Source organism: Enterobacter sp. MF024, assembly GCF_005843915.1.
Taxonomy (GTDB): Bacteria; Pseudomonadota; Gammaproteobacteria; order Enterobacterales; family Enterobacteriaceae; genus Enterobacter; species Enterobacter barmai.
The window spans coordinates 171,761-287,103 of sequence record NZ_VCBB01000005.1 but is presented as its reverse complement, the minus strand read 5'-3'; the positions used below and the strand labels follow the sequence as shown (position 1 = coordinate 287,103).

Below are 115,343 nucleotides of genomic sequence, written 5' to 3'. Positions count from 1 at the left end.
GGCGATTTGCATTCCTTTTTAAAGTCCCGAAGGGACCGATTTTCAACGAATTCGACAAAATTCACGCGTTAGTGCGGTTTGTGGTGTCGGGTGGCGCTCACGCTTACCCGACCTACGGTCTCGTAGGCCCGGTAAGCGCAGCGCCACCGGGCAAAACCACTATCGCAACACCATCAGCAGCGCCAGCACGACAACCGCACCGATGCTCATGGACGCCACATACCAGCGCAGATAGCCGTTCTCGCTGAACAGCAGGCCTTTACCTGCAAAGCGGGAAAGGATCGCCGGGATGTTCATCATGCTATTCAGCGGATCGCGCTTGATAAGCCACGCAATGCCGAGGAACGGTTTCACGAAGATCATGTCGTACAGCCAGTCGAAGCCCCACGCGTTGTACCACCACGTGCCCAGCAGACGGCCCGGCGCACTGTTGGCAACCGCAGTGACCAGGGTACGTTTGCCCAGCCACAGCCATGCTGCAATCAGGATGCCCGCGATAGCGACCACACCGGAGGTGATTTCAAGCGTCAGAACGCGACCGTGCTCAAGCTCGGTTGTTGCCGGCAGTACGCCCTGCAGCGGTGGCACAATCATCGCGCCAACGAAGGTGGACAGGACCAGCAGCACAATCAGCGGCAGGTGGTGGGTGATCCCCTTACCTGCGTGAGCGTGAATTTGTTCTTTACCGTGGAAGACGATGAAAATCATACGGAAGGTGTACAGAGAGGTCATAAACGCACCGACCAGACCTGCAACCATCAGATTGATATGACCATTCGCCATGGCGCCCGCAAGGATTTCGTCCTTACTGAAGAAGCCCGCGGTGATAAGCGGCAGTGCCGCCAGCGCCGCGCCGCCGACCAGGAAGCAGACGTAAACCAGCGGAATGGATTTGCGCAGACCGCCCATCTTGAAGATGTTCTGCTCGTGATGGCAGGCCAGGATCACCGAACCGGACGAGAGGAACAGCAGCGCTTTAAAGAACGCGTGCGTCATCAGGTGGAAAATCGCCGCATCCCAGGCCTGAACACCCAGCGCCAGGAACATGTAACCAATCTGGCTCATGGTGGAGTAAGCGAGAACGCGTTTGATGTCGGTCTGAACCAGCGCGGCAAAGCCTGCCAGCACCAGGGTAACCGCACCGACGATACCCACCAGATGCAGGATTTCCGGCGTCATCAGGAACAGGCCGTGGGTACGCGCAATCAGGTAAACACCGGCGGTCACCATGGTCGCGGCGTGGATCAGCGCGGAGACAGGGGTTGGACCCGCCATCGCGTCGGCAAGCCAGGTCTGCAACGGCAGCTGTGCGGATTTACCCACAGCACCACCGAGCAGCATCAGGGTTGCCCACCACAGCATGTTGTTGCCTGCTTCGAAGTGCGCCGGCGCCAGTTCCACCATCTCGCGGAAGTTCAGCGTGCCCAGCTCGTTGTAAAGAATGAACAGCGCGAAGGCGAGGAAGACGTCACCCACACGGGTCACGACGAACGCTTTCATGGCCGCTGCGCCATTCTTCGGATCGGTGTAGTAGAAACCGATCAGCAGATAAGAGCACAGACCCACGCCTTCCCAGCCGAGATACATCAGCAGCAGGTTATCGGCCAGCACCAGAACCACCATGCTGGCGATAAACAGGTTGGTGTAGGCGAAGAAGCGGGAGTAACCCTCTTCACCGCGCATATACCAGGAGGCGAACATGTGGATCAGGAAGCCCACGCCGGTCACCACGGAGAGCATGGTCAGCGAGAGACCATCCAGCACCAGGTTGAAACCGATGTTGAAATCACCGACTGACATCCAGGTCCACAGCGGAACGCTGAAAGGCTCACGTCCGCTATTTAAGAAGTCGATCCCCGCATATGCGGTCACCAGCGCCGCAAGGCCGATGGAGCCAATACCGACGGTGGCGGAGAGATTCTCAGACCAGCGGCCTCGAGAAAACGCCAGCAGCAAAAAGCCGATCAGCGGAAAAATAATGGTTAAGGCAAGCATGTTCATCCACGCAACTCACTTACTGAATCGATGTTCAGGTTCTGGCGGCGACGATGGAGCTGCAGCAACAGCGCCAGGCCAATACTCGCTTCCGCAGCCGCAAGGCTGATGGCGAGAATGTACATCACCTGACCATCGGTCTGGCCCCAGTAGCTACCGGCAACCACAAAGGCCAGCGCGGCAGCGTTGATCATGATCTCCAGGCCAATCAGCATAAACAGCAGATTGCGGCGGATAACCAGACCGGTTAAGCCCAGCACGAATAAAATCGCGGCGAGGATCAGTCCGTGTTGTAAAGGGATCATGCGCGATCCTCCGTTTTTCTTTGCGCGCTGTCGTCCTTGCGGTTGCTCAGCACTTCACCCATGCGCTCTTCGCGACCCACGTGGAAAGCGACGACCAGACCTGCCAGCAGCAGCATGGAGGCCAGTTCAACCGCCAGAACGTAAGGACCAAACAGGGAGATACCCACTGCTTTGGCGCTGATTGGCGTCCCGTCGATACCCTGGTCGTTAACACCCAGAATGGCGTAAACGATCACCGCCAGCATGATGGCCGACAGAATTGCCGGACCAATCCACACCTGCGGCTTCAGCCACTGACGTTCCTGCTCAATTTCAGACCCGCCCAGGTTCAGCATCATCACCACGAAGACGAACAGAACCATGATGGCCCCGGCGTAAACGATGATTTCAAGCGCACCGGCAAAGTGTGCGCCCAGCGCAAAGAACACCCCGGAAATAGCCAGCAGCGAAATGATTAAATAGAGCAGCGCATGCACCGGATTGGTGTGCGTAATCACTCGCAGCGTAGCCAGGATGGCGATCAGGCCACAGATATAAAAAGCGAATTCCATTGCCCCTCTCCTTACGGTAACAGGCTCTTGACGTCGATAGGCTTGGCTTCGTTCTCTGCTTCGCCCTTATCTTTGCCGTCGATTGCCATACCCGCCATCCGGTAGAAGTTATATTCCGGGTATTTGCCCGGACCGGAAATCAGCAGATCCTCTTTCTCGTACACCAGGTCCTGACGCTTGTATTCGCCCAGTTCGAAATCCGGGGTCAACTGAATCGCCGTGGTCGGGCACGCTTCTTCACACAGACCGCAGAAGATGCAGCGTGAGAAGTTGATGCGGAAGAACTCCGGATACCAGCGACCGTCTACCGTCTCTGCTTTCTGCAGAGAGATACAGCCTACCGGACAGGCTACCGCACACAGGTTACAGGCAACGCAGCGCTCCGAACCGTCCGGATCGCGCGTCAGCACGATACGGCCACGGTAGCGCGGCGGCAGATATACCGGCTCTTCCGGGTACATCCGGGTTTCGCGTTTTGCAAACGCGTGCAGGCCGATCATCCAGATACTGCGTACCTGGGTGCCAAAGCCTACCAATAATTCTTTCAAGGTCATGATCTTAAAGCCCCTTATGGCTGCTGCCAGAGAATGACAGCCGCCGTTACCAACAAGTTGACGAGCGTCAGCGGCAGGCACACTTTCCAGCCGAAGGACATTACCTGGTCATAACGCGGACGCGGTAATGCTGCGCGAATCAAAATGAACATCATCATGAAGAACGCGGTTTTCAGCGCGAACCAGATGAACGGCGGTAAGAACGGGCCATGCCAGCCACCAAAGAACAGCGTTACCATCAGCGCGGAAATGGTGACGATACCGATGTACTCGCCCACGAAGAACAGACCGAACTTCATACCGGAATATTCAATGTGGTAACCATCGGCCAGTTCCTGCTCGGCTTCTGGCTGGTCAAACGGGTGACGGTGACACACCGCCACACCGGCGATAGCAAAGGTGACAAAACCAAAGAACTGCGGAATGACGTTCCAGATGTCGGCCTGGTTGTTGACGATGTCGGTCATGTTGAATGAACCGGCCTGCGCCACCACGCCCATCAGGGAGAGACCCAGGAACACTTCGTAGCTCAGCGTCTGCGCGGAAGCACGCATCGCACCCAGCAGGGAGTATTTGTTGTTACTGGACCAGCCCGCGAACAGCACCGCGTACACCGCGAGGCCTGCCATCATCAGGAAGAACAGGATCCCGATGTTCAGGTCAGCCACAACCCAGGTCGGGCTCACCGGAACGATAGCAAACGCCAGCAGCAGCGAGGTAAAGGCGATCATCGGTGCCAGAGTAAAGATCACGCGATCCGAGAAGCGCGGGATCCAGTCCTCTTTAAAGAACATCTTGATCATGTCCGCGACCAGCTGGAGTGAACCACCCCAGCCCACGCGGTTCGGTCCGTAACGGTTCTGGAACAGACCGAGCAGACGACGTTCACCAAAGCTCATGAACGCGCCGCAGGTGACGACCACCAGCAGAATAACAACCGCTTTCAGGATGCTCAGCAGGATGTCGATAAGATCGGGCGTTAACCAACTCATGCTTTTGCCTCCTGCAGGTTATCAAGACGTGCACCCGCCAGGACCGGCGCGATGCCAGGCATACCCATCGGCAGACCCACCTGCCCTGCCGTCAGACCTTCAGAGAGAATCAGCGGCAGGCTGATTGTCTGGCCTTCGTAGCTAAAGCTGATGTTCGCGCCCGCGTTAACGCCAAGCTTCGCGGCATCCGCCGGGTTGAGCTTGATGTACGGCTGCGGCATACGGGTCTGGAAGACCGGGGAACGCTGGGACATTTCGTCGCTACCGAACAGATGGTAGTACGGCGCAATCCGCCAGTTGCCCTCTTCGGCCTGGAAACTTGCCGGAACGGTAGAGAAGAACTCGAGACCGGTTTCAGACGCTTCGATCAGGCGCACGCCCGGATCGCCGTGGCGCAGAGAACCGCCCACTTCAGCCTGGAACTTGTTCCATGCCTGCGGGGAGTTCCAGCCTGGTGCCCATGCGAACGGGATTTGCGAACGCGGTGCAGACGGCTGGTTGTTCCCTTCCATAGAGAAGGCGAACATGGTGTCTTTGTCCTGCGGCTGGCGCGGTTCGTGCACGCTGATGTTGGCGCGCATTGCGGTACGGCCACTGTAGCGGTGCGGTTCACGCGCCAGTTTCTGACCGCGAATACGGAAGCTCGCTTCCGGCGCGGCATCTTTAATGCCTGCCAGCTGCGGCAGTGCGGCGACGGCAGCGTCGATCACGTGGTCGAGCTGGGTCCAGTCCACTTCGCGGCTCAGCACGGTGCTGTGCAGGGAGTGCAGCCAGCGCCAGCTCTCCAGCATCACAATGCTGCTGTCGTAGTACGCCGGGTCATAAACCTGGAAGAAGCGCTGGGCACGGCCTTCGTTGTTGATAACGGTACCGTCGCTTTCTGCAAAGCTTGCCGCAGAGAGCACCAGATGCGCTTTGTCCATAATTGCGGTGCGCTGATGGTCGATAACCATCACCAGCGGCGCTTTTGCCAGCGCAGCGTCAACGCGCGCCGCTGAGGCATGGCGATGCAGGTCGTTTTCCAGCACCACAACGGCGTCAGCGGAACCGGATTCCAGTTCGCTTAACGCCGCTTCCAGAGAGCCGCCGCCGATCATGCCCAGACCGATGCTGTTTACCGCACGGGCAATCATGGTCACGCCAACGTCCGCACCGCGGCCTTTCAGGGCTTTGGCAACGTTTGCAGCCGCTTCAATGATCTCTGCGCTACCGGCGTTAGTACCGGAAACGATCAGCGGTTTTTTCGCACCGGCCAGAGCCTGCACGATCACGTCGATCTTGTTCTGCAGATCGCGATCCAGACCTTCAACGGCCGGAGCACTGTTATCCAGCGCGTGGGCAATCGCAAAGCCAAGGCGGGCCTGATCTTCAACCGGCGCACGGTAGGTCCATGCTGCTATATCATCCAGACGGGTGTCATCGACGTTCGTCACAAACAGAGGATGCTTGGCGCGCTGACCGATGTTGAGGATCGCCGCAATCTGCCAGTCAGCCACTTTCTGCGCCGCTGCCATTTCACGTGCTTTACCTTTCACCGCCTGGCGAACCGCCAGGGCAGCGCGAGCGCCGGTCTGGGTTAAATCTTCGCCCAGCACCAGAACCGCATCGTAAGATTCGATTTCACGCAGCGCCGGGGTATGGATCCCGCCTTCGCGCAGCACTTTCAGCACCAGCTGCAGACGTTCCTGCTCGCCTTCGGCGATGCCGGTGTAGAAGTTATTCGCACCCACCAGTTCACGCAGCGCGAAGTTGCTTTCGATGCTGGCGCGCGGGGAGCCGATACCGATCACTTTCTTCGACTGACGCAGAATATCGGCTGCGCCCTGCATCGCCTGCTCGGCGTTCAGGGTGATGAAGTCGTCGCCACGACGCTGAACCGGCTGACGCGGACGGTCTTTCAGGTTCACATAGCCATAGCCAAAACGACCGCGGTCGCAGAGGAAGTAGTGGTTAACGGTACCGTTGTAACGGTTTTCGATACGACGCAGTTCGCCGTAACGTTCACCCGGGCTGGTGTTACAGCCAAGGGAGCACTGCTGGCAGATGCTTGGCGCAAACTGCATGTCCCACTTACGGTTGTAACGCTCGGAGTGCGTTTTGTCGGTGAAGACGCCGGTCGGACAGATTTCGACCAGGTTACCGGAGAATTCGCTTTCCAGGGTGCCATCTTCCGGACGACCGAAGTAGACGTTGTCATGTGCGCCATACACGCCCAGATCTTCGCCGTCAGCGTAGTCTTTGTAGTAACGCACGCAGCGATAGCAGGCGATGCAGCGGTTCATTTCGTGAGAGATGAACGGCCCCAGATCCTGGTTACGGTGGGTACGCTTGGTAAAGCGATAGCGACGGAAGCTGTGACCGGTCATCACGGTCATATCCTGAAGGTGGCAGTTACCGCCCTCTTCACAGACCGGACAATCGTGCGGGTGGTTGGTCATCAACCACTCCACCACGCTTTCACGGAACTGTTTTGCTTCCGCGTCGTCGATGGAAATAAAGGTTCCTTCGGTGGCTGGCGTCATACAGGACATCACCAGGCGACCACGCGTGTCTTCCGCGTTTTGATATTGCTTCACCGCACACTGGCGGCAAGCACCGACGCTCCCCAGCGCCGGATGCCAGCAAAAATACGGAATATCAAGGCCCAGAGAGAGACATGCCTGTAGCAGGTTGTCCGCCCCGTTCACCTCGTATTCTTTGCCGTCTACATGAATCGTAGCCATTAGCATGCTTCCAGTTGGCTCGGTATAGACCGAGCGTTAATCAAAATTCTGTTTTTACCAGCGCGCTTTCAGCAGGTTCGGCTGAATACCATTGATTGAATGGGTATTGCTGAACGGCTGCTTGATGCCTGCTTCGAATTCTTCGCGGAAATATTTAATCGCGCTCTGCAGTGGCTCAACCGCACCTGGCGCATGCGCACAGAAGGTTTTACCTGGACCCAGGAATCGACACAGTTGCTCAAGTGTCTCGATATCACCAGGCTGGCCTTCGCCACGCTCGATTGCGCGCAGGATCTTCACGCTCCACGGCAGACCATCACGGCACGGTGTACACCAGCCGCAGGACTCGCGGGCGAAGAACTCTTCCAGGTTACGCACCAGCGGTACCATGCCGATCTCGTGGTCGACGGCCATCGCCAGCGCCGTACCCAGACGGCTGCCTGCTTTACCAATGCTTTCGAACTCCATCGGCAGATCGAGGTGCGCTTCGGTCAGGAAGTCGGTCCCTGCCCCGCCTGGCTGCCAGGCTTTGAATTTGAGGCCATCACGCATGCCGCCGGCGTAGTCTTCAAGAATTTCACGTGCGGTGGTGCCAAACGGCAGCTCCCAGACGCCCGGGTTTTTCACGCGACCGGAGAAGCCCATCAGCTTGGTACCGGCATCTTTGCTTGAAGAGATGCCCTGATACCACTCCACGCCGTTAGCGAGGATAGCCGGAACGTTACACAGGGTTTCGACGTTGTTAACGCAGGTCGGTTTACCCCATACGCCGGAGCTCGCCGGGAACGGTGGCTTGGAACGTGGGTTCGCACGGCGGCCTTCCAGGGAGTTAATCAGCGCGGTCTCTTCCCCGCAGATATAACGCCCGGCACCGGTGTGCACGAACAGTTCGAAGTCGAAACCGGTGCCCAGAATGTTTTTACCCAGCAGGCCCGCTTCGGTGGCTTCGGCAATCGCGCGACGCAGGTTCTCTGCCGCCTCGATGTACTCGCCACGCAGGAAGATGTAGCCACGGTACGCTTTCAGCGCGAAGGCCGAGATCAGCATGCCTTCCACCAGCAGGTGCGGCAGCTGTTCCATCAGCAGACGGTCTTTATAGGTGCCCGGCTCCATCTCATCGGCGTTACACAGCAGGTAACGGATGTTCATGGATTCGTCTTTTGGCATCAGGCTCCACTTCAGACCGGTGGAAAAGCCCGCGCCGCCGCGCCCTTTCAGGCCAGCGTCTTTAACCGCATTAACGATCTCATCCGGAGCCATGCCGCCGAGGGCTTTACGCGCACCTTCATATCCGTTCTTGCTCTGGTATTCGTCAAGCCATACCGGCTGTTTGTCATCGCGCAGACGCCAGGTCAGCGGATGAGTTTCAGCAGTACGAATTACAGTTTTCATTTGTACTGCTCCAGCAGATCGGGAATGGCTTCCGGCGTCAGATGGCTGTGAGTGTCCTCATCAATCATCATGGTCGGCCCCTTGTCGCAGTTGCCCAGGCAGCAGGTTGGCAGCAGGGTAAAGCGACCATCAAAGGTCGTCTGGCCCGGCTTGATATTGAGCTTCTGCTCAATAGCGGCCTGAATGCCCTGATAACCGGTGATATGGCATACCACGCTGTCGCAGTAGCGGATCACGTGGCGACCAACCGGCTGGCGGAAGATCTGGCTATAGAACGTTGCCACGCCTTCGACGTCGCTCGCCGGGATACCCAGCACTTTTGCGATCTCATAGATCGCGCCATCCGGCACCCAACCACGCTGTTTCTGTACGATTTTCAGCGCTTCAATGGACGCCGCACGCGGGTCTTCGTAGTGGTGCATCTCGTGCTCAATGGCGGCACGCTCTGCTTCACTCAGCTCAAAAGCCTCGGTTTGTGGTTGTTGATTCTCGTGCATAATTAGCGGTCCACATCTGACATAACAAAATCGATACTACCCAGATACACAATCAGGTCGGAGACCAGACTGCCGCGGATGGCGGCCGGGATCTGCTGCAGGTGCGCAAAGCTCGGCGTACGAATACGGGTGCGGTAGCTCATGGTGCTACCGTCACTGGTCAGGTAATAACTGTTGATACCCTTGGTCGCTTCGATCATCTGGAAGGATTCGTTCGCCGGCATGACCGGACCCCAGGAAACCTGCAGGAAGTGCGTGATCAAGGTTTCGATATGCTGCAGCGTGCGCTCTTTCGGTGGCGGCGTGGTCAGCGGGTGATCCGCCTTGAACGGGCCTTCCGGCATGTTGTTGAGGCACTGCTCAAGAATGCGCAGGCTCTGACGCAGCTCTTCCACTTTCAGCATCACGCGGGTATAGCAGTCGGATACACCGCCGCCGACCGGGATTTCGAAGTCGAAGTTTTCGTAGCCAGAGTAAGGACGGGCTTTACGCACGTCGAAATCAATACCGGTCGCACGCAGGCCAGCACCGGTGGTGCCCCACTCCAGCGCCTCTTTCGCGCCATAAGCGGCAACGCCTTTCGAACGACCAATCAGGATGGTGTTACGCAGTGCGGCTTTTTCGTAAGACGCCAGACGTTTCGGCATCCAGTCGAGGAACTCACGCAGCAGACGATCCCAGCCGCGCGGCAGGTCGTGTGCGACACCGCCGATACGGAACCAGGCCGGGTGCATACGGAAGCCGGTGATCGCTTCCACCAGATCGTAGATTTTCTGACGGTCGGTAAAGGCGAAGAAGACCGGGGTCATCGCGCCGACGTCCTGAATGAAGGTGGAGATGTACAGCAGGTGGCTGTTGATACGGAACAGTTCCGACAGCATGACGCGGATAACGTCAACGCGTTCTGGCACCTTGATGCCGGCCAGTTTTTCCACGGCCAGCACGTACGGCATCTCGTTCACGCAGCCGCCGAGGTATTCGATACGGTCGGTGTACGGGATGTAGCTGTGCCAGGACTGACGCTCGCCCATCTTCTCTGCGCCACGGTGGTGATAGCCCACATCCGGCACACAGTCGACGATCTCTTCGCCATCAAGCTGAAGAATAATACGGAATGCACCGTGGGCAGACGGGTGGTTTGGACCGAGGTTGAGGAACATGAAGTCCTCGTTGTCGGTGCTGCGCTTCATGCCCCAGTCTTCCGGTTTGAAGGTCAGCGCTTCCATCTCCAGATCCTGCTTGGCTTTGGTCAGCTCAAACGGGTCGAATTCGGTGGCGCGCGCCGGATAGTCTTTACGCAGCGGGTGGCCGGTCCAGGTCTGCGGCATCATGATGCGCGTCAGGTGCGGGTGGCCATCGAAGGTCATGCCGAACATTTCCCAGGTTTCACGCTCGTACCAGTTGGCGTTCGGGAACAGTTTGGTGATCGTCGGCAGATGCATGTCGTTTTCAGACAATGCCACCTTGAGCATGATATCCGTGTTGCGGTCTATTGAGATCAGGTGGTAGAAAACGGAAAAATCCGCCGCGGGTAAACCGTGGCGGTGGGTACGCAGACGTTCGTCCATGCCGTGTAAGTCAAACAGCATGACGTAAGGTTTAGGTAGTTTCTTTAGGAAATCAACCACTTCCAGTAACTGCTCACGCTTCACCCAAACAACGGGTACCCCGGTGCGGGTGGCCTGAACAGTAAAGGCATCCGGCCCAAAACGGTTGCGCAGTTCGCCGATGACCGGGTCATCAAGATGATCCCGTGTTTGCCAGGCGGCGTCTTGCGCGGTTAAGTCGGTCATAGTGTTCACCATTGCAAAAGGTCCGTGGTGACTGTCGGGCGTGGCTTCGCGCTATTTGAATAGTGATATGCGAAGGTTATCTCCATGCCCACAGGCGCAAATTAAATTTCGTCTGGTGTACGCAGATTGGTCACTGCAATACGTTCGCCGCGTTTACGCTCGCGCTCAGACTGCATGTTAGCGCGGTACACGCCCTGGTCACCCACAACCCAGGAGAGCGGACGGCGTTCTTTGCCAATCGACTCCTGCAACAGCATCAGCGCCTGCATGTAGGCTTCTGGACGCGGTGGGCAGCCCGGGATGTAAACGTCAACAGGGATAAACTTATCTACACCTTGTACGACGGAATAGATGTCGTACATGCCGCCAGAGTTTGCACAAGCGCCCATGGAGATAACCCATTTTGGCTCGAGCATCTGGTCGTACAGACGCTGAATGACCGGTGCCATTTTGGTAAAGCAGGTACCCGCAACCACCATCAGGTCAGCCTGACGCGGAGAGGCACGCAGTACTTCTGCACCAAAACGCGCAACGTCATGCACCGCAGTGAATGACGTCACCATTTCAACGTAGCAGCAAGAAAGGCCAAAGTTGTATGGCCAGATGGAGTTCTTACGACCCCAGTTGACCATATCGTGCATGGCATGCTCGAGCTTGCCCATGTACACGCTTTTATTGACTTCTTGCTCCAGGGGGTCGGTTACGATCTCCTGCTTTTGCAGGGGGTAACGGTCATTCTCACCGTTAGGATCTATGCGGGTGAGCGTATAATCCATCTTATTGCCTCGCTGTTACTGCTGACGATTAGAGATACTGTTTTCCGGGTTGATACGTTCACGGCGTGAACGCGCAGGTGTCCAGTCCAGCGCGCCAATACGCACCAGATAAACCAGACCGGCCAGTAACACTAAAATGAAAATTGCGGCCTCGACAAAGCCTACCCAGCCACTCTCACGAATGGAGGTCGACCATGCGAACAGGTAAAGCGCTTCCACGTCGAAAATGACGAAGAACATAGCTACCAGATAGAACTTGGCAGACAGGCGTAAACGCGCGGTACCTACCGAATCGATACCCGATTCGAATGGCGTGTTTTTGTGCCTTGCGCGGGCGCGACCGCCCAGGAACCAGCCGCCGACTAACATCAGGCAGCACAGGCCAATGGCAACGATAAGAAAGATTGCGAATGCCCAGTGATGAGCGATGACTTCTGTGGATGTTGACATACTCATTGCTTACTCATCAAAAGTGATACCTGAGACACTGCTCTTACTGGCAGATGGGCATCACATCGATTCATGGGGAGGAACAAATAACCGTACACTAACTGTCGAAAATGAGACATAGACAGCAAAATGATGTGGTTTTTTACTCCTTTCTATAACCTTTTGTCAACTTTAACAAAAGTTTCTTCACATTAAATTACATCGATCGAACTTCATTAACATTTAATGCCCTTTACCCTCAAAAACTGTGAGGCGCGTTCCTGCGTCAGGGTGTTGAATCGTGTCCGTAATGAACTAATACAAAGATTACCCGCCTATTTTGACAGGATTTGCCGTCGATTCCTCCCCCCAAAGAGGAGTATTTTCTTGATCTGTGACACGCTTTTGTTAATTCAATCAAAAAAACGGCAACATCTTTGCTGCTTTTTTAACATGCCCATTGACATTAGAAAGAAGAAGTATAGCGGGTTTTCGGAGGAAGGCTTAATTACTATCAGATTGATAAAAAAGAAGAATAGTAAAAACTTAAGGCAAACTAACGCAGTCGCATGCAAAAAAAGAACCACTGTGCGATGGGGTCGCGCCAGTGGCTCTTTTAAGTATCAACGAATTGTTACCAGAATATGAGGGTTTCGTTTACTCGAAATCGCGCTCGATCACCAGGGAGTCATCCCCTCCTTCTGGGGTAACATTATTGTACTGCCAGGGGTTGTGGTAATTATCCATGGCGTTGAAGATGGTCTGTGCGAGTTCATTGTTGCTGGCCGGGTTGTGGCATAGCATGTACTCGGTATCCGGCAGCGCAGGCAATCCGTCGGCTTTACCTAACACGCGTAAATCAGGGCTCATCATCTCAACAGGACGTGCCGTCACGCCAAGACCTGCTTTGACCGCGGCGCGGATGGCAGGCAGCGTTGAGGCTACGTAAGCCAGTCGCCATGGAACATTGGCGGCATTGAGCGTGGACAGCACAACGTCGCGGAACGGGCTGGGATCGTCCAGCAGCACCAGCGGCACCGGTTCACCGCGCTGCAGCGTAAACTCGGCGGCACAATACCAGTGGGTCGGAGAGGTGCGCAGCGTCAGACACTCAAACTGGCTGGTACGATGGGTCGTCACCACCAGATCGACCTCCTGCTCCTGCAGCATATCAACCATAAAAGCGTTGCGTTTAACCCTGACATCAAGAGCAAGTTTCGGATAAACCGAACTGATGCGGTTGAGCAGAAACGGCAGAATGGTATCGGCTGACTCATCGGAGGCGCCTAATGTTAAGACACCCTGCAGGTTGCTAAACATTAATGATGAACATGCTTCATCATTAAAACGCAGAATTTTTCTGGCGTAACCCAGCAGCTGAATACCATGCTCAGTCAACAGCTTGTTGCGCCCATGGCGGGCAAAGAGCTCTTTGCCGACCAGTTGTTCCAGTCTTTGCATTTGTTGACTGACTGCAGACTGGGTACGGCAAACTGCCGCCGCCGCCGCAGCAAAGGTGTTCAGATCGGCGACCGCCACAAAGGTTCTCAGCAGATCGAGGTCGAGGTTCATTATCGGACGATTTGCATTAATCATATCTTTTCACTTACAGGTTGCTCGTGCGGAGCTGCCCCGGGTTTAAGCTGTGTGCGTAAAAGTAATACAGTTCCCTCTGAACAAAATCCTCTGACGTCCCGGTCCGGCAGTGTGCCTGCAAAATGTAATTGAGCTGGGTATATCAGTGGTCAGAAACAACTTATCTGACGTTATTTTTATTCTCAAAAGCGTTCGAGATATATTGATGTTTGCCGGATGATGTAAATTCCATTAAAGAAGATGCATTTCCAACGTCAACTTTATCGCAGTACAGGTTAAGCAGCAATGGTGTCGCTTAACTTCTCAAGGCAGAGATAATTCTAACAATTACAATAAACTATTAAAGGTCCAGGCATCAAGGCCTGCGGTGGCCTGTTATCTGGCATCACTCAACCCGGGTTACATCTTACCCTAAAACCTTTTTATTTATAAGCCTTATTGCAGTTCTTGTGATTTAACCTTAATGATAACTAACTAAACTAATTTTATTAATATTAACGAAAGTTGCGATTTCGTCTTTATTCAGAAATAAATAATAATTGAAACAGGACTTAATGATTAATAATACTTAACATTAATTTCACATGAGCAACGTTAATATAAAAAGGCAGGAAAGCGAATACCAGGATGTTTCATTCAGCTTTTTCGAAACATCACCAGAGGAAACTGTAGCACTGCCAGCGTAAGTCGCTCAACACGCGGCTTTTTCACAGCGAAAAATCCACTTCAGCCCGCCTCAGGCAATACAAAAAACCATACAAAAGCCGAAATTCACCCGATAAAATGAATTGCGCTTAAAAAAATAGATAAAAATTTCATAGTCGACAGCCACCAATGTTCAAAATCTTCTTCTGCCAATGCTTCAAAATCGGGCAATCGAGGAGTACATTGTTTCGTGCTGACTTCCACGGCAGGACGTCGCAATAACAGTAAAAGGTCAAAGATTCATGTCACCCATCGAAAAATCCAGCAAGTTAGATAACGTTTGTTATGACATTCGTGGCCCGGTTCTTAAAGAGGCAAAGCGTCTCGAAGAAGAAGGTAATAAAGTACTTAAGCTCAATATCGGTAACCCGGCGCCATTTGGTTTTGATGCACCGGATGAAATTCTGGTTGATGTGATCCGCAACCTGCCGACGGCGCAAGGTTATTGCGACTCAAAAGGTCTCTATTCAGCGCGTAAAGCCATCATGCAGCATTATCAGGCGCGTGGCATGCGTGATGTGACCGTCGAAGATATCTATATCGGTAACGGTGTTTCCGAGCTGATCGTCCAGGCGATGCAGGCCCTGCTGAACAGCGGCGACGAAATGCTGGTGCCCGCCCCTGACTACCCGCTGTGGACCGCGGCTGTGTCGCTCTCAAGCGGTAAAGCGGTACACTACCTGTGCGATGAATCCTCCGACTGGTTCCCCGATCTGGATGATATTCGCGCCAAAATCACGCCGCGTACCCGCGGGATCGTCATTATCAACCCGAACAACCCGACCGGCGCCGTCTACTCTAAAGAGCTGCTGCTGGAGATCGTCGAGCTGGCCCGCCAGCATAACCTGATCATCTTCGCAGACGAGATCTATGACAAAATTCTCTACGACGCTTCGCAGCACCACTCCATCGCCGCGCTGGCGCCGGATCTGCTGACGGTCACCTTTAACGGACTGTCTAAAACCTATCGTGTTGCCGGTTTCCGTCAGGGCTGGATGGTGCTGAACGGGCCGAAGAAACACGCCAAAGGCTATATCGAAGGTCTGGAGATGCTGGCCTCGATGCGTCTTTGCGCCAACGTCCCGGCGCAGCACGCGATCCAGACGGCGCTGGGCGGCTATCAGAGCATCAGTGAGTTTATCGTGCCGGGCGGGCGTCTGTATGAGCAGCGCCAGCGCGCGTGGGAGCTGATTAACGATATTCCGGGCGTCTCCTGCGTCAAGCCAAACGGCGCGCTCTATATGTTCCCGAAAATCGACATCAAACGCTTTAACATCTTTGACGATCAGAAGATGGTGCTCGATTTCCTGCTGCAGGAAAAAGTGTTGCTGGTTCAGGGAACGGCGTTTAACTGGCCGTGGCCTGACCATGTGCGTATCGTGACGCTACCGCGCGAGGATGAGCTGGAAATGGCCATCAGCCGGTTCGGGCGCTTCCTCTCCGGATACCATCAGTAAAACCATCATCGGGCTGCCACAGGCAGCCCGATTTGCATCTCTCCTCCCCTCCCCTCACAATGAAACCTGTCGCTGTGCAGAATTAAGGTAACTTATGAGTCAGAGTCATTTCTTCGCCCATCTTTCCCGCCTGAAACTGATCAACCGCTGGCCGCTGATGCGCAACGTGCGCACCGAGAATGTTTCCGAACACAGCCTGCAGGTCGCCATGGTCGCCCACGCGCTGGCCGCCATCAAAAACCGCAAGTTCAACGGTCAGGTGAATGCCGAACGGATTGCGCTGCTGGCGATGTACCACGATGCTTCTGAAGTGCTGACAGGGGATCTGCCCACCCCGGTGAAATACTTCAATTCGCAGATCGCCCAGGAGTACAAGGCGATTGAAAAAATTGCCCAGCAAAAACTGGTCGACATGGTGCCGGAAGAGCTTCGGGATATCTTTGAGCCCTTGATAGACGAGCAGAGCTACAGCGAAGAAGAACATCGGATCGTTAAGCAGGCCGATGCGCTGTGCGCCTACCTGAAATGTCTTGAGGAGCTTTCAGCCGGTAACCACGAATTTTTGCTGGCGAAAACCCGGCTTGAAAAGACGCTCGAGGCGCGACGCAGTGAAGAGATGGACTACTTCATGGAGGTGTTTGTCCCGAGCTTCCAGCTGTCGCTGGATGAGATCAGCCAGGATTCCCCGCTGTAGATTACGCCCGGCGGCGCTTCGCTTGCGCGGGCCTACGATTGTGCAGGCCGGGTAAGGCGGAGCCGCCACCCGGCTTCAGTCTCAAAACGGGAACAACACCGGGATCATCACCACGCACACCAGCATAACCAGAATGGTAAACGGCACGCCGAGCTTCACGAAGTCGCTGAAGGTATATTTGCCAGGTCCCAGCACCAGGGTGTTAACCGGTGACGAGACCGGGGTCATAAACGCAGCGGAAGCGGCCATCGCCACCATCATGGCGAAAGGATATGGCGATACTCCCATCGATTTCGCCATCGCCAGGGCGATAGGCGCCATCAGCACCGCCGTCGCGGTATTGGAGATAAACAGCCCGATAGTGGCGCACATGATGAACAGGCACATCAGCATCATATAAGGGCCGTAGCCGCCGCCCACCTCCATCAGCCCTTTCACCACCAGATCGACACCGCCGGTTTTTTGCAGGGCCAGCGCGAAGGGCATCATCCCGACAATCAAAATAATGCTCGGCCAGTGGATCGCTTTGTAAGCGCTTTCAGCATCAATGCAGCGGAATTTTCCCATCAGCAAACAGGCGATAATCGCCGCCACCGGATTAGGGATTTCGTCGGTCAGCATCAGAGCCACCATCAGCACCAGACAAAAAATGGCGTGCGGTGCCTGACTGTGGGCGGGAGACGCATCGCTGACTTCCACAGGCAGGTTGAGCACCACAAAGTCCCGGCCTCTCTGACCCAACTGGGTGATCAGCTTCCAGTTACCTACCACCAGGAAAATATCTCCCAGCTGCAGAGGCTCATCCACCACCGAGCCGTTCATCGCTTCGCCATCGCGCTTCAACCCCACAACGTTTAAACCGTAGCGGGTACGGAATCCGATTTCGCGAATGGTTTTGCCGAGCAGCTCCGACTCGGGGATCAAGGATACTTCGGCCATGCCCACATCCAGCGCCTGATCGGAGAAGTACTCCCCGCGCAGGATCATCGGCTCCAGCAGCTGTTCGCTACAGAAATCGCGCAGATCGACCTCGGCGGATGACATATCAATCAGCAGCACGTCCCGGGCACGAAATTCCGATACGCCGTTCACGTTGACGATAACCCGGCGAAAACGGCGCCAGCGCTCCACGCCGATAACGTTGGCGCCGTAGCGTTCGCGGAGTTTCAAATCATCCAGACGTTGCCCAATCAGCGGTGAACCGGGGCGGATCGCCAGACGGCGCGCCCGCCCGGTGAGGCGGTACTCTTTAATCAGATCGCGAAACGTGCGGCGCTTCCAGCCGTCGCGGGCTTTGTCCTGCTTGTCGCTTTTCAGGGCAAAGCGGGTCAGCAGCATGTAGATAATGCCCATCACCAGAATCACCAGCCCCAGCGGCGTCACGCTGAAGAAGCTGAAACCTTCCAGACCTTCACGCAGCAGTTCACTGTTGACCACCAGGTTCGGCGGCGTCGCCACCAGCGTCATCATGCCGCTGATAAGCCCGGCAAAGCTGAGCGGCATCATCAGGCGCGAGGGGGAGATCTGCATGCGCATGGAGACGCTCAGCACCACCGGAATAAAGATAGCTACCACCCCGGTGGAGCTCATAAAGGCTCCGAGTCCGGCGACCGTGAGCATCAGGAACACCAGCATTTTGGTTTCGCTGTTACCCGCCACGCTGACAAGCCAGGTTCCCATGCTGGTCGCCACGCCGGTACGCACCAGGCCGTCACCAATAATAAAGAGGGCCGCAATCAAAATAACGTTGGGATCGCTAAAGCCTGAAAAGGCTTCCGGAAGCGTTAAGGTGCCGCTCAGCACAAAGGCGACAATCACCAGCAGAGCCACGGCATCCATGCGCACTTTGCCGGTCGCAAAAAGAATAATCGCGATAAGGAGCAGGCTTAACACCCAGATAAGTTCACCGTTCACAACAGATCCTTGTCAGAAAAGAGTGATGCAGATAGTGCCATAAAAAAGCCCCAACAATGTGGGGCTAAATCATGTGATTACATTTTCCGCGAGACTGTTACATTCCCGTCAGGGGTGCGGCTGACGGCGAGAGCCTCCAGCGTGGTGAGCACAAAGTCAGCCTCGTCCAGACGCGGCGAACCGGCAGGGACGTTGACGGCAATGACGTGGCTGCCGGCATTGAGGCCCGCCAGCACGCCGGCGGCGGCATCTTCTACCACTACGCACTCTTCAGGCGGCAGTCCCAGCAGCTCCGCGCCCAGTAAAAAGGCATCGGGCTCCGGCTTGCCCCGCTTGACCCGCTCTGCGGTAATAAACACTTCCGGCAGCGGCAGACCTGCTGCTTTATGGCGCGCATGGGCCACAGGAACCGAACCGGAGGTGACGATAGCCCAGGGGATCGCCGCTTCATTCAGGTGTCTGAGCAGTTCCAGCGCCCCCGGCAGCGCCGTGATGCCGTCGGTATCAGTGGCTTCGACCTGCTCAAGCCAGGTGAACTCCGCCTGAATTTCCGCTTCACTTTTTCCCTGGAGGAAGTGCCGTAAAGAGGTTATGGCCTGTTTGCCATGGATAAAATTCAGTACGTCCTGATGGTCGATGCCATGTCTGTCGGCCCAACGGCACCAGGAGCGTTCTACAACCGGTAGCGAATCAACCAGCGTACCGTCCAGATCAAACAGAAAACCTTTACACTGCACATCTACCTCCGTCAGGCATTAATAATTTGTTGGATCTCATTGCTGCTCAGATGGTACTGACGCGGGCAGGCGTGCCACACGCTGAGCATGCGCTGATATTTCTCCCACATTGGGGTCTGGGCATTAAAGCCATGCGTACCGGCATCGAAATGGGTATAACGCCCTTCGACGTTGACCATAAAGCGGACATAGCTCAGGTAGCGAGATTCAGTGGCCGCATCAAACCCCAGGAAGGTGACACGACGTTCGTCGATGGTCTGGGCATCTTTCAGGTTCGTCCAGGAGACATGCAGGGCGTGGTACATCTCCATGATGTCGATGACGGTGCGGCAGGTCTCCTCTTTCAGTTCGCCAAACTCGCGATCCAGCTCGCGCATCTGTAAACCAAAGCCACGTTCGATGATAGTCTGCAAGCGGCGATAGCGCTCTGCGTTGTCGGGATCAAGCATAGTCATCATTTTGTACTGATTAGACAAAATCAGACGTTGAGCGTGGGTCATTTCCATCTTTCGACTCCTGTTGCGCATGGCAGCTTTAAAAAAGACACGGTAACGGGGTGTTACTGTGCCTTCTTTTGATCATCGTTTCGATGATCAATCACAAGTCATCAAGGAATGTTTTATCAAGTTGCTTAAATGCACGCTTCAGGGTATCCGCCAGCGCCTGATAATCGGGTTTCCCCTCAACCGGCGCCAGCGCCTGACCAGCATCCTGCAATTTGCTGCGTACTTCATAGAACCAGGACAGTACCGACGGCGGCAAAGGTGTCACCGAGCGTTTGCCCAGCCACCACAGTCCCTGCATCGGCAGGCTCAGGGCAAACAGAGCGGTGGCGACGGCCGGGCCGAGTTGGCCACCCAGTGCAATCTGCCAGCATAAGGTGAAGACAGCGATGGGTGGCATAAAACGGATTGCGTAACGCGTCATGCGGATCACGCGGTTCTCAACAAACACGGGCGCCAGGCGCTTTTCCATAGGCCACGTCTTTGAATAGTGCTGTCCCCGGCGAAACAGGCTGAAAAAGCTCACGGAAGGATTCTCGGGTGTCGACATGGCTTACCTCAACTTCACATATAAAGATTAAAAAATTCGTGCAAAACCACAACTGGTCATGACAACGTTCAAAAACTTTTGTCAGCGCTACCCAGTATCGGGTATCCTGTGCCGGCCTGCAAAGGCCTTAGACGATGAACGTATACTCGTCAAATTATCGCACATTATGCCATTGCCGGAAAAATGCGCAAAATGGCATAAAATCATATGTATTCTTTTCGTCATGCCAGAATGTCCTTCCGGCATGATGTTAATCATAAATGTCAGCGATATCTTGCGCTACGATCCTTGACTCACTGACGTTTTTTTAGCCACGTATCAATAATAGGTACTTCCATGTCGAGTAAGTTAGTACTGGTTCTGAACTGCGGTAGTTCTTCCCTGAAATTCGCCATCATCGATGCGCTCAACGGTGAAGAGTACCTTTCTGGTCTGGCCGAATGTTTCCATCTTCCTGAAGCACGTCTGAAGTGGAAAATGGACGGCAGCAAACAGGAAGCGGCTTTAGGTGCAGGCGCCGCTCACAGCGAAGCGCTGAACTTTATCGTTAACACTATCCTGGCACAAAAACCGGAACTGTCCGCTCAGCTGACCGCAATCGGTCACCGTATCGTTCATGGTGGCGAGAAATACACCAAATCTGTGATCATCGATGACAGCGTTATCCAGGGTATTAAAGACTCTGCCTCTTTTGCACCGCTGCATAACCCTGCTCACCTGATCGGTATCGCTGAAGCCCTGAAATCCTTCCCGCACCTGAAAGACAAAAACGTGGCCGTATTTGATACTGCGTTCCATCAGACCATGCCGGAAGAGTCTTACCTCTACGCTCTGCCGTACAAACTGTACAAAGAGCACGGCGTTCGCCGCTACGGCGCGCACGGCACCAGCCACTTCTATGTAACTCAGGAAGCGGCAAAAATGCTGAACAAGCCGGTGGAAGAAGTGAACATCATCACCTGCCACCTGGGTAACGGCGGTTCCGTTTCTGCTATCCGTAACGGCAAATGTGTAGATACCTCTATGGGTCTGACTCCGCTGGAAGGCCTGGTAATGGGTACTCGCTCCGGTGATATCGACCCGGCGATCATCTTCCACCTGCACGATACCCTGGGTATGGGCGTGGAAGATATCAACAAGATGCTGACCAAAGAGTCCGGCCTGCTGGGTCTGACCGAAGTTACCAGCGACTGCCGTTACGTTGAAGACAACTACGCAGAGAAAGAAGACGCTAAACGTGCAATGGACGTTTACTGCCACCGTCTGGCGAAGTACATCGGCTCTTACACTGCGCTGATGGACGGTCGTCTGGATGGCGTGGTCTTCACCGGCGGTATCGGTGAGAACGCTGCTATGGTGCGCGAGCTGTCCTTGGGCAAACTGGGCGTGCTGGGCTTTGACGTTGACCATGAACGTAACCTGGCCGCGCGCTTCGGTAAGTCTGGCTTCATCAACAAAGAAGGCACCACTCTTGCAATGGTTATCCCAACCAATGAAGAGCTGGTCATCGCGCAAGACGCGAGCCGTCTGACCGCCTGATTCCCCACCGCCAGCAATGCTGGCGGTGCTGTTTTGAAGCCCGCCTGTTTTCGGCGGTAACGAAAGAGGATAAATCGTGTCCCGTACTATTATGCTGATCCCGACCGGAACCAGCGTAGGCCTGACCAGCGTCAGCCTCGGTGTGATCCGTGCGATGGAACGCAAAGGCGTTCGTCTGAGCGTGTTTAAGCCAATCGCTCAACCCCGTGCTGGTGGCGATGCGCCAGACCAGACCACCACTATCGTGCGTGCAAACTCTAACCTGCCAGCCGCTGAACCGCTGAAGATGAGCCACGTTGAGTCTCTGCTCTCCAGCAACCAGAAAGACGTGCTGATGGAAGAGATCATCGCTAACTACCACGCTAACGCCCAGGATGCGGAAGTGGTGCTGGTAGAAGGCCTGGTTCCGACGCGCAAGCATCAGTTTGCCCAGTCCCTGAACTTTGAAATCGCCAAAACGCTGAACGCGGAAATCGTGTTTGTAATGTCCCAGGGTACCGATACCCCGGAACAGCTGAAAGAGCGTATTGAGCTGACCCGCAGCAGCTTCGGCGGCGCGAAAAACAGCAACATCACCGGCGTTATCGTTAACAAACTGAACGCCCCGGTTGATGAGCAAGGCCGTACCCGCCCTGACCTGTCCGAAATCTTCGACGACTCGTCTAAAGCGAAAATCGTGAAAATCGATCCGGCTAAACTGCAGGAATTCAGCCCGCTGCCGGTGCTGGGCGCGGTGCAGTGGAGCTTTGATCTGATCGCCACCCGTGCAATCGATATGGCGCGTCACCTGAACGCCACCATCGTGAACGAAGGCGATATCAACACCCGTCGCGTGAAGTCCGTGACCTTCTGTGCGCGTAGCATTCCGCACATGCTGGAGCACTTCCGTGCAGGTTCCCTGCTGGTGACCTCCGCTGATCGCCCAGACGTGCTGGTTGCAGCCTGTCTGGCCGCGATGAACGGCGTGGAGATCGGTGCGATCCTGCTGACCGGTGCCTATGAAATGGACCCACGCGTCAGCAAGCTGTGCGAACGCGCGTTCGCCACCGGCCTGCCGGTCTTCATGGTGAACACCAACACCTGGCAGACCTCCCTGAGCCTGCAGAGCTTCAACCTGGAAGTTCCGGCGGATGACCATCAGCGTATCGAGAAAGTGCAGGAATACGTGGCCGGTTGCATCAATCCTGAGTGGATTGAGTCCCTGACCGCCACCTCCGAGCGCAGCCGTCGTCTCTCTCCACCAGCCTTCCGTTACCAGCTGACCGAGCTGGCGCGTAAAGCGGGCAAACGCGTTGTTCTGCCAGAAGGCGACGAACCGCGTACCGTTAAAGCCGCAGCCATCTGTGCCGAGCGCGGTATCGCGACCTGCGTGCTGCTGGGTAACCCGGATGAGATCACCCGCGTAGCAGCCTCTCAGGGCGTTGAGCTGGGTTCTGGTATCGAAATCGTGGATCCAGAAGTGGTGCGCGAAAGCTATGTTGCCCGTCTGGTCGAGCTGCGTAAGAGCAAGGGCATGACCGAAGCCGTTGCCCGCGAACAGCTGGAAGACAACGTGGTTCTCGGTACCCTGATGCTGGAGCAGGACGAAGTTGACGGTCTGGTTTCCGGTGCCGTTCACACCACCGCGAACACCATCCGTCCGCCGCTGCAGCTGATCAAAACCGCGCCAGGCAGTTCTCTGGTCTCTTCCGTGTTCTTCATGCTGCTGCCGGAACAGGTTTACGTTTACGGTGACTGTGCGATCAACCCGGATCCAACCGCTGAACAGCTGGCAGAGATCGCGATCCAGTCCGCTGACTCCGCGATTGCGTTCGGTATCGAACCGCGCGTTGCGATGCTCTCCTACTCTACCGGTAACTCCGGTGCAGGTAGCGACGTTGAGAAAGTGCGTGAAGCAACCCGTCTGGCACAGGAAAAACGCCCGGATCTGGTTATCGATGGCCCGCTGCAGTACGACGCCGCAGTGATGGCTGACGTTGCCAAATCTAAAGCGCCGAACTCGCCGGTTGCGGGCCGTGCTACCGTGTTCATCTTCCCGGATCTGAACACCGGTAACACCACTTACAAAGCGGTACAGCGTTCAGCCGACCTGATCTCCATCGGGCCGATGCTGCAGGGTATGCGCAAGCCGGTGAACGACCTGTCCCGTGGCGCGCTGGTAGACGATATCGTCTACACCATCGCTCTGACCGCGATCCAGTCTTCACAGCAGTAAGTTGCCCCAAACGTAAAAAGGCGACCTCGCGGTCGCCTTTTTTATTATCACGCTATTACGCTTCTTCGTGCTTAGCCGGTTCGTTGCTGGCATTGCGGCTCATCCACAGCGCCAGGGCTTTTAACGAATCTGGCGTGAAGTCATCGCAGCGAGCGGTGATCTCCGCCGGGGTCATCCAGCAGACTTCACTCACCTCTTCTTCCTGCAGCGCAAACGGACCGTGGGAAACGCAGCTAAACAGGCCTCCCCAGACGCGGCAGTGGCTGTCTTCAAAGTAGAACTGACCATGCTCGGCAAAGGGCACGCCGGCAATCCCCAGCTCCTCTTCCGCTTCACGGCGGGCGGAATCAAGTAACACCTCATCGGCCTGGACCACACCGCCAGCCGTTGCATCGAGCATACCGGGCATGAAGTCTTTCGTTTCAGTACGGCGCTGCACCAGAATTTTGCCCATACCATCATGCACCACGATATAGGTCGCGCGGTGACGCAGGCGCTGCGCCCGCATCTGCTCGCGGCTCGCCTGAGCGATGACTTCATTGTCTTCGCTGACTATATCTACCCACTCAGTACTTGCCAAATGACTCTGCTCCACCATCGGGAAACCTTCTCTTTAAAGCGCTCTCACGGCGCGTTTACTGTTGAGGAGTAAGTTACGGATTAATCCTGGACTCTGCAATAACCTGGCTGTCATTCAGCGTCATAACGCACAAATGGTCCTCTTCCAGCATCCCATAGCTGGGAGAAAAACCGCCTTTCGGCAGGCTGACGGAGCCAGGGTTGAAATGAATAATGTCGCCCTTGTTTGCGGCTACCGGAATATGAGTATGGCCGTAAACCAGGACATCGCCAGCATTCAGCGCGGGCAGATTATCCGGGCCAAAAAGATGGCCGTGGGTAACAAACAGGCGGCAGCGTGGCAGCAGGATCTGCTGCCACGGGGCGGTAATGGGGAAGTGCAACAGCATCTGGTCAACTTCGCTGTCGCAGTTGCCCCGCACGGCGATAATCCGCGATGCATACGCATTAAGCCGCTCTGCCACCTCCGCAGGGGCATAGCCTTCGGGCAGCGGGTTGCGTGGGCCGTGATTCAGCACATCGCCGAGGATCACCAGCCATTGCGCCCCGCTCTGGTTAAACAGCGAAAGCACCTTTTCGGTCGCCGGTAGCGAACCGTGGATGTCCGATGCAAACATCAGCTTCATCAGTGACTCCTTATCGTGAAAAGCCACCCCATCATACCCGAATCAGCCGCCCTTATCAGCCAGCCCGCTTCGCCGAAAGCGCCACATAACGCTGCACGGAGGCGCGCTGCCACTGGAAGCTCGCGTAGTCCGCCAGCCGTTGCGGCACGTCGTCGCCGTTGAGCACCAGGCGGTTGAGCATCAGCGCCAGATCGGCGTCCGCAATGCACCACTCCCCGAATAAATTCTGATTACCGTGGGCCAGCAGCGAGGTGGCGGTATCAAACAGCTGACTGGCTGTCCGCCGGGCGGTATCGCTCAGGGCCGGTTTTTTCACCCCGGCAAAGACTACGTCGGTGGAGCGCTCTTCCCGGATGGGCATCAGATCGCTGCGCAGCCACGCCTGGATCTGCCGCGCGCGGGCGCGTTTTTGCAGATCGAGCGGATAAATCCGTTCCCACTCCGGCGGCGCAAAACGCTCTTCCAGATATTCGGTAATGGCTGAAGATTCGCTCAGTTCAAACCCGTCCACCTCCAGCACCGGCACGCGACGGGTCAGCGCATAGCCCCGCCACTGCGGCTGTCGGTTCTCACCCCGGCTGAGATCCACGGTCTTGAGGGCAAAGGGCAATCCCTTTTCGGCCAGCGCGACGTACACGCTCATGACATAAGGAGAGAAATAATCGGCATCTGACCACAGGGTAATCGCAGGTTGGCTCATAACGTCCTCATAAGGCTTTGGATGATGGGTTTATATCCAAAATATAACCTCCTGCCCCGGCTGTCACCTGACGAAAACTCACGATTTATCATCACCACCTATACTCAATCCTGTACAGAAAAAAGCGTTATGACAGGAGTTGCGATGATTGACCTTTATTACGCCCCTACTCCCAACGGGCATAAGATCACCCTTTTTCTGGAAGAGGCCCAGCTGGACTACCGCATCGTGCCGGTGGATATCAGCAAAGGCGAACAGTTTCGCCCCGAATTTCTCGCCATTTCGCCCAACAATAAAATTCCGGCCGTCATCGACCATGATCCGGAGGATGGCGGTGCGCCGCTGAGCCTGTTTGAGTCCGGTGAAATTTTGCTTTATCTGGCGGAAAAAACCGGCAAGCTGCTGAGCGGAGAATTACGCGAACGCCACGTCACGCTACAGTGGCTCTTCTGGCAGGTTGCTGGCCTGGGGCCGATGATCGGGCAGAACTACCACTTTAACCACTATGCGCCGCAGCCCATTCCCTATGCCATCGAACGATTCCAGGTGGAAACGCAGCGGCTTTATAACGTGCTGAATAAGCGCCTGGAAAAATCGCCGTGGCTGGGAGGCGATCACTACAGCATTGCGGATATCGCCTGCTGGCCGTGGATCAACACCCATGAAAGCCATCGCGTCAATCTGGCCTCATGGCCGGCGGTAAACAACTGGTTTGAGCGCATTCGTACCCGCCCGGCAACCGAGCGCGCGATGCAAAAAGTGCAGCAGATATAAACGGTTTCCTCATGTATTATGGTGGCGATAATGACACGGAGGAAGCCTGCAATGTCCCAGCAAGACGCGATTATTCGTATTAAAAATTTACGCCTGCGCACCTATATCGGTATCAAAGAAGAGGAACGCGCTAACCGTCAGGATATCGTCGTTAATGTGGTGATCCACTACCCGGCCGACAAGGCCCGGGACAGTGAGGATATCAATGACGCTCTGAACTACCGCACCGTCACCAAAAGCATCATTCAACATGTCGAGAATAACCGCTTCTCTTTACTGGAAAAATTAACTCAGGATGTGCTGGATATCGCACGCGAACATCACTGGGTCACCTATGCTGAAGTCGAGATCGATAAACTTCACGCGCTGCGTTACGCCGACTCCGTCTCGATGACGTTAAGCTGGCAACGCTAAGCGCAACCCTGGAGGTTGTATGAAGATCCTGGTAACCGGCGGCACCGGCCTGATTGGCCGGCATCTTATCCCACGATTGCAGGTGTTGGGCCATGAGTTAACGGTTGTGACGCGCAGTCCCGAGAAGGCGCGTCAGCTACTTGGCTCCGGCATCGATATCTGGAAAGGGCTGACGGAACACCAGGATCTTAACGGCTTTGATGCCGTCATCAATCTGGCGGGCGAACCCATCGCCGACAAACGCTGGACGGAAGAGCAAAAACAGCGTCTGTGCAACAGTCGCTGGAACATCACCCAGCGACTGGTGGATATGGTTAAAGCCAGCGACACGCCGCCGTCGGTGTTTATCTCCGGTTCGGCAGCGGGGTATTACGGTGATTTAGGCGAGGTGGTGGTAACCGAAGAGGAGCCGCCGCACAATGAATTTACCCATAAACTGTGCGCCCGCTGGGAGCAGATTGCCTGCGGCGCGCAGAGCGATCGGACCCGCGTTTGCCTGCTGCGCACCGGCGTGGTGTTGGCCCCGAAAGGCGGTATTCTGGCGAAGATGCTGCCGGTGTTTAAGCTCGGCCTTGGCGGCCCTGTCGGCACGGGTCGTCAATACCTTGCCTGGATCCACATCGACGATATGGTCAACGGCATTCTCTGGCTGCTGGATAACGATCTGCGCGGCCCGTTCAATATGGTTTCCCCCTACCCGGTGCGTAATGAGCAGTTTTCCCACGCGCTGGGCCATGCGGTGCATCGCCCGGCGGTGGTGCGTGCCCCGGCAACGGCTATCCGCCTGCTGATGGGCGAATCGTCAGTGCTGGTGCTCGGCGGCCAGCGCGCGCTGCCGAAGCGGCTGGAAGCCTCCGGGTTCGCCTTCAGGTGGTACGACTTAGAAGAAGCCCTGGGAGATGTGGTAGGTTAAATCTGCCCGGTCGGCTGTGTTACGTTGTTATGCCCGATCCCCATTTAAGGCGCTTTGATGGCAACAATCACCACTCCCAGGCTGACGCTCTCCCCTTTTGAGCCCTCTGACTGGCCCTTTTTCCGCAGGCTGCGAGAAGCGCCCGAGATCATGCGTTATATGGCCGCTATCGCCCCGGAAACCGAGACCCGACGCCAGTTTGCCGCCCGACTTACCACCCCGCACACCTTTGTGATCCGCGCGCACGATGACGCTACCCCGCTGGGGGATATTGGGCTGCAAATCAGCTCCCGCTACCGCGAAGAGGCGGATATTGGTTATACCGTGATTCCGGCCGCACAGGGCCGGGGGATTGCCAGCGAAGCGCTGCGCGCCGTGTGTGAATACGCGTTTATCCAGCTGGGCGTAAAGGCGGTGAACGCTTATGTGCTGGCGGATAATGGCGGTTCGGTGCGGGTATTAGAGAAAGCGGGATTTGTACGTACCCAGGTGCTGGAGCAGGCGTATGAGATCAATGGCGTACGGTATGACGACTGGGTGTACCGGCTGGAGAGTGGTGCGGCCTGAGTGCCGGGCGGCACTGCGTTTGCCCGGCCTACCAAAACCGTAGGCCCGGTAAGCGTAGCGCCACCGGGCAACAAACTACTTCAACGACCCTTTCAGGAACTGCTGCAAGCGTGGGCTCTTCGGATTACCTAACACCTCATCCGGATGCCCCTGCTCTTCGATCTTGCCCTGATGCAGGAAAATAACATGATTGGAGACGTTACGGGCGAAGCCCATCTCGTGCGTCACCACCACCATGGTTTTCCCCTCTTCGGCGAGCTGCTGCATAATGCGCAGCACTTCACCCACCAGCTCGGGATCGAGCGCAGAGGTCGGTTCGTCAAACAGCAGCACTTCCGGCTCCATCGCCAGCGCACGGGCGATAGAGACACGCTGCTGCTGACCGCCGGAGAGATGCACCGGGTATTTCATCTGCTGGCGCTCGTCGATACCCACTTTCGCCAGGTATTTCTCCGCGCGGGCACGGGCTTCCTGCTTGCTTAACCCCAGCACCTGCACCGGGGCTTCCATCACGTTCTCCAGCACCGTCAGGTGGCTCCAGAGGTTGAAGTGCTGGAATACCATCGTCAGACGGGTACGCAGCAGACGCAGCTGGTGCTTGTCCGCCACCTTCAGCTGGCCGTCTTTGTCCTGCACCAGATTGATGTTCTCACCGCTCACCACAATAGAGCCGGCACTTGGTTTTTCGAGGAAGTTAATGCAGCGCAGGAAGGTACTTTTACCCGAGCCTGAGGAGCCGATAATACTGATCACATCGCCCGCATTTGCCTGCAGCGACACCCCTTTCAGCACTTCATGTTCGCCGTAGCGTTTGTGCAAATCGATAACGTTTAATTTGTTCTCAGCCATCTTAATTCTCAGTGCGTCGAAGAAGGTTTTATGTGCTGCAACCAGCGTTTTTCCGCTTTGCGGAACAGGCTAATCAGAACGTAAGAAATAATTAAATAGAGCACTGCCGCGATCCCGAAGGCGGTAAACGGCTGATAGGTCGCCGAGTTAATGTCGCGGGCAATCTTCAGCAGATCCGGCACGGTGGCGGTAAAGGCCAGCGCGGTGGAGTGCAGCATCAGGATCACTTCGTTGCTGTAGGCAGGCAGCGCAATACGCAGCGCCGACGGCAGAATAATACAGCGGTAGAGCTTCACGGAAGAGAAGCCATACGCCCTTGCGGCTTCAATTTCACCGTAGGGCACAGAGCGGATCGCACCGGCGAAAATCTCGGTGGTGTAGGCGCAGGTATTGAGCGTTAACGCCAGCACGGTACAGTTCAGCCCGCTGCGGAAGAACGCGTTCAGCATCTCAGTGCCTTTCACGATCTCCAGCGTGTACATCCCGGAGTAGAACACCAGCAGCTGCACGTACAGCGGCGTACCGCGGAACACATAGGTAAACAGCCAGATGGGGAAGCGAATGTATTTATTGTTCGACACGCGGCCAATGGCGAGGAAGATCGCCAGAATCCCGCCCATCACCACAGAAGAAATCAGCAGCCAGAGGGTGATCGCCACGCCGGTAAAGCGGTATCCGTCGGTCCACAGCAGGGATTTCCAGTATTCCTGAATAATTTCGATCACAGGTCAGCCCTCTTCACACCCACGGAATAGCGACGTTCGAGCAGCAGCAGCACGCCGTTGGAGACGGTGGTAAACACCAGGTAAATCACCCCGCAGACAATCGCGAAGTAGAACGGCTCCCAGGTGCTTTTGCCTGCCAGCTGCGTGGCTTTCACCACGTCTTCCAGTCCCAGTAATGAGACCAGCGCCGTCGCTTTGAGGATAACCTGCCAGTTGTTGCCGATGCCCGGCAGCGCAAAGCGCATCATGGCCGGAAACATAATGCGGCGAAACGTCTGTGAGGAGGTAAAACCAAAGGCCGTGGCCGCTTCGATATGCCCTTTCGGCACGGCGAGATAGGCCCCGCGGAAGGTTTCGGTGAAATAGGCCCCGTAAATAAAGCCCAGGGTGATGATACCGGCCACCATCGGATCGATATCAATCTGCGCCATACCAATGGCATCGGTGATGCCATTGAGGGCGATCTGCAGTCCATAGAAAATGAGCAGCATCAGCACCAGGTCAGGAACACCGCGGATAAGGGTGGTATAACCCTCAAACAGCAGCGCCAACGCCCGATTCGCTGAAAGCTTCGCGCCCGCGCCGGCAAGGCCTATTAACACTGCCAGCACCACCGAACTGAGAGCCAGTTCAAGGGTGACCAATGCGCCTTGTAAAATTACGCCAGAAAATCCGTACAGCATACCGCCTGCCCTGTCGTGAGTGGTGTAGCCGTGTCTTTTCCCCTCCCGGAGCGGGAGGGGCCGCACGTTATTGAGTGGAGTAATTAACCACCGTAGACATCAAAGTCGAAGTATTTCTTCGCCAGTTTTTCGTAAGTACCGTCTGCGCGCATTTCAGCAAAGGCTTTGTTCAGCGCTTCACGCAGCTCGTTATCTTCTTTGCGCAGCCCCATGCCGGTGCCTACGCCGAAGAGTTTCTCGTCCTTAATGGACGGACCGCCGAACTTGTAATCTTTACCAACCGGCTGTTTCAGGAAGCCTTCGCTGGCAGCGACTTCATCCTGGAAGGCGGCGTCGATACGGCCCGCAGTCAGGTCAGCATAGATATTTTCCTGGCCCTGATAAGAGACGATTTCAATTCCTTTCGGCGCCCAGTGCTCGTTACCAAAGGTCTCCTGGGTGGTGCCCTGCAGCACGCCCACACGTTTACCTTTCAGTGACTCCAGTGTCGGCTGGATATCAGAAGATTTCGCTACCACCAGACGAGAGTCCGCTGCATAGAGCTTGTCGGTGAAGGCAATCTCCTGCTGGCGTTTTTCGGTGATAGAGAGAGAAGACATAATGGCGTCGATTTTTTTCGCTTTCAGCGAAGGGATCAGCGCATCCAGTGGGTTTTCAACGAAGGTACACTCTGTTTTGATACGTTTGCACAGCTCTTTTGCCAAATCGATATCAAATCCTACCAGTTCACCCTGCGCATTCTTCGATTCGAAGGGGGCATAAGTCGGGTCAGTACCAATTCGAACTTTTTGCGGAATTGCTGCGAATGCCGCAGTAGCGCTGGAAAAGGCCAGAGCCAGAGAAAGTGACAAAACCAGTTTTTTCATATCTATCCTCAACAGACTGTCTTCTTACGGGATTTTAACGCCGACGGGGTGCCTTTAATGTGCCACTAATCGCCGCGGCAAGGCAAAAGATTATGCGCGGCAGGCGCGAAAAAGTGCATCGCGAGTGCTTAACTATTCACTTTGTGACCAACGCGGCGCACGATTTGCACCATCATGGTTCGCAAAGACCATTGTCGCACCATAACGGGGTTCCATTATGGTGCGCACCCGTCAGTTTCGGTTAATCGCCGTAAACGTTGAAGTCGAAGTATTTCTTCGCCAGTTTGTCGTAGGTTCCGTCTTTACGCAGTTCAGTAAAGGCTTTATCAAACGCCGCTTTCAGCTCAGCATCGTCCTTACGCAGACCGATCCCGGTGCCGTCACCGAAGTATTTTTTGTCTTTGACGGAAGGACCCGCAAAGGCAAACTCTTTACCCGCAGGCTGTTTCAGGAAGCCTTCGCTGGCGGCAACTTCATCCTGGAATGCGGCATCCAGACGCCCTGCGGCCAGGTCAGAATAGATCAGATCCTGGTTCTGGTATGCCACCACGTCCACGCCCTTCTCACGCCAGTTGGCATTGGCGAAACCTTCCTGGGTTGAGCCCTGCAGCACGCCAACGTGCTTGCCTTTCAGCGAGTCAATGGTCGGCTGGATAGGGGATCCTTTGGCGGCAATCAGACGTGAGTCCGCAGCGTAGAGCTTCTCAGAGAAGGCGATCTCCTGCTGACGCTTCTCGGTGATTGAGAGCGAGGAGATGATCGCGTCAATCTTCTTGGCTTTCAGGGAGGGGATCAGCGCGTCGAAGTCGCTGCCCACCCAGGTGCATTTCACGGACATGCGTTTGCACATCTCATTTCCCAGGTCGATATCAAACCCGACGAAATCCCCCTTCGCATCTTTCGATGAGAATGGCGCATAGGTAGCGTCTGTACCGATACGTACGTTCTGAGGGAGCGCCGCAAAGCTGCTTGCCGCTGCACTTAATCCCACCAGCAAAGACAGAGCCAAAACCGTCTTCTTCATACATTACCCTCAAGTGTCGTGATTTTCTTATGTAATAGATTGTGTTGTGTGTTGTTGCAGGCGATCTCTTGCAGGTCTTATGCCACATTGCGTTCATAGCAAAATTACGGCGTTAAATATGTTAACGAAAGGTTGCAGGATTGCCTTAATGGTGAAAGATAGCAGGTCTGCCAAACGAACCGCAGTGGCGGGAAGGGAAAAAAGGAATTAAATGTTGAGGATATGATCGCTGTTGCAGAATTGCCCTGAAACAGGGCACGTTGCGCCGATCTGCCCCCGGACAGGACATCTTTTCCGTCAGGCGCCCTGCCAGCGGGTAAAGAGATCGTCCGGAAGGTCAATGTCGAACTGGTCGATAACCCGGTTCACGGTTTGATTGATCACGTCATCAAGCGATTGCGGGCGGTGATAAAACGCCGGCACCGGGGGCATAATCACCGCGCCCAGTTCCGCCGCCTGGGTCATCAGACGCAGGTGGCCCAGATGAAGCGGGGTTTCGCGTACGCACAGCACCAGCGGACGGCGCTCTTTCAGCACCACGTCGGCCGCGCGGGTCACCAGCGTATCGGTATAGCTGTTGACGATACCCGAGAGGGTTTTGATGGAACAGGGCAGGATCACCATGCCCGCGGTTTTAAACGATCCGGAGGAGATGCTGGCGGCGATATCGCGCGCATCGTGTATCACGTCGGCTAACGCCTGAACGTCACGCAGGGAATAATCGGTTTCCAGAGAGAGGGTCTGACGCGCGGCCTGGCTCATCACCAGATGGGTTTCAACCTCGGCGACGTCGCGCAATACCTGCAGCAAACGGACACCGTAAATCGCGCCGCTGGCCCCTGAGATCCCTACTATTAATCGTTTCATGATGTTCGCCCTTGCTGTTACAGGGCTGACTGTGCAGGATTTTGGCGGGAGTTGCAAGCGAGGGCGGACGCCCTCGCCTGTTATAGCGATTAACCTTCGTTGTGCATCTCTAAGCTTTCGAGATCGTTCGCCAGCTGCACGGCTTTCGCATCGTCGTTGCGCAGCGAATCGAGGTAATCCAGGTATTTCTGATCGACGTCTTTGGTCACGTAGATACCGTTAAACACCGAGCACTCAAACTGCTGAATATCCGGGTTCTCGGCACGCACCGCGTCAATCAGATCGTTCAGATCCTGGAAAATCAGGCCGTCGGCACCGATGATCTGGCGGATCTCATCCACCTCACGACCGTGGGCAATCAGCTCGTTGGCGGTCGGCATGTCGATACCGTAGACGTTCGGGAAGCGAATTTCCGGTGCCGCAGAGGCCAGATAGACCTTCTTCGCACCCGCTTCACGGGCCATCTCGATAATCTGCTCAGAGGTGGTGCCACGCACGATAGAGTCATCCACCAGCAGCACGTTCTTATCACGGAATTCAGCGCGGTTGGCGTTCAGCTTGCGGCGCACCGATTTACGGCGCAGCTGCTGGCCCGGCATGATAAAGGTACGGCCAACGTAGCGGTTCTTCACGAAGCCCTGACGGTACGGTTTACCCAGAATACGCGCCATCTCCAGTGCGATATCGCAGGAGGTTTCCGGAATTGGGATCACCACGTCGATATCCAGGTCTTCCCACTCGCGGGCAATCTTCTCGCCGAGCTTGGTGCCCATGTTGACGCGGGCGCTGTAGACGGAGATTTTGTCGATGAAGGAGTCCGGACGAGCAAAGTAGACGTATTCGAACAGGCACGGATTACTGACCGGGTTCTCTGCACACTGACGGGTAAACAGCTGGCCTTTTTCGGTGATGTACACCGCTTCGCCAGGTGCGACGTCACGCAGGAACTCAAAGCCCAGGGTATCGAGCGCCACGCTTTCAGACGCCACCATATACTCGGTGCGGCCGTCGCCAATGTCGCGCTTGCCCAGCACCAGCGGGCGAATGCCGTTCGGGTCGCGGAAGGCGACCATACCGTGGCCGATAATCATCGCTACGCAGGCATAGGCACCGCGAATAAGACGGTTAGTGGCGGCCACGGCAGCAAAAATGTTGTCTGCTTCCAGCGGATAGTGACGGAAGTTGTCCAGCTCGCTGGCAAAGATGTTGAGCAGGATTTCAGAATCAGAGGTGGTGTTAATGTGACGACGCTTCTCTTCAAACAGCTTCTTACGCAACTCGTGAGCGTTGGTCAGGTTGCCGTTGTGGGCAAGCGTGATGCCATACGGCGAGTTAACGTAGAACGGCTGGGCTTCAGAGGCGCTGGAACTGCCAGCAGTCGGGTAACGAACGTGACCAATACCCATGTTGCCCTGAAGACGCTGCATATGGCGGGCTTCAAACACATCGTTTACCAGGCCGTTGGCCTTACGTAAACGGAAGCAGTTGTGTGCATCAATGGTGATGATACCCGCAGCATCCTGCCCACGGTGCTGAAGCACCGATAATGCGTCATAAATAGACTGGTTTACCGGCATGAAACCGGCGATACCGACAATACCGCACATTCGTCATTTCCTCGTTAAGCCACATCTCAGGGTTTATGCCCTGGGCAAAAAACTCGACGAGCTTTGCAGATAGTCAAAGAACCATCTGATGATGAAGCTGAACTGCGGGATAAGCTGCGATTTCTGCCAGTCTTCACTCTTTGAGAACCCGGTAAAGGTATCAAGGAAGAAGAGTATCGCGGCGACAATCAGCGCGCCTCGCAATGCTCCGAAGCAGATCCCCAGCACCCTGTCCGTTCCTGACAACCCGGTTTTCTCAACCAGCTGGCCAATCACGTAGTTAACAATGGCGCCGACAATCAGCGTCGCGATAAACAGCACCGCGATGGCAATCCCATTTCGAACCAGTTCATCTTCAAAGCCCGTGAACCAGACAGACAGGTAAGTGTAGTAATGACTGGCAACAAAGAAGGCACAGCCCCAGGTTACCAGCGATAACGCTTCACGAACAAAGCCACGGATCAGGCTAACCAGACAGGAAAAACCTATCACCGCAATGATGGCGTAATCAATCCAGACCATATGTGTCCCACGATCAAACGCCCTGTCATCCAGTTCGGGGCGAATTCTAACAGAAAAAGAAAACGTTTGCGTAGGGATTTCCTTCCCGCGCGTAAATAAAAAAAGCGCTGAAAAAATATTCAGCGCCGTGGGCAGTTTGCGCCTCTGCGGACGTCTGCCTCCCCCTCACCCCGGCCCTCTCCCTCAAGGGAGAGGGGGTAATTCATCCCCTCACCCCTCCGGGGAGAGGGTCAGGGGGAGGGGAAAATACTTACATCAATTCACGCTGTAGTTCATCACTACGCCGCTCAGACCCGAGAGCTGATTAAGCTCTCCAAGCGACCCCTTCAGCTTGTCTCTCGACGCATCCGGGCCCACGAGAATACGGGTGATTTTACCCTGTACCGGCGTGGAAGGTGAAGTGTAAACGCGATACCCGGCGCCACGAAGCTTAGCCACTACCTCGTTGACCTTATCGGCATTTTTGAGCGCCCCAAGCTGCACAACATAGGCTTTGCCGGTTGGAGCAGGCTTCTCTTCAGCGGCCGGTTTGGCCGGTGGGGTTTCTGTGGCCGCCGCCAGCTGCTGGCTGGTGTTATCGCGCTGCGGTTTCGGCTGCGGCTTTTCAGCCGGTTTCGGCTTTTGCACCGGTTTTGGCGCATACTGCTCTACCGGTGCCGCAACAGGGTCCAGCTCGTTATTATTCCCGGTAGCCAGACGCGACGGATCTAAGGATGGGGCCGCGGCATCGCCCGCCCGCACCTCTTCGGCGGCCCCTTCAGGTGGCTGCGCTGGCAGAGCCTGCGTCGCCGCCGGCAGCATATCCGGCTCATCCCGGTCACCGGGTTTCGGCACCAGCGGGATCGCCGCGAACTCATCCTGGTAATGTTTTTTCTGTCCATCAAGCAGCCCGGGGAGAATAATCACCCCCAGCGCCACCAGCACAATGGTGCCTGCTAAACGGTTCTGAAACTTACTTGCCACCGGTTCTCCCCGCATCCATTACGTCCATGACATGTGCCACCGTGTGGAATGAACCACACACCAGCACGGTATCTTCTGGGCTGGCGTCTGCCATTGCCGCACGCCATGCCAGCTCCACGCTTGCAAAGCTTTTGCCCTCGCCGAGATGTTCCATCAGCTGTTCGGCAGTCGCCCCGCGTGGGCCTTCCAGAGGTGCACAATACCAGCTATCGACAACACTCTCCATGCAGGCCAGCGTGCCGCCAATATCTTTATCATGAAGCATACCGATAACCGCCAGCACGCGCCCGGTTTTTGGCAATGATTTGAGACGTCCCGCGAGATACGCCGCGGCATGAGGATTATGCGCCACATCCAGAATCAGACGTGGTGATTCGCTGACTATCTGGAAGCGCCCGGCCAGAATCGCATTCTGAATACCGTCACGCATCGCCTGCTCGCTCACCGCCAGACCGCTGGCGCGCAGCGCGACCAGCGCCGTCGCGGCATTCGGCTGCGGTACCTGGGGCAGCGGCAGGTTCTCCAGCGCGCCCACGGCATCTTCAAAGCGCCAGTTGCTTTCCGTCACGCTGTAGCACCAGTCCACATCGCGACGCTTAAGCAGCGCCCCTTTCTCCTGCGCCACATCGGCGATGGTGTGCGGCATATCGGGTTCGCCGACGATCGCCGGTTTGCCTGGGCGGAAGATACCGGCTTTTTCACGGCCAATGCTTTCGCGATCGGGCCCCAGCCAGTCGGTATGATCCAGCGCGATGCTGGTGACCACCGCCACATCCGGGTCGACGATATTGGTGGCATCCAGACGCCCGCCCAGGCCGACTTCGAGGATCACCACGTCGAGCTGCGCCTGCTTAAACAGCCACAGCGCGGACAGCGTGCCATATTCAAAATAGGTCAGGGAAATCTCGCCGCGCGCGGCTTCGATTTCGGCAAAAGCGGCGGTGTGCGCCGATTCCGCCAGCTCCGTGTTCTGCACCCGCACGCGCTCGGTATAGCGCACCAGATGCGGCGAGCTGTAGACCCCCACTTTGTACCCTGCCGCCATCAGCATGGCTTCCAGGGTGCGGCAGGTGGTGCCTTTGCCGTTGGTGCCCGCCACGGTGAACACAAAGGGAGCCGGTTTCAGAACGTCAAGGCGCGCCGCTACCTGGCTTACGCGCTCAAGTCCCATGTCGATGGCTTTACTGTGCAGGTTTTCCAGATAAGAAAGCCACGCGGCCAGGGGCGACGTGGCTTGGGGAAGAGTGATATTTTCCATGATGCGCGCTTTTCAGTTACGGTTAGAAAGCAAAAGGGCAGCGCCACTGGCCCTGCCCTTTTCAGTTATCAGGCCTCGGGTTCCTGATCCGGTACGACCACGCCTTCGCGCGGCTCATCCGGGCTCGGCGACGGCAGATTCATCAGCTTCGCCAGAACGCTGGCCAGTTTCAGGCGCATTTCCGGACGGCGGACGATCATGTCGATAGCGCCTTTCTCGATAAGGAACTCACTGCGCTGGAAGCCCGGCGGCAGCTTTTCACGTACCGTTTGTTCGATTACGCGCGGGCCGGCAAAGCCGATCAGCGCTTTCGGTTCAGCGATGTTCAGATCGCCCAGCATCGCGAAACTTGCCGATACGCCGCCCATGGTTGGGTCGGTCAGTACGGAGATGTACGGCAGACCGCGCTCCTGCATTTTCGCCAGCGCTGCGGAGGTTTTTGCCATCTGCATCAGCGACATCAGCGCTTCCTGCATACGTGCACCACCGGACGCGGAGAAGCAGATCAGCGGACAGTTGTCTTCCAGCGCCTGCTCAACGGCACGCACGAAGCGCGCGCCCACTACAGAACCCATTGAGCCGCCCATAAAGGAGAACTCAAACGCCGCTGCGACAACCGGCATCTCGTGCAGAGTGCCTTTCATCACGACCAGAGCGTCTTTCTCGCCGGTCTCTTTCTGTGCAGAGGCCAGACGGTCTTTGTATTTTTTGGAGTCACGGAACTTCAGCACATCTTTCGGCTCAAGCTCGCTGCCCAGTTCAACCAGAGAACCTTCATCCAGCAGGCTATGCAGGCGATTACGCGCCGACATACGCATGTGGTGATCGCACTTCGGACAAACTTCCAGATTACGCTCCAGCTCGGCGCGGTACAGAACCTGGCCACAGCTGTCACATTTGGTCCACACCCCTTCAGGAATACTCGCTTTGCGGGTTGGGGTGATATTGCTTTTAATTCGTTCAATCCAGCTCATTGATAACCTTTCTGCCTGAACCAGGTTTGCTGCAAGGGGCGCATAATGCCATTTTTGCCCCCGACAGACCATGAATGTTGCACATTAAAACATAACAGCCCGAAACTTTGGATAAAAAAGTGGTCGAACCGCAGTCGTGCTTTTATTTTGCTTGTTTTGCCGCCGCGCGTCGGTGACGAATCACTTCGATGACGCCTGGCAGAATCGAAACCACAATAATCCCTACGATCAGCAGCTTAAGGTTTTCCTGGATCATAGGAATGGTGCCGAAGAAATAGCCCGCGTAGGTAAAGCTCAGCACCCATAACAGCGCACCGGTGACGTTATAGAGCGCAAACTGACGGTACGACATGTGGCCCATACCCGCAACAAAGGGGGCAAAGGTTCTGACGATGGGCACAAAACGGGCGAGAATAATCGTTTTGCCGCCGTGTTTCTCATAAAACGCATGGGTTTTATCGAGATAGCTGCGCCGGAAAATCTTCGAATCCGGGTTACTGAACAACCGATCGCCAAAAAGCCGACCTATAGTGTAGTTCACCGCATCGCCAAGGATCGCGGCGATAAGCATCAGCACGACCATCAGATGAACGTTGAGATCGTTGGTTTCCAGCGATGCCAGCGCCCCCGCCACGAACAGCAGCGAATCGCCCGGTAAGAACGGCGTCACCACCAGACCGGTTTCACAAAACAGGATCAGGAACAGAATGGCATACACCCAGACGCCATAATCAGCGACCAGCTCTGCCAGGTGAACATCAATATGCAGAATGAAATCAATCAGAAAGCGAATAAAATCCATATTGTCTAAACCTTAATTGCCACGGCTATCAGTCCGCTAAAAACAGCGGGCCCATTGGCGGTTTCGGAAGGTCAAATCGATCCGGATAATCCACCGAGACCAAATACAGCCCTTCCGCTTTCGCCGTTGCTGCCGCCAGCGTTCTGTCCTTCGCTGCCAGCAACTCTGCAATCCAGCTCTCCGGCTGGTGTCCGGCGCCTACTTCCATCAGGCTGCCTGTAATATTCCTGACCATATGATGAACAAAAGCGTTCGCTTTGATATCCACCACCACATACGCGCCATGACGGCTGACGTTAATGTGCATCACGTTGCGCCACGGGGTACGCGACTGGCACTGCACGGCACGAAAAGAGGTGAAGTCGTTCTCGCCAATCAGCGCCTGCGCCGCACGGTGCATGCGATCGGCATCCAGCGGTTCGTAAAAATGGGTGACGCCCTGGCCCAACACTGCCGGACGAAGACGCTGGTTATAGATGATGTAGCGGTAACGGCGCGCGGTGGCGCTGAAACGCGCATGAAAATCATCCGGCACATTTTTGACCCAACGTACCGCGATGTCACCAGGCAAATTCGCATTTACCCCTAACGTCCAGGCCGCGTCTTTACGCACCGCGGTGGTTTCAAAGTGAACCACCTGCCCCGTACCGTGCACACCGGCGTCGGTCCGCCCCGCACACAGGACATTGATGGGTTCATTCGCGACCTGAGAGAGCGCCTTCTCCAGCTTCTCCTGGACGCTGCGCACCTCGTTCTGACGCTGCCAGCCATAGTATTTACTGCCATCGTACTCAATCCCGAGAGCAATTCTATGGACCGGCTTTTGTTCCACTTCAGACATCAGTACAGATACTCCTGCACCAGTTTCTCAGCGATTTTCACCGCCATCAGCGCGCCGCCGAAACGCACGTTATCGGCTACCGACCAGAACTGAACCTGCTCCGGCATGCCGTAATCGTTGCGCACGCAGCCAACTGAGAGGCGGGCATTGCCCGTGGCGTCGCCCACCTGGGTCGGGAACTCGCGCTCTTCGGACAGCTCAATATCTTCACCACGGCCAAAGGCGTCACGCGCCTCTTCCGCCGCCAGCGGACGCATGGCTTCAAAGCTCACCATCTGTGCATGGCCGTAGAACACCGGCGACTGTACGCAGTTGGCGGAGATCATCAGCCCTTCGTCCTGCAGGATCTTACGCACTTCATCGACGATACGGCGCTCTTCGCGCACGCTGCCTTCGCGATCCGGCAGGAGTGGCAACATGTTGAAGGCCAGCTGACGGCCAAAGAAGTCATCTTCGTCCACCGGGATACCGTTCAGCAGCTTCGCGCTCTGTCCGGCAAGGGCATCCACCGCTTTTTTACCGTGGGCGGAGACCGACAGCAGGCTGGTGACGGTGATGCGGGATAAACCGCCTTCGTCGATCAGCGGCTTCAGAGCGGTTAACAGCTGGCTGGTCAGGCTGTCCGGTACGGCGATGATGTTACGGTTGCGGTAGTCGGCCAGCACGAACGGATTGACGTCCGGCACGACCAGCGGTACGTCCGGCTCAAGGGCAAACAGGCCGCTTAAATCGATGACCAGACAGCCGGCGTTGGTGGCGTCTTCAATATAGGCCGCGGAGGCTTCAGCCCCGGCCGCGAAAAAGGCCAGCTGCGCCTGGGTCCAGTCGAACTCAGCCGCGTCCTGAACGCGTACCGATTTGCCCTCATAACGCAGATGCTCGCCTGCGCTCTCGTTACGCGCCAGGGCATAGATGTCGCCCACCGGGAACTGACGCTCAGCAAGGGTTTCGAGCAGGGCTTCGCCCACGGCGCCCGTTGCGCCCAGTATGGCAATGTTCCAGCCTTCAGACATGGTGGTTTACTCCAGAAATAAAAAAGCGTCCCCGGCGGAGTATCCGCCAGGGAGCATTAAGAAGACATTAACGAACCGGGTGATGAACGGCGTTGAAACCCAGCTTATGCAGCAGCGATGCCGCAGCAGGGTCATCACACATCACATACAGGGAAGACCATTCGCGGCGCTCAACGTAATGCTTACGCAGCTTGTCAAATTCACCCGGCGTACCCGCTACTTTTCGCAGCAGCGCGTCATCGCGGCGCACATCATACACTAAATGCACCAGCCTTTTCAGCGTTCCCTGATCCAGCGTGCCGTGCAGGGTGATGCGACCAAAATCCGGGGTTGGCAGCAGCGTGTCCAGCGCTACCTGCTGGGATTTGCCAATAAAGGTGCTGTACGCCTCGAACACCTGGGTAGTACCGCGGGCTTTGCCTTCGAGGGTGTAGCCCGCAATGTGCGCGGTGCCGATATCCACTTTATCCAGCAGGGCCATGTTGAGATCCGGCTCCGGTTCCCAAACGTCCAGCACCACGCTGAGATCCTGCCCGGCCTCCAGGCGCTGCAGCAACGCCGCGTTGTCCACCACCGGACCACGGCAGGCATTAATCAGAATGGTGCCCGGCTTCAGGCGGCTAATCAGCGCGTCATCTGCCAGATGGTGCGATTTATACGGCCCGTCCTTAAACAGCGGCGTATGGAAGGTGAGCACGTCACACTCGGCCACCAGCTCATCCAGGCTGCGGAAATCCCCTTCATCACCACGGTCAGCGCGGGGGGGATCGCACAGCAGCGTGCGAATACCTAACGCCTCAAGGCGTTTTTGCAGTCGGCTGCCCACGTTACCCACGCCGACAATACCTACGGTCCGGCTGGTGAGGGTAAAGCCGTCGCGCTCGGCCAGCATCAGCAGGGATGAGAAAACATACTCCACGACGGCAATAGCGTTACAGCCCGGCGCGGCGGAAAAGCCAATCCCGGCCTGCTTCAGCCACGCGTCATCCACATGATCGGTTCCCGCGGTTGCCGTGCCGACAAACTTCACACCTTTGCCAGACAGCAGTGCCTCATTCACTTTGGTCACCGAGCGCACCATCAGGGCGTCGGCATCATCCAGCTCGGCGAGCGGAATGGGGCGTCCGGGAACGGCCTTAACCTCACCCAGGCGGCTGAACAGCTCGCGGGCGTAAGGCATATTTTCATCAACGAGGATTTTCACGTCTGAGTACCTGTTTGAGAGGAAGTTATCCGGTCAAGTGTGCCATAATCTGGCCGCCAGGCATATACGTAAACCTGGTTAACGATGAGTAACGAATTTAAGGATTTTTTGCCGATGCAGCCCATTTCAGGTACGCCGCCACAACCTCCGGGTGATGGCCCGCGTCCATCCCACGTCGCGGGTGAACAGCCCCTCTCCACACAGCAACGCACTGTACTGGAACGTCTGATCACCCGGCTGATTGCCCTGACGTCGCAGCAGAATGCGGAAGTGTGGGCCGGAGTCAAACACGATCTGGGAATGAAGAGTGATGCGCCCATGCTGTCGCGCCACTTCCCTGCTGCAGAGCAAAACCTCAACCAGCGCCTGAATACTGCCCAGCAAAATCACACCACCCGCCAGATGGTCTCCCAGCTGACGGAGCTGCTGAATCTGGGTAATAACCGTCAGGCGGCCAGCGATTTTATTCGCCAGCAGTATGGCCAGACGGCCCTGAACCAGCTGACGCCCGAGCAGCTCAAAACGGTACTGACGCTGCTGCAAAATAACCAGCTTGCGATCCCGCAGCCGCAGCAGCGCCCGGCGACGGAACGCCCGTTGCAGCCGGCGGAGCACAACACGCTGAAGCAGATGGTGACCAAACTTGCCGCCGCCACGGGCGAGCCGACCAAACTGATCTGGCAGTCGATGCTGGAGCTGTCGGGAGTAAAGGCGGGAGAGTTGATACCGGCCAGGCAGTTTACCCATCTTGCCACCTGGCTGCAGGCGCGCCAGACGCTGAGCACCCAGAGCGCACCAACCCTGCACACCCTGCAGGCCGCGCTGAAACAGCCGCTTGAACCCCAGGAGTGGGACAACATTCAGGATTATGCCCGACAGACCTGGCAAGCGACGCCGCAGACGGTGCTGACCACCGCCCAGGTTCAGGATCTGCTCAATGAGATCTTCACCCGCCGCAGCGAGCGGGAGAGTGGCACGCTGGAAGTACGTAATATCCAGCCGATCTACAACCCGCTGTTTGCCCCGGTGGTCGAGACCTTCAAATCCCTGTCAGCCCGACCAGGCCTGATGCTGGTCGCCCTGCTGGTGGCAATGGCGCTAATCTGGCTGGTGATTTAAAACAAAAAAGGGAGCCATCAGGCTCCCTTTTGACATCCGGCGCAGTCATTACGCTTTCAGCTTACGCATTACCAGCGTGGCGTTGGTGCCGCCGAAACCGAAGCTGTTAGACATCACGGTATTCAGTTCACGCTCGGTTGTCGCGGTAACGATGTTCAGGCCAGCAGCCTGCTCGTCCAGCTCTTCAACGTTGATGCTTGGGGCGATGAAGCCATGTTCCAGCATCAGCAGGGAGTAGATAGCTTCCTGCACGCCAGCCGCACCCAGAGAGTGACCGGTCATGGCTTTGGTTGCAGAGATAGCCGGGCTGTTGTCGCCGAACACTTCGCGGATTGCACCCAGCTCTTTCACGTCGCCTACCGGAGTAGAAGTACCGTGGGAGTTCAGGTAGTCGATTGGCGTATCCAGGCCGTGCATGGCCATCTTCATGCAGCGCACAGCGCCTTCACCTGATGGTGCAACCATGTCTGCGCCATCGGACGTTGCGCCGTAGCCTACGATCTCAGCGTAGATGTGCGCGCCACGGGCCAGAGCGTGCTCCAGCTCTTCAACCACAACCATACCGCCGCCGCCAGCGATTACGAAACCGTCACGGTTTGCGTCGTAGGTACGGGAGGCTTTTTCCGGACATTCGTTGTATTTGGTGGACAGTGCGCCCATCGCGTCGAACTCACAGGCCATTTCCCATCCCAGCTCTTCACCGCCGCCAGCAAATACGATGTCCTGTTTACCCAGTTGGATCTGCTCAACCGCGTTACCGATACAGTGTGCAGATGTCGCACAGGCGGAGCTGATGGAGTAGTTTACGCCGTGGATTTTGAACGGGGTCGCCAGGCACGCGGAAACCGCTGAACCCATGGCTTTGGTCACAACGTATGGACCGACCGCTTTCAGGCCGCGTGGGCTACGCATGGCGTCAGCACCGAATACCTGGGCTTTAGACGAGCCGCCGGAACCGGCAATCAGACCCACACGTGGGTTGTTCTGGTAAACGTCTTCACTCAGGCCAGCGTCAGCAATCGCTTCCTGCATGGAGAGATAGGCGTAGATGGAGGCATCGTTCATGAAACGGACCACTTTGCGATCGATCATGCCCGTGGTGTCCAGTTTTACATTACCCCAAACGTGGCTACGCATACCGGAATCTTTAAACTCTTCAGAGAAGGTGATCCCGGAGCGTCCTTCACGCAGAGATGCCAGGACTTCCTGCTGGTTATTACCGATGCTGGAAACGATGCCCAAGCCAGTAATCACTGCACGTTTCATTCAATACCTCTGTAAGTCGCACTATTTTAAGTTTCGAGTCGCACAATAGCGTACACTTGTACGCCGAACAAGTCCGATCAGCCAATTTCTGCGGAAATTTGCACCAACAGACGCACATCGTTAAGATCGCGGCACAGCCTGTCAGACGAGTAACTTACGTGAAACAAAACGCCATACAACCTGCCAACCTCGAATTCAACGCTGAGGGTACACCTGTTTCCCGAGATTTTGATGATGTCTACTTCTCTAATGATAACGGACTGGAAGAGACACGTTATGTTTTCCTCGATGGAAACCAGCTGAATTCCCGTTTTCCGCTGCATCCCCGCGATCTGTTTGTGGTGGCCGAAAGCGGATTTGGCACCGGGCTGAACTTTCTCACCCTCTGGCAAGCCTTCGATCGCTTCCGTGCAGCTCACCCTGACGCTACGCTGCAAAGGTTACATTTCATCAGTTTCGAGAAATTTCCGCTGGCCGCCGACGATCTGCGTCTGGCGCACCAGCACTGGCCGGAGCTGGCGCCCTGGGCGGAACAGCTCCAGGCCCAGTGGCCGCTGCCCGTCGCGGGCTGCCATCGTCTGCTGCTGGACGGCGGGCGCATCACGCTCGATATCTGGCTCGGTGATATCAATGAGCTCACCGACAGGCTGGATGACTCCCTGAATCAGCAGGTCGATGCCTGGTTCCTCGACGGCTTTGCCCCGTCCAAAAATCCGGATATGTGGAACGCGCAGCTGTTTGCTGCCATGGCTCGTCTGGTCCGGCCGGGCGGGACGCTCGCCACCTTTACCTGCGCCGGATTTGTCCGTCGCGGCCTGCAGGAGGCGGGCTTCAGGGTGCAAAAAACCAAAGGCTTTGGCCGCAAGCGCGAAATGCTCATCGGGGTGATGGAGCAGGATCTTCCCTCCCCTGCCCGCACGCCGTGGTTTACCCGTACGGCCAGCGACGGGCGCGAAACCGCCGTCGTGGGCGGCGGGATCGCCAGCGCCCTGCTGTCGCTGGCGCTGTTACGCCGTGGCTGGCAGGTGACACTCTACTGCGCCGACGATGCCCCGGCGGCGGGTGCCTCCGGCAATCGCCAGGGGGCGCTCTATCCATTGTTGAGCGCACATGATGCCGCGCTGAGCCAGTTTTTCCCGGCGGCATTCACCTTCGCCCGCCGTCTGTACGATGCTCTGCCGGTAGACTTTGATCATGCGTGGTGCGGCGTCACCCAACTGGGCTGGGATGAGAAGAGCCAGAAAAAAATCGACCAGATGCTGGCCCTGGGTCTGCCGGAGCAGATCGCGGTGGCGGTGGATGCCGGACAGGTGCAAAAAAGCATCGGCGTGCCCACCGGCTGCGGCGGGATCCAGTATCCGCTCGGCGGCTGGCTGTGTCCGGCCCAGCTCACCGCGGCGGTGATTACCCTGGCGCAGACCCTCGGCCTGCAGGTGCACTATGGCCGTCGGGTGAAATCACTGGAGCAGGCCGACACCCGGTGGATGCTGGAGTTTGCCGAGGGTGAGCGGGCGCAGCATGGCAGCGTGGTGCTGGCGAACGGACACGGCATCAGCCAGTTCAGCCAGACCGCCCAGCTGCCGGTTTACCCGGTGGGCGGCCAGGTGAGCCATATTCCGGCGGCTGAACAGCTGAGCCAGCTGCGTCAGGTGCTCTGCTACGACGGCTATCTGACCCCGCAAAACCCGGTTAACGGTCAGCACTGCATCGGCGCAAGCTATCATCGCGGGCAGACCGAACCGCAGTACAGCGAAGAGGATCAGCAGAATAATCGCCAGCGCCTGATCGACTGCCTGCCACAGGCGGCGTGGGCGCGTGAAGTGGATGTCAGCGCCGGTGAGGCGCGAAACGGTATTCGCTGTGCCACCCGCGATCACCTGCCGATGACCGGTGCGGTGCCGGATTATGACGCCACCCTGGCGGCGTATCAGGATCTCGCTAATAACAAAGAGCAGGCGGTCAGCGCCCCGGAGTTTCGTAATCTGTTCGTGCTTGGCGGGCTGGGTTCACGCGGGCTCTGCACGGCCCCGCTGACGGCGGAAGTGCTTGCTGCGCAGATGAGCAACGAGCCGATCCCGCTGGACAGCCACACGCTGGCGGCGCTCAATCCGAACCGGTTATGGGTAAGGAAGTTGTTGAAGGGGAAAATGGTCAAATCGTAGGCCCGGTAAGCGTAGCGCCACCGGGCATCTGGCGAGGGAGCCGATTTCTTGCCGGGCGGCGCATTCGCTTGCCCGGCCTACATCACCTATGCGTTTACGCTGGCTTTCTGAAACAACGTATCCCACATCCCCAGCACCAGAGACTGGTCGCGCGGAGAGAGTTCGCCCGCCAGAATGGCTTTTTCCAGGCTACGTGACACTTCAGCGTGCACCGCGTCCGGAGAGTGGTCGTCACCGGCTTCCAGTTCGGCGACGGCGAGCGTCAGGTGACCACGCAGATAACCGCTGGCAAACAGTTCATCGTCACTGGCGTGCTCCACCATGTCATCAATTAATGCCAGAATGCGTGATTCAAATTCTGCGATCATCTTCTTTCCTCAGTTAAGATCTTCCGGCCAGGGGAAGCATTCCGCCGTGATCTCCGGCGTGTGGTAATAATTCTGTAAAGCCTTGATCAAGCGTGCCGGACGTTCCGGAATGCCTTTCTCAAGATACTCCATCACCTGCGCGTGAACGCGGCGCTGGAAGACAATACGGTCTGGCTCAAAGTCGCCTTCGAGGTTGTCACAGCTGACGTTAAACGGGAATCCTGCCGCCACGCACAGCAGCCACTCCAGCGCCTGGGGTTTGACCTCTACATCTTCAAACTGTCCCTGGGTCGCGGCGTCGCGGCCGTCCGGGCAGTACCAGTAGCCAAAGTCCACCAGCTCGCGACGCGCTTTTCCTGCGATACACCAGTGCGATATTTCATGCAAACCGCTGGCATAAAAGCCGTGAGCGAACACAATCCGGTTGTACGGCACTTCCGCATCAGCAGGAAGATAGATCGGTTCGTCGTCGCCTTTAATCAGACGGGTATTAAAATCTTCCGCGAAGCATCCGTTGAAAACCTCAATCAGCTGTTCGTATTTATGCGTACTGTTCATTAGTTCATCCCCAACCAGTGGAGGATCTCCTGTCCGTGGCTGTCATAAAGAAGTTTGGCACTCATTACGGCCGAGACAATGACAATCATCGGACGGATGAGCTGTTGCCCTTTGCTTAACACCAGGCGCGAACCTGCCCGCGCGCCCAGAAATTGTCCGGCCATCATCACAAAGCCGGTCGCCCAGATCACCTTGCCGCCGATGATAAACAGCAGCAGGCCACCGAGGTTCGAGGTGGCGTTCAGTACTTTGGCATGGGCGGTGGATTTGGCGAGGTTAAAACCGGCCAGGGTCACGAACGCCAGGGCGTAAAACGACCCGGCGCCCGGGCCGAAGAAACCGTCATAAAAGCCGACACAGCCACCGGCAATCAGCGCAAACGGCAATCCGTGCAGGCGGCGCTGCCTGTCCTCTTCGCCAAGCTTTGGCATCAGTAAAAAGTAGAGACCAATACAGATAACGAGGATGGGTAAGATCTGGCGCAGTATATCGGACTGCACATGCTGCACCAGCAGCGCACCGCTGGTTGAGCCGATAAAGGTCATCAGGATATTGAGCTTCTGGTCGGCGAGGCTCACTACCTTGCGGCGGATAAAATAGATCGAGGCGGATAACGATCCGCCGCACGCCTGCAGCTTGTTGGTCGCCAGCGCCTGCGCCGGGCTCATCCCCGCCGCCAGCAGGGCCGGAACGGTTAACAGCCCGCCGCCGCCCGCCAGTGCATCAATAAAACCGGCCAGCATAGCGATAAAAAACAGCGCCACCAGCAGCAGCGGCGATACCATAAACAACTCAGCAAATTGGTCCATTAAAGTACATGCTCATCCAGTAGCGCCTGGCAGGAAGGCGGCAACGGAGGTGGTGTCTTCTTCTCAGGCTTAGAGGTTCCAGGCTTGGCCGGTTCAAACCAGCTTTGCAGTTCGTAACCACAGCCATCGCCAGGCGGTGGCAGCGGCTGATCTTCGCATTCCAGGCTGTTCGCCGGGCAGCGCAGACGCACGTGCATATGCGCACGGTGCTGGAACCACGGCCGCACTTTACGCAGCCAGTCTCGGTCGGTTCCGGCATCTTCGCAAAGCTGCTGCTTGATGGCCGGGTTAACGAAGATGCGCGTGACGTCGTTATCTTTTGCCGCCAGCTTGATCATGGCGGAAACATCCTGCGACCAGAGCGACGGCACCACACGCTTGCCGTCGCTGGCGACCAGATCGAGCGCCTGGGGCTTCAGCAACTGGGCCGAGGTCCAGCGGGTTTTCGGCAGCTGCAGGAAGATATCCACGTCCAGCCCGGTTTGATGGCTGGCATGGCCGCCGTTAAAGCGTCCGCCTGCCGGCATCCCCATATCGCCAATCAGCACCGTGCCCAGCCCCAGGTTATGCACCTGGTTGCTGAGGCGCTGAATAAACAGCACCAGATCCGGGTGACCAAAGTAGCGGCGCTGATCGGTGCGCATCACCTGATACGTGGAGGACTGCTGCGGCAGCGCTTCTGCGCCTACGATACAGCCATTAGAGAACCCGCCGATGGACTGGGCGCTGCCCGCCACCGGGTGGGTGATTTTTTGCCACGGCGTTGCCGCCAGAGCGGTCCCGCTGGCAAGCAGCGCCAGCAGAGCAATTGCGGTTTTTTTCATGGTTACCAGCGTGGAATGGTGGTCGTCACATCCGCATTCTGCGCGCGCTGGCGCAGGAAGTGATCCATCAGCACGATCGCCAGCATCGCTTCGGCGATGGGCACTGCGCGGATCCCGACGCACGGATCGTGACGTCCTTTGGTGATCATCTCAACTTCTTCGCCAGAGCGGTTAATGGTGTGGCCCGGCACGGTAATGCTGGAGGTTGGTTTCAGCGCAATGTTAGCCACAATCTGCTGCCCGCTGCTGATGCCGCCCAGAATGCCGCCCGCGTGATTGCTCTGGAAGCCCTCTTTAGTAATTTCGTCGCGGTTCTGGCTGCCGCGAAGCGCCACCACGTCAAAACCGTCGCCAATCTCTACCCCTTTCACCGCGTTGATGCTCATCATCGCATGGGCAATGTCGGCGTCGAGGCGGTCAAAGACCGGCTCACCCCAGCCCGGCGGAACGCCGTCGGCCACGACCGTGACTTTGGCACCAATGGAGTCACCCTCTTTTTTCAGGGCGCGCATCAGTTCGTCCAGCGCTTCCAGCTTCGAGGCATCGGCGCAGAAGAACGGGTTCTGTTCAACCTGATCCCAGTCTTCGATCGCCAGCGGAATGTCGCCCATCTGGGTCAGGCAGCCGCGAATGACAATACCAAACTTCTGCGCCAGGTATTTTTTAGCAATGGCGCCTGCCGCCACGCGCATGGCGGTTTCACGGGCGGAGGAGCGTCCGCCGCCGCGATAGTCACGAAAACCGTATTTCTGTTCGTAGGTATAGTCAGCGTGGCCCGGGCGGAACACATCCTTGATGGCGCCGTAGTCCTGGGAGCGCTGATCGGTATTCTCAATCAGCAGGCCGATGCTGGTGCCGGTGGTGCGTCCTTCAAAGACGCCTGACAGGATTTTGACTTGATCCGGCTCGCGGCGCTGGGTGGTATAGCGCGAGGTGCCCGGGCGGCGCCTGTCGAGATCGTGCTGTAAATCAGCTTCGGTCAGTTCGATGCCAGGCGGTACGCCATCAACGATGCAACCCAGCGCCAGCCCGTGCGACTCGCCAAACGTGGTCACACGAAATAATTGTCCAATACTGTTTCCTGCCATCACGGCTCCGTTTTCGTTGTTCTGTGTTTGAGCTTTCTGTGTTTGCGCAATGTGAAACGGGCCGAAGCCCGTTGGATTAATCTTTGTAGATGCTGAAGTGCTCGCGCGCGACGAGAAGCTGCGCTTTGGTCAGCATGAAGACGCCGTCGCCACCGTTGTCGAACTCGAGCCAGGTGAACGGCACATCCGGATATTGCTCCATCAGATGTACCATGCTGTTACCGACTTCACAAATCAGAATACCGTCATCGGTCAGATAATCCGGCGCGCAGGCCAGTATACGGCGGGTCAGCTTCAGGCCGTCGGAGCCGGAAGCCAGTCCCAGCTCAGGTTCATGGCGGTATTCGTTTGGCAGATCGGACATATCTTCTGCATCGACGTACGGTGGATTGGTCACAATCAGGTCGTACTGCACTTTCGGCAGGTCACGGAAAAGATCGGAACGGATCGGCGTGACGTGATGGATCAGACCGTGTTCTTCAATGTTGTGTTCCGCTACCGCCAGCGCGTCAGGGGAGATATCCACGGCGTCCACTTCCGCATCCGGGAAGGAATAAGCGCAGGCAATGGCGATGCAGCCGCTGCCGGTACACATATCGAGGATATGCTCAGGCTGATGGTCAATCAGGCCGGCGAAATGGTTATTGATCAGTTCACCAATCGGCGATCGCGGCACCAGCACGCGTTCATCGACAAAGAATTCATGGCCGCAGAACCAGGCTTTGTTGGTGAGGTAGGCCACCGGGATGCGCTCGTTAACGCGACGGATCACGCGCTCAACGATACGGTGTTTTTCACTGGAGGTGAGGCGCGCAGAACGCATATCTTCAGGGATATCCAGCGGCAGATAGAGTGACGGCAACACCAGCTGTACCGCCTCATCCCACGGGTTGTCGGTACCGTGACCGTACCAGATATTGGCCGCGCTGAAACGGCTGACCGCCCAACGCAACATGTCCTGAATGGTTTGCAGCTCATTCACCGCTTCATCGACAAAAATTTTATCCACTATGTTCTCCAGGGCATGCTCGCTAAATTTTCGGCGGCTAGTGTGCCATGAAGACGGCGATAAATCAGCACTGTCGCTAACGGCTTGCGGGTAAAAAATGCGTTTTGCCGTACGGCGAGTCAGGTACACTGTCGGAAATAAGAGATGAGACGGACATATGAAAAAGAAAACATCCTTGAGCCAGGAGGATCAAACGCTGTTTCGTCAGCTGATGACAGGCACGCGTAAAATCAAGCAGGACACCATCGTCCACCGCCCGCTGCGTAAAAAAGTGAGTGAAGTTCCCGTAAAACGGTTGCTGCAGGAGCAGGCCGACGCCAGCCACTATTTTTCCGACGAGTTTCAGCCGCTGCTGAATACGGAAGGCGCCGTGAAATACGTGCGGTCGGACGTCAGCCACTTCGAGCTGAAAAAATTGCGTCGTGGGGATTATTCGCCGGAGCTGTTTCTCGATCTACACGGGTTAACCCAGATGCAGGCGAAACAGGAGCTGGGCGCGCTGATTGCCGCCTGCCGCCGCGAACATGTCTTTTGTGCCTGCGTGATGCACGGCCACGGCAAACATATTCTTAAGCAGCAAACCCCGCTGTGGCTGGCTCAGCATCCACACGTGATGGCTTTTCATCAGGCACCCAAAGAGTACGGCGGAGATGCCGCATTGCTGGTGTTGATTGAAGTAGAAGAGTGGCAACCGCCTGAGCTGCCCTGAGAGGCAGGCGGGTGGCAATTGCTACCCGCCTGGATCTGTTACGTCAGATAGCTTTCGCCATCTTCAGATTGCAGGGGCTCATCTGCCAGTTGAAGACGCCAGCACCCGTTTCATTGAGGGTGACATTGGCAATGGCAGAGGTGCTGAACATCGGCGGCGTTTCGCCCGGGCAGAGTTCAGATACCAGATAGCCGACTAACGGCAGATGGGAAATCACCAGCGCAGAAGCGACACCTTCATTGCACAGCGCCTGAAGATAGGCACTGACAAGACCCACATCGCCACACGGGGTAAGCTCTGGCAGAACGTCGACACTGTCTGGCAGGTTCATACACTCCCCTACCACGTCCAGCGTCTGTTCAGCGCGTAGGAACGGGCTGACGAGGACACGTTCAATATCCACTTTTTGCCCTTTCAGCCAGGTTGCCATTTGACGGGACTCGTCACAGCCGCAAGGCGTCAGAGGACGTACAGAGTCACTGGCAGCATCAAGTGCCGCGTCACCGTGACGCATGATAAAAACTTGCATATTGCACCGCTTTTGTTGACCAGGATCACCGGTGTTACTTCCCCGCGTGAACACATAACGAGGTAGAAAACCCGATGGCCGGGCATTGTGCCTGATCCATCCGTTGAATGAAACGCTGTTTTTTACCTCAACGGCGTAAGTATAGTCAATGTCAGTTTACAAATTAGACAGGACCAGACCCTTCAACGGCGGATTTACTCTTATTTGACCTTAATTTACAAGGTCAGTTTCCTTTGCTGGCCAAAATCGCAGCCCCTGATCCGCCATCTGCAATAAAGCGTCACACGGCGTAAACCGCGGCCCATATTGCACAGCCAGTCGTTGTAAAATCGCAACAACTTCACCCGCACCTAAGCTATCCATATAGCGGAACGGGCCACCCAGGAAAGGTGGGAAACCAATGCCAAACACGGCGCCAATATCGCCGTCGCGGGCATTTTTAATGACCTTCTCATCAAAGCAGCGCGCCGCTTCGTTGAGCATCATCATGACGCAACGTTCTGCGCACTGTGTCGCAGAGAGTTTGCCCTCGCCGGCAGGCTGAATAAGCCCATAAATTGCCGGGTCTACCTGTTTCTTGCTTTTACGCCCTTTTGGATCGTAAAGATAGAAACCGCGTCCATTTTTTCTGCCTTTGCGATCGTCATTCAAAATTGCAGAAACAATGTTTGCAGGTGCGCTAAACCGTTCACCGTAAGCGCTTTCCAGCACAGGTATAATTTTAGTGCCGGTATCGATTCCCACCTCATCCAAAAGTTGGATTGGGCCGACCGGGAAACCAAACTTCACCAGCGCGTTATCGATATGTTCAACCTTTTCGCCTTCAGTCAGCAGGCGCATGGCCTCATTGATATAAGGCGCCAGAATGCGGTTGACGTAGAACCCGGCTTTATCGGCCACCACCACCGGCGTTTTGCCCTGCATTTTTGCCAGCTTCACCACGGTGGCAATGGTCTGCGGGCTGGTTCCGGCGTGCGGGATGACCTCCACCAGCGGCATTTTTTCTACCGGACTGAAGAAATGCAGCCCGATCACCTGTTCAGGGCGTGCGGCCCCGGCCGCAATATCGCCAATAGGCAACGACGAGGTGTTGGAGGCAAAAATGGTGTGCGGGGCACAGTTCGCCTCTACCTCGGCCACCATCTGCTGTTTCAGGGCCAGATCTTCGAATACCGCCTCAATTACCAGATCGCGATGCCGGAAACCGCTGTAGTCAGTGGTGCCGGAGATCAGCGCCAGCTGGCGATCGCGCTTGCTGGCTTTGATATGGCGGCGTTTGACCTTTTTATCAAGCAACTGCCAGCTGTACTGAAGGGCGTGGTTGATCCCCTTCGGGTTGATGTCCTTGATCCGCACCGGTAATTTGCCTTTGCTGGCGCTGACGAAAGCGATACCGCCCCCCATCAGCCCGCCGCCCAGCACACCGACAGACTCCAGCGGCGCTGGCTCCGCCTCGCTGCCGGGATCTTTTTTCACTTCGGTACTGGCAAAAAAGATGCTGCGCAGCGCCTGAGACTGTGGGGTCATCGCCAGTTCGCCAAAGGCTTTCGCTTCTGCGGCATAGCCACTGCTGCTGCCCTGGGTCAGGCCGGTATGGATCACCTCGAGAATGCGTTTTGTCGCCGGGTAGTTCCCCTGGGTTTTTTGCTCGGTTTTTTTGCCCACCATGTTGAACAGCAGCGCACGGCCCAGCGGCCCTGCCAGCACGCGCTCGCGCACCGGTAAGCGACGGGTGTCCGGTTTGCCTTTCAGGGCCAGCGCAACGGCGGCCTCCAGCAGAATGGAATGCGGAACTACTTCATCCACCAGCCCGACCTTCAGGGCCTGGCGCGGGCGCAGCTGTTTACCGGCGAGGATCATCTCCAGCGCCGTGCTGACGCCCACCAGACGCGGCAGACGCTGGGTGCCGCCCGAGCCCGGCAGTAAGCCAAGCTGCACTTCCGGCAGGCCCAGCACCGTTTTGGCGTCGTCGGTGCAGATGCGTGCGTGACAGGCCAGCGCCAGCTCCAGACCGCCGCCGAGGCAGGCCCCGTGGATCGCCGCAATCACCGGGATCGGCAGGGCATGAATTTCGGCCATGATCTGCTGCCCCTGACGGGCCAGATCTTCCGCCACCTGCACGCTTTCGGCGCGGGCAATCATGTTGATATCGGCCCCGGCAATAAAGTTGTCCGGCTTGGCCGAGATAAACACCAGCCCGCGCAGGTTTTTGTTTTCACGCACCTGCTTGAGGATGGCGCGAACCTGGCCGCCAAACTCCGCTTTCAGGGTATTCATCTTCTCGCCTGGCGCATCGATGGTGACCACCGCCACGTTGTCCAGACGCACGTGCAGGGTAAACGCCGTTGTCATCTCCATTATTCAGCCTCCAGAACCATTGCGGCACCCAGACCACCCGCGGCGCAGGCGGTGACCAGGCCAAAACCGCCGCCGCGACGGCGCAGCTCATGCAGCGTCTGGGTGATCATCCTCGCCCCGGTCGCCGCAAAGGGGTGACCGTACGCAATAGAGCCCCCCAGCACGTTAAATTTGCTCTCATCCACTTCGCCTGTAGCATGGGCGCGGCCCAGCACGTCCCGGGCAAAGCGTTCGCTGGCCAGCAGTTGCACGTTGGCCAGGGTCTGCGCGGCAAAGGCTTCGTGCATGTCGATAAGCGTCAGATCGTCCATGGTAAGCCCGGCACGTTCAAGCGCCAGCGGCGTGGACCAGGCCGGTCCCAGCAGCATGTCCTGCCAGACATCAATGGCGGTGAAGGCGTAGCTGCGCAGATAGCCGAGCGGCTTCAGGCCCAGCTCTCTGGCGCGAGATTCGGTCATCAGGATCACCGCCGCCGCGCCGTCGGTTAACGGAGTGCTGTTCGCTGCGGTGACGGTGCCGTGTTTGCGGTCGAACGCCGGGCGCAGTTTTGCGTAATCCGCAAGCGTAGAGGTGCCGCGAATATTGTTATCCTGGCTGAGCGGCTCGCGGAATGGCGGCGTATAGGCCGTCATGACCTCGTCCGCCAGTTTGCCTTCCGCCCAGGCCTGAGCGGCGCGCTGGTGCGAGCGGTGTGCCAGGGCATCCTGCTGTTCACGGGTGATGCCGTAGGTTTTCGCCATCTGCTCGGCGGTATCGCCCATGCGCAAGCCGGTGGAATATTCCGCCACGGCTGGCGGCACAGGGAGTAAATCGCGCAGACGCAGGCGCGAAAACAGCGACAGGCGCTGCCCGGTGGTGCGGGCTTTATTGACGTCCACCAGCACGCGGGCGAGCTTTTTGCTGACGCCAATCGGTAAAACGGACGAGGAGTCGGCGCCGCCAGCAATCCCGGCGCGAATGGTGCCGGTTATCAGGCTCTCCGCGACGTTTGCTACCGCCTGAAAGCTGGTGGCGCAGGCGCGACTCACGCTGTAGGCATCGGTGTGAACGTTCATCCCGGTGCCCAGCACGATTTCACGGGCGATATTGGGCGCTTCCGGCATTTGCACTACCTGGCCAAAGACCAGCTGTTCAATTACTTCGGGAGGAATTTCACTGCGAGCCAGTAACTCTCCTACGACCATTTTCCCCAGATCGACGGCAGGAATGCCATGAAACGCCGTCGCCTGACGGGCAAACGGCGTACGTAATCCACTGACAATGGCAATGCGATCGCCCTGACGGGTGATTAGCGGTAATGCCTGACTCATAACGCTCCCCTGTGAATAACAAATGCGCAAAGTGGTCTGACCTGATAACAGTCTTAACCAAATTTTTACATTAGCCAATCAGGGAGAAGAAAAATTGCGAGCGAACACACAGAGAGCAAACGAAACGCCTCCGGGAAGGAGGCGTTGAAAGGAATTAGCGCAGACCGAGTTGAAAAATCAGGGATTCTGCTTCGCAGCTGAACACGAAGTCGATGTCCAGGCGAACCCCGCTTTCCACGTCGGTGAAGGTGGATTTAATTTCGCACGGTTCGGACTCCACGCCGCGGGCTTTTTCGGTCAGGGCAGCCAGCGTCTCTTCGGCGTCGGCACGGCTAGCGAACTCACGGCTGTAAGAGGCGGTGCAATCCGTGTTGTCCACGATGGTGCCCACATCCATACAGCAGCAAACCGGGGTTTCATCAGCACTGCATTTACTCATAGTAGATTTCCTCTGAATTCGCGCACGGCGCGAGAATAGACACGATGCTGATATTTTACGCCCCGGGCGGGGGTGGCTCCAGTTGTTAATGGCCGAAAACCGGGTAAGTGAGCAATATCACAAGTAAAAATGATCTAAAACAAAAATCACCCATTCGGAGGAAGCGAACTGGTCACAATTTTGCCACCCAGATCCCGTTTCGAAAAACATATCAGTAAATATTCACAAACACTCTTGCAACATTCTATCTGGTCAGACCTATACTCTCGCCACTGGTCTGATTTCTAAGTGTTACCACAGACCCTACACTTCGCGCTCCTGTTACGGTATGTAACAAATATTGCATAAAAATAACTCAATGAGGTTATGGTCATGAGCCAGAAAACCCTGTTCAAAAAAACTGCGCTGGCAGTCGCAGTGGCAATCGTCTCCACCTCCGCCTGGTCAGCGGGATTCCAGCTTAACGAGTTCTCTTCCTCAGGCCTGGGCCGTGCCTATTCCGGGGAAGGCGCCATTGCTGATGACGCCGGGAACGCGAGCCGTAACCCTGCCCTGATCATGATGTTTGATCGTCCAACCTTCTCCGCAGGTGCCATTTTTGTTGACCCTGATGTAGATATCTCCGGACGCTCTCCAACGGGCGCAAGCCTGAATGCGAGTAATATCGCGCCAACAGCATGGGTTCCAAACCTGCACTTCGTCGCGCCAATCAATGACCAATTTGGCTGGGGCGCGTCCGTTACCTCTAACTACGGACTGGCGACCGAGTTCAATAACAACTACGCGGCAGGAGCGTACGGCGGTACAACCGACCTGGAAACCCTCAACCTGAACCTGAGCGGTGCTTATCGCCTGGATAATCACTGGAGTTTCGGTGTTGGGTTTGATGCTGTGTATGCAAAAGCGAAAATTGAGCGCTACGCGGGTGACCTGGGTCGCATCGTCGCAGGGTCCGGCGCATTACCTCCGGCTCTGGCACGTCAGGTCGCCGGGATCCAGGGAGACACCCAGATTGCCTACCTGAAGGGTGATGAGTGGGGCTTTGGCTGGAATGCCGGTATTCTGTATGAAATCGACAAGAACAACCGGTATGGCTTTACCTACCGCTCTGAAGTAAAAATCGATTTCGATGGCGACTATAAGAGCAGCCTGCCTTCAGCCTACAACCAGATCCTGGGCAACTTTGGTCTGCCGATGGGAACGGATGGCCGCACCACTGGCGGTTCTCTGACCCTGAATTTACCTGAGATGTGGGAACTGTCCGGCTACAACAGAGTCGCACCGCAATGGGCTATCCACTATAGCCTGACTTACACAAGCTGGAGCCAGTTCCAGGAGCTGAAAGCGACTAACAGCGGCGGTGATACGCTTTTCTATAAAGATGAAAGCTTTAAAGACGCGTACCGCATCGCGCTGGGTACCACCTACTATATGGATGATAACTGGACGTTCCGTACCGGTATTGCCTTCGATGACAGCCCGGTTCCGGCAGACAAACGTTCTATCTCCATTCCGGATCAGGATCGCTTCTGGCTGAGCGCCGGTGCAACCTACGCATTCAACAAAGATGCCTCAATCGATGCGGGTGTCTCTTATATGCACGGTCAGAAAGTGTCGTTCCAGGAAGGTCCGTATGAGTTCTCTTCTGAAGGTAAAGCCTGGCTGTATGGCATGAACTTCAACTACGCGTTCTAATCACATCACGATTAAAAAAGGTGAGCCCTGGGGCTCACCTTTTCTTTTTTATTCCGCATCAATCTCGGAGAGTTCGTTTTCGATCGCTTTCGCGTTCGGATTCTCTTCCGGTTTCAGCTTGCCGCCGTTAGCAATGAAGTCGTGGTTCTGGAAGTAGGCCTCACGCACCATGAGATACGGATCGGAGGACTGACGCAGCAGACCGTCGGAATCCAGCAGCTGCGCGCGCGTCTCTACCCCTTCCAGCGTCCATTTACCCACCGACAGCGGCCAGGTCAGCCATGACAGCACCGGATAGAGCGTATCGACCATGTCGCCGCCATCGTCACGCAGGGTGAAGCTACCGTAGAACGGCAGATGCACGTACGGGCCGTAACCCACATTGTAGTGACCCAGAGTACTACCGAAACGGTGCGGCTGCTCGCGCTGCAGCTTCGGATTCGCCATCCCGGCAACGTCAATAAAGCCGCCCATCCCTAACAGGGTGTTGAGGAAGAATCGGGTGAAGTGGACCATCCCCTGATAAGGATCGCCCTGCAGGAAGTAGTTCGCCATGACCGCAGGCTCTTCGAGGTTGCTGGTGAAGTTGCTCAGGCCGTTACGGGCAGGCTGTGGAACATAATCCCGCCATGCCACCGCAACCGGGCGCACCACATACGGATCCAGCACGTTATAGTTGAAGTTGTACATGGTGCGGTTAAATCCTTCCAGAGGATCGGAGCGCCCCTGCTGCTCGCCGGAGCTGGCGCAGCCCATCAGCAACGTGGTGCTCAGCGCAACCACCGACAGCCCAAGTTTCATATCGTTCTCCCTGTTAAGTATGGCTATCAGCAAAGCCATCCGTCATGGCGCTTTCGCGCTCTGTCTGTAAACGTGCAAGTGATTGTATCAGCACGACTACTGATGTCTACGACCACAAATCGGGGCAATAAACACGCTCTGGTATGATCTCAGAATAGCCTGGCTTTGGGTTTTCGTTTGGCTGGCAATTTTATACGGCCTTTGCCATTGATGTATCGCCTTTATTGCCATTGCGGGAATTTAAGAGCATCCCCACGGGCGGCGGAGGAAAAAGCGCTACGCTTAAGGGGTATTAGCCACCTCTGGAGCATTAAAATGGACGAATTAAAAGACGAGAAAATAGACGGTCATACCGAAGAACTGGAAGTTGAAAGCGAGGAGAAACGCCGGGGAAAGAAGATTGAGGTCGATGAGGACCGGCTACCCTCACGCGCGATGGCAATACATGAACATATTCGCCAGGACGGTGAGAAAGAGCTGGAGCGCGATGCCATGGCGCTGTTCTGGTCGGCCATCGCCGCCGGACTATCGATGAGCGCCTCATTGCTGGCGAAAGGGATTTTCCACGTTGAGCTCGAAGGCATACCCGGCGGCATCATACTGGAGAACCTCGGTTATACCTTTGGCTTTATTATCGTGATCATGGCCCGCCAGCAGCTGTTTACGGAGAACACCGTCACCGCCGTACTCCCGGTGATGCAAAGCCCGACATGGGGCAATTTCGGCCTGCTGATGCGCCTGTGGAGCGTGGTGCTGCTCGGTAATATTATCGGTACCGGTGTCGCCGCCTGGGCGTTTGAGTATATGCCGATATTCGACGAGCCCACCCGGGACGCCTTTGTGAAAATTGGTATGGGCGTGATGGAAAATAGCCCGTCGGAGATGTTCGCCAACGCCATTATCTCCGGCTGGATCGTTGCCACTATGGTCTGGATGTTCCCGGCTGCCGGTTCGGCAAAGATTGTGGTTATCATACTGATGACCTGGCTTATCGCCCTCGCCGATACCACCCACATTGTGGTGGGGACAGTGGAAATCTTATATCTGGTGTTTAACGGCACCATCCACTGGACCGAGTTCTTCTGGCCCTTCGCGCTCCCTACCCTGGCAGGCAACATCTGCGGCGGGACCTTTATCTTTGCCCTGCTCAGCCATGCGCAGATTCGCAACGATATGTCGAACAAGCGCAAAGCTGAACTGAAAGCCCGGCAGGAAGAAGAGGAAGAACGCAAAAAATCGGCGTGAATGGCGACACTTTAAGCAGTCAGGCGGTGACGCGCTTAACGCATTGTCTAAATGACGTTATACTCGTGCCGCTTCGTCCCCTTAGTTAAATGGATATAACGAGCCCCTCCTAAGGGCTAGTTGCAGGTTCGATTCCTGCAGGGGACAAATCCCAAACATTTCACCAAGTTTCACATCACTTCAAAAACCCAGCAATACCAAGCTTTTCGGGCATAACACTCATAAAATAGACTTCATATCACTTCATGACATTGCATCATTTTGCGGGTATATTTGTGGGCACATCTCAGTTCGATATTGAGATACCCGCAATTTACACCATGAGGTCGGCAAACAATGGCTATAAACAAACTGAAGCCAATGGAAGTTCAGAACGCCAAACCCGGCGAGAAGGACTATAAGCTGCCTGATGGTGGTGGACTTTACTTACTAGTCAAAAAAGCTGGCGGCAAATACTGGCGATTCAATTACCGATTCGGCGGCAAGCATGCAACGCTGGCGCTGGGCGTTTATCCAGACGTTCCACTCAATACAGCCAGAAAGCGCCGTGATGAAGCCAGGCAGATGCTGGCTGACGGTAAAGATCCGCGAGAGATAAAGAAAGCAGAAAAAGACGAACCCACTTCCCCGACGTTTGAAGCTGTGGCCAGAGAATGGCACCGGGGAACAATGGGCCATCCTGAGTGGAAAGAGATAACACGTAATAAAATTCTGCGGGAAATGGAAAACCATATTTTCCCTGCTATCGGTAACAAGCCTATCGATACCCTGAAGACTCGCGATCTGCTACCAATGCTGATCGTCATGACTGAGCAAGGTATTGGCGCCACAACTGGCCGTGTAAAAACCACAATGGCGAGTATCTTCCGTTACGCCGTACAGCGTGGGATTGTCGATTACAATCCAGCTCACGACTTAAAAGGCGCGATCGTCAATCCAAAGACACGGCACCGCCCTGCCCTTCCCCTCGAAAGACTGCCGGAACTGATGGAGAGAACGGTTACTTACAGCGGCAGACCATTAACCCGGCTTGCTGTTTTGTTCTCATTACATACCTTTGTACGTTCCAGCGAGTTACGTCACGCCAGATGGGAAGAAATAGACCTTGAAACCGGCCTGTGGACGATACCAGGGCAGCGCGAGGAAATTGCAGGAGTTAAGTACTCGGACCGCGGTGCAAAGATGGGAAGCGCACATTACGTACCGCTATCCAGCCAGGCTATCGAGGTGTTGGAAGAAATTAAGAAAATCAGTGGCGAATATCTACTGGTCTTCCCTGGTGATAGCAACCCATACAAGCCAATGAGCGAGAACACCGTGAACAAGGCCCTGCGTGTAATGGGCTATGACACCCAAGCCGATGTTTGCTTACATGGATTCCGGGCAATGGCCTGCTCTGCTCTAACTGAGTCAGGGCTATGGTCGCGTGATGCTGTTGAACGGCAGATGAGCCATCAGGAACGAAATGAAGTACGGGCAGCTTATGTTCATCTGGCCCAGCATATGCAGGAACGCCGCCGCATGATGCAATGGTGGTCTGATTATCTGCAGGCCAATGCGGATAAGCATGTAGCTCCATATGATATGAAGATGTTGCGAGTAGTTGGCAGTTAACAGAATAGACTGAGGCTAGCCCGGCCAGGCGAAAAGCAGTAACACCTGCTGCCTGCCTCAGTTTTCATCAGGTGCGCGTATAGGTGACGTGATGAATGCAAAAAAAGCCTCTCTCCTAAAAGACCAAGGGGAAAGTAGTGTTTGGAAAAAAAATAACATAGCAGCATTAGAATACTGTGATCTCCACAGAGCGGCTGAGTTGCTCAATTGCAGAGTGGATGACTTGCTTCACTGGGCAGAAATTGGGGCTATAGAACTTTGTTTAAAATTCTCTGGGCTAAAAGCATCGCTCAAGCATATTGAGCTGAGTTCTAAGTATCGTAGAAATCCTGCCGAATGGATTAGAAATAGACTAACCACTGGGTATTTCGATAAATATTTAGCCACTAAAAACAACCAGCTCAGTGGGTTGATGCCTATCATAGGGCCAGAGCCAAAAATCAATGATGATGGAACATTTGAGCAAGAATTTTACTTTGAAAAACCATTACCTGCCCTTATATGTCATATCTTCGGGGTATGGGGGCTAATAACGTTTCGCCATGATAATTTCTTTGCATCATTGAAATCTTCAGGGAAAACGCAGGTTACGGGGTTGAATTTACATCTTAAACCGGCAGATGAAGATCTAACAATGGATTCGATACGTTTACAGCCATCATCTGAGTTGTTCGATGAATTTGACGGTCTAATGCAGCCCGCCCAAACTCTTTTCACTATCACCCCATCTGACTTATTCATAACAAGAAAGCAAATAGAAAAAATATTCATCCATGATGGAAAGGTAATTCCTAACTACATAAATGGTGGTGTTGACAGCCCTCAGGAGATTGCTCCATCAGCCGTTAGTGAAGAAATTAATCTAAACAAAAATATGCTGGGTGGACTCATAGATATGCTGATCTGCTCTGTGCCGGAGCTGGGGCAAGATGTCGCCAATGCAAGCACGAATAAGAAAAGAGATCTTCTGGAAGCTTTTCTTGCTGAAAAGCAAAAGTTAAATCACTTGGTTGATTACAGCATTCCTGGTTACGACACATTCTCTAAGTATTTCAAAAACTAAATCCCGTTCCGATTTCGGAAGAAATCGTTTCGACTTCGGAACATCATTTCCTTTTTAAGCTGTTTAATTGCCGTGTTGATTACACAAACTACATAACACGGCAGGTGAACACATATGATTGCACAATCCTACCCTCAAACTGGACATGCTCGCCCAAGAGCTACCGCAGATTTCCTCAAGGTCAGCACAGTTACATTGTGGCGTTGGGAAAAAAACAAGTCTGACTTCCCTAAATCTACTCGCCTATCAGAACGTGTATCTGTTTACGACGCAGCAGAGATCCGCGCCTGGCTGGAATCCAAAAAACACTACTAATTCCCTGGAGTAAAAATCATGAAATTGAAAAATTCTGGTTTAGCTGCCAGCGGCCTCGCTCAATCTGATGACACTGATAGCCTAATTGTCGGATATACCGAACCGACAATGAGCAGCCTGCAGATGGTGGAATACATTAATACCGAACGTCAGGCAAAGGACGCTGGATATAAGAAATTGAGACATGCTGACTTTCTCAAGAAAGTGGAAAAGGTATTGGGCAAAGATCACTCAACGAAATTTTTCGCTCAGTACACGGATAGCACCGGTCGAATATTGCCATGTTTCCATTTCCCCAAGCGTGAAGCCTGCTTGATGGCAATGAGCTACAGCTACGAGCTGCAAGCCGCCATATATGACTACATGACCGAGCTGGATAAACACCATAGCGGTTATTTGAATTACACCGTAAGACAATTGCAGGACATTGTATCAGACGCCCGTAAGACATCGGACGTAGATTCAAGTGATGCCGGTTTTCGCCTGCAGAAACGCAAAGGTGATCTGCTTGTCCTAAGCAAAGCCGAACGCCTAGTTGAAGCATTGGGGCAAATGAAGCTCAATCTTGAAAATTGCGGGCGGTAAGACATGCGTAATACAAAAAATCTCTTGCCCTTAATGCCCGGTTCAGCCTACAGTAATAACGCACCAGCAAAATCTGGTGCCGGGCGTTGCAACCCGGAAAACATAAAGGCGACAACAGACGCCTATAGCGTCTTTTTTATTGTCGTAATGTCAGTACCCCCATTTTCAGCGGCACAGATCCGCACCGAATCTATGGTGGCGCTGGCAGGGCAGCTTTCGGGCTGGCCGGTTTCCTTTGTGTCCGGTATTGCAACCCCTGTCAGTGTCACCACCAATCATGAGCGTTGCAACTCTGGTGGTGACTCCTTAAAACACACAAAGGAGATCATCATCATGATGACGGCCCCAGTACAATCTCAAACCAAATTTATTTGGATTATCGCCGCAGTTCACCGCGATACACCAATAATCACTGCACAACTCCATCGTATAGCCGCAGAAAGCGAGCAAGAAGCACGTCGCGCATTAGCACATGACCATGTCTGTTTCTTTGCAGGCCGTATACGTCAGGAGGCCTCTAAATGAACCTTCATACCCTGACAGCCAAAGCGCGCGAGCTGCGTGGAAATGTTGTTAAATCCATCAGCACCAAAGGCTCACGCACCATGCAGCCTGTTTACGATCGCGATGAACAGCGCAAGCTGCGCGAAAGAGTCCAGCAGACTCAACCAGAGTGGATGCTGCTGTGGTGGGATATCTCGGTTTGCACAGGTTGGCGAACCAGTGACGTATGTAGCCTCCGTTATTCCAACATCAATTGGGAAACGGGCAAAGTCACTATCATTGTTGCGAAGCAGACCAAAGCAGCTGAAGCACGTGCGTCCCGCAAAGGTATCGAAATAGTTCGCCAGCAACGAAAGGATGCCGCGCGTATAGCTGGCGATCATATTGCCTATATGCAGTGGGATAGCATCTCCTGTGATGAGCTGGCAGCACTCATGACTGATGCTGAACAAGCCATTGTGTTTGATCTGGTTTCCCGTGCTGATGTGAAGCACGACACCAAGCAACTGCCGCTAGGCATTATAAAACGCCTGCGCCAACGTCAGGAACGTAACCTGGTGGATGACGATCTGGTGTTCTCCCGCTCCCAGATTGAAAGTAACCGTTGTCAGTCTCTGGAAGGTAGCGTTACCCGACAGACAATCTGGAAGAAATTGCATAGTGTTATGGAGTGGTTCAACCATTTCATTAACGCAAAACTCCGCCTGAGTGCTTACTCCACTAGAAAGATTGCTGCCTTCAACTTGATGAGTGCCGGCGGTGAGCAGGGACTTCTGATTGCCTCCGAAATGCTGGGCCACAGTAACCCATCCATTACCCGAACATACCTGCAACTCAGCAGCAAAGCTGCAGATATCCAATCCAGATTAGCGTTGGAGGTATTATCATGAAAACCGCAAAAATTTCTCATCTCGATATTGTGGATTCGCGTAACACTGATGTGGAAAAGGAAATGACGAGAGTCGATCTCATCAATGCAGGATGCAGTGCGATCTGTTACGTGAAACAGGTCAAAGGCGTGCTCACATCACTCATGGATATTCAGGAAGCAATGAAAGATGACGAGGAATCATGGCGTTTAGATGCCCTTCTGACCCTTGCACATATGGCGCAAATGGAGCTTGAAAAAATTGTAAATTCTACTGGGAAGGAGCCTAAATAATGAGCAGATTCCAACTGATAGACGCGCAATGCCGTGTGGAACAGGCGCAGGCTGTCTTATCTGTCTGGCTTGAATGCGGTGTGGCAGACGATCGAGACCAGGCCATGATTGGTTCCTTGATAAGCCTTTTAGAAGGCGTACCTGAGGCAATGATTTCTGTTGAGAACGAAATGGTCGTGCACGAAATGCAAGTACATAGGGAAAAGAATAAGTGTGCATAACACTGAATTTTTTTTGGCAGGGATGCCCGAATGATAGCCGCGTTTGCATGACCTGTTATGGCAGCTTGTAGCTGTACAATACTAAGCTCGCGCAGGAAATAAATTATGAAAAAGAAATTATCCGGCTTTACTGCCGAGGGCTTCGCTCACCCTAACGCCGAGCCGGACCATAGACGGGAATCCCCGCAATTTATTAAAGAAATTTAGCCAGTGAGAGTATACGAATAATGAAAAGAGCGCCGAACGTCAAAGAATTACCGAAAGATAAACTCACTGAGGCAATAATTTTTGCTGGCACTGAGGCATACAGTCACGCCCAACACTGGATCGAGTCTGAGGGTAAAAGAGCCGGTGACGATGTGCCCCCCGTGTACATTGGTGAAAAGCAGCTGGCAGAGCTGGACAGTCTGATTATTATCGACGAAGGGCGCGAAAGCGCCCGGGTGTACCGCGCTGGCGATATTACCCAGACACAGCTCACCACCATTGCTACAAAGCTGGCGCTGGCCGGCGTGCGTCAGGCGCGTTTCTTTGACGGGATGTACCAGACATCTCCCAAAGAGGACTGGTCCGCCCGATTGCCTGGCTTGAAGCGTGAAGCGGAGAACGGCGAAAGCATCGTGAAGGTCGCAGCTACTGGCGTAAGCCTTTCTCAGATGGCTGATAATAAAAAGGCGTTGCTGCTGGCCGCGCGTTACAACCGGATCGCCATCCACGCCGAAAGTGAAGCTGTCCACGCCTACCGCGCTGGAATATGGGAAAAGGCTACACAGTTAGAACTTAGCCGCGAAATGGTGGCTATCTACAATGAAAACCAGACAGACTTCAGCAAACGGCACATAAATAACGTCATTGAGGCGCTTAAAATCGTTATCCCGATGATGGAGGAGCCACGCCGGAACCTGATCGCTTTTACCAATGGCGTTTACGACATGCAAACCGGGCAATTCTCAGAGCATAGCGCCGACAACTGGATTACCAACCATAACGGTATTGAGTATTCCCCGGCGGTACCCGGCGAAAACCTTCACGATCACGCGCCAAACTTCCATAAATGGCTAAGTTACTCATCAGGTAAAGACGCGCTTAAGATGCAGAGGATCTGCGCCGGGCTGTTTATGGTGTTGGCTAACCGGTACGACTGGCAGCTTTTCCTGGAGATAACCGGGGAAGGGGGAAGCGGTAAAAGCGTGTTCACCCAGGTTGCTACGCTACTGGCCGGGGAGCATAACACCGCCAGCGGGAACATGGTGGCGCTCGATACGGCTCGTGGCCGCGCTCAGTTCGTTGGCAAGAGCATGATCACCTTGCCAGACCAGCCTAAATACACCGGCGAGGGAACAGGCATTAAAGCCATCACCGGCGGCGATGCCGTCGAAATCGACCCGAAGAACGAGCATCAATTTACTGCCATCCTGCGGGCCGTGGTGATCGCCACCAATAACACGCCAATGATATTCACCGAACGGGCCGGGGGCGTTGCTCGCCGCCGGGTTATCTTCCAGTTCAATCATCGGGTGAGGGAAGAAGATAAAGACCCGGAGCTGCCACGCAAGATTGCTGCTGAAATACCGGTCATCATCCGCCGGCTGCTGGACACGTTTGCTGATCCTGACGATGCCCGGGCATTACTTATTGAACAGCGCGACAGCGCGGAGGCGCTCGAAATTAAAAGGGCGTCAAATCCAGTATTGGATCTCTGCGCGGCGCTGGCTTTTATGAGCGAGCCTCGAGGGATGGAGATGGGCGGCGGGAAGCGGTCGGAAGAAGACCGCAATCCGCGCCAGTACCTGTATCACCTGTACCTTTCATTCATGGAGTATCAGGGGCTGGCAAAGCCGTTAAGCGTTACCGAGTTTGGCAAGGCGGTAAAGGAGGCGGCCAAGGAGTACAAGGCCGAATATCTGACCCGGACGATAAAGGGCAGGCGACAGACCAATATCCAATTAACGGACAAAGCAGACGAATATCTGTAAAGGCTGATTGGTTATCTACCTTGTCTACCCAATGTGAGAAATGCCTTTAAATTCAAGGCTCCTATTGGGTAGATAACTATATTTTTATTATCTACCTATTATCTACCTTATCTACCCAATGAAAGTATTCAGACGACGCGAAGGATTAAAAATATGACAGCACAAATTTCAGCGTACGGGCGGCTGGCGGCAGATGTTCAGAGCAAAACAACCAGCACCGGCAACCCGATGGCGTTTACCCGCATGGCGGTGACATTACCGTGTCAGAAAGCAGAGAACGGAGAGGCCACCTTCTGGCTGGCGGTCACCGCGTTTGGCAGGCAGGCCGAGGCGCTGGCGAAGCATCAGAAAGGCGATTTGGTGAGCGTGGCAGGCAATATGCAGGTGAACCAGTGGACGGGTAATGACGGTGGCACACAGACCGGGTATCAGGTGATAGCTGACAGCGTGATCAGCGCCAGAACGGTCCGCCCGAGCGGTAAAAAAGGAGCACAAGGTCAGGCGACCAATGCGCTAAACATGGCTAAGGAACAGCAGTTGAAAAGCGCCAAATCTGGAACACAGTCTGCGCCCGGATGGGAGATATATCAGATGCCGGATCCAAAGGATGATGTGCCATTTTAAGCGCCATACCTGGCCCATTACCAGCATTGGGGTCGCTTCTGTGTAATGATATGAGCCAGGTATAAAACAATATGAGTATCAAGATCAGGCTACAGGGTAATGCAGTAAGAAAATGATTAATAAATCCACAAAATAGCATTCACACCTTACGCACTATACAGCGCTGCTTTGAAACCCTTGCCAGCTCAGGCTTTCAGGGGTAGCCCCTCTAATGTATAAATTTCAGCATTTGTATACAGAACATAAAAAAAGCGGCCTGCAAGCCGCTCTAATCCTGACGTTGGAATGTAGCCGGGTCTAAGTTTTCGCCATTACTCTAAGTTTGAAGTTGTTAACATCTGCCCTACCCCATTTTCCACCCTTCGATGTAGTGTATCCCAGTTCATTTAGCCGGTTCGCAATCGCCACATTCACCTTCCTGTCTTTGGCTTTTGCAGTCATGTCCTGAACAATTCCGGTAATGACCTCGGCGTCATAGAATGCTGCCTTGGTGGTCTCAACACGCTTCTGATTCTTAGCGACAGATGATGAATTCAGTAATGTAGCAGCAGCTTCCAGTTTGCCCACCAAAGTATCAAGCCTTGCCTCAGCGCTGTTGTACGGCTGCTTTAGATATGCACGTAGCGCATCAACAATTACCGCCGTATTACTGGTGCCTGACGCAGCAGCTTTGAGGGAGTCAGTAAGGTCTGAAGGTATACGAAACGTAATTGTGTTGGACGCCATGGATCACCTGTAAGATATTTGTAATACCAAACTATTGTACAGGCGAAACCTTTAAACGTTAGAAAGTTTTTTATTATTTCACATCATTTCATTTTATTAATTAGATAGTTGAACTCATTCCGCGCTCTAAATTTCTTAGAGAAATATCATTATTATTTTCCTACCGGCAATCCCGCCGAGGTAATAGGAAAATTTGACGATGCCAAACATCACCCGCTTTAACGTAGTTACCTCAGAAAACGATTTCATCATTACCGCCGACCTGGATAACGGAAATCAAATCAGCTTTCGAACCAAAGAAGATGCCGCAGCTTTACTGACTCTTGCCATGAAGCAACTTTCATCAGCATATGAACGAGTCACAGCAGCTGAAAACCGCGCCGCAGCAGCAACCAGAACGGCTGATCGGTTACGGAAAAAAACAGGAGACCAACAACCAGCTGGCGCTGGCCAGCCACCGCAATCACACGGTGAATTTCTGAAGATGGTATGGAAAGCCGTCCCGTCATTCACATTAGGTGTTGAGCGAGACCCGCGGGCAATCGCCATCGATGTTTTGCGCTTTGTGCCGATGACCGCGCTTAAAGCGGCATCTGGTTATTCACAGGTAGAACACATCCCCCTGTCTGATGCCGTTAGCGTACTTGAAAGCGTTGGCGCTTACATGAAAGTAAACGGTATCCAGTCGAAGCCATATGTTCCAAGCATTAACGGAAAAGAAGCCGCTAAGAAACGGGCTGAGTGGGATGAACGAGCCAAATTTGCGGATACCGAAAACCTAAAGAACAAAGAGTTCTGGAAGGATCGGGAATGGTGATTTGTAAGATTAAATGCCCATGAGGTCACGCATGAATAAACCAAAAAAGCCCTACCTCGAAATGATCCGCAACGCTGTTAAGCCCCAACGATATATTCCCAAGGGAAAAAGCAGAGGATTGTCTACGGATCCTAAAGTTGCGCCTGTTGATGCCAAAAAATATGGGGTCTAACCATGGGAAAGAAGAGCGGAGTTACTATCAGGTCAGACACAGCAAGCGACGTGCTGAAGCGCATACAAAGCCTGAAGGATATCGATGTGCTTATCGGAATACCGGAGGGTAAAGCGCGTGCTGATAGTGACGGTCTAAGTAATGCCCAGCTCGGCTATCTTCAGGCCACCGGCGCGACAATCAAGATACCGGCGCACGAGATAACCATAAACAGAAGCATTAATGCTGATGGCTCTCTGCGCCGGGGTGGTCGTTTCGTTAAAGCGAGTAAAGCCAATTTCAGCACTACACACCATATAAGCGAGCAAATCGTCACGTTGCCGCCCCGCCCTTTCCTAGAGCCAGGTATTGCCAAAAGCGAGAAGGAAACAATCCCTCTCATGCGATCGGCGGTTAACCTTGCACTTAATGGCAACACATCCGGAGCCATAGCAGAATTAAACAGGGCCGGGCAATTAGCAGCTGACGCAGCGATAGGCATCATCGGTGAGGGGACGGAACTGGAACCGCTGGCACCATCAACGCGCCGGCAGCGCATGGCGAAAGGACAGGACATTAAGCCGCTGTATGTCACCGGCAGCTTGATGAAGTCCATCACTCACGTCGTCAGATATAAAAAAGTAGGGATGGCCTGAGATGAAAACGACTTTTTCGATCGTGACCAATCAGGATTTTCACCGGAGAAAATCGACGCTGCGCGGAACAGCTGCGATACCGAAAGAACTGCGGCAAACAATCACTGAAGTCGATATGCGGTCGCGTGCAGAAGGTATACCAGAGCTGTATTTGTTCCAGTCGACAGGATCAGTAACTTTGAGGTCAGGGGGTAAAAAACGTGACCACTAACTGGATGCGCCATTTTGAGCTGCGCCTGCTGAATGATGCCGGACAGGGCATTTCTCTGTCAGATTTTAAGGTGACGTTCGCGATCGACTGGACCAACTCCATGTGGCCGCGTGTCGCAACGCTGAAAGTTTATAACCTCAGCGAGTCGACCAGGAGCAAGCTATTAGGAAAAGAGTTCTCGCGGATCACGATCATTGCCGGGTATGACGGGCTGGCGCCGTCGGTATCGGAAAGCCAGGTCGGACAGGTAACAGAGATATACCCTGGACAGGCCGGGCAGACTCGAGGTCAGAACTTCGGAGAGATTTTCAACGGTGAGATCCGCTTTACGATAACCGGTCGCGATAACCCTACCGACATTTTTACCCTTATCCAGGCTATCGATGGGCATCGAGCATTTAACGAGGCGGTCTCGGTTGGCACGCTATCGGCTGGCTATAAGCTGTCAGATGTTCACACCATGATGATGAAGGACTTCTCGCCGTTCGGTATCACCCAGGGCGTTACCGGAGAGTTCCCGGATCGCGTTATGCCCCGGGGCCGGGTGTTCTACGGCATGACCCGTGACTATATGAGCAACCTCGCGGCGCAGTGCAACGCCAACTGGCAAATAGTCGACGGGCAGGCTCAGATGGTCTCTGAGGACAGCTTTTTACATGAAGCTGTTGTTCTGAACAGCAATACCGGGCTCATCGGGATGCCGCAGCAGACTATGGGCGCGGGCGTTAACGTTCGTTGCCTCATCAACCCCAACATCAGGGTGAACGGCTTAATCCAGCTCGACCAGGCATCCGTTTACCGTTCGCAGCTGGTAGACCAGGATCTCTATCTTTCACGCTTTTACGAGAAGAGCATTGACGGTAACCTGGTGCCAATTGGCAAGATTCAGGATGAGAAGGGTAATTTTGTCGATGCTCCCCCTAAATCTCAGCCCGCCAGTGTGGCCACTGACGGTGTCTATTTCGTCCATTCAATCAGCTTCACCGGCGATACGAGGGGCACTGCGTGGTACATGGATCTCATGTGTTTTGCCCGCGGCGCGAAAGAGCTCTACAGCAACACCGCCATGTTAAGAACAAGCTACTGAGGTGCAAATATGCGCAAAATTTTAGGCACTTACTTTTTTATTCTTTCGTCCGTTTCTACCGGCGCGATCGCGGATTCGCAGTGTGGTGATATCAAAGTCCACTGGGCTGACGATGGGCTGGCCAGAATTAATGGCGCCAAGCCTGAAACGCAGAAAATTACCTTTCTGGGTAAAGAGGGCGATTACGATAACGTGAAATTTGAATGGATCGTTGCGACCAGTATTCCCGGGCGCTGGATGGGGATGGAGTTCGTCGGCCGGAACGGCAAAGCGATACTCAACACGCAATGGCTGCAGGCCAGCATGGATGCCCCGAAACAGTTCGCCACTTACGACTGCGTGAAGGTGGACTAACGGTCAGCACGGTAGCTTAAGAGGTTTATTAACCTGAGAACAGGACTAGCAGGAGCTGTAGTATGCTCCTGTGTGCCATAAAAAGAAGGAAATGGATAATCATGTTAATGAGTAAAGCAGAGTACGCCCGGCATTGTGGTGTAAGCCGACAGACGGTTTATGAGTGGATCGAGAAAGGCGAAATTGCTTTAGCCGGACGCAAGATTGATGTTGAGGCAACAGAACTACTCCAGCGAGCAGCTGCTTCCGGCGAAGTGCCTTCCAAAACAGGCTCTGACCTTTGGCCTCACCGGACACTTGAAATGACGTGGGGTGAATTCTGGAAAGCGGTTAAAGCTGGTGATCGTAAACATCCGGCTCCGACCGCCCCTGAAGAAATTCAGCAACGAGTATTACAGGCTGCCGATGAGCTTGGTGTGTCGGCTTCTTTCTTGGATGACGGGCAGGGGATTTACCTGAACGATGGTGATCTTGAATGCTATATCCAGCAATATGACTTATTGCAGAATGCAGAATTAGCCATCGACATGCTGCGTCGCTATGCCTGTCTCGCCGCAGACGAAGCTCCGGACGACATTGACGACTGGAGCCCGGAAGGTATTAAAGCGCTCTCTATTTGGGATAAAAGCCGCTGATGCTGGCTGGTTAGCCTGACAGTTCTTGCCCCGATCACAAAGTGTCAATCTGCTGGAAAATTCGAAAACCGAGGTTGACACTTTTCACCACCACTCCGGAAAACGAAACGGATAACTTGACACCTCTGACACTCAAACCGCGGGAAAACGGGGGGTGATTGCGGAAAAGTGTCAACCTGCTGACAGGAATGTACAGGCTTAGTAATGGCGCAATGTATGCAAATGTTAACGCTCCCCGGCAGTTCTCAGGCGGGTAAATCTTTAGTTTTCTTAAGTGCAGAACGTGTGCGGAATATCCGGGCAGTCACCTGAAATTGATAACGTTCTGCAGCACCTGAATTGCGACGTTTTAGCTCACCGGAATAATGATGATGACACCACACGAGATGGCATCACTGACAGCAGCAAAACTGGAGCATGAGGGACATGAAGTTAGCGAGGCAGAACTGCGGGAGATTGAGCGCGAGATAATGGCCGGCGCCCGGCGGCAGGAATGCTACCGGAACATGATGAGATCACCCTCTTTCCAATGGCGCAAGCCCACGCAGCTGCGGCGCTGATAAATCCATATCAACACACCTTCAAGTCTGTAAATTACGCAGTTGACCACCTTACACAATGCCATTCTGGGTAGGGGACTATCCCCGCAGGTAGACAATAGTAGATAACGCAAAATTTATTCTCTACCCGCTGGAAGCCTTATGTAGCAAGGGCTAGGGGGTGTTAGGTAGACAGGTAGATAACCCTCCCTTACTTCTATGAAACACGGCAAACTCAGAACAATTTCACTGTGAAATGCTTTTTTTGTTGGCTTCTAATTTCGACCTGTGTGAACGATAGGTACAATCAATCAACACTACAGGTATTAAACTTAATAGTTAAAACAACTACATCTTGTATCTTTTGATGGATTACCCGTAATCTTCAGTTGTTTTACTTCACCGGCCTCATTGACTTTTCCCATACAAAGTATAGATTTTACGGCAACCGAGCCCGATCCCCTGTTTCTCCGTAACCTATATGGTTTGTGAGTCTCACGGTCGGGCCTTTTACTATCTAGCACCCAGCTTCTTAATGATTCCAGCCAAACCGCATAAAGAATACCAACAGCAACTCGACCTTTTATTAGATCGAGGCATGGTTATTGGTGATCAAGCGAGGGCAATGAGAAAACTATCCCAAGTGGGTTACTACCGTCTATCTGGGTTTTGGTACATATCCAGAATCATTCGAACCAGTGACGAAGGCTTTTCATATAGGACAGATGAATTCCTTAGTGGAACTTCTTTTGAGCAAGCATATGATCTGTACTTGTACGACAAAAAGCTTCGTATGCTGATGATGAACGCACTTGAACGTTTAGAAATTCATATTCGCTCTGTTATCGCACATGAAGTCGGTAGGTTTCACCCTCTTGCTTATCGAATGGAGGAATTTATAAACCCGAAATTTCTCCGTGGTAGCCGTAGCAATTTCGAAGAATGGCTATCCAAGCAGGACAAAAAAATTGCTGATTGCCGTGATGAATGTATTCAATGGCACATGCGAGAGAATAAGGAGATTCCATTCTGGGTAGCAGTTGAGACTTGGGATTTCGGACAAATGTCTCGTTACTATGCAATGCTCAACGGACGAATGCAGGCTAAAATCATCCAACGGTTTGGGTTGGATAACAAAATAACTTTTAGCAAATGGTTGAGCTGTCTTAACCTCCTTCGCAATCGCTGTGCACATCATTCTCGCATCTGGAACAGAACACACCCGCCAGTACCAATCCCGAATAACGAATTTTTCGATAGACTGGGATTAAATAGCCATACCAATGAGCGACTTTATAGTGCGATTTGCATTATATGGTATATGGTCAAAATGATAGGTCCTAGCTCGACTTGGCTACGCCAAGTTGTAGAACTTATAGATAACAAACCTAACTTACCAGGATGTAAGTTTGAAGCAATGGGGCTTCCCCGCTCAGGATTTCCTCGGAGCAGATTTGGTTCCGATTTGGGCTTTGTTATTGCCGACAACGAACCAATTGACCAAGCAGCCAACAACGAAAACTAGTCTTATTCTAATTCATTGCGGGTACTTTTGCGGGTACCATTCATTGAACAAAAAATAAAATTAAAGAATAACAAAGGGTTATGTTTAATTTCGATTCCTGCAGGGACACTTTCCCGCTTTCAACTTTCTCTCCAGCCAATAGCACCCATACACACAACGTCACCTGCCGCTGTGCTGTACTCTCGCGCCGTTAGAACGAATTCCCACCTGAGAAAAACAACGGAGTAATGGAATGAAAAGAATTCTGATCGCTTTGGCGCTAATCGCCCCCTGCTCTGCCTTTGCCGGGGTGGTGTTCCATCCGGTAGAGCGCGCGGCCGTAGTCGCAAATTCCAACCACCCTGTCGCAGCGGCAACCGTTACCGCGCAGGCAAGAAATCACCGGGCAGCCAGAGTGGATGCCGTTAGCTGTAACGACGGGCGCTGCGTCCAGCACGGTAATGTTATTCGCTAAGCGTTATGGAGCCCCACAAGCCGGGGCTCCATTCTGTTATTTCATTGAGTCATTCAGAAGAGACAGCACCACCTGCGGTGTCTGATTGGCTTTGGTCATTAACGAGGCAAAAGTTTCCTGAAGCATCTGCGCCCGGGCCATGCTGGACACTTCTGCGGCGTAGTCCGCATCTTCAATCCGTGAACGGGACGCATTAACCGCAACCGACATCGTCGCCTGCAGATTTTGCGTCGACTCCAGACGGTTCGCCACCGCCCCCAGCGTGCTGCGTCGTTCATCGACCTGCTTAATGGCATTGTCGAGCGCCGCCAGAGGATTCGCAGGGTTTTTCAGGCGAATTTCGTCACCGATTTCAGAGATATTCAGGGTCGTATAGTTGGTTGCGGCATCCGTGGAGGCACTGAAAGAAGCCTGGTAGTAGATCTGCAGATCTCCCAGACCATTCAGCGTTTTAAGCAGGTAGCGGGCAGGCGTCTCATCAGTGAAAACCAGCGTGGCTTTTTTGGTCTCGGTGCCGTTCACCACATCCATGTAGTAATTACCGTCCGCATCCAGGCGCAGCACATCGTTCGAGATATTGCCGTCGCCATCGGTGTAACGCACGTTGACCTTCGCAGGATCCATCGTGACCAGGGACGACCCGCTGACCCGGGTCACATCAGAGAAATTATTCAGGCTGATGGCATTGTTCGCCGTCACTACAAGCGAATGGGCACTACCGTCGGTCGTTGTCGTTACCGAGGCATTGTAATAGCTAAAATTACCGCTGCCATCGTCCACTTCCAGAATGTACTGGCTGCCTGACTTCAGCAGTCGGGAGTTAGCGGCGGAGAGCGGGTTATTACTCGCATCCTTAAAGCTCAGCGCTGCGGTCGTGGCATCAATATTGGGTGTGGTCGTCACGACAGCCGGAAGCGTGGCGAAATCTGTATCCAGTTTTGCCGTGGTGCTGGTCATTTGCGCGGTGACGGCACCCGTCGAACCGTAGGTTAGCGTGGCAGGATAATAATAATCATCCTGCTCAATATAATACTGGCCGTTTGATTCTCTAATTGATGGCGCGGGGCTATTACTCAAAACATCCCCATTGGTGTCGAGATAGCTCACCGAAGAAATTGGCCGACTATTAAGCTGGGTGACGCTGCTGTAGAGTGGCACGCCATTGTTTGCACTGACATCAACGCTTCCGGTTCCGCTGGCGGTATTCCAGCTTGCGGCAGTATTAGCCTGGTAAAATACAGGTTTCCCGTCAGCTCCCGTATCCTGAATATAATACCGGCCGTCAGTGGCGTTGCGCACCAGCTGTGGCGCGTTGTATGAACCTGACGGATACCAGGTTACGCTGACATTACCGCTGTTCAGGTCGATATTACTGGCGCTTCCCGCCACCTGATTGATATCTGAAACCTTGCCGCTGATACCGCGAATAACGAAATCCTTCAGGCCGATATTTTCAACACTGAAGTTTTTCGATAAATCGAGGGAGATTTTTTCATTATCCCGGGTGCCGACCTGAAAACCGACCGTTCCCGCGCTACCATTCAGCAGATTAATACCGTTAAAGTCGACGGAGCCGTTCAGACGGTCGATCTCCTTAAGGTTTAAGTTGATTTCAGCCTGAATGGTATCGGCATCCGCCATGGTATTGGATTCACTGAGCCCTTTAACCGTAAGCTCGCGGATGCGCTGTAGGCGGTTGTTGATTTCATCCATCGCGCCTTCGGCCGTCTGGATCATCGACAAGCCGTCGCCAGCATTACGCTGCGCCTGTTGCAGCGCATTTTGCTGGCTGGTCATGCGGTTAGCAATGGCCTGGTTGGCCGCATTGTCTTTGGCACTGTTGATGCGCATGCCGGAAGAGAGATTGCGGATCGACTGCTCCAGAGCAGAGGTATTTTTTTGAGATTGACCCCGAAGCGTCAAGGCCATCAGGTTAGTTTTTAGGCTCAGCATTCCGATATACCGATACAGGTTTCGCTGGAGAGGTTATCGACCGGATTCAGGATTAGTTGATGATTTATTTGAGCCTTAACCAAATTTAGTAGGGGTTAAACAGATGTTATTGCAGCTATGTTAATTCGATTCAGGGCAACAAGAATGTCCTGCAGCGGCAAATAACCCTGCCATCAATACTGTTTAAAGGGGATAAAGATGTCTAAAGCACTGCTCATCATCGATATGCAGAATTTTGTCACACAAAGAATTCAACAGGGCGTGGATTACTTTCCGCAAAACAGTATTGAAAACATGACCGCTGTGATTGAGAAATTCAGAAAATCAGGCACCCCGGTCATACACGTTCGCCACCAGACGCCTGAAGAGGGCTCGCCGCTCCATCACAGCTCATCCTCCAGCTTACCTCTAGAGTCTTTTAAAGAACTCAACAACGAACCGGTCTTTATCAAACACACCTCCTCCGCGTTCAGCTCAACGGGTTTGTTTGATTATCTGCAGGATGCCCGTATTTCAGAGCTGGTGGTTATCGGTGCCGTAGCCGGATTCTGCGTTAACTCCACCGTCAGATCGGGCGCTGACCTCGGGTTAAAAATCACTGTGTTAAAAGATGCGGTGATCAGTTTCGAACTTGAACAGTATCAGCTCAGCGCGAAAGCCATTCTGGATGTCACGCTGGGGCTGCTTGCTGCCGGTTTTGCTCAGGTTATCCCTGCCACGGAATTAAAGGTATAATCTGCCCATCATTTGACAGATTTCAGAAACGAAGATGACCAAACTCACACTCCAGGAACAGATGCTGAAGGCTGGCTTAGTCAGCAGTAAAAAGATGGCAAAAGTGCAGCGCACCGCCAAAAAATCCCGCGTTCAGGCGCGTGAAGCGCGAGAAGCGGTGGAAGTGAACAAACAGGCGCAGATTGAGCGCGATAAAGAGCTCAGCGAGCAGCAAAAGCAGGCGACCCTGGCTAAAGAGTACAAGGCGCAGATCAAGCAGTTAATTGAGATGAACCGGATCGTGGTAGCGAAAGGCGATATTAGCTTCAACTTCACCGACGGCAATTTGATTAAAAAAGTGCTGGTGGATAAGACCACGCAAAAACAGCTGATCAATGGCCGTCTGGCGATTGCGCGTCTGGTTGCCGGGGCGGATCGCGAAAGCGAATACGCCATCATCCCTGCGGTTGTCGCCGATAAAATTACGCAGCGTGATGCGAGCTATATCGTGTTCAGCGGCGAGTTGACGCAGGAAGCGAAGGACGAAGACGATCCGTACGCTGATTTCGTCGTGCCGGATGATTTGATGTGGTAATCCCTAAAGCCCCCCTCTCCCGGAGGGGGGCTTTATCCCCTCTTAACGCTCGTGGAACGCCTCCGCCCTCGCCCGCAGGATCGGTTTTAGCAGATACGCCATCACCGTTTTCTTACCGGTAATGATATCCACCGACGCCACCATCCCCGGAATAATCAACAGCGGCTTTTCATCCGTGCCGAGATGGTTCTTGTCGGTACGCAGACGAATCACATAAAAACTCTTCCCGTCTTTGTCGGTGACCGTATCGGGGCTGATCTGCTCCAGCGTACCCTTCAGGCCGCCATAGATGGTGTAGTCGTAGGCGGTGAACTTCACCGTCGCCTCCTGTCCCGGACGTAAAAACGCGATGTCCTGCGGACGGATTTTTGCTTCCACCAGCAGTTTGTCGTCCAGAGGAACAATCTCCACCAGGTCGTTGCCCGGCTGGATCACGCCGCCGATGGTGTTTACCATCAGCTGCTGCACCACGCCCCGCACCGGTGAGGTCACCAGAGTACGGTTCACCCGGTCGGAAATCGCCTTACCCGAGGCCTCGATTTTACTGAGATCGGTTCGCGCCTCGTTGAGCTGCCCCAGCGCTTCGCTGCGATAACGCCCGCGCGTTTCGCCGACCTTGCTCTCAATCTCCTTGATGGCCGCTTCCGCCCGGGGAATGGCGAGGGTCACGGAGTCGAGCTGTCCCTGGGTTTCCACCACGCCGCGACGCAGGCGGAGCACTTCAACTTTTGAAATTGCCCCTTTAGCCACCAGCGGTTCAGACATGGCGACCTCCTGCTGCTGCAGCGCCAGGCTGCGGCGGTACTGGCTGGCCTTGCCCTGGAAGTCGAGCAGTTCCTGCTTCTTCTGAATAAGCTGTTCGTTAAGCCCGGCCAGTTCGCTCTGAATGCGCTTGTTGACGCTGGCAAACAGTTCCATCTCGCCGCTGGCGATATCTGGCGCCTGCTTCACGATCTCCGGCGCCAGGGTCAGGGTTGTGGCATCGTTCAGCTGCGCGGTCAGACGCTGGATGCGCGCCTGCAGCGCCAGTCTGTCGGCCTCGCTCTCCCCGGCGTTGGAACGAAACTGAGTATCATCCAGACGCAGCAGCGGCGCGCCGGCTTTCACCACCTCGCCTTCGTGGACAAAGACCTCCGCAACGATCCCCCCTTCGAGGTTCTGTACTTTTTGCAGGCGGGAGGAAGGAATAGCCCGCCCTTCCCCGCGCGTCACCTCGTCGATACTGGCCAGCGACGCCCAGAGGATCATGGCGATAAAGAAGGCGAAGATAGCCCACAGCGTGACGCGCACCACCCGCGGGGCATCGTCCAGCAGGGCTTTGTTGACCTCGTTGGTGGTAAAGGGCGCGGGCTGTTTATCTCCTGACAGCCAGCTCATCAGGCGGCTAAGCGTCTCAACGATTCGCATGAATTTGTCCTTTTTTCAGCGCACTCATGACGCTCTCTTTCGGACCGTCGGCAATGATTTTGCCGTTGTCGACGATAATCAGACGATCCACCAGCGTCAGCAGCGACGCACGGTGGGTGACCATCAGCAGCGTTTTGTTGGCGATCGCCGGCACAAGCGCCTTTTTGATCAGATCTTCGCTGGTGTTATCCATTGAACTGGTCGGTTCGTCCATCAGCAGCACCGGCGGGTCGAGCAGCAGCGCCCGCGCCAGAGCAACAGCCTGCCGCTGGCCGCCGGAAAGACTCATCCCCCGCTCGCCCACCTGCATGTTGTAGCCGGACGGGTGACGACGGGCAAACTCGTGTACGCCGGTCAGGGTGGCCACCCGCAGCATGGTTTCCTCGTCAACGTAGCTGGCGCCGTAGACCAGATTGTCGCGCAGGGTGCCGCTGAACAAATGGATATCCTGCGGCGCGTAGCCAATGTTATGGCGCAGATCGTGAACATCAATCTGGCGGGCATCGATACCGTCAATCAGCACATTGCCGCTGTTCGGCTGGTAAAAACCGACCAGCAGTTTCGCCAGGGAGCTTTTACCCGACCCGCTGCGCCCGATGATGCCCACTTTCTCTCCGGGCTGGATCGTCAGAGAGACATTGATGAGCGAAGCATACTGATTGCCAGGGTAGATAAAGGTCACATCGCGCAGCTCGATGGCGCCGGAGAGGGTTTCCCGCTTCAGCGGCACTTCGTCGTCCTGCACTTCCTGCTCAAGATCCATCATCCGGTCGATGGTGGCTTTGGTCATTCGCGCGCGCTGGTAGCGGGTGATCAGGCTGCACAGCTGGCCGATGGGCATCATGGCGCGACGGTGCAGCAGATAGCAGGCGATGAGCCCGCCCATGCTCAGGTTGCCGCCAATAATGATGTAGACCCCGGCCACGATCAGGGCCACGCCGCTGAACTGCTGCAACCAGGCGGTAAAGTTTACCGCCACGTACGAGAGCGACTTCACCCGCAGCTCCAGCTTGCTCAGCTGGCCGGTAAGGTGCTCCCACTGATACTGGCGCTCGCTCTGGGCGTTGTTGATCTTGATGGCATCCAGTCCGGTGAGCGTCTCCACCAGCATCGCCTGACGTTCGTTGGAGAGCTGATAGGTTTTCTTCACCCGCGACATCAGCGGGCGCTGGATCAGCCAGTTCACCAGCAGGGCCAGCGGATAGGAGAGCAGCGGGATAAACACCAGCGGGCCGCCGATGATGCCAATCACCAGCAGGATCAGCAGGGTAAACGGAAAGTCGATAAAGGCGGTGAGCGTCAGGGAAGAGAGGAAGTCACGAATCGACTGGAACTCCTGAAAGTTCTGCGCAAAGCTCCCCACCCGCTGCGGGCGAAGCTTCATCTTCATGCCCAGCAGCCGCTCGAACAGCGCCGAGGAGACCACCAGATCGGTTTTCTTACCGGCCAGATCGAGACAGATGCCCCGCAGGATCTTCAGCACAAAGTCGAACACAAAGGCGATGCTGACGCCGATGGCCAGCACCCACAGGGTAGCGGTGGCCTGATTAGGCACGACCCGGTCATAGACGTTCATCACAAACAGCGGGGCGCTGAGCGCCACGAGGTTGACCAGGAAACTGGCGACCACCGCATCCAGATAGAGGAATTTCGACAGCCTGAGCGTGTCCTGGAACCAGGATTTGGTGCGCGGCAGCGTAGCCGTCGGCTGGGCGTCAAACTCATGCTCCGGGGAGATAAAAATCGCCCGGCCGCTGTAATTCTCCGCCAGCGTCTCTGGCGAGACGGTGATTTCACCGCCCTCCGTTTCGCTGGGCAGCAGGCGCGCGCGCTGCTGTTCATCCCAGCCAATGAGCACTGCGGCCTGGTTGTTCTTCAGCAGCAGAATGGCAGGCAGAGAGAGCGCGGTGATGTTTTCCAGCCCGCGCTGCACCACCCGCGCCTTGAGCCCGGCCCGGCCGGCGGCGCGCGGAAAGGTCTCCGTCGTCAGGGTGTAGGCGTCCAGCGGCAGCCCGGCGGTCAGGACGTTACGGCTGGTGACGACGTTGTGCAATTTACAGACGATCATCAGCGCGTCCAGCAGCGGATCGTCATGGCTTTGCCGCGGATCCTGTCTGCCCTGCGCCTGCGGGGTCATCTCTATGCGATCGGAGGAGTCAATATCAGGCGTCATTCTCTGCCTCAGTGTTCTGCAGACGGCGGTCGCAGATGTAAAAAAGAGAGGGTTGTTGCCGTTTATCCTGCCAGCAACAACCCCGTCAGCCTTTCAGGGCGCCTTACTTTAATTCAGGCAGTTCTGCCTGGGAAGATTTCGCTTGATCGAGCGGCTCGGCGGCCGACGGAGCCTGAATATTCAGGTTCTTGAGCAGTTCACCGGTACGGGCGCTGATGCGATAGGTGGTAAACATATCGACGAACTGCAGCTCGACGTAGCGGCGCTGGGCGCTGAACACTTCGTTTTCGCTGTCCAGCATATCGAGCAGGGTACGGTCGCCCAGGCTGAACTGCTCCTGATAGGCGCTACGCACCTGCACGCTGCGATCGGCGTACTCTTTGGCGATCGGCACCTGCTGACCGGCATTTTTCAGGGCGTTCCAGGCCAGACGCAGATCTTCGTTCAGCTGACGCTGGGCGTTGTTTTTCACATCCTGCGCCTCTTTCATTTTGTAGGCGTATGAGGTGAGCGTCGCCTGGTCGCTGCCGCCGTTGTAAAGGTTGTAGCGCATGCGCAGCATCGCCTGCCACTCCTGGCTGTGGCCGCGGGTACCATCGATGTTGTTATCCATGGTACGCCCGACTTCGACGTTCACATCCGGATAGAAGCGCGATTTGGCCGCCTCATACTGCTGGCGGGTCGCTTCCACGTCGGCATCGGCCTGTTTCAGCAGCGGGTTATTTTCCAGCATCACGGTACGCGCGGCATCCAGGGAAGCGGGAACGGCGATTTTAGCGGGCATAACCAGGGTGTCAGGCTCTTTGCCGGTGATGCTCTGATAGTTGGCGCGGGAGTCTTCGAGGTTGGTTTGCTCGGTCAGCAGGTTGTTGCGCGCCTGTGCCAGACGGGCCTGGGCCTGCTCGAAGTCCGCCTGACGGCCGACGCCCTGCTCGGTACGCAGGCGGATCTGATCGAACACGCGCTCGTGGTTTTTGAGGTTATCTTCCGCCAGCGCCACCATCTTCTGGCGCATCAGCACATCGAGATAGGTCTGGATCGCCTGCAACGCGGTAGATTCGCTGGTATTCAGCACCGTCCAGGCCCGGGAGTTGACCGTAGCTTTCTGGCGGCCGACTTCGCTGGTGGTGGCAAAACCGTTGAACACATTCTGGCGCAGGTTGATAGCGGACTCGCTGCGATGCAGATCGCGTAAATGGTCACCTGCGGCGCGGGTGCTGGCATTATCGGTCTGCTCCCAACCGGTGCCTGCGGTGAGATCCAGCGTCGGGAGATAGCCGCCTTTAGCTGCGCGGAGATCCTGATCGGCGGAGTATCGGCTGTTTACCGAGGCGTTAACTTCCGGATGCCATAACAGGCTATCTTTCACCGCCTGCTCAAGCGTCGTGGCCTGGCTGTGTGTGGCGCTCAGCACCAGAGCTGCGCCCATAACGAACTGACTATACTGTTTCATCTTGTCGACTTTCCTTCATATCCCTTGATTGTTGGTCAATATCCACCAGAGAAAATCCCATTAGACCGAGGGAAAAAATGCGTCCTGCGATTTTGCGGTCAGACGGGATCCGTCGTCTGATCTGAATAATGTGTGCCGCGCAGAGCCAGACTGCCCCTGCGCGGCGACCTGTCAGGCATGATCTTCCGGTTTGGCGATCAGGTTATCGAGCATCGCGTCGTTACCGCCGTCATAGCCATCGGTTCCGGCGATCTCGCCGCCTTCAGCGGGAACATGCTCGACTTCCGCCGGGCCATCCGCCGTGTCGCTCTGCGGCCCCGCCTGGATCAGCGTGCTGAGATCGTTGTGCTCCTCGTCATGGATCAGATCGCTGAAGTTCAGCTGCTCCTGCTGATCCGTACTCTGGAGCGTGAGGGTCTCGCTTTGCGCAGCATCCGCGTGATCGGCCGAGGCCGTCGGCGTGAGGCTATTATCCGCCGCCGTGGTGCTGAGCAGCAGATTGTCGTCATCGATTAACGATGCGGCGTGATCCGCGCTCGCCAGGCTGTGGTCAGCGTCATGGTCATCAGCCGTCAGGCTGCTGTGCGCCTGCTTCTGATTCTCATCACTGTCGCTGTCCGCATGATGCTCCTCAACGCTGTGTGCGGCCATCAGCGGATGATCGTCCACGTTGTCATCGGCGTGCTCTTCCCCGCCGTGGGATCCACTGACAAAGGTCCCGCCCTCTTTGCCGTCGACGGTGAAGTCGGTTTCATGCCGATCGGCAGCGGTAGAGTCCACTTCGAGGCCAATCTCCCCGAAATCGCTCTTACCGTCCGGCAGCTCAACGCTTACCTGGCCGTTGAAGTGCGAGGTGTCGTTATCAAAGGTCAGGGTGTAGGTCTTATCCTCAGCGTTGTAACTGACGTCCGCATAGTTGCCGGTAAAGGTCGCGTTTTCCGGGATCCCGCTCAGCGTGATGCTGTTAAGGTGGTCGCTGCTGTCCGACGTTTCGAGATTGACATCCAGGTTCAGCGTTACCGTGTAGCTGACGGTGGTATTGCCGCCGAGCTCAGAAGACGGGCCATCACCAAATACGACCCCTTCGATACCGTTGGCATTATGGAACGGTGATTTCCCGGTCTCGTTATCGACAATATGCAGGTTGTCTATGTCATTGTTCTTACCATTCTGTGGATGTTCGACCCCGGTGACGGTGTAGTCAGCCTCATTACCCTGGACAAAGATATAGTCCTTACCCGCCTCGCTTTGCGGTACGCCCTGGTTGCCGGTAATACCGTTGACCGGCCTGAACTCATATTTATCCTCCGGCCAGTCGCCCTGCTGGTAGTAACCCCCGGTGTGATCCCCGACCACAAAAATATCGGTGTAGGTTTTGTCGCCGTTGTTGGCGTTGGCGTTACCCTGGCTGTTGTAGTAGTGGATCTGATCCGGGCTATCGGCCTTAGGCACGAAGTCGCCAGGGATCTTGCCATCCGGGCTATCCGGAGTCAGCCAGACGTGCACGTTGCTGCCGATGGCCACAATCACGCCGTTCTGGATGTCGTAACCGTTAGGATCGCCGCTACCGCCGTTAACGTGGATGATCTTGTCGTCCGTTGTCTCGGAGGTTTTATTGCCCGGGGTGACGGTGACGGTTAGTTTGACGTCGGCGTCGGCGTCTGAATCCGCGTCAGCATCTGCATCTGCATCTGCATCGGCGTCGGCGTCAGCATCTGCGTCAGAATCCGCGTCAGCGTCTGCATCGGCATCAGCGTCCGCATCTGCATCCGCATCGGCATCGGCATCAGCATCAGAATCTGCGTCCGCGTCCGCATCGGCGTCGGCATCAGCATCGGCATCAGCGTCCGCGTCTGCATCAGAATCGGAGTCCGCATCAGCATCCGCATCAGCGTCAGCATCCGCATCGGCATCCGCATCGGCATCCGCATCCGCATCCGCATCCGCATCGGCATCCGCATCTGCATCAGCGTCAGCATCGGCATCTGCATCCGCATCCGCGTCGGCGTCAGCGTCGGCATCGGCGTCCGCGTCAGAATCCGCATCCGCATCCGCATCCGCATCGGCATCGGAATCAGCATCTGCATCTGCGTCGGCATCAGCGTCGGCATCGGCATCGGCATCCGCATCGGCATCAGAATCGGCATCTGCATCTGCATCGGCATCTGCATCGGCATCGGCATCTGCATCAGCGTCGGCGTCGGCGTCGGCGTCGGCATCAGAATCCGCGTCCGCGTCGGCATCAGCATCTGCATCTGCATCGGCATCGGCGTCCGCGTCCGCATCAGAATCGGAGTCCGCATCCGCATCTGCGTCAGCGTCTGCATCAGAATCGGAATCCGCATCGGAATCAGCATCCGCGTCAGAATCAGCGTCCGCATCCGCATCAGCGTCAGAATCGGAGTCCGCATCAGCGTCCGCGTCAGAATCGGCATCAGCATCAGCATCGGCATCGGCATCGGCATCGGCATCAGAATCCGCGTCGGCGTCAGCATCTGCATCTGCATCAGCGTCAGCATCTGCATCTGCATCAGCGTCAGCATCTGCATCAGCGTCAGCATCTGCATCAGCATCAGCATCTGCATCAGCGTCAGCATCTGCATCTGCATCAGCATCTGCATCAGCATCTGCATCAGCGTCAGCATCTGCATCAGCGTCGGCATCTGCATCGGCGTCCGCGTCGGCATCAGAATCCGCATCCGCATCCGCATCTGCATCTGCGTCGGCATCTGCATCTGCATCGGCGTCCGCGTCGGCATCAGAATCCGCATCCGCATCCGCATCTGCATCTGCGTCGGCATCTGCATCTGCATCGGCGTCCGCGTCGGCATCAGAATCCGCATCCGCATCCGCATCTGCATCTGCGTCGGCATCTGCATCTGCATCGGCGTCCGCGTCGGCATCAGAATCCGCATCCGCATCTGCGTCTGCGTCTGCGTCCGCATCGGCGTCGGCATCCGCATCGGAATCAGCATCCGCGTCAGAATCGGCGTCGGCATCTGCGTCAGCATCAGAATCGGAGTCCGCATCTGCATCCGCGTCGGCATCCGCGTCGGCATCCGCATCGGCATCTGCGTCGGCATCGGCATCGGCATCTGCGTCGGCGTCGGCGTCGGCATCAGCGTCGGCGTCTGCATCAGAATCGGAGTCCGCATCCGCATCGGCGTCGGCGTCTGCATCCGCATCGGCGTCCGCATCCGCGTCGGCATCTGCATCGGCGTCGGCATCAGCGTCGGCGTCTGCATCAGAATCGGAGTCCGCATCCGCGTCGGCATCTGCATCCGCGTCGGCATCAGCGTCGGCGTCGGCGTCTGCATCAGAATCGGAGTCCGCATCCGCATCGGCGTCGGCGTCTGCATCCGCATCGGCGTCCGCATCCGCGTCGGCATCTGCATCGGCGTCGGCGTCGGCATCAGAGTCGGAGTCGGCGTCCGCATCAGCGTCAGCGTCTGCATCAGAATCGGAGTCCGCATCCGCATCGGCGTCAGCATCCGCATCTGCATCTGCATCAGCGTCGGCGTCAGCGTCTGCATCAGCGTCGGCATCGGCGTCTGCATCCGCATCTGCATCTGCATCCGCGTCGGCGTCAGCGTCTGCATCCGCGTCGGCGTCAGCGTCTGCATCCGCGTCGGCGTCAGCGTCTGCATCCGCGTCGGCGTCAGCGTCTGCATCAGCGTCGGCGTCAGCGTCAGCGTCTGCATCAGAATCGGAGTCCGCATCAGCATCAGCATCAGCATCGGCATCGGCATCGGCATCGGAATCAGCATCTGCATCTGCGTCGGCATCGGCATCGGCATCGGAATCAGCATCTGCATCTGCGTCGGCATCGGCGTCTGCATCCGCATCAGCATCCGCATCCGCATCTGCGTCCGCATCCGCATCCGCATCTGCGTCCGCATCGGAGTCGGCATCTGCATCGGAATCGGCGTCAGCATCGGCATCTGCATCCGCGTCCGCGTCCGCGTCGGCGTCCGCGTCGGCGTCAGCATCGGCGTCCGCATCAGCATCGGCATCCGCGTCAGAATCGGCATCGGCATCTGCATCGGCATCAGCGTCCGCATCAGCGTCGGCGTCAGAATCCGCATCCGCATCAGCGTCGGCGTCAGAATCCGCATCCGCGTCGGCGTCGGCGTCCGCATCAGAATCGGCATCGGCGTCCGCGTCGGAATCAGCATCCGCATCGGAATCAGCATCCGCGTCAGAATCGGCATCGGCATCGGCATCGGCATCGGCATCGGCATCAGAATCGGCATCGGCGTCCGCATCAGAATCTGCATCGGCATCGGCATCGGCATCGGAATCGGCGTCAGCATCGGCATCGGCATCTGCATCCGCATCCGCGTCGGCGTCCGCATCGGCATCAGAATCCGCATCGGCGTCTGCATCCGCATCCGCATCCGCATCGGCATCCGCATCGGCATCCGCGTCGGCGTCCGCATCGGCGTCCGCATCGGCGTCCGCATCAGCATCAGCATCTGCATCTGCATCCGCATCAGCATCTGCATCCGCATCCGCATCGGCATCAGAATCTGCATCGGAATCGGCGTCAGCATCGGCATCGGCATCTGCATCCGCATCCGCGTCGGCATCAGCGTCCGCATCGGCATCAGCGTCCGCATCTGCATCCGCGTCGGCGTCCGCATCGGCATCGGCATCGGCGTCCGCATCAGCATCCGCATCAGCATCTGCATCGGCATCGGCATCAGAATCAGAATCTGCATCGGCATCGGAATCGGCGTCCGCATCCGCGTCGGCGTCAGCATCGGCATCGGCATCCGCATCGGCGTCGGCATCTGCGTCGGCGTCAGAATCCGAATCCGAATCCGCGTCGGCGTCGGCGTCAGCATCAGCATCTGCATCAGAATCGGCATCGGCATCGGCATCAGCATCGGCATCAGAATCCGCGTCCGCATCAGAATCGTCAGGGTCGAGCAGCGTTAACTCTTCCGGGGGTTCGTCGTCGGGGAAATCAAGCCCGACCGTTGGGTAGCCCGCATTGGGGTCAACAATTTCAGCGGTAAGATCGAGCACGACGTGGGTATGTGACCCGCCGCCGCTGCCGCCTGGCTCGCCGCCAGTGTTACCGGATTGTGGACCTGCAGCTGGTGCCTCCAGGGTTTGCGTCGGGTCCTGCCCGTCGGCAATTGCCTGCTGGATGGCAGCAATATCTTGCTGCTGGGCCGCCGCGTCTGGCGTGACGACGTGCCCTGAGCTGTCCCACTGGGTGTCACGGCCCAGATCCAGCTGTTTACCGTCCGCCAGAGATAAGGTAATTGCGCCAGTCGCTCCCGTCTGGACTTGTTCTCCTTCGAGAACGCGGTCGCCTTCGGTCAGTAAACGCTTGCTGCCGTCAGGGCTGACGGCAAATACTTGTCCGATTACGGCTTTGACGATCCCGGATACGCCACTCATATATTGTCTCCCTCAATCTTTTTCTCGCCCAATTCATCCATTGCTCAGGCTCAGAATGCGAAAAGAGTATTTAATCTGTATTGATAATTCGCTGTGCAACTATAACTACGATACGCCTTTCTGCCGCTGATTTATTGATTCAGATTCAGGTCAGAGCAGGATATTAATAGATGCCATGAATAAACAGGAATCGAAAAAGGTCAGCACTATCAAAATAGGGGAGTGTGAAAAATAACCCTCTATTTCGTGCTGATTAATTTAGTCACGTAATAATAACGGCTAAATAAGGCCTTCATCGTCATCGGCAATTAATCCCTCCAGCCCACTCAGCGAGCGACGCGCCTGCGCACGGCTGGTGAGTTTGGCCTGTGCGGCTGGCGGCAGGTCGGTGATGGTGATCACCCCTTTGCTCATCAGCACCTCGATCAGATCCTCCAGCACACGCACCATCTCAAGGTCGCTTTGCCGCAGCTGATACAGCGTGGCTTCTCGGGTATCGCGCTGGCGCAACCACTCGTCAATCTCAGGCGTACAGAGATCGTGCTGTTCCGTCATTGCGGGAAAAGGTGTCAGTTCCACCCGAATTATTCGTCTTTCCGTATCGCGTTCTAAGTAATACATTTTCAGCCTCTCATTAGCCTTTGCGGTTAATTTCCACCCAGCGTACTGGCATCAGCGAAATAGCGCCCCATCGCGCCATATAACCCCATTTTTTCGAGGGTCGCCAGTTCGCCCGCTGTTTCCACGCGCTCGGCAATTAAGGGAAGATTAATCTGGCGGGCGGCCCAGTAAATTGCCTCAATAAACAGTTTTTTATCGTCTTCGCTGTCTATATCGCGAATATAACTGCCATCAACTTTAATCCAGGCCAGACCCCATTGCGGTAAATTGCCGATAAGGTGGAAGCGTCCTCCAAAATGCTGGATCCCCAGACGACAACCCAGCGCCTTCAGGCGACTGACCAGCACGTTCACCCGCTCGACGTCGGGCAGTTCATTCTCATCCAGCTCAAGCGTCAGCCAGTTCGCCAGCTGCGGCGCGCTTTTCAGCGGCTGCAACAGGGCGTTGAGGCTCTGATCGTCCGCGACGCTGGCACCGCTGATGCTGAGCGCCAGCGGGCGCGGCGATTTTGCCAGCTCACCCAGGGTCTGCTGGAGCATCACGATGTCCATGCGACGGCTGAGGTCGAGGCGGTGGATCCACGGCATAAAGCGCCCCGCTGGCACCAGCTCACCCTCCTCGGTTTTGATGCGGGCGAGGATCTTATGGTGCAGCACCACATGCCGGTTATTGCACTCGTAAACCGGCTGCGAGAAGAGCTCGAAGCCACCGCGGGTCAGCACCGCATCAAGACGGGTGTACCAGCTGTGATGATCCTCTTCGCTCCCGGTATCCGCTGCGGTATCGGGCGTGGCAAAGATGCGCATCTCGGTTTCGGCTCTCGCCAGCGCCTGGTCCGCCTGGGTCAGCACCGCCTGCGGGGTATCGCCAACGTTAAACGGCACCAGCGCGAAGTGCGCCACCGGCGTCACGTCGCTCATGCCCATCTCAGAAAGCGCCTTCAGCTGCGTGCTGAGGGTGTTGCGCAGATTATCGAGATCCTGGCCCAGGATCTGCGGGGCGATAATGGCAAACTCCCCGCCGCGCACGCGGGCTAAAAAGCCCTCGTTGTGGAAATAGTTGCGCTGCAGGCCGCTCAGAATATCCGCCACCGCCACCAGCAGCTGGTCAGATTTGGCTCCGCCAAGACGCTGGTTCAGGCCCATCAGATCCTGCACCCGCAGCAGCATAATATGACCGGCAGCGTTCTCTTCATCGCTCAGGCGAGACTGCAACTGCATGTCAAATGCCCGGCGGTTGCTCAGGCCGGTCAGGCTGTCGTGATAGGCCTCCTGACGCAGCGCTTCGGTGCGCCGGGCCTGCTCGCTGAATAATACCTTGAGCTGCGTCACCATCATGTTGGTGGCATCCACCACCCGGCGCAGTTCGGGGGTTTTCGGCAACGCCTGAATGTTGAGGAACTCGCGACGGCAGATAGCCATCGCCTGTCCGGCAATATAGTTAAGCGGACGCAGGGCGCGGCTTAACATCAGCGTAGCCGCCAGCACAAACAGCAGGCTGCAGCCGATCAGCCATAAAAAGCTGGCGACGATGCTGTTCCACAGGCGGGCCAGGGCGAACATCGGATGGCTGACCACCTCCACCCGGGCGGCCTGGGTCCAGCCCCGCATCACAATGGCATCGCCTTCACCGGGGCTGAGGTTCACCATCCGCACAAACCACTGCGGCACGCGGGTGCTCTGGGGAATGTCGCTGCGCTCGAAGATCGGTTTATTGGTCTGAATGTCCACCACGCGAATGCGATAGAAATAGCCGCTGTCGAAGATGGAGTTCACCATCAGCTCGGTCATGGTCGGATCGTCGATATGGGTCGTCAGGGAGAGGCCCAGCGCCGTCGCCGCGTCCTGCGCGTGGGCGCTGAGCTGATTGCGGTACTGATCCCGTGAGCTTTCCAGGGTAACGAAAAAGTTGCCGCAGAAAATGACGAGCGTAAATAAACAGATGCCTATCAGAAGCTGTTTATAAAGAGACATGGCCCTATCCTATTCATTAATTACAAATCCTTCTGCACGCATTCGGGTGAGAAGATCCTGCCAGCGGGAGAGCCTTTTGCTGTCACCCACGCGTTTGTTGCCGCCGGACTGCGGCAGCCACAGCCCTTCGCCGTTAAACGCATAAACCGGAAGCAGGTCGGTTCGCTGTGTGGCCGGCAAGATGGCGGTTTTCAGATTATCCAGAACCAGCGGGATCGCCGTGGGGGTGGAATACCATGTCACCACCATGTGCGCCTGGTTCAGTTCAAGTGCCTTAACATAGGTAATACGTAACTGGTTTGCCGGAACGCCCATTTCGCGCAGGGTGAAATATTTCGCCAGCGCAAAGTCCTCGCAGTCCCCTGCCCCCTGACGTAAAAACTCAATCGGCGTGGCCCAGTAATCCTGCTGCTTCCAGACGACGATATCATCGCGAAACGCCATGCGGGCGTTAAAAAACTGGTTAACCCGGTTTAGCCTGTCCTGAATCGATCCCTGAGACGGCTGCTTAAGCAAGGCGGCCCACTCGTCAATCCGCTGCCGGGCGGCCGGGGTCGCCGGGCCATACAGCCGTTCGGTACGGGTGCTGATGGCGCTGAAATCCCACCCGGCGCCAAGCCCGGGGGAGATAACCAGCAATACCACCAGCCAGAGCGACAGCCAGCGTCGACAGCTCACGAAACGGGAACGAGAAAGCCGCATGGCGCTGGCTTACTTCTCGCCTGACCGGGCAAGCCAGCGCTTAAGGTACGCGACATAGCCGGAAAGGTAGTGCTCAACGTCGTCGATCCGCACCCGGTAGCTATGGTGACGAATGAAAAAGCTGCCGACAATGCGTGGCGGATTTTTGAAGAACATCGCCAGTTCCGGCCAGAAAAAGCCGTTCGCCAGATAGCGGGCGCGGGTCTCCAGCGCCTCGTTGAATACCGCCATATCAAAGCCCGCCAGCAGATGCTTATGCGGCGATGTTTCAAGCCGCGCAATCATCCCCGACGCCGCCATCATCAGCTCCAGCAGGGTGGGATACGTGGTGACGCGGTTCTGCACGAAGTCGAGGTGGTCGCGCACGTTATCCAGCCCAAACTGATAGTAACGCTCCAGCGGCCGGTAGAGCGTCAGCTCGTTGACGCAGTAGCTGAGCCAGTGATCGTGAGCCTGCCAGTGCTTTTGCGCAATAAAATGATCCATCGCCCGCTCGACCATCTCCAGCCAGCGCGGGGCCTGAGTCAGGCCGTAAAGACGCATCAGGGCAAACGCCGCTTCACCGTCGTAATAGATAATGCGGTGTTCCGCCTTCAGGGAGAGATCCCCGGCGTTCAGTACGTGGACAAACCCGCCCGTCTTACGGTCCTGCATATAGCCGATCCCGTTCGCCAGCCGCGCCATCTGCGCCAGATACTGATTATCGCCGGTCAGCTCGCTGTATTTCGCCATCGCCAGAATGCACACCGCGTTGCCGCCAAGCTTAATTTCATCCCCGGTATCCACCAGGAAATCGGCGTCACTGCCATTGGGAAGCCGGTAAGTGCGAATAAAGCTGCGGCAAAGATCCTGCAGCGCCCGTTCGATGGCCGCTCGTTGTTCCGGCTGCTGTGTGACCTCCCACCCTTCAAGTAGCGCATAGGTGGAGCTGGCGTGACGCAGGGCGTTATAGGTCGGAATAGCGCGATCGAAGCAGGGGAACCAGCCGTACTGGTAGCGCCCGGAAGGGGTAATCTGGCGTGCAAGATAGTCGGTGGCGGAGGCGATCATCGGCTCCAGCGCCGTCGCCTGCCAGTCGGGAAGCTGGCGGTAGCCGCTGTTACGCCCGGTTGATTCAATGGGCAGCAGCCGCTCGCCGTCGCAAAACAGCGCCTGGGTGGTAAAGCGCCAGATCGTCTGGTCAGGCTGCTCCGGCCATGTCAGTAGCGCGCCGAAGCGGCGGCGGGAGAAATGGGCCAGGTTGTTGGCATTGGGCGTGGCGACGCCGTGGTCGCCGTGGTAGAGCAGCGCGTTGGCCGCAATCTCCTGCTCCAGTATCGCGTAGCGAAACGCCGGATCCAGGCTCAGGCCAAAGCGAAAATAGTTACGTTTGGTTTTGGCTAAACGCGCCTGCAGGTTATCCCAGCGCAGGGCCTGTACTTTATCGACAAGATCTACCCGCAGCCAGCAAACCTCGGTGCCGCTCTTTCGCTGCCACTGCTGCAGCGCCTGTGCGCCCTGCTGCCAGGCCTGATCGAAGGTGTCGCCGCACCCCTGCACAATATGCGCACGGCTCTGGCTGTCGGAAGCACTAAAAAAGATCGCCCAGGCGGGGCAGATCGACGGTTTGGGCGCGACGTCCAGCAATTCCATCGCCGGGCGGGTTTGCGCCAGTAATTGGCTGAGCGGCATTTGTACTCCTGATAACGCCTGAGGAAACCCTGTCAGAAAAATCTTAATCGATGATACCATTATGTATGACAAGATGTGTATTCTGTATGTCTATTGTTTCTCCCGGGGCGGTGTTTTGAGTCGATGTTTCGCGGTATGGATCCTGCTGCTGGTCAGCGTTTTTGCTTACGCTGATACGCCGCTGCTGTGGAACCAACCGGCCTCCCGACAGCACTGCCCGACCGGTAACGATGCCCTGTGGGTGCGCACCCCTAACGGCAATGCCTGTATGCGCTATTTCAGCGCTGGCGACCTTCAGGCCGCCCCGCTGGTAGTCGTGATATTAAAGGGCGATCGCGTCTCGCAGATTAAGCGCCCACCCGAATCCATCCCCGGCAATACCGCAGCCGATCAGCGCCGTCAGGCCCGGGCCATCCTGCGCCAGACCGGGTTGCCCACGATTATTATCGCCCGCCCCGGCACCTACGGCTCCAGCGGCAACCATTATCACCGTCGTCAGGCAGAAGAGTTCCAGGCGATAGATGCCGCCCTCGATGCCATCAAAGCCCGCTACGGTATTCAACGCTTTATTCTGAGCGGACACAGCGGGGGCGCAACCGCCGCGTCGGCGCTGTTAGCCACCGGTCGCCGGGATATCGACTGCGCGGTGCTTACCTCCGGCGCCTGGGGAATACTGGAGCGGGCGCAGCGCCTTCGCCAGCGGCGCGGTGAAGCCCCTGCCCCTGGGCTGGACAATACCGGACTTCCTCACCCCTGGGACCCGCTCGACCATATCAGCGGGATCGCCGCCGATCCCTTCCGGCTGATCCTGGTGATCGGTAACCCGCAGGATCGCACTACGCCTTTCGATCTGCAGGCACGCTTTGCCGCTGCGCTGCGCGAGCACGGCCATCGGGTGGAATTGCTCGAACGCCCCGCTGTCCCGCCGCACTACCACGATCTGAAGGGTAACGCCGGGATCACCGCCATTCATCTTTGTCCGCAGCGCGGATACGCCACAAAAAAGCAGGAATAAGCTCATGAGTCAGCAAGGTGCTGAGACGCCACGCCGGGGATGGACCACCGCCGACCTCGAAAAATTGCCCGGTAGCGTCTGGCACAATCGACCGGAGGCAGGCTGGCAGGCCTGCGACATCGCCATTTTTCATGACAAGACGCCGCCCACCCGTCCCTGCCTGTTTATTGCCATGGATACCGACACCTGGCTGCAGGGCTCCGGCAATACCGGCATTTACGCGGGCTGGAACGATACCCATCTTTCGCTTTCCCGCCACGCCTCCCGCTACTGCGGGGCGATTGTTCAGCGCAGGGTTGACGGGCTGCCGCCAGACTTCCCCCAGCTGGTGGTCGGCAATAGCTATGAGGCGCTGCAGTGGCTGGGGGAAGAGGCGCGGCGACGGCTGGACGGTAAGCTGGTGGCGATCACCGGTACGGTAGGGAAAACCTCCACCAAAGAGATGCTGGAGAGCATTCTGGCAACCCGCATGTCGGTGGTGGCGAGTCACGGCAACCACAACACCCGCACCGGCGCCTCGGTGACTCTGGCCCGGACCGTCTGCAACCCGCAGGCGGTGGTGATGGAAGTGGCGATCTCGGCCCTGTGGATGCGCAACGGCGGGATCGGCCCGCGCATCAAGCCGCATATCGTCATCATTACTGAAATCGGCATGACCCAGGTGGGGAAGAACGTTACCTCTCTTGAGGACGTGGTCCGCTTTAAAGCACGCATCAGCCATGGCCTGATCCCGGGCGGCTGCGCCATTTTGAACCGCGATATGGCCGGGTATGAGACCCTGGCCGCGAGCGTCACCCGCGACGGGGCCCGCATCATCAGCTACGGTTTTCATCCTGGCGCAGACGCGCGCATTACGGCGTTTACCCCGGATGGCAACGGCAGCCTGATTACCCTCAACTTTCGCCAGCAGAGCCTGAGTTACCGGCTGGCCGTGCCGGGCAAGGGGGCTGCACTTAACTCGGTGGCCTCGCTTATCGCCGCCGACCTGCTCGGGGTGAGCCTGCCGGAGATCGTCACCAACCTTGAAGCCTGGCACAGCGACGGCCAGCATATGGGTATTACCCGCCTCGCGCTGCCGGACGGTGGGGCCGTTACCCTGATTGACGACAGCTATAACGCCGAATACCTCTCCATGCTCAACGCCTTCGAGGTGGCCGGGCAGCGCGCCCGGGAAAGCGGTGGTCGGGTGGTTGCCCTGCTGGGGCGGATCGTCAACCTCGGCGACCAGTCCGACGCGATCCACCGCTCGCTGGCGGAGCCGTTGCTGGCGGCGGGCTGCGGGAAGGCATTTTTGCACGGAGAGGAGATGGCAGCCCTGCACGGTGCCCTGCCGGAGACGATTCGCGGCGGCCACTTCCGCACTGCGCAGACGCTGGTGGATGCCGCGGCACCGACGCTACGCGACGGCGATATCGTGCTGGTCAAAGGCAGCGTGCGCAACTCTGACTTCAACCGCGTCATCAGCCTGCTGAAAACCCGTCTCGCTGCGCCACCAGCCCTGAAAAAAGAGCAGACCGCCCGCCTGCTGATGAATCTCGCCACCGGCGAAACGCGGGTATCCGAACTGAGCGACAGCATCTTTGCGCCGACCTATCTCAGCCAGCTGTTGCTGACCACCTGCGTGGCGGAGCGGCTGCTGATGAAAGAGATGACCCTTGAAACGCCTGTTGAAATGCACGGCATCGCCGCCCACGTCCTGGAGGGTAACCCGGCGCTAGGCCTGCCGCCGGGCAGCACGGTGACCCTGAAGTCGCTGTTGCAGGGGATGCTGATTCATAACGCCTGCGACGCTGCCATTCACATCGCGGAACAGCTGGCAGGCAGCAGCGCCCGGGCGTTGACGCAGCTCCGTGAGCTGATGGGTGAGCGGGCGATGGCGCATACCCACATCAATAACGTCTCCGGCCGCCCGCGTCCCGGCCAGCGCACCACGCTCAAGGATGTCGCCAGGCTGCTGTACCATTTCTACCTGCGCTACCCGCACCTGCTGTCGTGGTTTGCTGAGCACGAGGCGGCCATCGGCGAGCACGTGTACCGTAAAACCGCCAACCTGCACAGCAACGGCAGCGCCTGGGGGCAATTCAGTGCCGGACGCTGGGGCTTTGCGCTGCAGTGGGTCGCGGGCGATCTCTGGCTGGCCTGCGCCGCCGGGGCGGATGACGCCTTCCATCTCGACTATCTGCTGGATGAGCTGCTCTCCCGGGCGGATGGCGCGCAGCCTGCACCGGTCCCCGTCGAACGCCAGATCGACAAACCCGCAGCAACAATTACCCTGCTGGGGGACACCTATTTTGGCGAGTGGTACACCCGCAAGCGTCAGCGGCGCGGTATCGACGATGCCCTGCAACGCTACGGATACGATCACAGCTTTGCAGGCATCGCCCCGCTGCTGCGCGGCAGCGATTTTACCCTTGCCAACTTCGAAGCGGCCCTTGCCACCGACCTGAGCGCCAGCCCGGAAGGCCGAAAAACATTCTGCCTGGCCGGGGATCCGCAGGCCTCTGTTGCGGCCCTGCGCAAACAGGGCATCGACGCGGTGGCGCTGGGCAACAATCACGCCATGGACGCCGGACTGCCGGGTCTGCACAGCACGCTGGCGGCGTTTAGCGACGGGGGCATCACCACAATCGGGGCCGGACTCGATGCCCAGCAGGCACACGCCCCGCTGGTGCTGTCGGTAGGCGACAGGCAGTACAAGATTTTTAGCGCCTACTGGTACCGACGCTTTATGGAGCAGGAGTGCGCCTTCTATGCCCGCCCGCGCCGGGCGGGCGTCGCCTGTCTGAGCGGTGGGCTGACGGAACAGCTGCGTCTGGAGAAGGCCAGCGCCAACCCGGCCACCACCATCGTGCTTGCCCACTGGGGGCTCGACTACCGCTGGGCGACGGCGGGACAGCGTGCCCTGGCGCAGCGCCTGAGCGAGGCCGGAGCGGATCTGATTATCGGTTCCGGGCCGCATATGCCCGGCGAAGCGGCCCGCCTCGGCGAAAGCCTGGTGCTCTACAGCATCGGCAACGGGGTGTTTAACAGTAACGGCGAGTATCGGGAACGCGGTATGCCGCCGTATGGTTTTATCGTCCGCCTGCTGCTTGGCGAACAGGTGCCGCAGATCCAGCTCCTGCCGATCCTGACCGACAATAAAAAGACCTTCTGGCAGCCCCGCCCGGTTAACGAGGCTGAATTCACCGATCTGATCGCACACCTGACCGCTCAGGGAATGCCCATTATCCGGGAGGAAGCCTCCGGCGCGGGCTGGCGCGCGGTATGTGAAGAAGGAGAGTACAAGCTGATCATGACGCTGGATGCGTATGTAGAACAGTAAGCAGAATTTTTAAGCGATACAGCTACCTGAATGAAAATTCCCGATTACAGTTAAAAGACGTCACTTCGCTGTGCGACAGAGTCAGGACCTACTGATGAGCGTGCCACTGCAAAAAATGCCCCGCTGTGGGATGGTGTTGTTAGCGCTGCTGCTGGGCGTAGGCGGTTGTGCTTCCCATGATAAAAACCCCAGCCGGGCGCGCGTGGCGCCGAAGTATGTTCTCCCCGCACCTGTGCAGCCCGCCTATAGCGCACCTGAACCTTTCCTCAGCGCGCCAGAAGAAGCCCCCTCGCCGCCGGTAAAAGTCAAAAAACGGCCGTCGGTCAAAGCCGCAGAACAGTCAGCGCCACGGGCGTTGCCGGTGCTGGACAATTCATTGCCAGAGCAGATCTGGCAGCCGGCTGTTACCCGTCAGACCAGCCTGGAGCTTAAATCATGACGGAACGCGCTGTCGGTGAACTGGAAAGCCGGGCGGATATTAAGCGCCCGACGCTGCCGCTGTGGCAAAACGCGCTGGTTATTCTCCTTACTCTTACCTACCTCATCTGCGAGCTGGCGTTTAACTCGCGCCTGCTCGATCTGGTGGGCAGTCTTTCCACACCCGATGACATCCACAGCATGGAGCGCTACGGGCGGGCATTAACCGCCATCGCCGCTGCCCTGCTGGTGTTTCAGCTGGTGCTGGCGGGTAACGCCTGGCTGAAAAAACGCGGCGTTGAGTTTCCCGCCCCCTGGGTGGCCGGCATGGTGTTTTCGCTGTGCCTGCTCACCGGCGTGGTGACCTGGCAGATGGTGGAGTGGGTGATTGAGCGCCAGGTCGCGCAGAGCACCGGCGAGTTTCGCCAGAAGTCGATGCTGGCCCAGCTCTATCAACAATCGTTAATTGACGGACACCAGACGCTGGAGGGGATCCCGCTTGACGACGACGGCAGCCAGCGTGACACCTGGACCAGCCCCTCCGGGAAAGCGTTTCTGGCGATGCTGCCGCTGCTGATGAGCTCGGTCAGCCGCTATCACGAGCTGCTTGAGCGGGAGGCCGGGCAAAATCTGCGCGACAGCATCAGCGTCCAGGAAGGCGGTCTCCTCGGCTATTACAAGCTCTGGCTGGCCGCGCGTGGGGAAATTTATAAAGACTATCTCGGCTATAACAGCGCCACAGAGACAAAGGGGCTTTATAACGGCGTGGCGATCCCGGCCCGGCTCGACTGGGAATCGTTTTTTATGCTGGAGGTGGTGCAAAACACGCTGCGTGATAAGCTGGCCCTCCCCCGGGACACCCGGGTCAGGCCTGAATACCCGAAAGATGACGCCCTGAAACAGTTTGCGCAGGATCTACAGGCCCCCCATCTTGATCACGCCATGCATCAGCAGCTCCCTCGCCTGCAGGCAGCGCTGGCCAGCTACGGCGTGGGCGGGGAAAATGAAAAACGGGGTGAGGATGCGGCGCGGGCGGTGATTGTTCCCCCCATTGCGCTGATGTTCTCCCTGCTTGGGGCTCTCACCCACCTGGCAAAACTGCTCTACCTGCTGCTTCTGCCCTTAAGTGCCGCCCTGCTGTATATCGCCCCCTGGCGCCCGGTTCGTCTGGTCAACCGCCATCCGCTGATCTTTCCGGTAATGTTGATCTGCCTGCTGCTCGGCCTGTGCAGCGTGATGAATAACAGCATCACCGCCTCTCCGGCCTATCAGTCTTTGCGGCATGCGTTGCAGGGGGCGGAGGTGACCATTACCGACGCGCCCTCCTCCCTGCGTGGCGACACGCTGCTGCGGGTGATCCACGCCGTCAGCATCGGGCAAAGTTACAGCTATCCGCTGAATCACGCCTTACGCCAAAACGTGCTGCTCGACTTTGATTTTGGATATGAAACACGTAATGAATAAGTCTCCATCAGGATAAAAACGGGCCTCTGTTTTGGTTATTTTAATGCTGGTTTTTTGAGCAAAAAGTAGTGTTAGCAGTTAAGATATATCAGTGCTACATTACGCCGCCCAAAGGCGTCAGCCGTTTTTCAGACCATGAGTATGTACGGCAACAGCCCGGAACCATTAGTATTTACGCGAGTCATAAAAGCAGTACGGCGTAACGCCACTCTGGCGCTACCTACACACTCTTCATAAAGGTCGTTTTATCTTGTCTCAATGCAAATTCACACTCACCCTTTTGCACCCCCGTTACTGGTTTACGTGGTTTGGTCTGGGTGTCCTGTGGCTGCTCGTACAACTCCCCTACCCGGCGCTGAGCTGGCTGGGTGCTACTCTCGGGAGTATTTCACGTCGTTTTCTGAAGCGCCGGGAGTCTATCGGTCGCAGAAACCTCGAACTCTGCTTTCCGGCGCTCTCCCCCGAAGAGCGCGAACGTCTGATTACTGAGAATTTTAAATCCATCGGCATGGCGTTGCTGGAAACGGGGATGGCCTGGTTCTGGTCGGATCGCCGGGTACGCAAGCTGTTTGATGTTGAAGGGCTGGAAAATTTGCAGCGCGCGCAGGCTAAAAACCGCGGCGTGATGGTCATCGGCGTTCACTTTATGTCGCTGGAGCTGGGTGGCCGGGTGATGGGCTTGTGCCAGCCGATGATGGCGACCTACCGTCCCCATAACAGCGCCCTGATGGAGTGGGTGCAGACGCGCGGGCGCATGCGCTCCAATAAAGCGATGATCAGCCGCAACAACCTGCGCGGGCTGGTCAGCGCCCTGAAAAAAGGGGAAGCGGTCTGGTTTGCGCCGGATCAGGACTATGGCCGCAATGGCAGCAGCTTCGCCCCCTTCTTTGCGGTGAAGGATGTGGCGACCACTAACGGCACATTCGTGATTCAGCGCCTCTCAAAGGCGGCGATGCTCACCGTCACGATGGTCAGAAAAGCCGATAAGAGCGGCTATCGCCTGTTCATCATGCCGGAGATGGAAAACTATCCGCAGGAAGAGGTGGCCGCCGCGGCTTACATCAACAAGGCGATCGAGAACGAGATCATGCGTGCCCCGGAGCAGTATTTATGGGTGCATCGCCGCTTCAAAACCCGCCCTGTCGGTGAACCTTCCCTCTACCGTTAGCCCCAGAACAGAGGTTAGTTTCTGCGTGAAACTAACCTTTTCAATCACCTGTAATCACCCTGATTTATCGTTAGCAGGCTATGTTGCCGAAGGGCAATTTATTACGCCACGAAATCAATCTGTCGCCGTTCCACGACACTCGTAAGTCGTGGAAATTATTTAAAAAAATGCCCCTTGTCACTCCTGAAATTTAGGCGTACATTAGCGCCGTCTGGCTACCTGAAAGCACAGAATTCTGAGCTGGAGTCGCTGCCAAAACGGGGATAATTCTCATTTCCGCCCTGGACCGACTTCACCTCTCTATAATCAGTTGGACTCTGTTTTTAATGCGTATCACGAAATACGCGGAGCGATGAACGTGAAATATTTCTTGATGGGTTTTTCAGTGATTTTGTTCGCCTGGGTCGGCACGTTTGCCCTGATGATGAACTGAGCAAAGAAAATGTAGTCAAAAAAACAGGCGCCTGAGGCGCCTGTTTTTTTTGGTTACTGTTCCGGCGCGGTCTTTGCGGCCTGCGGCAGCAGCCCGTCGGCGCGGAACATGCCCTTAATGCCCCTCACCGCCTGACGAATACGGTCGCTGTTCTCAATCAGCGCGAAACGCACGTGCGTGTCGCCGTAGTCGCCAAAGCCAACGCCCGGGGAGACGCACACTTTCGCGTCCTGCAGGAGTTTTTTGGCAAACTCCAGCGATCCCATCGCGGCGTAAGCCTCCGGGATCTTCGCCCAGACGTACATTGAGGCTTTCGGCATCTCGACCATCCAGCCTGCTTCATGCAGCCCTTTGACCAGCACATCGCGGCGGCGCTTGTACTGGGCGGCAATGTCCTTCACGCACTGCTGATCGCCTTCCAGCGCTGCAATCGCCGCCACCTGCAGCGGGGTGAAGGTGCCGTAGTCGTGGTAGCTTTTGATGCGCGCCAGGGCGTTCACCAGGGTCTTGTTGCCGACCATAAAGCCGATACGCCAGCCCGCCATGTTGTAGCTTTTCGACAGGGTGAAGAACTCCACTGCCACGTCGCGCGCGCCGGGAACCTGCATGATCGACGGCGCTTTCCAGCCGTCATAGACGATATCGGCGTAGGCCAGGTCATGCACCACCAGCACGTCATAGCGCTTCGCCAGCGCCACGACCTTCTCAAAGAAATCGAGTTCGACACACTGGGCGGTCGGGTTTGACGGAAAACCGAGGATCATCATCTTCGGCTTCGGGTAGCTTTCGCGGATGGCGCGTTCCAGTTCGTTGAAGAAGTCGACGCCTTCCACCAGCGGAACAGAGCGCACCTGCGCCCCGGCGATGACCGCGCCGTAAATATGGATCGGGTAGCTGGGGTTCGGCACCAGTACGGTGTCGCCGTGGTCCAGGGTCGCCAGCATCAGATGCGCCAGCCCCTCTTTCGACCCAATGGTGACAATGGCTTCGCTCTCGGGGTCGATCTCAACCTGATAGCGGTCCTGATACCAGCGCGAAATGGCGCGGCGCAGGCGCGGAATGCCTTTGGAAGTCGAGTAGCCGTGGGTGTCCGGGCGCTGGGCGACGGTACAGAGCTTTTCCACGATATGCGGTGGCGTAGCGCCGTCGGGGTTACCCATGCTGAAATCAATAATGTCTTCGCCGCGCCGACGCGCAGCCATTTTCAGTTCAGCGGTGATGTTAAATACATACGGGGGAAGACGATCGATACGCGAAAAACGGCGTTCAGGACTGGAGTCAGCCATAAATTCCTCAGATTACGTTAGCGCCCGGACCGTCCGAGCGACGTCGCCACGAATGTGGCGTGCTTAGAAAATAACCTGAAAAAATTCGTCTTGTCGAGAGGGGAGAAATAAAAAAATAACGTAGCGCTAAAATGGGAACTCTGCTCGGGTAAAAACGGGAAGCGATTATGAAAAGAGGCATTTTCAATGCCATTTAGTTAACATTTTAATATCAGTACAGTTACGACTTTTGGATTATTTTTCCCCTTCAGACCCCTTTGCGCAGCAACGAAGTCAATCCCCTTTCATTTTTATGGTTTATCCCCATTTGATAAAACGGACGGATAACTGGTCATTGGGCGTCAGGTTTTTTATCATGGTTCTTTCCCGTTTTCCCAGGTTTCCCCGTGCACGAAATATTCAATATGCTGCTGGCGGTTTTCGATCGCGCGGCATTAATGCTGATTTGCCTGTTCTTCCTCATCCGCATCCGCCTGTTCCGCGAGCTGCTGCATAAGTCTGCCCACTCGCCGCGAGAGCTGCTGGCGGTCACCGCCATCTTCTCCATGTTTGCCCTGTTCAGCACCTGGTCCGGGGTGCCGGTAGAGGGATCGCTGGTCAACGTGCGGATCATTGCCGTGATGTCCGGCGGGATCCTGTTTGGCCCGTGGGTGGGGATCATCACCGGGGTTATTGCCGGGACGCACCGCTATCTGATTGATATCGGCGGCGTGACGGCGATCCCCTGCCTGATCACCAGTATCATTGCCGGCGTGCTGTCGGGGGTGATTAACCGTAAGATCCCGAAAAAGCAGCACTGGAAAGCGGGCATTATCGCCGGGATGGTATGCGAAACCCTGACCATGATCCTGGTGGTGGCGTGGGCGCCGACCGTTGAGCTTGGGCTGGATATCGTCTCGAAGATCGGCATCCCTATGATTCTCGGCAGCGTCTGCGTGGGCTTTATCGTGCTGCTGGTGCAGAGCGTGGAGGGCGAAAAAGAGGCCAGCGCTGCCCGGCAGGCCAAGCTGGCGCTGGATATCGCCAATAAAACGCTGCCGCTGTTTCGCGATACTAACGCCGAATCCCTGCGCCAGGTGTGCGACATCATCCGCCGCGATATTGACGCCGATGCGGTGGCGATCACCAACATCGACCGGGTGCTGGCCTACGTGGGCGTGGGGGAAGCTAACTACCGGGATAACGACGATACCGTCAGCCCCACCACCCGCCAGGCGATCAGCGGCGGTAAGATCATCATCAAGAACAACGATGAAGCCCACCGCACCCCGGAGATCCACTCCATGCTGGTGATCCCGCTGTGGGAAAAAGGGGTGGTCACCGGCACGCTCAAAATTTACTACTGCCACGCGCACCAGATTACCTCCTCCTTACAGGAGATGGCGGTCGGGCTGTCGCAGATTATCTCCACCCAGCTGGAGGTCTCCCGAGCCGAGCAGCTGCGGGAGATGGCAAACAAGGCAGAGCTGCGCGCCCTGCAGAGCAAAATTAATCCCCATTTCCTGTTCAATGCCCTGAACGCGATCTCCTCGTCGATCCGCCTGAATCCGGACACCGCCCGCCAGTTGATCTTCAATCTCTCGCGCTATCTGCGCTACAACATTGAGCTGAAAGACGACGAGCAGATCGACATTAAAAAAGAGCTCTATCAGATCAAGGATTACATCGCCATTGAGCAGGCGCGGTTTGGCGATAAGCTCACGGTCATCTACGACATCGATGAAGAGGTGAACTGCGTCATTCCGAGCCTGCTGATCCAGCCCCTGGTGGAGAATGCCATTGTTCACGGCATTCAGCCGCGTAAGGGCAAAGGCGTGGTGACGATAAGCGTGGCCGAGTGCGGTAACCGCGTGCGGGTGGCGGTGCGCGACACCGGACACGGGATTGACCCGAAAGTGATTGAGCGGGTGGAGTCCAACGAGATGCCCGGCAATAAAATTGGTCTGCTGAATGTCCATCACCGCGTTAAGCTGCTCTATGGTGAAGGGCTGCATATCCGCCGCCTTGAGCCGGGAACCGAGATCGCGTTTTATGTGCCGAATGAACGCTCCGCCGTTCATGCCCAGCCGTTGTTGTTGCCTTAGAGGGAGTGACGCATGAAAGTCATCATTGTGGAAGATGAAATACTCGCTCAACAGGAGCTGAGCTGGCTGATTAAAGAACACAGCCAGATGGAGATCGTCGGCACCTTTGAGGACGGCCTGGACGTGCTGAAATTTTTGCAGCACAACCGGGTCGACGCCATTTTTCTGGATATCAACATTCCGTCACTGGACGGCGTGCTGCTGGCGCAGAACATCAGCCAGTTTGCCAGCAAGCCTTTTATCGTCTTTGTAACCGCGTGGAAAGAGCATGCGGTGGAGGCCTTCGAGCTGGAAGCGTTTGACTACATTCTGAAGCCTTATCAGGAGTCGCGGATCGTCACCATGCTGCAGAAGCTGGAACACGCCTGGCAGCAGCAGTCCGGCGCGGAGCAGGTCGTGGCCTCACCGGTAGCGCGTGAAAATGACACCATCAATTTGATCAAGGACGAGCGCATCATCGTGACGCCGATGGACGACATCTATTACGCCGAAGCGCACGAGAAGATGACCTTCGTCTATACCCGCCGCGAGTCGTTCGTCATGCCGACGAACATCACCGAATTTTGCGCCAGACTGCCGACGAGCCACTTCTTCCGCTGCCATCGTTCGTTTTGCGTGAATCTGAACAAGATCCGCGAGATCGAACCCTGGTTCAATAACACCTACATTTTGCGGCTGAAGGATCTGGATTTTCAGGTGCCGGTTAGTCGCAGCAAGGTGAAAGAGTTTCGCCAGCTGATGCACCTGTGAAGGGAGTGCCCCGGTGACGGACGTCACCGGGGACGGGCTGTTACAGTACCTGGCCCAGCGTCTGACGCAGATGCGCACCAGAGCCCAGCAGGCCCGGGTTGTCATGCACGATCAGGTACACCGGGATATCCCGGACGTAATCGCGGAAGCGGCCTTTATCTTCAAATCCGCCGCGGAAACCGGATGATTTAAAGAAGTCGAGGAAGCGCGGCACGATCCCGCCCGCGATATAGACCCCGCCAAAGGTGCTGAGATTCAGCGCCAGGTTGCCGCCAAAACGCCCCATGATGACGCAGAACAGCGACAGCGCGCGACGACAGTCGGTACAGGAATCTTCCAGCGCGCGTTCGGTGACGTCTTTCGGCTGCAGGTTTTCCGGCAGACGGCCGTCGGATTTCACGATTGCCCGGTAGAGATTCACCAGGCCCGGGCCGGAGAGCACGCGCTCTGCGGATACGTGGCCGATCTCCGCGCGCAACTCTTCAAGGATAATGCCCTCTTCTTCGCTGTTTGGCGCGAAATCCACGTGTCCGCCTTCGCCCGGCAGGCTGATCCAGCGTTTGTCGACGTGCACCAGATGCGAGACGCCAAGGCCGGTGCCTGCGCCATACACGGCAATCGGCTTACCTTCAACCGGCTCAGTACCGCCGAACTGGATCAGATGCTCCGGCTTTAACATCGGGATCGCCATCGATACCGCGGTAAAGTCGTTAATAATTTCCAGATGGGCGAAACCGAGGTTGGCTTTCATTTCGGCAATAGAGAATGCCCAGGTGTGGTTGGTCATCGCCACCCAGTCGCCGGTAATCGGGCAGGCAATAGCGATACAACCATCCTCAACGCTGACCTCATGCTCCGTCAGATAGACACGAACCACCGCTTCCAGGCTGGGATAATCCAGCCCGGAATAGGTTTTGGCGCGGGAGATTTCGCCGGTATTGACGTCACATAACGCCAGACGCGCGTTAGTCCCCCCTACATCACCTACCAAAGCATACTTTGTCATTCTTCTACTGCTCCGCTAAAGTCAAAATAACTGATTGGCACACTCTAAATTCAAGGCCCGAGAACAACAACGACCTGAATAAAAGCACCCCAGGATTATCGATCTTCGTCACAGAATAACTTTACCGTTTCAGCACCATTTGCACTATTACCATAAGGCTGAGAGTGCAAAGTAAAGACAGCCATTTTCTACAAGGAAATCATCATGCTCCATCCGCGAGCCAGAACGATGCTGCTGCTGGCCCCTCCTGCCCTGATTATTGGCGTGGCATCCAGTCTGATTCTGATAATCATTATGAAGGTTGCCTCGGTGCTCCAGTCGCTTTTGTGGACCTCTTTACCCTTCACAATGGGTCTTAGCGCGAACTCCCCGACGTGGATTATTCTGACCCTGACCCTGACCGGCATCGCCGTGGGGCTGGTGATCCGTTATACCCCGGGCCATGCCGGGCCCGACCCGGCCACAGAGCCGTTGATTGGCGAACCGGTCAACGCCGCCGCCCTCCCGGGGCTGATAATCGCCCTGATTATCGGTCTGGCGGGGGGCGTCAGCCTCGGGCCTGAGCATCCGGTGATGGCGGTGAACATCGCCCTGGCCGTCGCCGTCGGCGCGCGCGTCTTTCCCCGGGTGAACGCCCTGGACTGGACCATTCTTGCCTCTGCCGGCACCATCGGCGCGCTGTTCGGCACCCCCGTCGCGGCGGCGCTGATTTTTTCCCAGACCCTGAGCGGCAACGCGGAGATCCCGCTCTGGGATCGCCTGTTCGCCCCGCTGCTCGCCGCCGCAGCGGGCGCGCTGACCACCAGCCTGTTCTTCCATCCCAACTTCTCGCTGCCCATTGCCCACTACAGCCAGATGCAGCTGGTCGATATATTTAGCGGCGCAATTGTTGCCGCCATCGCCATCGCGTTGGGCATGGTGGCGGTGTGGTGTCTGCCGCGCCTGCACCGGCTGATGCATCGCCTGAAGCATCCCGTACTTATTCTCGGGGTCGGCGGATTTATTCTGGGGATCCTGGGCGCCATCGGGGGCAACATCACCCTGTTTAAGGGGCTGGACGAGATGCAGCAGATGGCTTTCAGCCAGATCTTCAGCGTGTCGGATTATCTGCTCTTTGCGCTGATCAAGCTGGCGGCGCTGGTGGTGGCGGCGGCCTGCGGTTTTCGCGGCGGGCGCATTTTCCCGGCGGTGTTTGTTGGCGTCGCGCTGGGATTGATGCTGCACGAGCACGTTGATGCGGTTCCGCTGGCGATCACCATCTCCTGTTCCATTCTGGGATTGGTTCTGGTTGTCACCCGGGATGCGTGGCTGAGCCTGTTTATGGCGGCAGTGGTGGTGCCGGACACCAGCCTGCTGCCGCTGCTCTGTATTGTGATGCTGCCCGCCTGGCTGTTGCTGGCGGGCAGACCGATGATGATTGCCGGACGTCAGGAGAAATAATCAGGCGCTTTTACGCGCCTCCAGCGCCTGGAGAATGCCGCTCAGCAGCGGCGGAACGTCGGCTTTCGGCAGCATGACCTCAATCAGCGACAGCCGTTCCGGGTGCCCCACTCTCTCCAGCACCTCCTCCAGCTGCACCGTCTCGCTGACCCGCCAGCACTCGGCCTGACAATTCAGGCTGAGGGCCTGCGGGATCTGCGTCCAGTTCCACAGCGCAATGTCGTTATAGCGCTGGTTCGGACCGTGAATGGCGCGCTCCACCGTATACCCTTCGTTATTGAGCACCATGATCACCGGGCGCTGCTTGTCACGCAGCATCGAGCCCAGCTCCTGAATGGTGAGCTGTGCCGCGCCGTCGCCGGTAATCGCAATCACGCGGCGATCCGGGCAGGCAGTCTGGGCACCGTAGGCGGCGGCCAGGGTGTAACCAATCGAGCCCCAGATCGGTTGCACGATAAAGTTCACCTCATCCGGCAGCCTCAGCGCGCCCGCACCAAACGCCGAGGTGCCCTGGTCGGCCAGAATAATATCCCCCGGACGAATATAGGTTTGCAGGGTTTTCCAGAAGCTGTCCTGGGTCAATGAGCCGGGATGAACCGCATGCAGCTGGCGTGCCGGGCGTGGCGTGCTGCTGGTGTTGGCATACTGGTGGCACAGGCTGGAGAGCACTTCAATGGCCTGGGTCATCGGGATGCCGGTGTACCAGACATCGCCGATGCGCGAGGCGTGCGGCTGCACGTCGATGGTCTGCTGAGGGGTGAGTTTGTGGGTGAAGCCGGCGGTGAGCGTATCGGTGAAGCGCGTGCCCACGCAGATCACGGTGTCAGCGCCTTCAATGGCCTCGTTGACGTCGGCCGCGCTGGCGGAGCCGCTGTAGGTTCCCGCAAAGCCTGCTTTGCGCTCGTCAAAAATGCCTTTCCCCATCAGCATGGTGGCGTGGGCGACGGGCGTCTGGTCCACCCAGCGCTGCATCTGGTTTTTCAGGCCGTAGCGCAGGACCAGGAAGTCGGCCAGCAGCGCGATGCGATCGCTTGCGGCCAGCCGTTTTTCCGCCGCCTGACGGAATGCATCCAGGCGGAAACTGTCACTTTCATAAATTCGGTCAATGAACGCGCTTACAGGCGGAGTGGCAGGTTTCTTTGCCACGTCGGCAGGCAGCATGATGTAGCCAGGGCGGCGCTCACGGAGCATTTCGGTCAACACCCGGTCAATTTCATAGCAGGCGTTCTGTTCGGTCAGGTGCGCCTGCGCCACGGTCACGGGCTCACTCATCTTATAGAAATGACGAAACTCACCGTCACCGAGGGTATGGTGCAACAACTCCCCTTTTTTCTGCGAGGCGCTGCCCGGTGCGCCGACGATATGCAGTACCGGAACATGTTCGGCGAAACTGCCCGCGATGCCGTTCATGGCACTGAGCTCGCCAACCCCAAACGTCGTCAGCAGCGCGGCAAAACCCTTGCAGCGCGCATATCCATCAGCGGCGTAGGCCGCATTCAGTTCGTTGGCACAACCTACCCAGCCAATATCCGGGCTGGCGATAACGTGATCGAGAAACTGCAGATTGTAGTCGCCCGGCACGCCAAACAGATGATCGGCACCACAATCTGTAAGACGGTCCAGCAGGTAATCGGCGACGGTGTAGGGGGTATGCATGACAGTTATCCTTATAATGTTGACTTCAATTTGAGTATTGAAGAAGCGTGATAGCTGTCCAGGAATGGCGATAATCAGCGCTTGGAAATAATGCTTTACGTATTTTCGCGGGGTAATCTGCTTGCCTGACGTTTAGTGTAAACGTATACACTGAATGACATTCTGACGCAGAGGGGCAAGACTCATGGTTTATCAGGCGGATCAAAACCGTTATCAGTCAATGGTGTATCAACGATGCGGGCAAAGCGGTCTTAAGCTCCCTGCTATCTCCCTGGGGCTGTGGCACAACTTCGGCGATGCCACGCTGATTGAAAACAGCCGTCAACTTTTACATCGTGCCTTTGACCTGGGCATTACGCACTTCGACCTTGCCAATAACTACGGTCCACCGCCGGGTTCGGCAGAGCGTAATTTCGGACGGATTTTACAGGAAGATTTCAGCGCCTGGCGCGATGAGCTGATTATCTCAACCAAGGCGGGCTACACCATGTGGGACGGCCCCTACGGCGACTGGGGCTCGCGTAAGTATCTGATCGCCAGCCTCGATCAGAGCCTGAAACGCATGGGGCTGGAGTATGTCGACATCTTCTATCACCACCGTCCTGATCCGGAAACGCCGTTACAGGAGACGATGAAAGCGCTCGACCATATCGTGCGTCAGGGCAAGGCGCTGTACGTCGGGCTGTCCAACTATCCGGCAGAACTGGCGCGTCAGGCCGCTGAGATCCTCGATGACCTGGGCACCCCCTGCCTTATCCACCAGCCGAAATACTCCATGTTTGAACGCGCGCCGGAGGCGGGTTTGCTGGACGTGCTTAAGGATAAAGGGGTGGGCTGCATTGCCTTTTCGCCGCTTGCGGGCGGCCAGCTGACCGACCGTTATCTGAACGGCATTCCGGCAGATTCCCGCGCCGCCAGCACCAGCCGCTTCCTGAACCCGGACCAGATAACCGACGAGAAGCTGGCGAAAGTGCGTCAGCTCAACGCCCTGGCCGAACGCCGGAACCAGAAGCTGTCGCAAATGGCGCTGGCGTGGGTGCTCCATCAGGAGGCCGTCACCTCGGTCTTAATTGGTGCCAGCAAAACGGCGCAAATTGACGATGCGGTGGGAATGCTGGCGAAACGCCATTTCACGCCTGAGGAACTCAGCGAAATAGAATTAATTCTGAACAGCACAAATTAAACGCGCTTTTAGCAAAAAGTGCTACGCCTTCTGAATTAGGAGTTAAAGCGATTATCCGGGCCTTTACCGCCCCTTAAAATTGCGTTAACAAGCCGATTACGGCTCCGATCGTGAAGGAGAATAACCATGTTCAGGTCCCTGATTCTGGCAGCAGTATTAATGGCTTCAGCCCCGCTGGTCGCTAATGCTGGCGAAATCACCCTGTTGCCATCCATAAAATTACAAATTGGCGATCGTGATAATTATGGTAACTACTGGGACGGCGGCGGCTGGCGTGACCGCGACTACTGGCGTCGTCATTATGAATGGCGTGATAATCGCTGGCACAGACATGATAACGGCTACCACCGTGGCTGGGATAAACGTAACGCCTACGAGCGCGGCTATCGCGCAGGCTGGAGCGATCGTGATGACCATCGCGGCCCTAAAGGTCACGGGCGTGGTCATGGCGGACACGGCCATCGTCACTAATATAAAAAAGGCGCCTTACGGCGCCTTTTTTACAATCCTAATGCAGTCCCGATAAGCAACCACAGATTCAGGGCCACCACCAGCACCACTATTGCCCACCCGGTCCGTTTCACCGTCACACTGTTCACCAGATCGCCCATCAACTTTTTGTCGCTGGTAAAGACCAGCAGCGGCACCAGCGCCAGAGCAATACCGAAGCTCAACAGCACCTGGCTCATCACCAGAATGCGCGTCGGATCCAGCCCCATCAGGATCACAATAAACGACGGCAGCATGGTGATCGAGCGGCGCACCCACAGAGGAATGTGGAAGCGCACAAAGCCCTGCATCACCACCTGCCCCGCCAGCGTGCCCACGACGGTAGAAGAGAGACCCGCCGCCACCAGACTCAGACCAAAAATAGTGGCCGCCGCATGGCTGAGTAGCGGTTCCAGCGTCAGGTAGGCCTGGTCGAGATCGGCAATACCGGTATGGCCGTTGAAATGGAACGCCGCTGCGGCGGTAGCCATCATCGCCAGATTGACAAACCCGGCGATGGTCATGGCGATCGCCACGTCCCATTTTGTCGCAGAGTAGCGCTCATGCCGCGAGCCTCCGTGCAGGTTCTGGGTCAGCGACGAGTGCAGATAAATGACGTGCGGCATAATAGTCGCACCCAGCACCCCGGCCGCAAGGAACACCGCTTCCGTGGTGGGCAGGCTCGGGATCGCCATCCCTTTCGCTAACTGTGCAAAGTCAGGCCGGGAGAAGATTAGCTCCACGATATAGGCCGCCGCCACGAACAGCAGCAGGCCGCCAATCACTTTCTCCAGCGGCTTTTGCCCGCGTCGTTGCAGCATCAGAATAAGGAAAGTGGCAATACCGGTTAATACCGCCCCCTGCAACAGCGACACGCCGAGGATCAGCTTAAAGCCGATGGCCGCCCCGATAAACTCCGCGAGGTCGGTCGCCATGGCAATAATTTCAGCCTGCACCCAGTAAAACCAGACCAACGGACGCGGATAGTGGTCGCGGATCTGCTCCGCGAGGTTTTTCCCGGTAGCGATACCCAGTTTTGCCGACAGCACCTGGATCATCATCGCCATCAGGTTGGCCCAGACCACCACCCACAGCAGTTTGTAGCCAAAGCTGGCCCCGGCCTGGATGTTGGTCGCAAAGTTACCGGGATCGATATAGCCAATGGCGGCAATAAACGCAGGTCCCATTAATGCGAACCGCATTTTGCGTGCTGCTCTGCCACTGCTACTCTCATCAACGCGACTATTGCTCATTTTTGCCTCAGAAATATAGCCTTTGCTATGTTTAATGCTATCAAAATGCGAATGATTATCAAGTTCATTTAAAAGGGTTATAGTGATTGCACCGATAGCGAAGAACGATAAGCAGGCTGAGTCGTGGATAAGTTGACGGCGAAAATGCACGCAACCTTTGTGAAGCGTAGCACACAAACTTAACTTTTAATTCATTTACACAACATAACGAAAATGTATCGTATGTCACTATTTTTGAGACTCGTCACAGGACTCAACGATAGTGTGGCTTTGATCTCGTTTTCTTTACGCTTGTTTCATAGAATGTGCAGCGAAATTAAACCTGCCTCATATTTGGAGCAAATATGGACCGCGTCCTACATTTTGTCCTGGCACTTGTTGTCGTTGCCGTGCTTGCGTTGCTGGTCAGCAGCGATCGCAAAAAGATCCGCATTCGCTATGTTGTTCAGTTACTCGTTATTGAAGTATTGCTCGCCTGGTTCTTCCTGAACTCAGACGTGGGGCTGGGCTTCGTAAAAGGCTTCTCCGAGATGTTCGAAAAACTCCTCGGATTCGCTAATGAAGGGACCAACTTCGTGTTCGGTAAGATGAACGACGAAGGTCTGGCATTCTTCTTCCTGAAAGTGCTGTGCCCAATTGTCTTTATCTCTGCCCTGATCGGTATCCTGCAGCACATTCGCATTCTGCCGATTGTGATCCGCGCTATCGGTACCGTGCTGTCTAAAGTGAACGGCATGGGCAAACTGGAGTCTTTCAACGCCGTAAGTTCCCTGATCCTCGGTCAGTCTGAGAACTTCATCGCCTATAAAGATATCCTCGGCAAAATGTCCCGCAACCGCATGTACACCATGGCGGCCACGGCAATGTCTACCGTTTCCATGTCTATCGTGGGCGCGTATATGACCATGCTGGAGCCAAAATACGTGGTTGCTGCGCTGGTTCTGAACATGTTCAGCACCTTTATCGTTCTGTCACTGATCAACCCGTACCGCGTGGATGAAAGTGAAGAGAACCTGCAGATGGCTAACCTGCACGAAGGCCAGAGCTTCTTTGAAATGCTGGGTGAATACATCCTGGCAGGCTTCAAGGTTGCGGTTATCGTTGCGGCGATGCTGATCGGCTTTATCGCGCTGATCTCCGCACTGAACGCCCTGTTTGCTGCCGTGCTGGGTATCTCCTTCCAGGGCATTCTGGGTTACATCTTCTACCCGGTAGCCTGGGTGATGGGTGTACCGGCAAGCGAAGCGCTGCAGGTGGGCAGTATTATGGCAACCAAACTGGTTTCTAACGAATTCGTCGCAATGATGGATCTGCAGAAAATCGCCGGTTCCCTCTCCCCGCGCGCCGAAGGCATTCTGTCCGTCTTCCTGGTCTCTTTCGCTAACTTCTCTTCCATCGGCATCATCGCCGGTGCGATTAAAGGTCTGAACGAAGAGCAGGGTAACGTGGTTTCCCGCTTCGGCCTGAAACTGGTTTACGGTTCTACGCTGGTCAGCGTCCTGTCTGC

106 protein-coding genes and 1 tRNA gene (1 of these 107 cut by a window edge) are annotated in these 115,343 nt (G+C 56.0%); 46 read left to right on the top strand and 61 right to left on the bottom strand.

Annotation, left to right across the window (positions count from 1 at the left end; genetic code table 11):
* Positions 1–159: 159 nt before the first annotated feature.
* From nuoL to lrhA, 12 genes are all read right to left on the bottom strand, one after another.
* Positions 160–2,001 carry an NADH-quinone oxidoreductase subunit L gene (gene nuoL, locus FFB58_RS10815; protein ID WP_138369861.1) on the bottom strand — a complete coding sequence of 614 codons (1,842 nt, stop codon included), beginning with the start codon at positions 1,999–2,001 and terminating at the stop codon, positions 160–162.
* Entirely contained in the window at positions 1,998–2,300 is a 303-nt protein-coding gene (gene nuoK, locus FFB58_RS10810) for an NADH-quinone oxidoreductase subunit NuoK (RefSeq protein WP_032612773.1), read from the bottom strand. Before nuoK ends, nuoL begins: the two co-directional genes overlap by 4 nt.
* Positions 2,297–2,851: an NADH-quinone oxidoreductase subunit J gene (gene nuoJ, locus FFB58_RS10805; protein WP_039030978.1), complete on the bottom strand. Its 555-nt coding sequence runs from the start codon at positions 2,849–2,851 to the stop codon at positions 2,297–2,299. Before nuoJ ends, nuoK begins: the two co-directional genes overlap by 4 nt.
* An 11-nt stretch (positions 2,852–2,862) precedes the next feature.
* Positions 2,863–3,405, bottom strand: a complete 543-nt coding sequence (nuoI, locus tag FFB58_RS10800) for an NADH-quinone oxidoreductase subunit NuoI (protein WP_003861491.1) — start codon at positions 3,403–3,405, stop codon at positions 2,863–2,865.
* Positions 3,406–3,419: 14 nt separating this feature from the next.
* Positions 3,420–4,397 carry an NADH-quinone oxidoreductase subunit NuoH gene (gene nuoH / locus FFB58_RS10795; protein ID WP_039030977.1) on the bottom strand — a complete coding sequence of 326 codons (978 nt, stop codon included), beginning with the start codon at positions 4,395–4,397 and terminating at the stop codon, positions 3,420–3,422.
* Positions 4,394–7,120, bottom strand: a complete 2,727-nt coding sequence (gene nuoG / locus FFB58_RS10790) for an NADH-quinone oxidoreductase subunit NuoG (RefSeq protein WP_138369860.1) — start codon at positions 7,118–7,120, stop codon at positions 4,394–4,396. Before nuoG ends, nuoH begins: the two co-directional genes overlap by 4 nt.
* A gap of 54 nt (positions 7,121–7,174) precedes the next feature.
* A complete protein-coding gene (gene nuoF / locus FFB58_RS10785; protein ID WP_039030975.1) occupies positions 7,175–8,512 on the bottom strand; it encodes an NADH-quinone oxidoreductase subunit NuoF in 1,338 nt (445 codons plus the stop codon).
* Positions 8,509–9,009 (bottom strand): NADH-quinone oxidoreductase subunit NuoE, encoded by a 501-nt coding sequence (gene nuoE, locus FFB58_RS10780; protein ID WP_119937089.1) that lies wholly within the window; start codon positions 9,007–9,009, stop codon positions 8,509–8,511. The genes nuoF and nuoE overlap by 4 nt, the downstream gene beginning before the upstream one ends.
* 2 nt (positions 9,010–9,011) lie before the next feature.
* Entirely contained in the window at positions 9,012–10,814 is a 1,803-nt protein-coding gene (nuoC, locus tag FFB58_RS10775) for an NADH-quinone oxidoreductase subunit C/D (RefSeq protein ID WP_138369859.1), read from the bottom strand.
* A gap of 89 nt (positions 10,815–10,903) precedes the next feature.
* Positions 10,904–11,578, bottom strand: coding sequence for an NADH-quinone oxidoreductase subunit NuoB (gene nuoB, locus FFB58_RS10770; RefSeq protein WP_003861482.1), 675 nt, complete (start codon positions 11,576–11,578; stop codon positions 10,904–10,906).
* A gap of 15 nt (positions 11,579–11,593) precedes the next feature.
* The gene (nuoA, locus tag FFB58_RS10765) at positions 11,594–12,034 is read right to left on the bottom strand and encodes an NADH-quinone oxidoreductase subunit NuoA (RefSeq protein ID WP_032612789.1); all 441 of its coding nucleotides are present in this window, start codon (positions 12,032–12,034) and stop codon (positions 11,594–11,596) included.
* Between the two features lie 630 nt (positions 12,035–12,664).
* On the bottom strand, positions 12,665–13,603 hold the full coding sequence (gene lrhA / locus FFB58_RS10760) for a transcriptional regulator LrhA (RefSeq protein ID WP_039030973.1): 939 nt from the start codon (positions 13,601–13,603) through the stop codon (positions 12,665–12,667).
* Positions 13,604–14,550: 947 nt separating this feature from the next.
* Between lrhA and alaA the strand changes: the two genes are divergently transcribed.
* Positions 14,551–15,765 carry an alanine transaminase AlaA gene (gene alaA, locus FFB58_RS10755; protein WP_138369858.1) on the top strand — a complete coding sequence of 405 codons (1,215 nt, stop codon included), beginning with the start codon at positions 14,551–14,553 and terminating at the stop codon, positions 15,763–15,765.
* A gap of 94 nt (positions 15,766–15,859) precedes the next feature.
* On the top strand, positions 15,860–16,459 hold the full coding sequence (yfbR, locus tag FFB58_RS10750; protein WP_039030971.1) for a 5'-deoxynucleotidase: 600 nt from the start codon (positions 15,860–15,862) through the stop codon (positions 16,457–16,459).
* Between the two features lie 81 nt (positions 16,460–16,540).
* On the opposite strand, the gene FFB58_RS10745 is transcribed toward yfbR, so the two are convergent.
* The 4 genes from FFB58_RS10745 to yfbV form a co-directional block, all read right to left on the bottom strand.
* A complete protein-coding gene (locus FFB58_RS10745) occupies positions 16,541–18,373 on the bottom strand; it encodes an SLC13 family permease (RefSeq protein ID WP_138369857.1) in 1,833 nt (610 codons plus the stop codon).
* Positions 18,374–18,450: 77 nt separating this feature from the next.
* Positions 18,451–19,110: a sugar phosphatase gene (locus FFB58_RS10740; protein ID WP_039030969.1), complete on the bottom strand. Its 660-nt coding sequence runs from the start codon at positions 19,108–19,110 to the stop codon at positions 18,451–18,453.
* Positions 19,111–19,121: 11 nt separating this feature from the next.
* Complete coding sequence (locus tag FFB58_RS10735; RefSeq protein ID WP_039030968.1) at positions 19,122–19,616, bottom strand: YfbU family protein; 495 nt, start codon at positions 19,614–19,616, stop codon at positions 19,122–19,124.
* A gap of 91 nt (positions 19,617–19,707) precedes the next feature.
* Positions 19,708–20,163 (bottom strand): terminus macrodomain insulation protein YfbV, encoded by a 456-nt coding sequence (gene yfbV / locus FFB58_RS10730; protein WP_039030967.1) that lies wholly within the window; start codon positions 20,161–20,163, stop codon positions 19,708–19,710.
* Positions 20,164–20,499: 336 nt separating this feature from the next.
* On the opposite strand from yfbV, the gene ackA reads away from it, so the two are divergent.
* Both ackA and pta read left to right on the top strand, forming a co-directional pair.
* Positions 20,500–21,702 (top strand): acetate kinase, encoded by a 1,203-nt coding sequence (ackA, locus tag FFB58_RS10725; protein WP_138369856.1) that lies wholly within the window; start codon positions 20,500–20,502, stop codon positions 21,700–21,702.
* A gap of 76 nt (positions 21,703–21,778) precedes the next feature.
* The gene (pta, locus tag FFB58_RS10720; protein WP_039030965.1) at positions 21,779–23,917 is read left to right on the top strand and encodes a phosphate acetyltransferase; all 2,139 of its coding nucleotides are present in this window, start codon (positions 21,779–21,781) and stop codon (positions 23,915–23,917) included.
* A 55-nt stretch (positions 23,918–23,972) separates the two neighbouring features.
* On the opposite strand, the gene yfcD is transcribed toward pta, so the two are convergent.
* From yfcD to yfcF, 3 genes are read right to left on the bottom strand one after another with little or no spacing between them, the layout of a single operon-like run.
* Positions 23,973–24,515: an NUDIX hydrolase YfcD gene (gene yfcD, locus FFB58_RS10715; RefSeq protein WP_039030964.1), complete on the bottom strand. Its 543-nt coding sequence runs from the start codon at positions 24,513–24,515 to the stop codon at positions 23,973–23,975.
* 55 nt (positions 24,516–24,570) lie between these two features.
* On the bottom strand, positions 24,571–25,122 hold the full coding sequence (gene yfcE / locus FFB58_RS10710; RefSeq protein ID WP_138369855.1) for a phosphodiesterase: 552 nt from the start codon (positions 25,120–25,122) through the stop codon (positions 24,571–24,573).
* A gap of 55 nt (positions 25,123–25,177) precedes the next feature.
* On the bottom strand, positions 25,178–25,822 hold the full coding sequence (yfcF, locus tag FFB58_RS10705) for a glutathione transferase (protein WP_039030962.1): 645 nt from the start codon (positions 25,820–25,822) through the stop codon (positions 25,178–25,180).
* A gap of 144 nt (positions 25,823–25,966) precedes the next feature.
* Between yfcF and yfcG the strand changes: the two genes are divergently transcribed.
* Genes yfcG through FFB58_RS10685 form a run of 4 tightly spaced genes read left to right on the top strand, consistent with a single transcriptional unit; the run spans position 25,967 to position 28,490 of the window.
* Positions 25,967–26,596, top strand: a complete 630-nt coding sequence (gene yfcG / locus FFB58_RS10700; protein WP_138369854.1) for a GSH-dependent disulfide bond oxidoreductase — start codon at positions 25,967–25,969, stop codon at positions 26,594–26,596.
* 51 nt (positions 26,597–26,647) lie between these two features.
* Positions 26,648–27,010 (top strand): dihydroneopterin triphosphate 2'-epimerase, encoded by a 363-nt coding sequence (gene folX / locus FFB58_RS10695; RefSeq protein ID WP_039030960.1) that lies wholly within the window; start codon positions 26,648–26,650, stop codon positions 27,008–27,010.
* Between the two features lie 19 nt (positions 27,011–27,029).
* Positions 27,030–27,923, top strand: coding sequence for a TIGR01777 family oxidoreductase (locus tag FFB58_RS10690; RefSeq protein ID WP_138369853.1), 894 nt, complete (start codon positions 27,030–27,032; stop codon positions 27,921–27,923).
* Positions 27,924–27,980: 57 nt separating this feature from the next.
* On the top strand, positions 27,981–28,490 hold the full coding sequence (locus FFB58_RS10685; RefSeq protein WP_138369852.1) for a GNAT family N-acetyltransferase: 510 nt from the start codon (positions 27,981–27,983) through the stop codon (positions 28,488–28,490).
* A gap of 75 nt (positions 28,491–28,565) precedes the next feature.
* Here FFB58_RS10685 and hisP read toward each other — a convergent pair whose 3' ends face one another.
* The 15 genes from hisP to pdxB all read right to left on the bottom strand — a co-directional run bounded on the left by hisP (position 28,566) and on the right by pdxB (position 42,688).
* Positions 28,566–29,339, bottom strand: coding sequence for a histidine ABC transporter ATP-binding protein HisP (gene hisP / locus FFB58_RS10680; protein ID WP_138369851.1), 774 nt, complete (start codon positions 29,337–29,339; stop codon positions 28,566–28,568).
* An 8-nt stretch (positions 29,340–29,347) separates the two neighbouring features.
* On the bottom strand, positions 29,348–30,064 hold the full coding sequence (locus tag FFB58_RS10675) for an ABC transporter permease (protein WP_039030956.1): 717 nt from the start codon (positions 30,062–30,064) through the stop codon (positions 29,348–29,350).
* Positions 30,061–30,747: a histidine ABC transporter permease HisQ gene (locus tag FFB58_RS10670; protein ID WP_039030955.1), complete on the bottom strand. Its 687-nt coding sequence runs from the start codon at positions 30,745–30,747 to the stop codon at positions 30,061–30,063. Before FFB58_RS10670 ends, FFB58_RS10675 begins: the two co-directional genes overlap by 4 nt.
* 83 nt (positions 30,748–30,830) lie before the next feature.
* Complete coding sequence (gene hisJ / locus FFB58_RS10665) at positions 30,831–31,613, bottom strand: histidine ABC transporter substrate-binding protein HisJ (RefSeq protein ID WP_032612831.1); 783 nt, start codon at positions 31,611–31,613, stop codon at positions 30,831–30,833.
* A gap of 241 nt (positions 31,614–31,854) precedes the next feature.
* Entirely contained in the window at positions 31,855–32,637 is a 783-nt protein-coding gene (gene argT / locus FFB58_RS10660) for a lysine/arginine/ornithine ABC transporter substrate-binding protein ArgT (protein WP_039030953.1), read from the bottom strand.
* Between the two features lie 297 nt (positions 32,638–32,934).
* On the bottom strand, positions 32,935–33,504 hold the full coding sequence (locus FFB58_RS10655; protein ID WP_039030952.1) for a UbiX family flavin prenyltransferase: 570 nt from the start codon (positions 33,502–33,504) through the stop codon (positions 32,935–32,937).
* 89 nt (positions 33,505–33,593) lie between these two features.
* Positions 33,594–35,111, bottom strand: coding sequence for an amidophosphoribosyltransferase (gene purF / locus FFB58_RS10650; RefSeq protein ID WP_039030951.1), 1,518 nt, complete (start codon positions 35,109–35,111; stop codon positions 33,594–33,596).
* 33 nt (positions 35,112–35,144) lie between these two features.
* Entirely contained in the window at positions 35,145–35,633 is a 489-nt protein-coding gene (gene cvpA, locus FFB58_RS10645) for a colicin V production protein (RefSeq protein ID WP_039030950.1), read from the bottom strand.
* Positions 35,634–35,888: 255 nt separating this feature from the next.
* The gene (dedD, locus tag FFB58_RS10640; RefSeq protein ID WP_138369850.1) at positions 35,889–36,596 is read right to left on the bottom strand and encodes a cell division protein DedD; all 708 of its coding nucleotides are present in this window, start codon (positions 36,594–36,596) and stop codon (positions 35,889–35,891) included.
* Entirely contained in the window at positions 36,586–37,854 is a 1,269-nt protein-coding gene (folC, locus tag FFB58_RS10635; protein ID WP_138369849.1) for a bifunctional tetrahydrofolate synthase/dihydrofolate synthase, read from the bottom strand. The genes dedD and folC overlap by 11 nt, the downstream gene beginning before the upstream one ends.
* A 68-nt stretch (positions 37,855–37,922) precedes the next feature.
* The gene (accD, locus tag FFB58_RS10630; RefSeq protein WP_039030948.1) at positions 37,923–38,828 is read right to left on the bottom strand and encodes an acetyl-CoA carboxylase, carboxyltransferase subunit beta; all 906 of its coding nucleotides are present in this window, start codon (positions 38,826–38,828) and stop codon (positions 37,923–37,925) included.
* A 142-nt stretch (positions 38,829–38,970) separates the two neighbouring features.
* Complete coding sequence (locus tag FFB58_RS10625) at positions 38,971–39,630, bottom strand: DedA family protein (protein ID WP_039030947.1); 660 nt, start codon at positions 39,628–39,630, stop codon at positions 38,971–38,973.
* Positions 39,631–39,658: 28 nt separating this feature from the next.
* The gene (gene truA / locus FFB58_RS10620; RefSeq protein WP_138369848.1) at positions 39,659–40,471 is read right to left on the bottom strand and encodes a tRNA pseudouridine(38-40) synthase TruA; all 813 of its coding nucleotides are present in this window, start codon (positions 40,469–40,471) and stop codon (positions 39,659–39,661) included.
* Positions 40,471–41,484 (bottom strand): aspartate-semialdehyde dehydrogenase, encoded by a 1,014-nt coding sequence (locus FFB58_RS10615; protein ID WP_138369847.1) that lies wholly within the window; start codon positions 41,482–41,484, stop codon positions 40,471–40,473. The genes truA and FFB58_RS10615 overlap by 1 nt, the downstream gene beginning before the upstream one ends.
* 67 nt (positions 41,485–41,551) lie before the next feature.
* On the bottom strand, positions 41,552–42,688 hold the full coding sequence (gene pdxB / locus FFB58_RS10610) for a 4-phosphoerythronate dehydrogenase PdxB (protein ID WP_138369846.1): 1,137 nt from the start codon (positions 42,686–42,688) through the stop codon (positions 41,552–41,554).
* Between the two features lie 114 nt (positions 42,689–42,802).
* Between pdxB and flk the strand changes: the two genes are divergently transcribed.
* Complete coding sequence (flk, locus tag FFB58_RS10605) at positions 42,803–43,807, top strand: flagella biosynthesis regulator Flk (protein ID WP_138369845.1); 1,005 nt, start codon at positions 42,803–42,805, stop codon at positions 43,805–43,807.
* A 48-nt stretch (positions 43,808–43,855) separates the two neighbouring features.
* On the opposite strand, the gene fabB is transcribed toward flk, so the two are convergent.
* Positions 43,856–45,073, bottom strand: coding sequence for a beta-ketoacyl-ACP synthase I (gene fabB, locus FFB58_RS10600; RefSeq protein WP_039030943.1), 1,218 nt, complete (start codon positions 45,071–45,073; stop codon positions 43,856–43,858).
* A gap of 158 nt (positions 45,074–45,231) precedes the next feature.
* Between fabB and mnmC the strand changes: the two genes are divergently transcribed.
* The gene (gene mnmC / locus FFB58_RS10595; protein ID WP_171029955.1) at positions 45,232–47,235 is read left to right on the top strand and encodes a bifunctional tRNA (5-methylaminomethyl-2-thiouridine)(34)-methyltransferase MnmD/FAD-dependent 5-carboxymethylaminomethyl-2-thiouridine(34) oxidoreductase MnmC; all 2,004 of its coding nucleotides are present in this window, start codon (positions 45,232–45,234) and stop codon (positions 47,233–47,235) included.
* A gap of 86 nt (positions 47,236–47,321) precedes the next feature.
* Here mnmC and FFB58_RS10590 read toward each other — a convergent pair whose 3' ends face one another.
* The 6 genes from FFB58_RS10590 to prmB form a co-directional block, all read right to left on the bottom strand.
* The gene (locus tag FFB58_RS10590) at positions 47,322–47,603 is read right to left on the bottom strand and encodes a YfcL family protein (protein WP_039030941.1); all 282 of its coding nucleotides are present in this window, start codon (positions 47,601–47,603) and stop codon (positions 47,322–47,324) included.
* A gap of 9 nt (positions 47,604–47,612) precedes the next feature.
* The gene (locus FFB58_RS10585) at positions 47,613–48,161 is read right to left on the bottom strand and encodes an elongation factor P hydroxylase (RefSeq protein ID WP_039030940.1); all 549 of its coding nucleotides are present in this window, start codon (positions 48,159–48,161) and stop codon (positions 47,613–47,615) included.
* The gene (locus FFB58_RS10580; protein ID WP_039030939.1) at positions 48,161–48,970 is read right to left on the bottom strand and encodes a sulfite exporter TauE/SafE family protein; all 810 of its coding nucleotides are present in this window, start codon (positions 48,968–48,970) and stop codon (positions 48,161–48,163) included. Before FFB58_RS10580 ends, FFB58_RS10585 begins: the two co-directional genes overlap by 1 nt.
* Positions 48,970–49,794: a penicillin-insensitive murein endopeptidase gene (gene mepA / locus FFB58_RS10575; RefSeq protein ID WP_138369843.1), complete on the bottom strand. Its 825-nt coding sequence runs from the start codon at positions 49,792–49,794 to the stop codon at positions 48,970–48,972. Before mepA ends, FFB58_RS10580 begins: the two co-directional genes overlap by 1 nt.
* Before the next feature lie 2 nt (positions 49,795–49,796).
* The gene (aroC, locus tag FFB58_RS10570; RefSeq protein ID WP_039030937.1) at positions 49,797–50,882 is read right to left on the bottom strand and encodes a chorismate synthase; all 1,086 of its coding nucleotides are present in this window, start codon (positions 50,880–50,882) and stop codon (positions 49,797–49,799) included.
* 76 nt (positions 50,883–50,958) lie between these two features.
* Positions 50,959–51,891, bottom strand: a complete 933-nt coding sequence (gene prmB, locus FFB58_RS10565) for a 50S ribosomal protein L3 N(5)-glutamine methyltransferase (protein ID WP_039030936.1) — start codon at positions 51,889–51,891, stop codon at positions 50,959–50,961.
* Between the two features lie 157 nt (positions 51,892–52,048).
* Here prmB and smrB point away from each other — a divergent pair, with 157 nt between their 5' ends.
* Positions 52,049–52,600 (top strand): endonuclease SmrB, encoded by a 552-nt coding sequence (gene smrB / locus FFB58_RS10560; RefSeq protein WP_039030935.1) that lies wholly within the window; start codon positions 52,049–52,051, stop codon positions 52,598–52,600.
* A gap of 43 nt (positions 52,601–52,643) precedes the next feature.
* On the opposite strand, the gene sixA is transcribed toward smrB, so the two are convergent.
* The 4 genes from sixA to FFB58_RS10540 form a co-directional block, all read right to left on the bottom strand.
* The gene (gene sixA / locus FFB58_RS10555; protein ID WP_039030934.1) at positions 52,644–53,129 is read right to left on the bottom strand and encodes a phosphohistidine phosphatase SixA; all 486 of its coding nucleotides are present in this window, start codon (positions 53,127–53,129) and stop codon (positions 52,644–52,646) included.
* A 210-nt stretch (positions 53,130–53,339) separates the two neighbouring features.
* The gene (gene fadJ, locus FFB58_RS10550; protein WP_138369842.1) at positions 53,340–55,487 is read right to left on the bottom strand and encodes a fatty acid oxidation complex subunit alpha FadJ; all 2,148 of its coding nucleotides are present in this window, start codon (positions 55,485–55,487) and stop codon (positions 53,340–53,342) included.
* Positions 55,487–56,797 carry an acetyl-CoA C-acyltransferase FadI gene (gene fadI, locus FFB58_RS10545; protein WP_138369841.1) on the bottom strand — a complete coding sequence of 437 codons (1,311 nt, stop codon included), beginning with the start codon at positions 56,795–56,797 and terminating at the stop codon, positions 55,487–55,489. The genes fadJ and fadI overlap by 1 nt, the downstream gene beginning before the upstream one ends.
* Positions 56,798–56,951: 154 nt before the next feature.
* Positions 56,952–57,236, bottom strand: coding sequence for a YfcZ/YiiS family protein (locus FFB58_RS10540; protein ID WP_138369840.1), 285 nt, complete (start codon positions 57,234–57,236; stop codon positions 56,952–56,954).
* A 372-nt stretch (positions 57,237–57,608) separates the two neighbouring features.
* Between FFB58_RS10540 and fadL the strand changes: the two genes are divergently transcribed.
* Entirely contained in the window at positions 57,609–58,931 is a 1,323-nt protein-coding gene (gene fadL, locus FFB58_RS10535) for a long-chain fatty acid transporter FadL (RefSeq protein WP_171029954.1), read from the top strand.
* A gap of 48 nt (positions 58,932–58,979) precedes the next feature.
* Here the strand turns inward: fadL and mlaA are convergent, their stop codons facing one another.
* Positions 58,980–59,732 (bottom strand): phospholipid-binding lipoprotein MlaA, encoded by a 753-nt coding sequence (gene mlaA, locus FFB58_RS10530; RefSeq protein WP_039030929.1) that lies wholly within the window; start codon positions 59,730–59,732, stop codon positions 58,980–58,982.
* A 315-nt stretch (positions 59,733–60,047) separates the two neighbouring features.
* On the opposite strand from mlaA, the gene FFB58_RS10525 reads away from it, so the two are divergent.
* From FFB58_RS10525 to FFB58_RS10470, 12 genes are all read left to right on the top strand, one after another.
* A complete protein-coding gene (locus tag FFB58_RS10525) occupies positions 60,048–60,977 on the top strand; it encodes a formate/nitrite transporter family protein (protein ID WP_039030928.1) in 930 nt (309 codons plus the stop codon).
* A 75-nt stretch (positions 60,978–61,052) separates the two neighbouring features.
* Positions 61,053–61,124 (top strand) — tRNA-Arg (locus FFB58_RS10520).
* A 189-nt stretch (positions 61,125–61,313) separates the two neighbouring features.
* Positions 61,314–62,591: an integrase arm-type DNA-binding domain-containing protein gene (locus FFB58_RS10515; protein ID WP_138369839.1), complete on the top strand. Its 1,278-nt coding sequence runs from the start codon at positions 61,314–61,316 to the stop codon at positions 62,589–62,591.
* A 91-nt stretch (positions 62,592–62,682) separates the two neighbouring features.
* Entirely contained in the window at positions 62,683–63,654 is a 972-nt protein-coding gene (locus FFB58_RS10510; RefSeq protein ID WP_138369838.1) for a hypothetical protein, read from the top strand.
* A 114-nt stretch (positions 63,655–63,768) separates the two neighbouring features.
* Positions 63,769–63,969: an AlpA family phage regulatory protein gene (locus tag FFB58_RS10505; protein ID WP_138369837.1), complete on the top strand. Its 201-nt coding sequence runs from the start codon at positions 63,769–63,771 to the stop codon at positions 63,967–63,969.
* An 18-nt stretch (positions 63,970–63,987) separates the two neighbouring features.
* A complete protein-coding gene (locus tag FFB58_RS10500; RefSeq protein ID WP_138369836.1) occupies positions 63,988–64,554 on the top strand; it encodes a Rha family transcriptional regulator in 567 nt (188 codons plus the stop codon).
* A 3-nt stretch (positions 64,555–64,557) separates the two neighbouring features.
* Positions 64,558–65,079, top strand: a complete 522-nt coding sequence (locus FFB58_RS10495) for a host cell division inhibitor Icd-like protein (protein WP_138369835.1) — start codon at positions 64,558–64,560, stop codon at positions 65,077–65,079.
* A complete protein-coding gene (locus FFB58_RS10490) occupies positions 65,076–65,948 on the top strand; it encodes a tyrosine-type recombinase/integrase (protein WP_138369834.1) in 873 nt (290 codons plus the stop codon). The genes FFB58_RS10495 and FFB58_RS10490 overlap by 4 nt, the downstream gene beginning before the upstream one ends.
* Positions 65,945–66,220, top strand: a complete 276-nt coding sequence (locus FFB58_RS10485; RefSeq protein ID WP_138369833.1) for a hypothetical protein — start codon at positions 65,945–65,947, stop codon at positions 66,218–66,220. The genes FFB58_RS10490 and FFB58_RS10485 overlap by 4 nt, the downstream gene beginning before the upstream one ends.
* Positions 66,220–66,441, top strand: a complete 222-nt coding sequence (locus FFB58_RS10480) for a hypothetical protein (protein WP_138369832.1) — start codon at positions 66,220–66,222, stop codon at positions 66,439–66,441. The genes FFB58_RS10485 and FFB58_RS10480 overlap by 1 nt, the downstream gene beginning before the upstream one ends.
* A 227-nt stretch (positions 66,442–66,668) precedes the next feature.
* Complete coding sequence (locus FFB58_RS10475) at positions 66,669–68,417, top strand: DUF5906 domain-containing protein (protein WP_138369831.1); 1,749 nt, start codon at positions 66,669–66,671, stop codon at positions 68,415–68,417.
* 153 nt (positions 68,418–68,570) lie between these two features.
* Positions 68,571–69,041 carry a single-stranded DNA-binding protein gene (locus FFB58_RS10470; RefSeq protein ID WP_138369830.1) on the top strand — a complete coding sequence of 157 codons (471 nt, stop codon included), beginning with the start codon at positions 68,571–68,573 and terminating at the stop codon, positions 69,039–69,041.
* A 297-nt stretch (positions 69,042–69,338) separates the two neighbouring features.
* On the opposite strand, the gene FFB58_RS10465 is transcribed toward FFB58_RS10470, so the two are convergent.
* A complete protein-coding gene (locus tag FFB58_RS10465) occupies positions 69,339–69,767 on the bottom strand; it encodes a hypothetical protein (protein WP_138369829.1) in 429 nt (142 codons plus the stop codon).
* 199 nt (positions 69,768–69,966) lie between these two features.
* On the opposite strand from FFB58_RS10465, the gene FFB58_RS10460 reads away from it, so the two are divergent.
* From FFB58_RS10460 to FFB58_RS10425, 8 genes are all read left to right on the top strand, one after another.
* On the top strand, positions 69,967–70,584 hold the full coding sequence (locus FFB58_RS10460; RefSeq protein WP_138369828.1) for a hypothetical protein: 618 nt from the start codon (positions 69,967–69,969) through the stop codon (positions 70,582–70,584).
* A 31-nt stretch (positions 70,585–70,615) separates the two neighbouring features.
* Positions 70,616–70,756, top strand: coding sequence for a hypothetical protein (locus FFB58_RS22875; protein WP_171029953.1), 141 nt, complete (start codon positions 70,616–70,618; stop codon positions 70,754–70,756).
* Positions 70,757–70,758: 2 nt separating this feature from the next.
* Positions 70,759–71,391 carry a hypothetical protein gene (locus FFB58_RS10455; protein WP_138369827.1) on the top strand — a complete coding sequence of 211 codons (633 nt, stop codon included), beginning with the start codon at positions 70,759–70,761 and terminating at the stop codon, positions 71,389–71,391.
* Between the two features lie 200 nt (positions 71,392–71,591).
* Entirely contained in the window at positions 71,592–72,689 is a 1,098-nt protein-coding gene (locus FFB58_RS10450; protein ID WP_138369826.1) for a hypothetical protein, read from the top strand.
* Positions 72,690–72,698: 9 nt separating this feature from the next.
* The gene (locus FFB58_RS10445; protein ID WP_138369825.1) at positions 72,699–73,043 is read left to right on the top strand and encodes a hypothetical protein; all 345 of its coding nucleotides are present in this window, start codon (positions 72,699–72,701) and stop codon (positions 73,041–73,043) included.
* A gap of 101 nt (positions 73,044–73,144) precedes the next feature.
* A complete protein-coding gene (locus FFB58_RS10440) occupies positions 73,145–73,678 on the top strand; it encodes a helix-turn-helix domain-containing protein (RefSeq protein WP_138369824.1) in 534 nt (177 codons plus the stop codon).
* A gap of 1,074 nt (positions 73,679–74,752) precedes the next feature.
* Positions 74,753–75,742: an Abi family protein gene (locus FFB58_RS10430; protein ID WP_138369823.1), complete on the top strand. Its 990-nt coding sequence runs from the start codon at positions 74,753–74,755 to the stop codon at positions 75,740–75,742.
* Between the two features lie 232 nt (positions 75,743–75,974).
* The gene (locus FFB58_RS10425; protein ID WP_138369822.1) at positions 75,975–76,196 is read left to right on the top strand and encodes a hypothetical protein; all 222 of its coding nucleotides are present in this window, start codon (positions 75,975–75,977) and stop codon (positions 76,194–76,196) included.
* Positions 76,197–76,232: 36 nt separating this feature from the next.
* On the opposite strand, the gene FFB58_RS10420 is transcribed toward FFB58_RS10425, so the two are convergent.
* A complete protein-coding gene (locus FFB58_RS10420) occupies positions 76,233–78,149 on the bottom strand; it encodes a flagellin (protein WP_138369821.1) in 1,917 nt (638 codons plus the stop codon).
* Between the two features lie 198 nt (positions 78,150–78,347).
* Here FFB58_RS10420 and FFB58_RS10415 point away from each other — a divergent pair, with 198 nt between their 5' ends.
* Positions 78,348–78,884 (top strand): isochorismatase family protein, encoded by a 537-nt coding sequence (locus tag FFB58_RS10415; protein ID WP_138369820.1) that lies wholly within the window; start codon positions 78,348–78,350, stop codon positions 78,882–78,884.
* A gap of 34 nt (positions 78,885–78,918) precedes the next feature.
* Complete coding sequence (locus FFB58_RS10410; protein WP_039032031.1) at positions 78,919–79,458, top strand: DUF2058 domain-containing protein; 540 nt, start codon at positions 78,919–78,921, stop codon at positions 79,456–79,458.
* 42 nt (positions 79,459–79,500) lie between these two features.
* On the opposite strand, the gene FFB58_RS10405 is transcribed toward FFB58_RS10410, so the two are convergent.
* The 9 genes from FFB58_RS10405 to FFB58_RS10365 form a co-directional block, all read right to left on the bottom strand.
* Entirely contained in the window at positions 79,501–80,865 is a 1,365-nt protein-coding gene (locus tag FFB58_RS10405; RefSeq protein ID WP_138369819.1) for an HlyD family type I secretion periplasmic adaptor subunit, read from the bottom strand.
* Positions 80,852–83,002: a type I secretion system permease/ATPase gene (locus tag FFB58_RS10400; RefSeq protein WP_251929517.1), complete on the bottom strand. Its 2,151-nt coding sequence runs from the start codon at positions 83,000–83,002 to the stop codon at positions 80,852–80,854. The genes FFB58_RS10405 and FFB58_RS10400 overlap by 14 nt, the downstream gene beginning before the upstream one ends.
* Positions 83,003–83,141: 139 nt before the next feature.
* Positions 83,142–84,491, bottom strand: a complete 1,350-nt coding sequence (locus FFB58_RS10395) for a TolC family outer membrane protein (protein WP_039032033.1) — start codon at positions 84,489–84,491, stop codon at positions 83,142–83,144.
* Between the two features lie 171 nt (positions 84,492–84,662).
* The gene (locus FFB58_RS10390) at positions 84,663–86,021 is read right to left on the bottom strand and encodes a hypothetical protein (RefSeq protein WP_138369817.1); all 1,359 of its coding nucleotides are present in this window, start codon (positions 86,019–86,021) and stop codon (positions 84,663–84,665) included.
* Between the two features lie 107 nt (positions 86,022–86,128).
* Positions 86,129–89,404 carry a hypothetical protein gene (locus FFB58_RS22940; protein WP_205735739.1) on the bottom strand — a complete coding sequence of 1,092 codons (3,276 nt, stop codon included), beginning with the start codon at positions 89,402–89,404 and terminating at the stop codon, positions 86,129–86,131.
* A gap of 778 nt (positions 89,405–90,182) precedes the next feature.
* Positions 90,183–90,524 (bottom strand): hypothetical protein, encoded by a 342-nt coding sequence (locus FFB58_RS10380; protein ID WP_039032618.1) that lies wholly within the window; start codon positions 90,522–90,524, stop codon positions 90,183–90,185.
* Positions 90,525–90,550: 26 nt separating this feature from the next.
* Positions 90,551–92,497, bottom strand: a complete 1,947-nt coding sequence (gene lapD / locus FFB58_RS10375; RefSeq protein ID WP_138369816.1) for a cyclic di-GMP receptor LapD — start codon at positions 92,495–92,497, stop codon at positions 90,551–90,553.
* Positions 92,498–92,506: 9 nt separating this feature from the next.
* Positions 92,507–93,199, bottom strand: coding sequence for a cysteine protease LapG (gene lapG / locus FFB58_RS10370; RefSeq protein ID WP_138369815.1), 693 nt, complete (start codon positions 93,197–93,199; stop codon positions 92,507–92,509).
* Between the two features lie 9 nt (positions 93,200–93,208).
* Positions 93,209–94,831 (bottom strand): Mur ligase, encoded by a 1,623-nt coding sequence (locus tag FFB58_RS10365; RefSeq protein WP_353620504.1) that lies wholly within the window; start codon positions 94,829–94,831, stop codon positions 93,209–93,211.
* A gap of 154 nt (positions 94,832–94,985) precedes the next feature.
* Here FFB58_RS10365 and FFB58_RS10360 point away from each other — a divergent pair, with 154 nt between their 5' ends.
* From FFB58_RS10360 to ypdK, 6 genes are all read left to right on the top strand, one after another.
* Positions 94,986–95,885, top strand: a complete 900-nt coding sequence (locus tag FFB58_RS10360; RefSeq protein WP_138369813.1) for an alpha/beta hydrolase — start codon at positions 94,986–94,988, stop codon at positions 95,883–95,885.
* Positions 95,886–95,889: 4 nt separating this feature from the next.
* Positions 95,890–99,207: a CapA family protein gene (locus tag FFB58_RS10355; RefSeq protein ID WP_138369812.1), complete on the top strand. Its 3,318-nt coding sequence runs from the start codon at positions 95,890–95,892 to the stop codon at positions 99,205–99,207.
* 94 nt (positions 99,208–99,301) lie between these two features.
* Positions 99,302–99,646, top strand: coding sequence for a hypothetical protein (locus FFB58_RS10350; protein WP_138369811.1), 345 nt, complete (start codon positions 99,302–99,304; stop codon positions 99,644–99,646).
* Positions 99,643–101,088, top strand: coding sequence for a hypothetical protein (locus FFB58_RS10345; RefSeq protein ID WP_138369810.1), 1,446 nt, complete (start codon positions 99,643–99,645; stop codon positions 101,086–101,088). The genes FFB58_RS10350 and FFB58_RS10345 overlap by 4 nt, the downstream gene beginning before the upstream one ends.
* 247 nt (positions 101,089–101,335) lie before the next feature.
* Positions 101,336–102,256, top strand: a complete 921-nt coding sequence (lpxP, locus tag FFB58_RS10340; protein WP_138369809.1) for a kdo(2)-lipid IV(A) palmitoleoyltransferase — start codon at positions 101,336–101,338, stop codon at positions 102,254–102,256.
* A 352-nt stretch (positions 102,257–102,608) separates the two neighbouring features.
* Positions 102,609–102,689: a membrane protein YpdK gene (ypdK, locus tag FFB58_RS23145; RefSeq protein ID WP_353620503.1), complete on the top strand. Its 81-nt coding sequence runs from the start codon at positions 102,609–102,611 to the stop codon at positions 102,687–102,689.
* 53 nt (positions 102,690–102,742) lie between these two features.
* On the opposite strand, the gene alaC is transcribed toward ypdK, so the two are convergent.
* Positions 102,743–103,975 carry an alanine transaminase gene (alaC, locus tag FFB58_RS10330; RefSeq protein ID WP_138369808.1) on the bottom strand — a complete coding sequence of 411 codons (1,233 nt, stop codon included), beginning with the start codon at positions 103,973–103,975 and terminating at the stop codon, positions 102,743–102,745.
* Positions 103,976–104,361: 386 nt separating this feature from the next.
* Between alaC and FFB58_RS10325 the strand changes: the two genes are divergently transcribed.
* Together FFB58_RS10325 and FFB58_RS10320 are read left to right on the top strand one after the other, a co-directional pair.
* The gene (locus tag FFB58_RS10325) at positions 104,362–106,059 is read left to right on the top strand and encodes a sensor histidine kinase (protein WP_138369807.1); all 1,698 of its coding nucleotides are present in this window, start codon (positions 104,362–104,364) and stop codon (positions 106,057–106,059) included.
* Positions 106,060–106,071: 12 nt separating this feature from the next.
* Positions 106,072–106,809 carry a LytTR family DNA-binding domain-containing protein gene (locus tag FFB58_RS10320; protein ID WP_138369806.1) on the top strand — a complete coding sequence of 246 codons (738 nt, stop codon included), beginning with the start codon at positions 106,072–106,074 and terminating at the stop codon, positions 106,807–106,809.
* 40 nt (positions 106,810–106,849) lie between these two features.
* Here the strand turns inward: FFB58_RS10320 and glk are convergent, their stop codons facing one another.
* Positions 106,850–107,815 carry a glucokinase gene (glk, locus tag FFB58_RS10315; RefSeq protein ID WP_039032608.1) on the bottom strand — a complete coding sequence of 322 codons (966 nt, stop codon included), beginning with the start codon at positions 107,813–107,815 and terminating at the stop codon, positions 106,850–106,852.
* Between the two features lie 204 nt (positions 107,816–108,019).
* Here glk and FFB58_RS10310 point away from each other — a divergent pair, with 204 nt between their 5' ends.
* Positions 108,020–109,255, top strand: coding sequence for an ion channel protein (locus FFB58_RS10310; RefSeq protein WP_138369805.1), 1,236 nt, complete (start codon positions 108,020–108,022; stop codon positions 109,253–109,255).
* On the opposite strand, the gene ipdC is transcribed toward FFB58_RS10310, so the two are convergent.
* Positions 109,256–110,911, bottom strand: a complete 1,656-nt coding sequence (gene ipdC, locus FFB58_RS10305) for an indolepyruvate decarboxylase (protein ID WP_138369804.1) — start codon at positions 110,909–110,911, stop codon at positions 109,256–109,258.
* Positions 110,912–111,095: 184 nt separating this feature from the next.
* Here ipdC and mgrA point away from each other — a divergent pair, with 184 nt between their 5' ends.
* Positions 111,096–112,094: an L-glyceraldehyde 3-phosphate reductase gene (mgrA, locus tag FFB58_RS10300; protein ID WP_138369803.1), complete on the top strand. Its 999-nt coding sequence runs from the start codon at positions 111,096–111,098 to the stop codon at positions 112,092–112,094.
* Positions 112,095–112,220: 126 nt separating this feature from the next.
* Positions 112,221–112,565 (top strand): DUF2502 domain-containing protein, encoded by a 345-nt coding sequence (locus tag FFB58_RS10295; protein WP_039032604.1) that lies wholly within the window; start codon positions 112,221–112,223, stop codon positions 112,563–112,565.
* Positions 112,566–112,594: 29 nt separating this feature from the next.
* Here FFB58_RS10295 and FFB58_RS10290 read toward each other — a convergent pair whose 3' ends face one another.
* Positions 112,595–113,836, bottom strand: coding sequence for an Nramp family divalent metal transporter (locus FFB58_RS10290; RefSeq protein WP_039032603.1), 1,242 nt, complete (start codon positions 113,834–113,836; stop codon positions 112,595–112,597).
* 344 nt (positions 113,837–114,180) lie between these two features.
* Between FFB58_RS10290 and FFB58_RS10285 the strand changes: the two genes are divergently transcribed.
* Positions 114,181–115,343, top strand: partial view of a NupC/NupG family nucleoside CNT transporter gene (locus FFB58_RS10285; RefSeq protein WP_039032602.1) — the 5' portion only. Its footprint extends 25 nt past the window's final position; only the first 1,163 of its 1,188 coding nucleotides appear in the window; it begins with the start codon at positions 114,181–114,183; its stop codon lies off the right edge, out of view.

Coding starts and splice junctions, on each gene's coding strand:
- nuoL (WP_138369861.1), bottom strand. CDS start 2,001: ATGAACATGCTTGCCTTAACCATTATTTTTCCGCTGATCGGCTTTTTG.
- nuoK (WP_032612773.1), bottom strand. CDS start 2,300: ATGATCCCTTTACAACACGGACTGATCCTCGCCGCGATTTTATTCGTG.
- nuoJ (WP_039030978.1), bottom strand. CDS start 2,851: ATGGAATTCGCTTTTTATATCTGTGGCCTGATCGCCATCCTGGCTACG.
- nuoI (WP_003861491.1), bottom strand. CDS start 3,405: ATGACCTTGAAAGAATTATTGGTAGGCTTTGGCACCCAGGTACGCAGT.
- nuoH (WP_039030977.1), bottom strand. CDS start 4,397: ATGAGTTGGTTAACGCCCGATCTTATCGACATCCTGCTGAGCATCCTG.
- nuoG (WP_138369860.1), bottom strand. CDS start 7,120: ATGGCTACGATTCATGTAGACGGCAAAGAATACGAGGTGAACGGGGCG.
- nuoF (WP_039030975.1), bottom strand. CDS start 8,512: ATGAAAACTGTAATTCGTACTGCTGAAACTCATCCGCTGACCTGGCGT.
- nuoE (WP_119937089.1), bottom strand. CDS start 9,009: ATGCACGAGAATCAACAACCACAAACCGAGGCTTTTGAGCTGAGTGAA.
- nuoC (WP_138369859.1), bottom strand. CDS start 10,814: ATGGTGAACACTATGACCGACTTAACCGCGCAAGACGCCGCCTGGCAA.
- nuoB (WP_003861482.1), bottom strand. CDS start 11,578: ATGGATTATACGCTCACCCGCATAGATCCTAACGGTGAGAATGACCGT.
- nuoA (WP_032612789.1), bottom strand. CDS start 12,034: ATGAGTATGTCAACATCCACAGAAGTCATCGCTCATCACTGGGCATTC.
- lrhA (WP_039030973.1), bottom strand. CDS start 13,603: ATGATTAATGCAAATCGTCCGATAATGAACCTCGACCTCGATCTGCTG.
- alaA (WP_138369858.1), top strand. CDS start 14,551: ATGTCACCCATCGAAAAATCCAGCAAGTTAGATAACGTTTGTTATGAC.
- yfbR (WP_039030971.1), top strand. CDS start 15,860: ATGAGTCAGAGTCATTTCTTCGCCCATCTTTCCCGCCTGAAACTGATC.
- FFB58_RS10735 (WP_039030968.1), bottom strand. CDS start 19,616: ATGGAAATGACCCACGCTCAACGTCTGATTTTGTCTAATCAGTACAAA.
- yfbV (WP_039030967.1), bottom strand. CDS start 20,163: ATGTCGACACCCGAGAATCCTTCCGTGAGCTTTTTCAGCCTGTTTCGC.
- ackA (WP_138369856.1), top strand. CDS start 20,500: ATGTCGAGTAAGTTAGTACTGGTTCTGAACTGCGGTAGTTCTTCCCTG.
- yfcD (WP_039030964.1), bottom strand. CDS start 24,515: ATGGTGGAGCAGAGTCATTTGGCAAGTACTGAGTGGGTAGATATAGTC.
- yfcE (WP_138369855.1), bottom strand. CDS start 25,122: ATGAAGCTGATGTTTGCATCGGACATCCACGGTTCGCTACCGGCGACC.
- yfcF (WP_039030962.1), bottom strand. CDS start 25,822: ATGAGCCAACCTGCGATTACCCTGTGGTCAGATGCCGATTATTTCTCT.
- yfcG (WP_138369854.1), top strand. CDS start 25,967: ATGATTGACCTTTATTACGCCCCTACTCCCAACGGGCATAAGATCACC.
- folX (WP_039030960.1), top strand. CDS start 26,648: ATGTCCCAGCAAGACGCGATTATTCGTATTAAAAATTTACGCCTGCGC.
- FFB58_RS10690 (WP_138369853.1), top strand. CDS start 27,030: ATGAAGATCCTGGTAACCGGCGGCACCGGCCTGATTGGCCGGCATCTT.
- FFB58_RS10685 (WP_138369852.1), top strand. CDS start 27,981: ATGGCAACAATCACCACTCCCAGGCTGACGCTCTCCCCTTTTGAGCCC.
- hisP (WP_138369851.1), bottom strand. CDS start 29,339: ATGGCTGAGAACAAATTAAACGTTATCGATTTGCACAAACGCTACGGC.
- FFB58_RS10670 (WP_039030955.1), bottom strand. CDS start 30,747: ATGCTGTACGGATTTTCTGGCGTAATTTTACAAGGCGCATTGGTCACC.
- hisJ (WP_032612831.1), bottom strand. CDS start 31,613: ATGAAAAAACTGGTTTTGTCACTTTCTCTGGCTCTGGCCTTTTCCAGC.
- argT (WP_039030953.1), bottom strand. CDS start 32,637: ATGAAGAAGACGGTTTTGGCTCTGTCTTTGCTGGTGGGATTAAGTGCA.
- FFB58_RS10655 (WP_039030952.1), bottom strand. CDS start 33,504: ATGAAACGATTAATAGTAGGGATCTCAGGGGCCAGCGGCGCGATTTAC.
- purF (WP_039030951.1), bottom strand. CDS start 35,111: ATGTGCGGTATTGTCGGTATCGCCGGTTTCATGCCGGTAAACCAGTCT.
- cvpA (WP_039030950.1), bottom strand. CDS start 35,633: ATGGTCTGGATTGATTACGCCATCATTGCGGTGATAGGTTTTTCCTGT.
- folC (WP_138369849.1), bottom strand. CDS start 37,854: ATGGAAAATATCACTCTTCCCCAAGCCACGTCGCCCCTGGCCGCGTGG.
- accD (WP_039030948.1), bottom strand. CDS start 38,828: ATGAGCTGGATTGAACGAATTAAAAGCAATATCACCCCAACCCGCAAA.
- FFB58_RS10625 (WP_039030947.1), bottom strand. CDS start 39,630: ATGGATTTTATTCGCTTTCTGATTGATTTCATTCTGCATATTGATGTT.
- truA (WP_138369848.1), bottom strand. CDS start 40,471: ATGTCTGAAGTGGAACAAAAGCCGGTCCATAGAATTGCTCTCGGGATT.
- FFB58_RS10615 (WP_138369847.1), bottom strand. CDS start 41,484: ATGTCTGAAGGCTGGAACATTGCCATACTGGGCGCAACGGGCGCCGTG.
- flk (WP_138369845.1), top strand. CDS start 42,803: ATGCAGCCCATTTCAGGTACGCCGCCACAACCTCCGGGTGATGGCCCG.
- fabB (WP_039030943.1), bottom strand. CDS start 45,073: ATGAAACGTGCAGTGATTACTGGCTTGGGCATCGTTTCCAGCATCGGT.
- FFB58_RS10590 (WP_039030941.1), bottom strand. CDS start 47,603: ATGATCGCAGAATTTGAATCACGCATTCTGGCATTAATTGATGACATG.
- FFB58_RS10585 (WP_039030940.1), bottom strand. CDS start 48,161: ATGAACAGTACGCATAAATACGAACAGCTGATTGAGGTTTTCAACGGA.
- FFB58_RS10580 (WP_039030939.1), bottom strand. CDS start 48,970: ATGGACCAATTTGCTGAGTTGTTTATGGTATCGCCGCTGCTGCTGGTG.
- mepA (WP_138369843.1), bottom strand. CDS start 49,794: ATGAAAAAAACCGCAATTGCTCTGCTGGCGCTGCTTGCCAGCGGGACC.
- aroC (WP_039030937.1), bottom strand. CDS start 50,882: ATGGCAGGAAACAGTATTGGACAATTATTTCGTGTGACCACGTTTGGC.
- smrB (WP_039030935.1), top strand. CDS start 52,049: ATGAAAAAGAAAACATCCTTGAGCCAGGAGGATCAAACGCTGTTTCGT.
- sixA (WP_039030934.1), bottom strand. CDS start 53,129: ATGCAAGTTTTTATCATGCGTCACGGTGACGCGGCACTTGATGCTGCC.
- fadJ (WP_138369842.1), bottom strand. CDS start 55,487: ATGGAGATGACAACGGCGTTTACCCTGCACGTGCGTCTGGACAACGTG.
- fadI (WP_138369841.1), bottom strand. CDS start 56,797: ATGAGTCAGGCATTACCGCTAATCACCCGTCAGGGCGATCGCATTGCC.
- FFB58_RS10540 (WP_138369840.1), bottom strand. CDS start 57,236: ATGAGTAAATGCAGTGCTGATGAAACCCCGGTTTGCTGCTGTATGGAT.
- fadL (WP_171029954.1), top strand. CDS start 57,609: ATGAGCCAGAAAACCCTGTTCAAAAAAACTGCGCTGGCAGTCGCAGTG.
- mlaA (WP_039030929.1), bottom strand. CDS start 59,732: ATGAAACTTGGGCTGTCGGTGGTTGCGCTGAGCACCACGTTGCTGATG.
- FFB58_RS10525 (WP_039030928.1), top strand. CDS start 60,048: ATGGACGAATTAAAAGACGAGAAAATAGACGGTCATACCGAAGAACTG.
- FFB58_RS10515 (WP_138369839.1), top strand. CDS start 61,314: ATGGCTATAAACAAACTGAAGCCAATGGAAGTTCAGAACGCCAAACCC.
- FFB58_RS10510 (WP_138369838.1), top strand. CDS start 62,683: ATGAATGCAAAAAAAGCCTCTCTCCTAAAAGACCAAGGGGAAAGTAGT.
- FFB58_RS10505 (WP_138369837.1), top strand. CDS start 63,769: ATGATTGCACAATCCTACCCTCAAACTGGACATGCTCGCCCAAGAGCT.
- FFB58_RS10500 (WP_138369836.1), top strand. CDS start 63,988: ATGAAATTGAAAAATTCTGGTTTAGCTGCCAGCGGCCTCGCTCAATCT.
- FFB58_RS10495 (WP_138369835.1), top strand. CDS start 64,558: ATGCGTAATACAAAAAATCTCTTGCCCTTAATGCCCGGTTCAGCCTAC.
- FFB58_RS10490 (WP_138369834.1), top strand. CDS start 65,076: ATGAACCTTCATACCCTGACAGCCAAAGCGCGCGAGCTGCGTGGAAAT.
- FFB58_RS10485 (WP_138369833.1), top strand. CDS start 65,945: ATGAAAACCGCAAAAATTTCTCATCTCGATATTGTGGATTCGCGTAAC.
- FFB58_RS10480 (WP_138369832.1), top strand. CDS start 66,220: ATGAGCAGATTCCAACTGATAGACGCGCAATGCCGTGTGGAACAGGCG.
- FFB58_RS10475 (WP_138369831.1), top strand. CDS start 66,669: ATGAAAAGAGCGCCGAACGTCAAAGAATTACCGAAAGATAAACTCACT.
- FFB58_RS10470 (WP_138369830.1), top strand. CDS start 68,571: ATGACAGCACAAATTTCAGCGTACGGGCGGCTGGCGGCAGATGTTCAG.
- FFB58_RS10465 (WP_138369829.1), bottom strand. CDS start 69,767: ATGGCGTCCAACACAATTACGTTTCGTATACCTTCAGACCTTACTGAC.
- FFB58_RS10460 (WP_138369828.1), top strand. CDS start 69,967: ATGCCAAACATCACCCGCTTTAACGTAGTTACCTCAGAAAACGATTTC.
- FFB58_RS22875 (WP_171029953.1), top strand. CDS start 70,616: ATGAATAAACCAAAAAAGCCCTACCTCGAAATGATCCGCAACGCTGTT.
- FFB58_RS10455 (WP_138369827.1), top strand. CDS start 70,759: ATGGGAAAGAAGAGCGGAGTTACTATCAGGTCAGACACAGCAAGCGAC.
- FFB58_RS10445 (WP_138369825.1), top strand. CDS start 72,699: ATGCGCAAAATTTTAGGCACTTACTTTTTTATTCTTTCGTCCGTTTCT.
- FFB58_RS10440 (WP_138369824.1), top strand. CDS start 73,145: ATGTTAATGAGTAAAGCAGAGTACGCCCGGCATTGTGGTGTAAGCCGA.
- FFB58_RS10430 (WP_138369823.1), top strand. CDS start 74,753: ATGATTCCAGCCAAACCGCATAAAGAATACCAACAGCAACTCGACCTT.
- FFB58_RS10425 (WP_138369822.1), top strand. CDS start 75,975: ATGAAAAGAATTCTGATCGCTTTGGCGCTAATCGCCCCCTGCTCTGCC.
- FFB58_RS10420 (WP_138369821.1), bottom strand. CDS start 78,149: ATGCTGAGCCTAAAAACTAACCTGATGGCCTTGACGCTTCGGGGTCAA.
- FFB58_RS10415 (WP_138369820.1), top strand. CDS start 78,348: ATGTCTAAAGCACTGCTCATCATCGATATGCAGAATTTTGTCACACAA.
- FFB58_RS10410 (WP_039032031.1), top strand. CDS start 78,919: ATGACCAAACTCACACTCCAGGAACAGATGCTGAAGGCTGGCTTAGTC.
- FFB58_RS10405 (WP_138369819.1), bottom strand. CDS start 80,865: ATGCGAATCGTTGAGACGCTTAGCCGCCTGATGAGCTGGCTGTCAGGA.
- FFB58_RS10400 (WP_251929517.1), bottom strand. CDS start 83,002: ATGACCCCGCAGGCGCAGGGCAGACAGGATCCGCGGCAAAGCCATGAC.
- FFB58_RS10395 (WP_039032033.1), bottom strand. CDS start 84,491: ATGAAACAGTATAGTCAGTTCGTTATGGGCGCAGCTCTGGTGCTGAGC.
- FFB58_RS22940 (WP_205735739.1), bottom strand. CDS start 89,404: ATGCGGACGCGGATTCTGATGCCGATGCTGATGCCGATGCCGATGCCG.
- FFB58_RS10380 (WP_039032618.1), bottom strand. CDS start 90,524: ATGTATTACTTAGAACGCGATACGGAAAGACGAATAATTCGGGTGGAA.
- lapD (WP_138369816.1), bottom strand. CDS start 92,497: ATGTCTCTTTATAAACAGCTTCTGATAGGCATCTGTTTATTTACGCTC.
- lapG (WP_138369815.1), bottom strand. CDS start 93,199: ATGCGGCTTTCTCGTTCCCGTTTCGTGAGCTGTCGACGCTGGCTGTCG.
- FFB58_RS10365 (WP_353620504.1), bottom strand. CDS start 94,831: ATGGAATTGCTGGACGTCGCGCCCAAACCGTCGATCTGCCCCGCCTGG.
- FFB58_RS10355 (WP_138369812.1), top strand. CDS start 95,890: ATGAGTCAGCAAGGTGCTGAGACGCCACGCCGGGGATGGACCACCGCC.
- FFB58_RS10350 (WP_138369811.1), top strand. CDS start 99,302: ATGAGCGTGCCACTGCAAAAAATGCCCCGCTGTGGGATGGTGTTGTTA.
- FFB58_RS10345 (WP_138369810.1), top strand. CDS start 99,643: ATGACGGAACGCGCTGTCGGTGAACTGGAAAGCCGGGCGGATATTAAG.
- ypdK (WP_353620503.1), top strand. CDS start 102,609: ATGAACGTGAAATATTTCTTGATGGGTTTTTCAGTGATTTTGTTCGCC.
- alaC (WP_138369808.1), bottom strand. CDS start 103,975: ATGGCTGACTCCAGTCCTGAACGCCGTTTTTCGCGTATCGATCGTCTT.
- FFB58_RS10320 (WP_138369806.1), top strand. CDS start 106,072: ATGAAAGTCATCATTGTGGAAGATGAAATACTCGCTCAACAGGAGCTG.
- glk (WP_039032608.1), bottom strand. CDS start 107,815: ATGACAAAGTATGCTTTGGTAGGTGATGTAGGGGGGACTAACGCGCGT.
- FFB58_RS10310 (WP_138369805.1), top strand. CDS start 108,020: ATGCTCCATCCGCGAGCCAGAACGATGCTGCTGCTGGCCCCTCCTGCC.
- ipdC (WP_138369804.1), bottom strand. CDS start 110,911: ATGCATACCCCCTACACCGTCGCCGATTACCTGCTGGACCGTCTTACA.
- mgrA (WP_138369803.1), top strand. CDS start 111,096: ATGGTTTATCAGGCGGATCAAAACCGTTATCAGTCAATGGTGTATCAA.
- FFB58_RS10295 (WP_039032604.1), top strand. CDS start 112,221: ATGTTCAGGTCCCTGATTCTGGCAGCAGTATTAATGGCTTCAGCCCCG.
- FFB58_RS10290 (WP_039032603.1), bottom strand. CDS start 113,836: ATGAGCAATAGTCGCGTTGATGAGAGTAGCAGTGGCAGAGCAGCACGC.